82 protein-coding genes, 1 pseudogene and 1 riboswitch (2 of these 84 only partly in view) are annotated in these 115343 nt (G+C 68.3%); of the genes and pseudogenes, 47 read left to right on the forward strand and 36 right to left on the reverse strand.

Annotation, left to right across the window (positions count from 1 at the left end; genetic code table 11):
• On the forward strand, positions 1 to 3982 hold the 3' portion of the coding sequence (hrpA, locus tag RYM47_RS05965; RefSeq protein ID WP_315386631.1) for an ATP-dependent RNA helicase HrpA. 116 nt of this gene lie to the left of the window's left edge; only the last 3982 of its 4098 coding nucleotides appear in the window; its start codon lies beyond the left edge, outside the window; the stop codon is at positions 3980 to 3982.
• Positions 3983 to 4024: 42 nt separating this feature from the next.
• On the opposite strand, the gene RYM47_RS05970 is transcribed toward hrpA, so the two are convergent.
• Positions 4025 to 4561 (reverse strand): hypothetical protein, encoded by a 537-nt coding sequence (locus RYM47_RS05970; protein ID WP_315386632.1) that lies wholly within the window; start codon positions 4559 to 4561, stop codon positions 4025 to 4027.
• Positions 4562 to 4668: 107 nt separating this feature from the next.
• Here RYM47_RS05970 and RYM47_RS05975 point away from each other — a divergent pair, with 107 nt between their 5' ends.
• From RYM47_RS05975 to RYM47_RS05985, 3 genes are read left to right on the forward strand one after another with little or no spacing between them, the layout of a single operon-like run.
• Positions 4669 to 6822, forward strand: coding sequence for a bifunctional (p)ppGpp synthetase/guanosine-3',5'-bis(diphosphate) 3'-pyrophosphohydrolase (locus RYM47_RS05975; RefSeq protein ID WP_315386633.1), 2154 nt, complete (start codon positions 4669 to 4671; stop codon positions 6820 to 6822).
• A gap of 29 nt (positions 6823 to 6851) precedes the next feature.
• Positions 6852 to 8402, forward strand: a complete 1551-nt coding sequence (locus tag RYM47_RS05980) for a hypothetical protein (RefSeq protein ID WP_315386634.1) — start codon at positions 6852 to 6854, stop codon at positions 8400 to 8402.
• 36 nt (positions 8403 to 8438) lie between these two features.
• On the forward strand, positions 8439 to 9275 hold the full coding sequence (locus tag RYM47_RS05985; RefSeq protein ID WP_315386635.1) for an NAD-dependent epimerase/dehydratase family protein: 837 nt from the start codon (positions 8439 to 8441) through the stop codon (positions 9273 to 9275).
• On the opposite strand, the gene RYM47_RS05990 is transcribed toward RYM47_RS05985, so the two are convergent.
• The gene (locus RYM47_RS05990; protein ID WP_315386636.1) at positions 9247 to 11364 is read right to left on the reverse strand and encodes a glycosyltransferase; all 2118 of its coding nucleotides are present in this window, start codon (positions 11362 to 11364) and stop codon (positions 9247 to 9249) included. The genes RYM47_RS05985 and RYM47_RS05990 overlap by 29 nt on opposite strands.
• Positions 11365 to 11459: 95 nt before the next feature.
• Here RYM47_RS05990 and mrcB point away from each other — a divergent pair, with 95 nt between their 5' ends.
• The 4 genes from mrcB to tsaB all read left to right on the forward strand — a co-directional run bounded on the left by mrcB (position 11460) and on the right by tsaB (position 17296).
• Positions 11460 to 13898, forward strand: a complete 2439-nt coding sequence (mrcB, locus tag RYM47_RS05995; RefSeq protein ID WP_315386701.1) for a penicillin-binding protein 1B — start codon at positions 11460 to 11462, stop codon at positions 13896 to 13898.
• 23 nt (positions 13899 to 13921) lie between these two features.
• Positions 13922 to 14452 (forward strand): hypothetical protein, encoded by a 531-nt coding sequence (locus RYM47_RS06000; RefSeq protein WP_315386637.1) that lies wholly within the window; start codon positions 13922 to 13924, stop codon positions 14450 to 14452.
• A 96-nt stretch (positions 14453 to 14548) separates the two neighbouring features.
• A complete protein-coding gene (locus RYM47_RS06005) occupies positions 14549 to 16585 on the forward strand; it encodes an ATP-dependent DNA helicase (RefSeq protein WP_315386638.1) in 2037 nt (678 codons plus the stop codon).
• Between the two features lie 6 nt (positions 16586 to 16591).
• The gene (gene tsaB, locus RYM47_RS06010) at positions 16592 to 17296 is read left to right on the forward strand and encodes a tRNA (adenosine(37)-N6)-threonylcarbamoyltransferase complex dimerization subunit type 1 TsaB (RefSeq protein ID WP_315386639.1); all 705 of its coding nucleotides are present in this window, start codon (positions 16592 to 16594) and stop codon (positions 17294 to 17296) included.
• Here the strand turns inward: tsaB and RYM47_RS06015 are convergent, their stop codons facing one another.
• Entirely contained in the window at positions 17297 to 18178 is an 882-nt protein-coding gene (locus RYM47_RS06015; RefSeq protein ID WP_315386702.1) for an energy transducer TonB, read from the reverse strand.
• Between the two features lie 2 nt (positions 18179 to 18180).
• Positions 18181 to 19131: a glutathione synthase gene (gshB, locus tag RYM47_RS06020; RefSeq protein WP_311182565.1), complete on the reverse strand. Its 951-nt coding sequence runs from the start codon at positions 19129 to 19131 to the stop codon at positions 18181 to 18183.
• Between the two features lie 249 nt (positions 19132 to 19380).
• Here gshB and pilG point away from each other — a divergent pair, with 249 nt between their 5' ends.
• The 7 genes from pilG to RYM47_RS06055 all read left to right on the forward strand — a co-directional run bounded on the left by pilG (position 19381) and on the right by RYM47_RS06055 (position 31157).
• Positions 19381 to 19782 (forward strand): twitching motility response regulator PilG, encoded by a 402-nt coding sequence (gene pilG / locus RYM47_RS06025; protein WP_315386640.1) that lies wholly within the window; start codon positions 19381 to 19383, stop codon positions 19780 to 19782.
• Between the two features lie 18 nt (positions 19783 to 19800).
• On the forward strand, positions 19801 to 20163 hold the full coding sequence (locus RYM47_RS06030; RefSeq protein ID WP_315386641.1) for a response regulator: 363 nt from the start codon (positions 19801 to 19803) through the stop codon (positions 20161 to 20163).
• The gene (locus RYM47_RS06035; RefSeq protein WP_315386642.1) at positions 20163 to 20693 is read left to right on the forward strand and encodes a chemotaxis protein CheW; all 531 of its coding nucleotides are present in this window, start codon (positions 20163 to 20165) and stop codon (positions 20691 to 20693) included. The genes RYM47_RS06030 and RYM47_RS06035 overlap by 1 nt, the downstream gene beginning before the upstream one ends.
• 43 nt (positions 20694 to 20736) lie before the next feature.
• A complete protein-coding gene (locus tag RYM47_RS06040) occupies positions 20737 to 22773 on the forward strand; it encodes a methyl-accepting chemotaxis protein (protein WP_315386643.1) in 2037 nt (678 codons plus the stop codon).
• A 94-nt stretch (positions 22774 to 22867) separates the two neighbouring features.
• Positions 22868 to 29347 (forward strand): Hpt domain-containing protein, encoded by a 6480-nt coding sequence (locus tag RYM47_RS06045; RefSeq protein WP_315386644.1) that lies wholly within the window; start codon positions 22868 to 22870, stop codon positions 29345 to 29347.
• Complete coding sequence (locus tag RYM47_RS06050; RefSeq protein WP_315386645.1) at positions 29313 to 30656, forward strand: chemotaxis protein CheB; 1344 nt, start codon at positions 29313 to 29315, stop codon at positions 30654 to 30656. The genes RYM47_RS06045 and RYM47_RS06050 overlap by 35 nt, the downstream gene beginning before the upstream one ends.
• Before the next feature lie 33 nt (positions 30657 to 30689).
• A complete protein-coding gene (locus RYM47_RS06055) occupies positions 30690 to 31157 on the forward strand; it encodes a chemotaxis protein CheW (protein ID WP_315386646.1) in 468 nt (155 codons plus the stop codon).
• 44 nt (positions 31158 to 31201) lie between these two features.
• Here RYM47_RS06055 and RYM47_RS06060 read toward each other — a convergent pair whose 3' ends face one another.
• Together RYM47_RS06060 and bioA are read right to left on the reverse strand one after the other, a co-directional pair.
• Positions 31202 to 31936 carry a 16S rRNA (uracil(1498)-N(3))-methyltransferase gene (locus RYM47_RS06060; RefSeq protein ID WP_315386647.1) on the reverse strand — a complete coding sequence of 245 codons (735 nt, stop codon included), beginning with the start codon at positions 31934 to 31936 and terminating at the stop codon, positions 31202 to 31204.
• Complete coding sequence (gene bioA, locus RYM47_RS06065) at positions 31927 to 33318, reverse strand: adenosylmethionine--8-amino-7-oxononanoate transaminase (protein WP_315386648.1); 1392 nt, start codon at positions 33316 to 33318, stop codon at positions 31927 to 31929. The genes RYM47_RS06060 and bioA overlap by 10 nt, the downstream gene beginning before the upstream one ends.
• A 62-nt stretch (positions 33319 to 33380) precedes the next feature.
• Between bioA and nudE the strand changes: the two genes are divergently transcribed.
• The 9 genes from nudE (at position 33381) to RYM47_RS06110 (ending at position 40266) form a co-directional block, all read left to right on the forward strand.
• Positions 33381 to 33929 (forward strand): ADP compounds hydrolase NudE, encoded by a 549-nt coding sequence (gene nudE, locus RYM47_RS06070; protein WP_315386649.1) that lies wholly within the window; start codon positions 33381 to 33383, stop codon positions 33927 to 33929.
• On the forward strand, positions 33926 to 34729 hold the full coding sequence (cysQ, locus tag RYM47_RS06075; RefSeq protein ID WP_315386650.1) for a 3'(2'),5'-bisphosphate nucleotidase CysQ: 804 nt from the start codon (positions 33926 to 33928) through the stop codon (positions 34727 to 34729). The genes nudE and cysQ overlap by 4 nt, the downstream gene beginning before the upstream one ends.
• Before the next feature lie 11 nt (positions 34730 to 34740).
• Positions 34741 to 35553, forward strand: coding sequence for a nucleoside triphosphate pyrophosphohydrolase (gene mazG, locus RYM47_RS06080; RefSeq protein WP_315386651.1), 813 nt, complete (start codon positions 34741 to 34743; stop codon positions 35551 to 35553).
• On the forward strand, positions 35550 to 35873 hold the full coding sequence (locus RYM47_RS06085; protein ID WP_315386652.1) for a YnfA family protein: 324 nt from the start codon (positions 35550 to 35552) through the stop codon (positions 35871 to 35873). The genes mazG and RYM47_RS06085 overlap by 4 nt, the downstream gene beginning before the upstream one ends.
• A gap of 59 nt (positions 35874 to 35932) precedes the next feature.
• Positions 35933 to 36895, forward strand: a complete 963-nt coding sequence (locus RYM47_RS06090; protein WP_315386653.1) for an SPFH domain-containing protein — start codon at positions 35933 to 35935, stop codon at positions 36893 to 36895.
• A 1-nt stretch (position 36896) separates the two neighbouring features.
• Positions 36897 to 37328, forward strand: coding sequence for an NfeD family protein (locus RYM47_RS06095; RefSeq protein ID WP_315386654.1), 432 nt, complete (start codon positions 36897 to 36899; stop codon positions 37326 to 37328).
• 79 nt (positions 37329 to 37407) lie between these two features.
• Positions 37408 to 38520, forward strand: a complete 1113-nt coding sequence (gene gcvT / locus RYM47_RS06100) for a glycine cleavage system aminomethyltransferase GcvT (RefSeq protein ID WP_315386655.1) — start codon at positions 37408 to 37410, stop codon at positions 38518 to 38520.
• Between the two features lie 66 nt (positions 38521 to 38586).
• Positions 38587 to 38982, forward strand: coding sequence for a glycine cleavage system protein GcvH (gcvH, locus tag RYM47_RS06105; RefSeq protein ID WP_070208779.1), 396 nt, complete (start codon positions 38587 to 38589; stop codon positions 38980 to 38982).
• A 732-nt stretch (positions 38983 to 39714) separates the two neighbouring features.
• A complete protein-coding gene (locus RYM47_RS06110; protein WP_171966760.1) occupies positions 39715 to 40266 on the forward strand; it encodes a histone in 552 nt (183 codons plus the stop codon).
• 123 nt (positions 40267 to 40389) lie between these two features.
• Here RYM47_RS06110 and RYM47_RS06115 read toward each other — a convergent pair whose 3' ends face one another.
• Together RYM47_RS06115 and RYM47_RS06120 are read right to left on the reverse strand one after the other, a co-directional pair.
• A complete protein-coding gene (locus RYM47_RS06115; RefSeq protein ID WP_315386656.1) occupies positions 40390 to 41781 on the reverse strand; it encodes a serine hydrolase domain-containing protein in 1392 nt (463 codons plus the stop codon).
• Positions 41782 to 41922: 141 nt separating this feature from the next.
• Positions 41923 to 43503 (reverse strand): choline dehydrogenase, encoded by a 1581-nt coding sequence (locus tag RYM47_RS06120; protein ID WP_315386657.1) that lies wholly within the window; start codon positions 43501 to 43503, stop codon positions 41923 to 41925.
• Positions 43504 to 43605: 102 nt separating this feature from the next.
• Here RYM47_RS06120 and RYM47_RS06125 point away from each other — a divergent pair, with 102 nt between their 5' ends.
• Positions 43606 to 44937, forward strand: coding sequence for an MFS transporter (locus RYM47_RS06125; protein ID WP_315386703.1), 1332 nt, complete (start codon positions 43606 to 43608; stop codon positions 44935 to 44937).
• A gap of 29 nt (positions 44938 to 44966) precedes the next feature.
• Positions 44967 to 45323, forward strand: a complete 357-nt coding sequence (locus tag RYM47_RS06130; protein WP_070209451.1) for a DUF1304 domain-containing protein — start codon at positions 44967 to 44969, stop codon at positions 45321 to 45323.
• Positions 45324 to 45857: 534 nt separating this feature from the next.
• Here RYM47_RS06130 and RYM47_RS06135 read toward each other — a convergent pair.
• The 3 genes from RYM47_RS06135 to RYM47_RS06145 all read right to left on the reverse strand — a co-directional run bounded on the left by RYM47_RS06135 (position 45858) and on the right by RYM47_RS06145 (position 49766).
• Positions 45858 to 46331, reverse strand: coding sequence for a hotdog fold domain-containing protein (locus RYM47_RS06135; protein ID WP_315386658.1), 474 nt, complete (start codon positions 46329 to 46331; stop codon positions 45858 to 45860).
• Between the two features lie 64 nt (positions 46332 to 46395).
• Complete coding sequence (locus RYM47_RS06140) at positions 46396 to 48873, reverse strand: acyl-CoA dehydrogenase (protein WP_315386659.1); 2478 nt, start codon at positions 48871 to 48873, stop codon at positions 46396 to 46398.
• A complete protein-coding gene (locus RYM47_RS06145) occupies positions 48870 to 49766 on the reverse strand; it encodes an alpha/beta hydrolase (RefSeq protein ID WP_315386660.1) in 897 nt (298 codons plus the stop codon). The genes RYM47_RS06140 and RYM47_RS06145 overlap by 4 nt, the downstream gene beginning before the upstream one ends.
• A 103-nt stretch (positions 49767 to 49869) precedes the next feature.
• Here RYM47_RS06145 and RYM47_RS06150 point away from each other — a divergent pair, with 103 nt between their 5' ends.
• Complete coding sequence (locus tag RYM47_RS06150) at positions 49870 to 50472, forward strand: TetR/AcrR family transcriptional regulator (protein ID WP_068853700.1); 603 nt, start codon at positions 49870 to 49872, stop codon at positions 50470 to 50472.
• Between the two features lie 138 nt (positions 50473 to 50610).
• Here the strand turns inward: RYM47_RS06150 and RYM47_RS06155 are convergent, their stop codons facing one another.
• The 3 genes from RYM47_RS06155 to RYM47_RS06165 form a co-directional block, all read right to left on the reverse strand.
• Positions 50611 to 53394 carry a TonB-dependent receptor gene (locus RYM47_RS06155; RefSeq protein ID WP_315386661.1) on the reverse strand — a complete coding sequence of 928 codons (2784 nt, stop codon included), beginning with the start codon at positions 53392 to 53394 and terminating at the stop codon, positions 50611 to 50613.
• Positions 53395 to 53749: 355 nt separating this feature from the next.
• Positions 53750 to 54574 carry a hypothetical protein gene (locus RYM47_RS06160; protein ID WP_315386704.1) on the reverse strand — a complete coding sequence of 275 codons (825 nt, stop codon included), beginning with the start codon at positions 54572 to 54574 and terminating at the stop codon, positions 53750 to 53752.
• Positions 54575 to 54740: 166 nt separating this feature from the next.
• On the reverse strand, positions 54741 to 55634 hold the full coding sequence (locus RYM47_RS06165) for an Hsp33 family molecular chaperone HslO (RefSeq protein ID WP_315386662.1): 894 nt from the start codon (positions 55632 to 55634) through the stop codon (positions 54741 to 54743).
• 83 nt (positions 55635 to 55717) lie between these two features.
• Here RYM47_RS06165 and mtgA point away from each other — a divergent pair, with 83 nt between their 5' ends.
• The 3 genes from mtgA to RYM47_RS06180 are packed head-to-tail and all read left to right on the forward strand — an operon-like array spanning position 55718 to position 57884.
• The gene (gene mtgA, locus RYM47_RS06170) at positions 55718 to 56467 is read left to right on the forward strand and encodes a monofunctional biosynthetic peptidoglycan transglycosylase (RefSeq protein WP_315386663.1); all 750 of its coding nucleotides are present in this window, start codon (positions 55718 to 55720) and stop codon (positions 56465 to 56467) included.
• A 6-nt stretch (positions 56468 to 56473) separates the two neighbouring features.
• On the forward strand, positions 56474 to 57493 hold the full coding sequence (locus RYM47_RS06175) for a glycosyltransferase family 2 protein (RefSeq protein WP_315386664.1): 1020 nt from the start codon (positions 56474 to 56476) through the stop codon (positions 57491 to 57493).
• A complete protein-coding gene (locus tag RYM47_RS06180; RefSeq protein WP_315386665.1) occupies positions 57453 to 57884 on the forward strand; it encodes a CBS domain-containing protein in 432 nt (143 codons plus the stop codon). Before RYM47_RS06175 ends, RYM47_RS06180 begins: the two co-directional genes overlap by 41 nt.
• 581 nt (positions 57885 to 58465) lie before the next feature.
• Here the strand turns inward: RYM47_RS06180 and RYM47_RS06185 are convergent.
• From RYM47_RS06185 to RYM47_RS06200, 4 genes are all read right to left on the reverse strand, one after another.
• Positions 58466 to 60358 carry an AsmA family protein gene (locus tag RYM47_RS06185; RefSeq protein WP_315386705.1) on the reverse strand — a complete coding sequence of 631 codons (1893 nt, stop codon included), beginning with the start codon at positions 60356 to 60358 and terminating at the stop codon, positions 58466 to 58468.
• A gap of 156 nt (positions 60359 to 60514) precedes the next feature.
• Positions 60515 to 61147 carry a hemolysin III family protein gene (locus RYM47_RS06190; protein ID WP_315386666.1) on the reverse strand — a complete coding sequence of 211 codons (633 nt, stop codon included), beginning with the start codon at positions 61145 to 61147 and terminating at the stop codon, positions 60515 to 60517.
• 94 nt (positions 61148 to 61241) lie between these two features.
• Positions 61242 to 62846, reverse strand: coding sequence for a peptide chain release factor 3 (locus RYM47_RS06195; protein WP_315386667.1), 1605 nt, complete (start codon positions 62844 to 62846; stop codon positions 61242 to 61244).
• A 66-nt stretch (positions 62847 to 62912) separates the two neighbouring features.
• Positions 62913 to 63797 carry a M23 family metallopeptidase gene (locus tag RYM47_RS06200; protein ID WP_315386668.1) on the reverse strand — a complete coding sequence of 295 codons (885 nt, stop codon included), beginning with the start codon at positions 63795 to 63797 and terminating at the stop codon, positions 62913 to 62915.
• A 147-nt stretch (positions 63798 to 63944) separates the two neighbouring features.
• Positions 63945 to 64063, forward strand: a riboswitch (SAM riboswitch).
• Between the two features lie 77 nt (positions 64064 to 64140).
• Here RYM47_RS06200 and RYM47_RS06205 point away from each other — a divergent pair.
• The 3 genes from RYM47_RS06205 to RYM47_RS06215 are packed head-to-tail and all read left to right on the forward strand — an operon-like array spanning position 64141 to position 67477.
• The gene (locus RYM47_RS06205; protein ID WP_197579761.1) at positions 64141 to 65172 is read left to right on the forward strand and encodes a homoserine O-succinyltransferase; all 1032 of its coding nucleotides are present in this window, start codon (positions 64141 to 64143) and stop codon (positions 65170 to 65172) included.
• Positions 65169 to 66410, forward strand: coding sequence for an O-succinylhomoserine (thiol)-lyase (locus RYM47_RS06210; RefSeq protein ID WP_315386669.1), 1242 nt, complete (start codon positions 65169 to 65171; stop codon positions 66408 to 66410). The genes RYM47_RS06205 and RYM47_RS06210 overlap by 4 nt, the downstream gene beginning before the upstream one ends.
• The gene (locus RYM47_RS06215; RefSeq protein ID WP_315386670.1) at positions 66407 to 67477 is read left to right on the forward strand and encodes a homoserine dehydrogenase; all 1071 of its coding nucleotides are present in this window, start codon (positions 66407 to 66409) and stop codon (positions 67475 to 67477) included. The genes RYM47_RS06210 and RYM47_RS06215 overlap by 4 nt, the downstream gene beginning before the upstream one ends.
• 19 nt (positions 67478 to 67496) lie before the next feature.
• On the opposite strand, the gene RYM47_RS06220 is transcribed toward RYM47_RS06215, so the two are convergent.
• Positions 67497 to 68492 carry an alpha/beta hydrolase gene (locus RYM47_RS06220; protein WP_315386671.1) on the reverse strand — a complete coding sequence of 332 codons (996 nt, stop codon included), beginning with the start codon at positions 68490 to 68492 and terminating at the stop codon, positions 67497 to 67499.
• A 73-nt stretch (positions 68493 to 68565) separates the two neighbouring features.
• On the reverse strand, positions 68566 to 69948 hold the full coding sequence (locus RYM47_RS06225; protein WP_315386672.1) for an L-serine ammonia-lyase: 1383 nt from the start codon (positions 69946 to 69948) through the stop codon (positions 68566 to 68568).
• A 98-nt stretch (positions 69949 to 70046) separates the two neighbouring features.
• Between RYM47_RS06225 and RYM47_RS06230 the strand changes: the two genes are divergently transcribed.
• Positions 70047 to 70307 carry a glutaredoxin family protein gene (locus tag RYM47_RS06230; RefSeq protein ID WP_315386706.1) on the forward strand — a complete coding sequence of 87 codons (261 nt, stop codon included), beginning with the start codon at positions 70047 to 70049 and terminating at the stop codon, positions 70305 to 70307.
• Between the two features lie 134 nt (positions 70308 to 70441).
• On the opposite strand, the gene RYM47_RS06235 is transcribed toward RYM47_RS06230, so the two are convergent.
• The 3 genes and pseudogenes from RYM47_RS06235 to RYM47_RS06245 form a co-directional block, all read right to left on the reverse strand.
• Positions 70442 to 71014, reverse strand: coding sequence for a YceI family protein (locus tag RYM47_RS06235; RefSeq protein WP_315386673.1), 573 nt, complete (start codon positions 71012 to 71014; stop codon positions 70442 to 70444).
• Between the two features lie 2 nt (positions 71015 to 71016).
• Positions 71017 to 71589: a cytochrome b gene (locus RYM47_RS06240; RefSeq protein WP_315386674.1), complete on the reverse strand. Its 573-nt coding sequence runs from the start codon at positions 71587 to 71589 to the stop codon at positions 71017 to 71019.
• 107 nt (positions 71590 to 71696) lie between these two features.
• A pseudogene (locus RYM47_RS06245) lies at positions 71697 to 72281 on the reverse strand (YceI family protein); the annotation flags it as partial.
• A gap of 129 nt (positions 72282 to 72410) precedes the next feature.
• Here RYM47_RS06245 and RYM47_RS06250 point away from each other — a divergent pair.
• The 4 genes from RYM47_RS06250 (at position 72411) to RYM47_RS06265 (ending at position 86403) form a co-directional block, all read left to right on the forward strand.
• Positions 72411 to 75998, forward strand: a complete 3588-nt coding sequence (locus RYM47_RS06250) for an ATP-binding protein (protein ID WP_315386707.1) — start codon at positions 72411 to 72413, stop codon at positions 75996 to 75998.
• Between the two features lie 176 nt (positions 75999 to 76174).
• Positions 76175 to 79630 (forward strand): ATP-binding protein, encoded by a 3456-nt coding sequence (locus tag RYM47_RS06255; RefSeq protein ID WP_315386675.1) that lies wholly within the window; start codon positions 76175 to 76177, stop codon positions 79628 to 79630.
• Positions 79627 to 82827, forward strand: coding sequence for a two-component regulator propeller domain-containing protein (locus RYM47_RS06260; protein ID WP_315386676.1), 3201 nt, complete (start codon positions 79627 to 79629; stop codon positions 82825 to 82827). The genes RYM47_RS06255 and RYM47_RS06260 overlap by 4 nt, the downstream gene beginning before the upstream one ends.
• A gap of 21 nt (positions 82828 to 82848) precedes the next feature.
• Positions 82849 to 86403 carry a two-component regulator propeller domain-containing protein gene (locus RYM47_RS06265; protein WP_315386677.1) on the forward strand — a complete coding sequence of 1185 codons (3555 nt, stop codon included), beginning with the start codon at positions 82849 to 82851 and terminating at the stop codon, positions 86401 to 86403.
• 63 nt (positions 86404 to 86466) lie between these two features.
• On the opposite strand, the gene mdtD is transcribed toward RYM47_RS06265, so the two are convergent.
• Genes mdtD through RYM47_RS06290 form a run of 5 tightly spaced genes read right to left on the reverse strand, consistent with a single transcriptional unit; the run spans position 86467 to position 90903 of the window.
• Positions 86467 to 87870 carry a multidrug transporter subunit MdtD gene (gene mdtD / locus RYM47_RS06270; RefSeq protein ID WP_315386678.1) on the reverse strand — a complete coding sequence of 468 codons (1404 nt, stop codon included), beginning with the start codon at positions 87868 to 87870 and terminating at the stop codon, positions 86467 to 86469.
• A 10-nt stretch (positions 87871 to 87880) separates the two neighbouring features.
• Positions 87881 to 88963, reverse strand: a complete 1083-nt coding sequence (gene hemE, locus RYM47_RS06275) for a uroporphyrinogen decarboxylase (RefSeq protein WP_315386679.1) — start codon at positions 88961 to 88963, stop codon at positions 87881 to 87883.
• 8 nt (positions 88964 to 88971) lie between these two features.
• Positions 88972 to 89205, reverse strand: coding sequence for a WGR domain-containing protein (locus RYM47_RS06280; protein WP_315386680.1), 234 nt, complete (start codon positions 89203 to 89205; stop codon positions 88972 to 88974).
• Between the two features lie 49 nt (positions 89206 to 89254).
• On the reverse strand, positions 89255 to 90364 hold the full coding sequence (aroB, locus tag RYM47_RS06285) for a 3-dehydroquinate synthase (protein WP_315386681.1): 1110 nt from the start codon (positions 90362 to 90364) through the stop codon (positions 89255 to 89257).
• On the reverse strand, positions 90361 to 90903 hold the full coding sequence (locus RYM47_RS06290; protein ID WP_315386682.1) for a shikimate kinase: 543 nt from the start codon (positions 90901 to 90903) through the stop codon (positions 90361 to 90363). The genes aroB and RYM47_RS06290 overlap by 4 nt, the downstream gene beginning before the upstream one ends.
• 95 nt (positions 90904 to 90998) lie before the next feature.
• On the opposite strand from RYM47_RS06290, the gene RYM47_RS06295 reads away from it, so the two are divergent.
• On the forward strand, positions 90999 to 91202 hold the full coding sequence (locus RYM47_RS06295; RefSeq protein WP_315386683.1) for a dodecin family protein: 204 nt from the start codon (positions 90999 to 91001) through the stop codon (positions 91200 to 91202).
• A gap of 19 nt (positions 91203 to 91221) precedes the next feature.
• Here the strand turns inward: RYM47_RS06295 and RYM47_RS06300 are convergent, their stop codons facing one another.
• Complete coding sequence (locus tag RYM47_RS06300; protein WP_315386684.1) at positions 91222 to 92034, reverse strand: kinase; 813 nt, start codon at positions 92032 to 92034, stop codon at positions 91222 to 91224.
• 59 nt (positions 92035 to 92093) lie between these two features.
• On the opposite strand from RYM47_RS06300, the gene pdxH reads away from it, so the two are divergent.
• The gene (gene pdxH, locus RYM47_RS06305; protein WP_315386685.1) at positions 92094 to 92693 is read left to right on the forward strand and encodes a pyridoxamine 5'-phosphate oxidase; all 600 of its coding nucleotides are present in this window, start codon (positions 92094 to 92096) and stop codon (positions 92691 to 92693) included.
• Positions 92694 to 92744: 51 nt separating this feature from the next.
• On the opposite strand, the gene RYM47_RS06310 is transcribed toward pdxH, so the two are convergent.
• Positions 92745 to 95306 (reverse strand): hypothetical protein, encoded by a 2562-nt coding sequence (locus tag RYM47_RS06310; protein WP_315386686.1) that lies wholly within the window; start codon positions 95304 to 95306, stop codon positions 92745 to 92747.
• 469 nt (positions 95307 to 95775) lie between these two features.
• On the reverse strand, positions 95776 to 97368 hold the full coding sequence (prpR, locus tag RYM47_RS06315; protein ID WP_315386687.1) for a propionate catabolism operon regulatory protein PrpR: 1593 nt from the start codon (positions 97366 to 97368) through the stop codon (positions 95776 to 95778).
• Positions 97369 to 97522: 154 nt separating this feature from the next.
• Here prpR and prpB point away from each other — a divergent pair, with 154 nt between their 5' ends.
• The 6 genes from prpB to pbpC all read left to right on the forward strand — a co-directional run bounded on the left by prpB (position 97523) and on the right by pbpC (position 110898).
• Positions 97523 to 98416: a methylisocitrate lyase gene (prpB, locus tag RYM47_RS06320; RefSeq protein WP_054172333.1), complete on the forward strand. Its 894-nt coding sequence runs from the start codon at positions 97523 to 97525 to the stop codon at positions 98414 to 98416.
• Between the two features lie 36 nt (positions 98417 to 98452).
• Positions 98453 to 99610 carry a 2-methylcitrate synthase gene (prpC, locus tag RYM47_RS06325; protein ID WP_315386688.1) on the forward strand — a complete coding sequence of 386 codons (1158 nt, stop codon included), beginning with the start codon at positions 98453 to 98455 and terminating at the stop codon, positions 99608 to 99610.
• Positions 99611 to 99688: 78 nt separating this feature from the next.
• Positions 99689 to 102307 carry a Fe/S-dependent 2-methylisocitrate dehydratase AcnD gene (gene acnD, locus RYM47_RS06330; protein ID WP_315386689.1) on the forward strand — a complete coding sequence of 873 codons (2619 nt, stop codon included), beginning with the start codon at positions 99689 to 99691 and terminating at the stop codon, positions 102305 to 102307.
• 50 nt (positions 102308 to 102357) lie between these two features.
• Complete coding sequence (prpF, locus tag RYM47_RS06335) at positions 102358 to 103542, forward strand: 2-methylaconitate cis-trans isomerase PrpF (protein ID WP_315386690.1); 1185 nt, start codon at positions 102358 to 102360, stop codon at positions 103540 to 103542.
• Positions 103543 to 103609: 67 nt separating this feature from the next.
• Complete coding sequence (locus RYM47_RS06340; RefSeq protein WP_315386691.1) at positions 103610 to 108520, forward strand: alpha-2-macroglobulin; 4911 nt, start codon at positions 103610 to 103612, stop codon at positions 108518 to 108520.
• Between the two features lie 50 nt (positions 108521 to 108570).
• Positions 108571 to 110898 (forward strand): penicillin-binding protein 1C, encoded by a 2328-nt coding sequence (gene pbpC, locus RYM47_RS06345; RefSeq protein ID WP_315386708.1) that lies wholly within the window; start codon positions 108571 to 108573, stop codon positions 110896 to 110898.
• 20 nt (positions 110899 to 110918) lie between these two features.
• Here pbpC and RYM47_RS06350 read toward each other — a convergent pair whose 3' ends face one another.
• The 3 genes from RYM47_RS06350 to RYM47_RS06360 all read right to left on the reverse strand — a co-directional run bounded on the left by RYM47_RS06350 (position 110919) and on the right by RYM47_RS06360 (position 112890).
• Complete coding sequence (locus RYM47_RS06350; protein WP_315386692.1) at positions 110919 to 111698, reverse strand: DUF6491 family protein; 780 nt, start codon at positions 111696 to 111698, stop codon at positions 110919 to 110921.
• Between the two features lie 82 nt (positions 111699 to 111780).
• A complete protein-coding gene (locus RYM47_RS06355) occupies positions 111781 to 112377 on the reverse strand; it encodes a ferritin-like domain-containing protein (RefSeq protein ID WP_315386693.1) in 597 nt (198 codons plus the stop codon).
• Between the two features lie 30 nt (positions 112378 to 112407).
• A complete protein-coding gene (locus RYM47_RS06360; protein ID WP_315386694.1) occupies positions 112408 to 112890 on the reverse strand; it encodes a peroxiredoxin in 483 nt (160 codons plus the stop codon).
• A 226-nt stretch (positions 112891 to 113116) separates the two neighbouring features.
• Between RYM47_RS06360 and RYM47_RS06365 the strand changes: the two genes are divergently transcribed.
• Entirely contained in the window at positions 113117 to 114016 is a 900-nt protein-coding gene (locus RYM47_RS06365) for a DnaJ C-terminal domain-containing protein (protein ID WP_315386695.1), read from the forward strand.
• Positions 114017 to 114059: 43 nt separating this feature from the next.
• Here RYM47_RS06365 and pilH read toward each other — a convergent pair whose 3' ends face one another.
• A complete protein-coding gene (pilH, locus tag RYM47_RS06370) occupies positions 114060 to 114443 on the reverse strand; it encodes a twitching motility response regulator PilH (RefSeq protein WP_315386696.1) in 384 nt (127 codons plus the stop codon).
• Between the two features lie 88 nt (positions 114444 to 114531).
• Positions 114532 to 115343, reverse strand: partial view of a YhdH/YhfP family quinone oxidoreductase gene (locus RYM47_RS06375; protein WP_054172318.1) — the 3' portion only. The gene runs 184 nt beyond the window's last position; 812 of the gene's 996 nt are visible here — the last part of the coding sequence; its start codon lies off the right edge, out of view; it ends in the stop codon at positions 114532 to 114534.

Raw genomic sequence — 115343 nt, forward strand, 5'->3', positions numbered from 1 at the left:
CAAGCCGGCCGATGCGGGCGTGGCGGCCGCCTTCGCGCAGGCGCTGCAGGCCTCGGTACAGCGGCGCCAGGCGCGGGCGCAGAACCTGCCATCGATCACTCTGGACGACAGCCTGCCGATTGCGCGTGAAGCCGAGCGCATCACCGCGCTGATCCGCGACCACCAGGTGGTGGTGATCGCCGGCGAAACCGGTTCTGGCAAGACCACGCAGCTGCCCAAGCTGTGCCTGGCCGCCGGGCGCGGCGTGGCCGGCATGATCGGCTGCACCCAGCCGCGACGGATTGCCGCACGTGCGGTGGCCACGCGCGTGGCACAGGAACTCAAGTCCGAACTGGGCACCACGGTCGGCTACCAGGTGCGCTTCACCGACCGGGTCGGCGATGACACCCGCATCAAGTTCATGACCGACGGCATCCTGCTGGCGGAGATCAGCAGCGACCGCTGGCTGTCGCAGTACGACACGCTGATCGTCGACGAAGCGCACGAACGCAGCCTCAACATCGATTTCCTGCTGGGCTACCTCAAGCAGCTGCTGCGCAAGCGCCCGGACCTGAAGCTGATCGTGACGTCCGCGACGATCGACACCTCGCGCTTCGCCCAGCATTTCGACGATGCGCCGGTGATCAGCGTGGAAGGCCGGACCTTCCCGGTGGAAGTGCGCTACCGCCCGCTGGAAGGCGAGGGTGGCGGCGATGCGGACGGGGGCCGCGACGGCGAGCGCACCGTCAACGACGCGGTGGTGGCGGCAGTGGACGAGATTACCCGTACCGACCCGCGCGGCGACATCCTGCTGTTCTTCCCGGGCGAACGCGAAATTCGCGACGCGCACCAGGCGCTGGAGCGGCGCAAGTACCGCGAAACCGACGTGCTGCCGCTGTACGCGCGGCTGTCGGTGAAAGACCAGGACGAGGTGTTCAACCCGGGCAGCAAGCGCCGCATCGTGCTGGCCACCAACGTGGCCGAAACCTCGCTGACAGTGCCGCGCATCCGCTACGTGATCGACCCCGGCCTGGCCCGGGTCAAGCGCTACAGCCCACGCCAGAAGCTGGATCGCCTGCATATCGAAGAGATTTCGCAGGCCAGCGCCAACCAGCGCAAGGGCCGTTGCGGCCGTGTGTCCGAAGGCATCTGTTACCGCCTTTACTCGGAAGCCGACTTCCAGTCGCGCGCGGAATTCACCGATCCCGAGATCCGCCGCTCCAGCCTGTCCGGCGTGATCCTGCGCATGCTGCAGCTGGGCCTGGGCCGGATCGAGGATTTCCCGTTCCTGGAAGCGCCGGATGAGCGCGCCATCGCCGACGGCTGGCAGCAGCTGGGCGAACTGGGTGCGGTGGATGCCGAGCGCCGGCTGACCCCGATCGGGCGGCAGATGGCGCGACTGCCGGTCGACGTCAAGCTGGCCCGCATGCTGGTGGCCGCGCAGGCGCAGGGCTGCCTGCGGCCGATGCTGGTGATCGCCTCGTTCCTGGGCATCCAGGACCCGCGCGAGCGCCCGCCGGAAGCCCGCGCCGCTGCCGACAACGCGCATGCGCTGTTCGCCGACGGGCGCTCGGAATTCGTCGGCGTGCTGCGACTGTGGGAAGGCTACCGCCAGGCCCACGAAGACCTTACCCAGTCCAAGCTGCGCGGCTGGTGCGAGCGCCATTTCCTCGGTTTCCTGCGCATGCGCGAGTGGCGCGAGCTGCATCGCCAGCTGCGCGTGCTGTGCGAGGAGCTGGGCTGGAACGAGGAGCCAGTGGATGCCGCGATGGCGCCGCTGCTGGCCGGTTCATCGGCGCCCGCGCCGGTGCGCGACGATGCGGCCAAGGCCAAGGTCACCCGCGGCCAGCAGCACCGCGCCGCGCGGCTGGCCCGGGAGGGCAAGTCTGAAACCCCCGCTGCCGCGCCGACGGCCACGCCTGCGCCCGCTGACGACGCGCGTGCCGGCTTCAGCGAACGCGTCCGCGCCAACGCCTACCAGACCCTGCACCGCGCGTTGATCGCGGGCCTGCCCACCCAGGTCGGCCACCGCAGCGACAAGGGCGATTTCCTGGCCCCGCGCCAGCGCCGTTTCCTGCCGTTCCCGGGTTCGGTGATGGCCAAGCGCCCGCCGCCGTGGCTGCTGGCCGCGACCCTGCTGGACACGCAGAAGGTATGGGGCCTGACCAATGCCGCGATCGAGCCGGACTGGGTCATCGCCGAACTGCCGCACCTGCTGCTGCGCAAACACTTCGACCCGCACTGGTCGCGCGCGCAGGGCCAGGTGCTGGCCTCGGAGCAGATCAGCCTGTTCGGGCTGGTGCTGGCGCCGAAAAAGCCGGTGCATTACGGCCGCATCGCCCCGGGCGAAGCGCACGACATCTTCGTGCGGCAGGCGCTGGTGACCGGTGAGATCAACACCCGCGCCAGCGTCATCGCCGACAACCTGAAGGTGCTGGAACAGGCGCGCGAGGAAGAAGCCAAGCTTCGCCGTGCCGGCATCGTCGCCGATGAAGGCTGGCAGGCACGCTGGTACCTGGACCGGATTCCGGCGGAGATCCATTCCGCGACGGGCCTGGACACCTGGTGGAAAGGCCTGGCCCCGGAGAAGCGACGCGCCCTGGCGTGGTCGCTGGCCGACCTGCTGCCCGGCGAAGGAAGCGATGCCGAGCGGTACCCGAAGTACCTGCCGCTCGGCGATGCACGGCTGGCGCTGCACTACCGCTTCGAGCCGGGCAGCGAGGATGACGGGGTGAGCCTGGACGTGCCGCTCCACCTGCTCAATGCATTGGATCCGGCGAGGCTGTCGTGGCTTGCACCGGGCTTCGTGGCAGACAAAGCGTCGGCACTGATCCGCAGCCTGCCCAAGGCGATGCGTCGCAACTATGTACCGGCGCCGGATTTTGGCCGTGCCTTCGCCGAAGCGTTCCCGGCGCCAACTGCAGACGACCTGCGCGGTGAGCTGGCGCGGTTCCTTTCGCGCGCCACCGGCGCCCAGGTGACCGCGCTGGACTTCGACGAAACCGCGCTGGACGCGCACCTGCGCATGAACCTGCGCCTGCACGATGCGCAGGGCAAGCTGCTGGCCGCGTCCCGCGACCTGGACGCGCTGCGCGCGCGCTTCGGCGAGCAGGCCGGCGATGCCTTCGCGCAGCGCGCCGGGCGTGCGCTCGCGGCAGAGGGCCTGCGCGAGTTCCCGGCCGCCGCGATCCCGCTGCAGGTGCCCGGCGAAGCCGGCGTGCCGGCCTATCCAGCCCTGGTCGATGCGGGCGAGACCGCCTCGCTGCGGATTTTCGCCGACCGCAATGAAGCGCTGGAACAGCATCCGCGCGGCGTGCGCCGCCTGCTGGAGATCGCGCTGGGCGACAAGGCCAAGCAGGCGCGCAAGCAGCTGCCGGTGCCGCCCAAGACCGGCCTGCTGTATGCGGCGATCGAGTCGCAGGAGCGCCTGCGCGGTGACCTGGTCGATGCGGCGATGAATGCCGTGCTGGCCGAGGGCCTGGGCGAGATCCGCGATCCGGGTATGTTCGCAAAGCGGCGCGACGCCGCTGGCCGGGAACTGTTCGGCGAGGCGATGGCGCGGTTGAAACTGGCCGAGAACATCCTGGCCAACGTGGCCGAACTCAAGCCACTGCTGGAGGCGCCATTGATGGGCTGGGCGCGTGGCAACCTGGACGATCTGGAGCAGCAGCTCGCCGCGCTGATCCATCCCGGGTTCCTGCGCGAAACCCCGGCCGATGCGCTGGCCCAGTACCCGCGCTACCTGCGCGCGATGATCCTGCGCAGCGAGCGTGCCAAGCGTGATCCGCCGCGCGACCAGGCGCGGATGCTGGAGCTGCGTCCGTTCCTGGACGCGCTGGATGAAGCGCAGGCACGAGGCCTGCGCGACCGCCCGCAATGGCAGGCACTGCGCTGGGACCTGGAAGAGCTGAGGGTGTCGCTGTTCGCGCAGGAGCTTGGCGCGAAAACCGGCATTTCCGCCAAGAAACTGGCCCAGCGCGTGGCTGCGCTTCGCCAGGCCTGATCCACCGCTGCCCCGCGCCGCCTGGGCACGGGGCACGCAGGATTACTTGACCCGCTGGACCTTGGCGCGGGTATTGCTGCCCTTGACCTGCATGTACCACACCCCCGCCATGCCGGGTGTCATCGACACCTCCGGGTTGGTACGGCGCACGCCGGCCAGCGTGACGTCGTCGGTCTGTTCCCATTCCTGCTTGTTGGCGAGCACGTAGCGACGGCCCTTGCCAAAGCCACGGAACTCGCCCTCCAGCGTGCTCACGATCGGCTCCTTGCTGCCGAAGTCGAAGAACCCGCGGTTCTTGACGATCACTTCCTGGCGGCCTTCCTCACGGGCCTCTTCGCGCACCTGTTCGCGGACCTGTTCGCGCACGTCGGCCGTGACGGCCTCGACCTTGCCCTGCAGCCAGCCGTTGAGCGTGGCCAGTTCGGTCGGGCTGAGCTTGTCCAGGCCGGCTGCCTTGAACTCCGCCGGCGACATCTGCTGCTGCAGGTCGCCGCCGACCACGCGCTGGGCGAGCGCGGGCCCGGAAAGGCCCAGCATGACGGCCGCACAGGCCAACAACCTCAGACGGGTAAAACGCATGGCAGCTCTCCAGGAATTGAACGATGACAGGTACGGACAACGCTTGTGATTGTCCGCCAACGATAGCAGCGCTAGTGTAGGGCTCTCTGTCTTTCCTGCATGATGCTGTGAACCGCGCTTCCGTCCCCGGCCTGGATGGCCTGCTGAACCGACCCTCGACCGCCGCGCTGCCCTCCGTGCTGCGCGATGCGCTGCTGCAGCGCTGGACGGACGACGGCGCCGACCACACCCAGGCCGCGCCGTGGCCGGTGCTGGCCGACACCCTGGACGCGCTGGCCCTGCTGTCGGCCGACGACAGTGCGCTGCTGGCGGCGCTGCTGTTCGACCTGCCGTGGCTGCGCGCCGGGTTGGATGCATTGCCGTTGGGCACCCACAAGACCGCGGTGGTGGGGTTGCTGGATGGCCTGGACGCGGCCGATCAGGTCTGGGCGCTGCATGCCGGACGCGACGCCGGGCGCAACAGCGAAGGCCTGCGTCGGCTGCTGCTGTCGATCATCCATGACCTGCGGGTGGTGCCGATCCTGCTGGCCCGGCAGCTGGCGCGGATGCGCGCGGCCGACCGCCTGCCCGAGGAGGAGCGGCGCGCGCTGGCCCAGCTGACCCGCGATATCCATGCGCCGCTGGCCAACCGGCTCGGCATCTGGCAGCTGAAGTGGGAGCTGGAAGACCTGGCGTTCCGCCACCTGGAACCGGAGACCTATCGGCGCATCGCGCGCGAAGTCGACGAAACCCGGCTGGCGCGCGAGCGCTACGTGGAGCACGTCAAGAAGGCGCTTTCGCGCGAGCTGCTCGCGCAGGGCATCGAAGCCGAGGTCAGTGGGCGGCCCAAGCATATCTACAGCATCTGGCGGAAGATGCAGAAGAAGCGGCTCGCCTACGAACAGCTGTACGACATCCGCGCGGTGCGGGTGATGGTCAAGGACGTGGCGGCCTGCTACGCCGCGCTGGGGGTGGTGCATTCGTTGTGGGCGCCGGTGCCCAGCGAGTTCGACGATTACATCGCCCGGCCCAAGGCCAACGACTACCGTTCGCTGCACACCGCCGTGGTCGGTCCGGAAGGGCGCACCATTGAAGTGCAGATCCGCAGCCACGACATGCATGCGCAGGCCGAGCTCGGCGTGGCCGCGCACTGGCGCTACAAGGAAGGCAGCAAGGGCGCCGAAAAAGCCTTCGACCGCAAGATCACCTGGATGCGCCAGCTGCTGGAGCAGTCCCAGGAAGGCAACAGCGGTGAACTGGCCGGCGCACTGGATGCCGAACTGACCGAAGACCGGGTCTATGCGCTCAGTCCCAAGGACGAGGTCATGGACCTGCCGCAGGGCGCCACGCCGCTGGATTTCGCCTACCACGTGCACACCATGGTCGGGCACCGCTGCCGCGGCGCCAAGGTCAACGGCCGCATCGTGCCGCTGACCTACCGGCTGCGCAGTGGCGACCGCGTGGAGATCCTCACCGGCAAGGAGGCCGACCCACGCCGCGACTGGCTGCTGGCCTCCAACGGCTACCTGGCCAGCAACCGCTCGCGCGAAAAGGTGCGTGGCTGGTTCCACAAGCTTGACCGCGCGCGCAACGTGCAGGCCGGGCGCGACCTGCTTGATCGTGAACTGAAGCGGCTCGGGCTGCAGCAGGCCGACCTGTCCATTGCCGCGCGCAAGTTCCACGCCGACAGCGTGGACGACCTGTACATCCAGGTCGCGCTGGGCGACACCGGCCCGCACCAGGTCAGCCGCGCGCTGCTGGAGGCCGAACGGGCCGCCACCCAGCCGGCCGCGCCGGCGCTGCCACGGCCAACCGCGCGTCGCGACAGCGTGCGCTCGTCCAAATTCACCGTGCAGGGCGTGGGCAACCTGCTGGTGCAGCTGGCACGTTGCTGCCAGCCGGTGGCCGGCGAGCCGATCGTCGGTTACCTGACCCGTACCCGCGGCGTGACCGTGCACCGCACCGACTGCGCCGCGCTGGCGCGCCTGTCGGCGACCAGCCCGCAGCGGATCCTGCCGGTGGAATGGGGCCAGGCCGGCGGCGGTTACGAGGTCGATGTGGTGGTCGACGCCGTCGACCGGCGCTGGCTGCTCAAGGACATCACCAACCTGATCGCGCAGGAAGATGCCTACGTGCTGGACATCCACAGCGACAACGTCCGCAACAGCGGCCGCGCGCACCTGCGCCTGCGGCTCAAGGTGAGCGATTACGGGCAGCTGTCGAACCTGCTTGGAAAGCTGGATGCCCTGCCCGGGGTCAGTGACGCGCGGCGTCTGGGCTGAGCTCACGTGACCCGCGCTACGCTCAGGGAATGAGCCGCCCCCCAGTCCATGAGGATGCCGCGCATGCCGCCCTGCGCCGCGTGCGAAGCGAAGGCCGTTGGCAGGCCCGGCATGCAGGACGCATCTGGCGCTGGGCGTTGTCGGTTGCCGTTGCGGTGTTCGTGCTGCTGGTGGCCTTCGGTCGTCCGCTGGCCAACTGGTTCTGGAATGAGCCGCAGGTCGAACAGCTGCTCGACCGCGGCGATCGTGCGCTGGCCGCAGGGCGCCTGAGCGCGCCCGATGGCACGGGTGCGCGCGAGTGGTACCAGGCCGCACTCGCGCTGGACACCGACCGACCGCAGGCGCGTACCGGCCTTGCCCGCACCGGCCGGGCCGCGCTGCAGCAGGCAGGCGCGGCGCTGGCCGCCGGCGACACCGCAGCGGCGGAGCGGGCGCTTGCGCTTGCGCGCGAGCTGCAGGTTCCGCAGCGCGATGCCGATGCGGTGGCACGCCGGCTGCGCGATCATGAAAACAACGGTGCCGGTATCGGTGCGCTGCTCGGACGCGCCGAATCGGCGCTGCAGGCGCAACGCCTGGACGGCAGCGACGACAGTGCGCTGCCGCTGTACCAGCAGGTGCTCGAGCGCGCGCCCAACAACCTGCGTGCACTGGAAGGGCGTGAGGACGCGCTGTCGGACCTGTTGCAGCAGGCGCGTGCCGCGGCCGCGAAGGGCGACGTGGTTGCCGCCGCGACCCGCGTGCGCAGCGCACGCGGCTTCGATCCGGGCCATGTGGATCTGCCGGCCAGCGAGGCGGCGCTCAATGCCGCGCTTGAAAAACGCCTGGACGAAGGTCGGCGCCTGTTGCGCCGCAAGCGCTGGGACGCCGCTGGCGACGCCTTCCAGACCGTGCTTGCCGCGCGCCCGGACGACACCGGCGCGCAGCAGGGGCGGCAGGCGGCGATTGAAGGACTGCTGGTCGCCACTGCGCGCGAGGCGGCCGATTTCCGCTTCGACCTGGCCGGGCAGGCGCTGCAATCGGCGCGTGCGCTGGGCGCGTCCGAGCGCCAGCTGACCGCTGCGAAACGTTCGATGGCGCAGGCCCGGGTGGCCGAGCGTGCGTTGACCGCGCCTGCGGGCCCGGCGGGCGCGGTCGAACCGGCCCTGGGCGAGTTGCTGGAACGCTTCGACGAGGCCCAGGCCCGGGGCGACATCCTGACCCCGCCGGGACGCAGCGCGTACGACGCGTTGCGTGAGATGCAGGCGCTTGCGCCGCGGGACCGGCGCGTGCGTGCGGCGGCCGTGCGCCTGCTGCCGGCTGCCCGGCAGTGCGTTGAAGACGGCCTGCGTGAAAACCGCGTGCAGGCGGCCGGGGCCTGCCTGGACGCCTGGGAGACGCTGTCGCGCAGCGGTCCATTGGCCGATGCGCGGCAACGGCTGGGGCAGCGCTGGCTGGCGATCGGCAGCGAACGACTGGGTCGCGGCGACGTGCAGTTCGCACAGGAGGCGCTGCAGCAGGCCGCGCACTGGGGCATTCCCGCTACGGCTGCCGAGTACCAGGCGCTGCAGCAGCGGCTGCGCGACGTCGACGCGCTGCGTTGAGGCTATAGTGCGCGCTTGATCGAACGTGGATACGGCATGACGGTTCTTGTTTCAGGCGCTACCAGCCAGATCGGTCGTTTCCTGTTGCCGCGCCTGGCGGCGGCAGGGCTGCCGGTGCGCGCACTGAGCCGGCATGCACAGCCGGCGCAGCCGGGCGTGGAGTGGCAGGTGGGCGACATGCGCGCGCTGGCGGTGCCGGCGCAGCCGTTGCAGGCGATCGTGAGTTTCGCGCCGCTGGATGCGTGGGGCGACTGGTTGGCGACGCAGGGCGTGGCGCCGGCGGCGAAGATCATCGTGACCAGTTCGATGAGCGTGTTGACCAAGCAGGGCTCGGCACAGCCCGACGAGCAGGCGCTGGTGGCGCTGTTGCAGCGGGGCGAGCAGAACCTGGCGACGCAGGCCGGGCGCCTGGGCATGCAGTGGACGATACTGCGCCCGACCCTGGTGTATGGCGCCGGTGTCGACCGCAGCCTGACCCCGATCGTGGCACGCGCCCGGCGTACCCGGGTGTTCCCGATTCCGATGGCGCACGGGTTGCGCCAGCCGGTGCACGCCGATGACATCGCCCAGGCGGTGCTGGCGGCGGTGCAGGGCGATGCCGCTGCGGGCCAGACGCTGCAGATCGGCGGGGGCGAACGCCTGGACTACCAGCAGATGTTCCGGCGCGTGCATGCCAGCATCGGCACCGCCACGCTGCCGCTGTACCTGCCGGGCATGGCGTTGCGCCTGCTCGCCGCAACGGTGCCGCGGGCGCGTGGGCCGGTGTCGCGGCTGGAGCAGGACCTGGTCGCCGACAACACCGCATTGACCGCACTGCTGGGCGTGCGCCCGCGGCCCTTCGCGCCTACCCCTGGGACGTGGCGGCCTGGGTGAATACCTGCCGCACCGTTTCGCGTGCGGCATCCAGCGAGAAATGATCGGCCACGTTGCGCAGGCCGGCAGACGACAACTGCCGCCACAGCGCTTCGTCGCGATACAGGCGGACGACAGCGGTGGCGAAGGCCTCGGCGTCGTCGGCCACCAGAACGTCCTCGCCGTCGCGCAGATGCATGCCCTCGACCGCGCAGGTGGTGGCCACTACCGGCTGGCCATGCGCCATGCTCAGGTTGACCTTGCCCTTGACGCCGGCACCGAACCGCAACGGCGCCACCGCGATGCGGACGTTGTCCATGTAGGGGGTGACCACCGGCACGAAGCCGTGGATCTGCACGCCGGGTTGGCTCGCGGCCAGCGCGTGCAGCGTCGGCGGCACATCGGCGCCGATGCAGTGGAACTGGATATCGGGCAGCTGCGCGCGGATATGCGCGAAGACTTCGCCGATGAACCAGTGCATGGCGTCAACGTTCGGCGGGTGGCGGAAGCCGCCGACGAAGACCAGGTCACGGCGCTGCGCATAGGTGGCACCGCCGCCGGCCACTTCATGCAGGTTGGAGATCAGCGCCACCTGTACATCGGGCGCATCCACCTGCAGCTGTACACGTTCGGCGTCGCTGACCAGCACGGTGACATCGCTGCCGGCCATCACCGCCAGCTCGCGCGTGCGGGTGCGCTCGGCATTGCGCAGCAGGGCCGCGTCCCCCGCCAGTTCCGCCCCGCGGCGTTCGCGCAGGTAATGCAGGTCGACCGTATCGAACACGCGTCGCGCCTGTGGCGCGTAACGGCGCAGCAGCGGCAGGCATTCGCTGGCGACGTGGTGGCGGACCATCATCACCACTGCAAAGCGCGGGCCGTGTTCGCGCAGCCAGGCGCCCACGCCTTCCAGGAACGGCGCGTACCAGACCTCCACGCCCAGTTCCTGCAGGGCTTCGGTGGCCTCGCCGGCGTGTTCGCGCAGGGTTGGTACGAACACCACGTGCAGGCCTTCGGCCAGCAGCATGCGGATCAGGTTGTACTGGCGCAGCGAACCGGAATCGCGGTCGGGTTGCGGCACACGTTCGTCCAGGATCAGCACCTGGCGCTGGTTACGATGAAGGAGAGCAGGGCCGGGCACGCTGCCCGGCGGAAGGTGGCCGGCCAGCACCGGCGCCCACTTGGCCGCGAACACGCCGCGGTTGCGTACCTGGTAGGCCTTGATGCCGGTGCTGGTATCGGTCCCGTTGCTGGTGCCTTCGTCATGCACCACCCGGCTCGCCGGCTGCACCAGCACGCGCTTGCCGGCGGCACGCACCGCGAAGGCCAGGTCGGTGTCTTCGTAATAGGCCGGGCGGTAGCGCGTGTCCAGGCCGCCGAGCGCGTCCCACAGGACGCGTGGCAGCATCAAGGCGGCGCCGGAACAGTAGTCCACGTCGCGCAGCGCGCTGTAACGCGGATCGTCTGGCGATTCAAAGCGCCCGTAGCTCCATGCACTGCCGTCGCTGAAAACCACGCCGCCGGATTCCTGCAGGCGGCCGTCTGGATACAGCAGTTGCGAGCCCACCAGCCCCTCGTCGGGCAGGCGCTGGAAGGTATCGAGCAGGGCATCCAGCCAGCCCGGCTGCGGCACCGTGTCGTTGTTGAGCAGGACCACGAACTCGCCCTTCGAGCGGGCCACGCCGTCGTTGCAGGCCTCGATGAAGCCGCCATTGCTGGCCCGGACCTCATAGCGAAGGCCATGGACCTGCGGCATCCACTGCACGGTTTCATCGCTGCTGCCGTCGTCCACCACCAGGATCTCGCAGGCCACCTGCGGCGGGTGCGCGGCCAGCGCCCGCAGGCAGGCCAGCGTATGGGCGGCGTGGTTGTACACGGGAATCACAATGCTGACCCGCGGTTCAACGCTGTGTGGCACCGCGAACGGCGCGAACGGGGCGGCGGCAGGCAGGTACATCGGCTTGCGCTGCAGCGCCGGCAGCGTACGGGTGTGCACCCGGATCCGCTGCCACGTGGCCTGCCAGCCCCGTGTGCGCAGGCTGGCCAGGCTGCGCCGGAACAGGCCGATCATGCGGTTCAGGAAATAGCGTGCATCGGCCAGGGAGGTCGACATCCCGTTACAACTCCAGCTAAGCGGGGAAAACCGGGGGACACGCGCGCCACCATGGCTGCGCTAGACTCGCCGGACTTTTACATTCTTGCATGCCCGTGCCCCGACGCTACGATTCCGACGACATCGACGAGTTCGAAGACGACACCGAAAGCCGCGGTCCGCTGTGGCGCCGCCGCCTGGTTACCTGGGGCATGGCCGCCGTGGCGCTGGGGCTGGGCTTCCTGATTCCCTATACCGTGTACCTGAACACCCAGGTCACCCAGCGTTTCGGCGAGCTGCGCTGGCAGATTCCCACCCGTGTCTACGCGCGGCCGCTGGCGCTGGCGCCGGGCCTGGCGATGGACGCGCAGACCCTCAAGACCGAGCTGGCGGCCTCGGCTTACCGCGACGACGGCACCGGCAAGTCGCCGGCCACGTTCAGCCAGGAGGGCGGGCGCTTCGTCGTTTCCAGCCGCGGCTACAACGACGTGGACGGCAAGGTGGCGCCGCGCCGGATTGAACTGAGCCTGTCCGGTGGCCAGATCGCTTCGCTGCGCGACGCCGACAGCCGCAAGTCCATCAAGGCTGCGCGGCTGGATCCGGCGCGCATTGCCACCCTGTACGGACAGAAGCAGGAAGAGCGCCGGCTGGTGCGGCTGGAAGAGACGCCCGAGTTGCTGGTCACCGGCCTGCAGGCGGTGGAAGACAAGGACTTCAACCGCCATCACGGCATCGACCTGAGCGGTATTGCGCGCGCGGTGTGGGTCACGGTGCGCTCCGGCGGCCAGAGCCGGCAGGGCGCATCCACCCTGACCCAGCAGCTGGCGCGCAGCGGCCTGCTCGGGATCGGCAAGGAACAGACAGTCACCCGCAAGTTCAATGAAGTGCTGTACGCGCTGATCATGGAAGCGCGCTACGACAAGCGCACCATTCTCGAGGCCTACCTCAACCAGGTCTACCTGGGCCAGCGTGGCAGCCAGGCAATCCATGGCATGTCCTCCGGCGCCGAGTTCTGGTTCGGGCGTGACCTGTCTTCGCTCAACACCGAGCACATCGCGCTGCTGATCGGGCTGGTCAAGGGGCCGTCGTACTACGACCCGCGCCGCAATCCCGAACGCGCACTGGACCGCCGAAATTTCGTGCTCGGCAAGCTGCATGAGAACGGGCTGATCGACGATGCCGAACTGCAGCGGGCGCTGAAGGCGCCGCTGGGCGTGCCCAAGACCCCGGGCCTGATCGCGGCCAACCGCTTCCCGGCCTATGTCGACCTGGTGCGCCGCCAGCTCGGCCACGATTACCCCGAATCGGTCCTGCAGGGGGCCGGTCTGAGCGTGATGACCGGCATGGCGCCGTCGGCGCAGGCCTACGCCGAAGGCGCGGTGACCAAAACCCTTAAGTCGCTGGAAAACAAGCGCCGCCCCGAGCTGCAGGCCGGCCTGGTGCTGACCGACGTGCACAACGGCGACGTGCTGGCCGTGGTCGGCAGCCGCGATGTGTCCGAGCCCGGTTTCAACCGCGCCATCGAGGCCCAGCGCCAGGTCGGTTCGCTGCTCAAGCCGTTCGTCTACCTGTTGGCGCTGGCGCAGCCGGACAAGTATTCGCTGGCCAGCTTCGTAGACGACTCGCCGGTCACCGTGCAGCTCAGTCGCGGCAAGCAGTGGACCCCGGGCAACGCGGACAACCGCAGCCACGGCACCGTGCGCCTGATCGACGCACTTGCCCATTCCTACAACCAGGCCACCGTGCGCGTGGGCATGCAGGTCGGCCCGGAGCGGGTCACCCAGCTGATCCATGTGCTGGCCGGATTGAAGGCCGAGAGCAATCCGGCGGTGATCCTGGGTTCGACCGACCAGAGCCCGTATGCGATGGCCCAGCTGTATCAGTTCCTGGCCTCGGGCGGCGAGATCCAGCCGCTGCATGCGGTGCGTGGTGTGCTCGATCCGCAGGGCAAGCTGCTCAAGCGCTACGACAAGACCCCGGCCCCGGCGCAGGAAGGCGACTCGATCGCCGCCAACCTGATCAGCATCGGGCTGCAGCAGGTGGTGTCCAGTGGCACCGCGCAGCGGCTCAATGCGGATGGGTTGTCGCGCCTGCAGGCCGCCGGCAAGACCGGTACCTCCAACGACGGTCGCGACAGCTGGTATGCCGGCTATACCGGCGACCACCTGGCCGTGGTGTGGATGGGCAACGACCAGAACGCGCAGACCGGCCTGTTCGGCGCCACCGGCGCGATGCGGGTATGGTCGGGGATCTTCAGCCGCCTGCCCAGCGCGCCATTGAAGGTCAGCAACAAGGGCCTGGACTGGCAGCCGGTGGAAGCCGGTGGCACCGCCTCGACCGACGAATCCTGCCCCGGCGCACGCCGGCTCCCGTTCGTGGTCGGTTACGCGCCGGCGTACGCGCCCTGCGTGGCCCCGACCGCGTTGCCGGAAGGCGAGGGAGGCGACGGCAGCGAAGGCGGTGGCTGGCGCAGCTGGTTCGGGTTGGACAAGAAGCCCGACGCCCCGGCCGAACCGGCCCAGGCCGCACCTGCGGCCACTCCCCCCGCTCGATGACGTGCATGACAAGGCAGGCTCCGATGACAACGACCCGTACCGTGATCCGTACCGCTTCCGTGCTTGCGCTCGGCCTGGCACTGGGTGCCTGCGTCTCGACCACGCCGCCGGTGAAAGCGCCGGTGGACACCACCACGCCGGCGCAGCGCATGGCCGCGGTGGACGCCACCGCCGGCAATGACGCGAAGGAACTGGACGTGCAGCCGCTGCGCGACGCCGGGGTTGAAGATCTGCGCGTGGCGGCCAAGGCCAAGCGCCAGGCCGGCGATCTTGCAGGCGCTGCCGGTGCGCTGGATGAAGCGTTGAAGATTTCCGAAGGTGACCCTTCGATCCTGCAGGAACGTGCGGAAATCGCGCTGCTGCAGGGCGACTGGGCAAACGCCGAAACGCTGGCCCGCAAGTCGGTGGCGCTGGGCTCCAAGACCGGGCCGCTGTGCCGCCGGCACTGGGCCACCATCGAACAGTCGCAGCTGGCGCGCGGCCAGAAGGAAAACGCGGCGTCGGCGCATGCGCAGCTGGAAGGTTGCACGGTGCCGGGTATCAAGCGGTATTGACGGTTCAGCCGGGCAGGGCCCGGCTCTACCTCGACAACCTGGTCACCCGTATCCGGTAGTGCCGGGCCCTGCCCGGCAACCCCGTATCATGTCCTCATGTCCCGCCTTGCCCATGCCAGCAGTGAAGCCCTCAGCGAGGGTGGCACGCTCGCCAGCCAACTCGATGCCTTCGTTGCGCGCCCGGCCCAGCTGCGCCTGACCACCGCGATCGCCGAAGCCTTCGACCAGCGCGAGGTGCTGCTGGCCGAGGCCGGCACCGGCACCGGCAAGACCTTTGCCTATCTGGTGCCGGCGCTGCTGTCCGGGCTGAAGACCATCATCTCCACCGGCACCCGCGCGCTGCAGGACCAGCTCTACCACCGCGACCTGCCCCGGGTGCGCGCCGCGCTCGGAGTAGGGCATAGCAGTGCGCTGCTCAAGGGCCGTTCCAACTACCTGTGCCGTTACCGCCTGCAGCAGGCGCGCGGCGAGCCGCGCTTTACGTCGCCGCAGGAAGTGGCGCAGTTCCAGCGCATCCTGGCCTGGTCCGGCCGCACCCAGCACGGCGACATGGCCGAACTGGAAGCGCTGCCCGACGACTCGCCGCTGTACCCGATGGTCACCTCCACGGTCGACAACTGCCTGGGCACCGAATGCCCGTTCTGGCAGGACTGCTTCGTGGTGCAGGCGCGCCAGCGGGCGCAGGCGGCCGACGTGGTGGTGGTCAACCACCACCTGCTGTTGGCCGACCTGGCGCTGAAACAGGAGGGCTTCGGCGAAATCCTTCCCGGTGCGCAGGCCTTCGTGATCGACGAAGCGCACCAGCTGCCGGAACTGGCCGCCAATTTCTTCGGCGAAGGCTTCGGCATGCGTCCGTGGCAGGAGCTGGCACGCGACTGCCTGGCCGAGAGCCGCAGCGTGGCCGGCGCCCAGGCCGCGCTGCAGGCGCAGGCCTCCGCGCTCGAACAGCTGCTGCGCGACCTGCGCGTGGCGATGGACGGGTTGCCGTCGCGCGGCACGCAATGGCGCGCACTGGCTGTGCCGCAGGTGCGCGACGGCTTCGACGCGGCGATGAGCGCGCTGGTGGGGCTGCGCGACGCGCTGGATGGCGTGCGCGATGCCTCGCCGGGCCTGGATGCCTGCCATGCGCGCGCGCTGGAGGCGGTCTCCCGGCTGTCGCGTTGGCTGGGCGACGATGCGCCGCTGCTCGATTTCGAGGCTGACCCCGAGCACGCGCCGGCGCCGGCCGAAGTGTTGTGGTACGAACTTACCCCGCGCGGTTTCCGCTGCCAGCGCACGCCGATGGACGTGTCCGGTCCGCTGCGCGAGCATCGCCAGCGCTCCATGGCGGCCTGGGTGTTCACCTCGGCGACGCTGACCGTGGACGGGCAGTTCGAGCACATCGCGCAGCGGCTGGGACTGGACGACCCGATCACGCTGCTGCAGCCCAGTCCGTTCGACTGGGCCCGGCAGGCGCTGTGCTACCTGCCGACCGACCTGCCGGATCCGGCCGCGCGTGGCTTCGGTACCGCGCTGATCCGTGCCCTGACCCCGGTGTTGGAAGCGTCGGCCGGCCGGGCGTTCCTGCTGTTTGCCTCGCACCGCGCGCTGCGCGAAGCGGCCGAGGCGTTGCGCGATGCACCGTGGCCACTGTTCGTGCAGGGCGAAGCGCCGCGCGCCACATTGCTGCAGCGGTTCCGCGAGTCCGGCAACGGCGTGCTGCTGGGTTCGGCAAGCTTCCGCGAAGGCGTGGACGTGGTCGGCGACGCGCTCAGCGTGGTGGTGATCGACAAGCTGCCGTTCGCTTCGCCGGACGATCCGGTCTTCGAAGCACGGCTCGACGCGATCCGCCGCGACGGCGGCAACCCGTTCCGCGACGAACAGCTGCCGCAGGCGGTGATCGCGCTCAAGCAGGGGGTAGGGCGGCTGATCCGCAGCGAAACCGACCGCGGCGTGCTGGTGCTGTGCGACCCGCGCCTGGTCACCCGGAGCTACGGCCGTACCTTCCTGGATTCGCTGCCGCCGTTCCGGCGCACCCGCGCGCTGGGCGATGTGCAGGCGTTCTTTGCGCCACAATGGGCCGTTGCCGGCGCCGACCCGTTGCCCGCCGAAACCGTGCCTGCCGGCGACGCCTTTCCTACTTCCCTGTTCTGACCTGCCATGAAACTGCTCGCCTTTGAAACCGCTACCGAAGCCTGTTCCGTTGCCCTGTACGTGGATGGGCAGGTCCGCGAGCGCTTCGAGATCGCGCCGCGCCGGCATGCCGAGCTGAGCCTGCCGTGGGCCGAGGCGCTGCTGGCCGACGCCGGGATTGCCCGCTCGCAGCTGGACGCGATTGCGCTGGGCCGCGGCCCGGGTGCCTTTACCGGCGTGCGCCTGGCGATCGCGATCGCGCAGGGCATCGCGCTGGCGCTGGACCGCCCGCTGCTGCCGGTGTCGACCCTGCAGGTGCTGGCGCTGCGGGCGCCGGTCGAGGCGACGCATGTGCTGAGCAGCATCGATGCGAGGATGGGCGAGGTGTACGTGGCCCGGCAGGTGCGCGTGGATGGGCAGTGGCGGCTGCAGGGCGGGGAAGAGGTGTGTGCGCCGGAGGCGGTGGAGTTGCCGGATGGGAGCCGTTGGTTCGGTGTCGGCACCGGGTTTGGTGCGGCCGAAGGTGTGTTGGCGGCGCGGTTGGCGGGTCAACTAGGCGGCGTGGATGCGCAGGCCTTGCCGCGTGCGTCGGACCTGCTGACGCTCGCGGTACCGATGTTCGAGCGCGGCGAGGGCGTGGCGCCGGAGCTGGTGGAGCCGGCCTACCTGCGCAACAACGTTGCGCTGACCCTGGTCGAGCAGCAGGCGGCGCGGGCGGCCAAGCAGGGTTGATCAACGATCGTCGCGCAATTCCCCGCCCGGCAAGAACACCCACGTGCGCGTCACCTGCAGGATGTCCACGCCGTCGTCGGTCTTGGGTAGCGGCGGGAACGGCTGGGCCAGGCGGATCACGCGCAGCGCGGTTTCGTCCAGCAGCGGGGTGCCGCTGCTGCGCAGGATCCGGCTGCTTTCCACGCTGCCGTCGCGGCGCACGCCCACGGTGATCACCACCTGGCCCCCGAGCCGGCGCTGCCGCGCTTCGTCGGGGTAATTGAGGTTGCCCACGCGCTCGGCGCGGTCCACCCAGGCGCGCAGGTAATTGGCGTAGGCGTATTCACGCGTGCTGGCCGACACGAACTTGCGGTTCGGGCGCTTGGCGTACTGCGCCGAGCGCAGGTGCACTTCGGCCGCCAGCCGGGCCATTTCCGCATCGCGCTGTTCGCGCGCGGTCAGGGCCGCGTCCGGCTGCGGATTCTCCGGCAGCGGTTGCGTCTCGGCCTTGGCGACCTGGTCGGGGCTGTTGCGGCTGGCCACCACCCGCGCCTGCGGCGGCGGGGGACGCGCGGCGTCCTGGCGCTGCTGCGGGACCGGCGACAGCCCGGCCTGCGGCTGCGGCACGATCCCGGTCTGGTTGTCGCGCGGGCGCTGCGCCTTGTCGTGGTCGCCGCCGCCCTGCTGGTTGGCCTGGGCCAGGAAGTCGGCCTGCTTTGGCGTCAGCGGGGTCTGGGTCTGGCTGAAGATCACGTCCAGGGTCGGCACCAGCGCGGCGTTGTCGCTCACCGCAAAGCCCACGCCCAGGATCAGCAGCGCATGCACCAGCACCGACAGCGCCAGGGTTGCGCCCAGGCGCTGCGATTCGCGGCCCTGCAGCGGCACCATCGGATCGACCACCATGCTCATCGCGGCAGGCTGGCCTCGATCGCGTCGAACAGGGTGCCGGCGATGTTCAGCCCGAACTGCGCATCCAGCTCGCGCACGCAGGTGGGGCTGGTGACGTTGACCTCGGTCAGGTAATCGCCGATCACGTCCAGGCCGACGAAGCGCATGCCACGCCGCTTCATCTCCGGTCCGACCTGGGCGGCGATCCAGCGGTCGCGTTCGCTCAGCGGGCGGCCCTCGCCGCGACCGCCGGCGGCCAGGTTGCCGCGGAACTCGTCGCCCTGCGGAATCCGGGCCAGGCAGTAGTCCACCGGCTCGCCGTCGACCAGCAGGATGCGCTTGTCGCCGGCGGTGATGTCGGGGATGAATTTCTGCGCCAGCGCCAGCTTGCGCTCGCCATCGGTCAGCGTTTCCAGGATCACGTTGAGGTTGGCGTCGCCGGTGCCGCTGCGGAAGATCGAACGCCCGCCCATGCCGTCCAGCGGCTTCAGCACCGCCTGGCCGTGCTCGAGCACGAACGCCTTCAGGTCGGCGTGGCGGCGGCTGACCAGGGTTGGCGGGCAGCACTGCGGGAAGAGCAGCGCGGCCAGCTTCTCGTTGAAATCGCGCAGCCCCTGCGGGTCGTTGACCACCAGCGCGCCGGCCTGCTGGGCCACGCCCAGTACCTGCGTGTCGTAGATGAATTCGGCATCCACCGGCGGATCCTTGCGCATCAGCACGACCTGGCCGGGGCCGAACGTGGTCTGGCTGAATTCGCCCAACGTGAACCAGTCATGCTTGTCGTCGCGGACCTGCAGCGGCGCGGTGCGGGCCACCGCCACCCCGTCGCGCAGGGCCAGCCCGCCGGGGCTGACGTAGTGCAGCGCATGGCCACGGCGCTGGGCTTCCAGCAGCATGGCGAAGGTGGTGTCCTTGGCGATCTTGATATGGGCGATGGGGTCCATCACCACGATGACGTTCAACGGCATGGTCGCAACCTGGCGGGCAGGCGCTGATGGTAGCGGCATTGCGCCCGCGCTGCCTGCCCCGGGAGGCGGAACGCAGCATCCGGCGGCCTTCACGCTTTGCGCAGTTCCGCCCCCGGCCGGCCGCCGCGACGTGCGCGTGGCGTGGCTTCGGAAGCACACCCTTGATGACGGCCGCGTGGTGGGATATAGATACGCTTTCGTAGCGACGCTGGACCAACGTAGACGCGTCGCGCGCTCGGGGAAAAGGTAATGACTGAAAACATGGCTGCGGGTGGGGAACTCGCAGGAATGAGAGTCATGGTCATCGATGATTCGAAGACCATTCGACGCACCGCTGAAACACTGCTCAAGCGCGAAGGCTGCGAGGTGGTGACCGCGACTGATGGTTTCGAGGCCCTGGCCAAGATTGCCGACCAGCAGCCGCAGATCATCTTCGTGGACATCATGATGCCGCGGCTGGACGGCTATCAGACCTGTGCGCTGATCAAGAACAACCAGCTGTTCAAGTCCACGCCGGTGATCATGCTGTCCTCCAAGGATGGTCTGTTCGACAAGGCGCGCGGGCGCATCGTGGGCTCGGAGCAGTACCTGACCAAGCCTTTCACGCGTGAAGAACTGCTGGGTGCCATCCGCACATACGTAAACGCCTGACCAGGGGGGAAAGGCACAATGGCTCGAATCGTTCTGATCGAGGACTCACCGACCGACCGGGCGGTGTTCATCCAATGGTTGACCAAGGCCGGGCACGAAGTGCTCGAGGCCGGCAACGCCGAGGACGGCATTACCCTCGTGCGTGAACACGCGCCGCACCTGGTGTTGATGGACGTGGTGCTGCCGGGCATGAGCGGCTTCCAGGCCACCCGCGCGCTGGCCCGTGACCAGGCCACCAAGGACATTCCGGTGATCATCGTCAGTACCAAGGCGATGGAGACGGACAAGGCCTGGGGCCTGCGCCAGGGCGCACGCGCCTACATGGTCAAGCCCCCGCGCGAGGAAGACCTGATCGCGCAGATCAATGAACTGGTGTCCTGATGCGCTCTCCCTTCGACATCCTTGAAGCCTACGAGCGGCGCAGCCTGGCCCATGCGGTGCAGCTGCCCGAGCGGCAGTTCACCCAGGACCTGTGGCGCGGCGTCGGTTACCGGGTCGGCAAGCGCCACCTGGTCTCGGACTTCCGCGAAGTGGTGGAAATCGTCCCGATGCCGCCGATCACCCCGGTGCCCGGCGCGCAACCGTGGCTGCTGGGCGTGGGCAACCTGCGCGGCAACCTGTTCCCGGTGGTCGACCTGAAGTACTTCCTGGAAGGCACGCGTACCGTGCAGCAGGAAGGCCAGCGCGTGCTGATCATGCGCCAGGCCGGCGGCGACGTGGCCCTGACCATCGACGAACTGTTCGGCCAGCGCAGCTTCGAACTGGACCAGGACACCGGTGCCGGTGAGCTTGCCAGCGGACGTTACGCCCATTTCATCGACCGCGCGTTCCAGAGCGATGGCCGCGACTGGGGCGTGTTCTCGCTGTCGCTGCTGTCGCGTACCCCCGAATTCAGGCAGGCCGCGGCATGAACGCTGCTGCCTTCCTTACCGTATTGAAGATCGAGGTTGAACGATGAGTACTTCTTCGGAAACCGCCAAGGCCGGCAAGCTGGGCTCGGTAGGCACCAATTTCTGGCTGGGCCTGCTGGCCCTGTCGCTGATCGTGTTCGGCCTGAATACCGGCGTGGCCACCTGGCAGGGCAGTCGCCTGGCTGGCGCCAGCACCGGCGCGGCCGACCTGCAGGTGCTGTCCCAGCAGCTGGCCAACCAGGGTCGTGAAGCGGTCTCGGGCAACGCCCAGGCCTTCACCGCCTTCAAGGACACCAAGACCCGCATCGAAAGCACCGTGAGCAGCCTGCAGGGGCGCTACGGCAACGAAACCAACGTGTCCGGCCCGCTCAACCAGCTGACCCAGACCTGGGAACCGCTCGGCAAGAGCGCCTCCCAGCTGGTCGCCAGCGAGCCGGCGGTGCTGGCCCTGGCCGGCAATGCGAACAACTTCGTCAACGGCGTTCCGGCGCTGCAGGCCCAGCTGAACGAAGTGGTCCGCGCCATGTCGGCCGGCGGCGCCCCGGCCTCGCAGGTGTACAACGCCCTGCAGCAGGTCGTGGTGGTGGGCTCGATGGCCCGCCGCGTGACTGAAATGCGCGCCGGTGGCGGCAACGCCGCTGCCGCGGGCGACGCGCTGGCCCGCGACTCGGTGGTGTTCACCCAGGTGCTGGACGCGCTGCGCAACGGCAACGACGAACTGGGCATCGCCCCGGTCCGGAACGCTGGCGCGCTGGCGGCGCTGGAGCAGTCGCAGAAGCAGTGGGACACGATGAAGCAGGACGCCGACGCGATCCTGGCCAGCTCGCGCCAGCTGTTCTCGGCGCAGTCTTCGGCCGCTGCGCTGACCGCCGGCTCGAGCAAGATGCTGGACGACAGCAAGCGGCTGTTCGAAGCCTTCTCCTCGTTCGGCTCGGTGCGTGATTCGCGCCTGTTCCCGAACTTCTGGCTGGGCGTGATCTCCGGCGCGCTGTCCCTGATCGCCATCATCGGCTTCGTCAGCAGCACCGTGCGCAGCCGCTCGCGCGAGCAGGAACTGCGTTACCAGACCCAGGTGGAATTCAACAGCCGCAACCAGCAGGCCATCATGCGGCTGCTGGACGAAATCAGCTCGCTGGGTGAAGGCGACCTGACCGTGAAGGCCTCGGTGACCGAGGACATGACCGGCGCGATCGCCGACGCAATCAACTACGCCGTGGACGAACTGCGCCACCTGGTGACCACCATCAACGACACCTCGGCCAAGGTCGCCGTGTCCACCCAGGAAACCCAGGCCACCGCGATGCAGCTGGCCGAAGCGGCCGGCCACCAGGCCAACCAGATCACCTCCGCTTCCGACCGGATCGGCGAAATCGCGTCGAGCATTGAACAGGTGTCGCGCAACTCGGCCGAGTCGGCCGACGTGGCACAGCGCTCGGTGGTGATCGCGGCCGAGGGTGCCGGCGTGGTGCGTGAGACCATCCAGGGCATGGACCAGATCCGCGACCAGATCCAGGAAACCTCCAAGCGCATCAAGCGCCTGGGCGAGTCGTCGCAGGAAATCGGCTCGATCGTGGAACTGATCAACGACATTTCCGAGCAGACCAACATCCTGGCACTGAACGCGGCCGTGCAGGCGGCCTCGGCCGGTGAGGCCGGCCGTGGTTTCGCCGTGGTGGCCGACGAAGTGCAGCGCCTGGCAGAACGCACCTCCGGTGCGACCCGACGGATCGAAAACCTGGTCCAGGCCATTCAGGCCGATACCAACGAAGCGGTCAGCTCGATGGAGCAGACCACCGCCGAAGTGGTGTCCGGTGCACGCCTGGCCGAAGACGCCGGCACCGCGCTGACCGAAATCGAGCGCGTGTCCAACGCACTGAACAACCTCATCAAGAACATCTCGATCGCCGCCCAGCAGCAGTCCTCGGCCGCATCCGACATCACCCGCACCATGGGCGTGATCCGTCAGATTACCGGGCAGACCTCGCAGGGCGCGGGACAGACCGCCGAGTCGATCGGTCATTTGGCACAGCTGGCGGCCGACCTGCGCCGCTCGGTTGCCGACTTCAAGCTGCCGGCGTGAGCCGCGGGCAGGGCGGAGAGGGAAGGAATCAGCAGATGATGCATCGCGAGAAATCACAGCACGACACGCGCGCGCCCCTGCCGGGAGATCCGGCATGAGCACGCTGCGCGATGCCATGAGCCACGCCGCCCTGGGCTGGGTGAAGCCGGAGCTGGACGAGACCCTGCGCCAGGTGCGCAACGAGGTCGAGTATTACGCCGAAGACCCGGCCGACGGCAGCCGCATGCGCTTCTGCGCCGGCTACCTGCACCAGGTGCAGGGCACCTTGCGCATGGTCGAGTTGTATGCGCCGGCCATGGTGGCCGAGGAAATGGAGCAGCTGGCCAACGCCATCGGCGCGGGCGAAGTGCCCGACCGCGACGAAGCCTGCGCCACCCTGATGCGCGGCAGCGTGCTGCTGCCCGACTACCTGGAGCGCCTGCAGAACGGCCACCGCGACATTCCGATCGTGCTGTTGCCGCTGCTCAACGACATCCGTGCCGCACGTGGTGCGCCGGGCATCAATGAAAGCGTACTGTTCGCCTTCGCCCCGGACAGCGCGAGCGCCACCGAAGCCGAACTGGACCATGCGCGCGGCAGCCTGAGCGGCCGCAACCGCGAGCTGCTCGACACCGTGGGCAATGCGGTCAAGGAAGAACTGCTGCGGATCAAGGATGCGCTGGACCTGCACCTGCGCACCGGTGGTGAGCCGGCACAGCTGCAGACCCAGGTCAACGAACTGGGCGCCGTGGCCGACACCCTGGGCATGATGGGCCTGGGCGTGGCCCGTGGCGTGGTCGTGCAGCAGCGCGACGCGCTGCGCGGCGTGGTCGACGGCGCGCAGCAGATCGACGAGACCCTGCTGCTGGATATCGCCGGTGCACTGCTGTACGTGGACGCCTCGCTGGACGACCAGGTCGCGCACCTGGGCGCCGGCGGTAGTGGCGAGGACGACCCGAGCGCGGCCGAAGGCCGCCGCACGGTGGAAATCCTGGCGCACGAAGCGATCGCCAACTTCGCTGCAGCGCGCGAGCACTTCGTTGCCTTCATCGAAACCAACTGGAACCACCAGCAGCTGCATGAAGTGCCGCGCCTGCTCGGTGAGGTCGCCGGCGCACTGCGCATGCTCGACCTGCCCACCCCGGCCGACTACCTGCAGGGCGTACGCCAGTACATCTCGGTCGAGCTGATCGGCCGCCAGCGCGTGCCCAGCGGACGCCAGCTGGACACCCTGGCCGACGCCATGGCCAGCCTGGAGTACTACCTGGAAGCCCTGCGCGAACGCCGCCAGGGACGCGAAGACATTCTCGACATCACCCGGACCAGCCTGGAAACGCTGCGCTACTGGCCGCTGCCCGACGAGAACGCCGCGCCGGCCGATGTCAGCGCCGAAGCGCTGCCGGTCGCCCCGGAACACGTCGAGCTGACCGGTTGGGACACGCCGGTGGCCACGCCGGTGGAGATTGCGGTAACCCCCGCCGCGCCTGCGCCGGGTGATGTGCCGTCGCCGCCGCTGCCGGACTTCACCTTCGAACCCGTGCCCGAGGTTGCCGCGGCCGCGCCGGTCGAGCGCGTGGCCAAACCTGCGCCGACGCTGGTGTTCGAGGCCTCCATGGCACCGGTTGCCGCCGACGCGCCGCAGTGGACGCTGCACAGCGACGCTGCCCGCACGGAAAGCGCTGCCCCGACCTTTGCCAGCTTCGACCCGGTCATGGCCGAAGACGCCGAGGCGGGCCAGGCATGGGGCGTGGCGCCCACGGAGATCGCGCCGATCGTACTGGACGGGGTCGACACTGACGTGTCCGACACCGATCAGCCGGCCAGCACTGGATTCGATCCAGTGGCGGCCGAGCACGATGCGCTGGAACTGAGCGAAGAGCCGATCGAATTCACCTTCGACGAGCCACTGCACAACGCCGGCGACGTGCTGTCGCTGGAGATCGATGACACGCCGGTCGCCGCGCACGACGCCGAGCACACGCTGGACGTGCAGGCGCTGCCGACGTTCCTGCAGGAGCAGGTCGAACCCGCTGCAGACACACCGCTGACCGTGGACGCGCCGCTCGAGGAGGTCGCCGCACCCGCCGAAGCGATCATCGAACCGGTCGCTGCCCTCGAAGAAGAACAGGTCATCGAACCGATCGAAGCGGCTGCGCCCGTCGCCACCGGCGGCGTGCAGGAAGCGGTCATCAGCACGATCGAGCTGGACGACGAGTCGGCCCGCTTCCTGGCCGAGCTGGACGTCGCCGCTGCGCAGTTCTCCGTCACTCCGGACGCGGCGCCCGCCGCAGCCGTGGGCGACGTGGAGGCCGCCGCCGCCGCTGAAGCAGAACTGGACACCACCATCGACGCCGGTTTCGAGGACGATGGCGAGAACATCGACCAGGACATCCGCGACGTCTTCATCGAAGAATTCGACGAAGAACTGGTCAACCTCGGCAATCTGTTGCCGGTCTGGCGCATGGCGCCGGACAACATGGACCGCCTGCGTCCGATCCGCCGCGTGTTCCACACCCTGAAGGGCAGTGGCCGCCTGGTCGGCGCGCGTACCCTGGGCGAGTTCAGCTGGAAGATCGAAGGCATGCTCAACCGCGTGCTGGATGGGAGCCGTCCGGCCTCGCCGGCGGTGGTCGCCATGGTCACCCAGGCCTACGAAGTGCTGCCGCAGCTGAATGCCGCGCTGCGCGACGGCAGCCGCGTCAGCGCCGACCTGCAGGCCATGCAGGCCATCGCCGACCGCGTGGGTGCCGGCGAAGAGACCTTCCACGTGCCGCTGCAGCGTTCGGCCCCGGTGGCCGCGCCGGTGGAAACCGTCGAGGTCATCGAAGCCGTTGACGTCGTTGAAACCGTTGAAGCTGTCGAGCCGGAACTGAGCGGTACCCCGGCCAACATCGACGAAGTCCTGCGCGAAATCCTGGAGGCCGAAGTCGAGGCCCACCACGCGACCTTGCAGGCCTGGTTGCAGGACGCCCAGGCTGCACCGCAGCCGGTCACCGACAGCCTGCTGCGCGCGGTGCACACCATGAACGGTGCGTTCGCGATGACCGACGTGCCTGAGATCACCGCCGTCACCGGCGGGGCGGAAGCCTTCATCAAGCGTTCGCTGGCTGCCGACGCGGTGCCCGATGCCGACGGTGTCGACGCGCTCACGGCCACCGCCGCCGCGATCCGCGCCACCATGACCGCATTGCAGGCCGAAGCGCCGCGCATTCCGTCGCAGGCCGAGCTTGCGCAGCGCCTGCAGGCGCTGGCCGCGACCCTGCCCGAAGCACGCTGGCCGGCACTGGTGGCCGAGGACGGCATGGACCTGGACGGCGACGAGGTCGAGACGCTCGAGGTTGACCTCGACGCCGAAGCCGATGCGTCGCGCGATGCGCACGACGTCACCGCGCACGAGCTGGCCGCGTTCTCGGCGCAGTTCGACGAGCGCGACGGCTACGCCGTTGCGGACGACAGCACCGACAGCACGCTGCAGCAGGCCATCGTGGAGGCCGACGATCTGTCCGTGGTCGACGCGGCGGACATCGTCGATGAACTTTCCATTGCCGCACCCGTCGAAGTCGCTGACGCACCCGACGCACTGGTGGTCGATGAACTGACCGGCAGCGATGACCTGTCGGCGTACTTCGACGCCAGCCTGGTCACCTCGTTCGACGCGCCGTCCGCTGCTCCGATTGAAGACGCGGTTGCCGCCGATGCGCCCACCGCCGAAGTCGTGGACCACGGCCTGGTGAGCGTGGAGCTGACCGGCGCCGACGATCTGTCGCGCTTCTACGAACAGCCCGTGCCGGACGCGGAAGAAGCGGTCCAGGCCATCGAGCTGGAAGCGGCCGAGTCCGAGGCGCTGCACGAGACCCTCGAGACCCTCGAGGCCACCGACACCATTGAAGAAATCGAAGTCGAAGCCCCGACAGGCAACGTCGCCGAAGAAGCAGTCGTCGACGAGTTTGAAGACGTGCTGCCGCCGGCGCCGACCTTCGGCGACACCGTGGACCTGCAGCAGGCACTGGACGATGGCCTGACCATCGTCGACGGTCCCGACGCCGCGGTTTCCAGCGACGATGCGCCGGTACTCAGCGTGGATGCGTCCCATCCGACGCTGGACGAAGCCGGCGCCTTCGCCGAAGCGGAGGTCGAGCAGCCCTCGACCGCGCAGCCGCTGTTCGAGCTGGAAGACGCCCCGGCACCGGTCGAGGTCGAGATCCAGGCAGAAGCCGAAGCCGAAGCCGAAGCCGACGAACTCGACGACGCCGGTTCGCTGGACTTCAGCGTGCTCGACCGCGAGCTGGTCGACATCTTCGTCGAAGAAGGCAAGGACCTGCTCGACCATTGCGATGGCCTGATCAGCGAGCTGCGCGCCGCGCCGGAGGACCGCGAGGCCCTGGCCGGCCTGCAGCGCGACCTGCACACCCTGAAGGGTGGTGCACGCATGGCCGGCATCAACGCCATCGGCGACCTCGGCCACGGCATCGAGTCGCTGCTGGAAGCGGTCGCCGCCAACCGCACCGATATTGATCGCAGCGACGTGCAGCTGCTGGAACGGGGCTTTGACCGCCTGCACCAGATGCTGACCCGTACCGGCCGTCATCGCGACGTGGCGATGCCCGACGACCTGATCGCCGCGTTCGAACAGCGCACACTGGGTCGCGACAACGCGACCGAGGCGGACAGCACCCCGTCCGTGGCTGCGCCGGTGGCGATCGACACTGCGGTGGCCACCGCGCCGCTGTCGGCGCCGGTACCGCTGGAAGCCTCCAACGACGAGGACAGCCTGGCCCGTCCGCAGCAGGAACAGGTGCGCGTGCGCGCCGATCTGCTCGACCGCCTGGTCAACCACGCCGGTGAAGTGGCGATCTACCGCTCGCGCCTGGAACAACAGCTGGGTGCCTTCCGCGGCGCCATGGGCGAACTGGACCGCACCAATGCGCGTTTGCGCGACCAGCTGCGCCGCCTGGACCTGGAAACCGAAGCCCAGATCGTGGCCCGCTACCAGCGCGAGCAGGAGCAGGTGGATCACAGCTTCGATCCGCTCGAACTGGACCGGTTCTCGACCCTGCAGCAGCTCAGCCGTGCGCTGAACGAGTCCGCAGCCGACCTTGGCGGCCTGCAGGGCGTGCTCGACGACCTCTCGCGCCAGTACGACGTGCTGCTGCAACAGCAGTCGCGGGTCAGCTCGGAACTGCAGGACGGCCTGATGCGTGCGCGCATGGTGCCGTTCGACGGCCTGGTGCCGCGCCTGCGGCGCGTGGTGCGCCAGGCGGGCCAGGACACCGGCAAGCAGGTCCACGTGACCCTGGACGGTACCCACGGCGAACTCGACCGCAACGTGCTCGACCGCATGGTCGCGCCGCTGGAACACATGCTGCGCAACTCGGTTGCGCACGGCCTGGAAACGCCGGAACAGCGCCGCGCCGCGGGCAAGCCGGAGGAAGGCGAGATCGCCATCCGCCTGCGCCGCGAAGGCTCGGAAATCGTGCTGGAAGTGGCCGATGACGGTGCCGGGCTGAACCGCGAGGCGATCCGTCGCCGCGCCGAACAGCGCGGCCTGGTCGAGGCCGGCGCGGTCCTGTCCGACGCCGAACTGGATGCGATGATCTTCGCGGCCGGCTTCAGCACCGCCGACCAGGTCAGCCAGCTGGCTGGCCGCGGCGTGGGCATGGACGTGGTGCACAACGAAGTGCGCCAGCTCGGTGGCACGGTGGACATCCACTCGGTGCCGGGCAAGGGCGTCACTTTCACCCTGCGCCTGCCGCAGACCCTGGCGGTCACCCAGGCGGTGTTCGTGCAGATCGGCGACACCACCTTCGCCGTCCCGGTGGCCTCGGTCAGCGGTATCGGCCGGATCTCGCGCGAGCGCTTCGAGTCCGCCGAGGGCGGCTACCACTACGGTGGCGAAGAGTTCGTACTGCACGATCTCGGCACGCTGGTCGGCCAGGGCCAGGCCCGCGCCGAAGGCCAGGCCCAGGTACCGTTGCTGTTGGTGCGTGCCGGTGAACTGCGCGCGGCCGTGGCGATCGACCAGGTGCTGGGCAACCGCGAAATCGTGGTCAAGCCGGTCGGCCTGCAGATCGCGTCGGTCCCGGGCATCTACGGTGCCACCATCACCGGCGATGGCCGCGTGGTGGTGATCCTCGACGTGGCACCGCTGGTGCGTCGCTACCAGGCCAACCCGCTCAAGCCGGTCGCCCCGGCCGCACAGGCCAGCGACCGCCAGGCGCCGCTGGTGATGGTGGTCGACGACTCGCTGACCATGCGCAAGGTCACCGGCCGCATCCTGGAGCGCCACAACTTCGAAGTTGCGGTCGCCCGCGACGGCATCGAAGCGCTGGAGCGCCTGGAGGAGCGGGTGCCCGACCTGATGCTGCTGGACATTGAAATGCCGCGCATGGATGGCTATGAACTGGCCACCGCAATGCGCGCCGATCCACGCTACAAGGGCGTGCCGATCGTGATGATCACTTCGCGCAGCGGCGACAAGCACCGTCAACGCGCCTTTGAAATCGGTGTCCAGCGTTACCTGGGCAAGCCGTACCAGGAGCTGGACCTGATGCGAAACGTGTATGACCTGCTGGGGATCGCCCGTGCCCGCGAATGACCTGAACCCGCTGCCCCTGGTGGCACTGCTGGCACGGGTCGGCCCGGCGCGCGAGCGCCTGCGCGAAGCGTTGGCCCAGGCCGGCGCGACCGTGGTGCTGGAAGAAGACCCCAACAGCATCGATGCTGAAACCCTGGGTGGGGTCGACGCCGGTGCGGTGCTGATCGCGCTGGAGCCGGCGGTTGAGGACGCGCTGGAACGGCTCGACCCGGTTCTGGCGTCGCCCGAACTGACCGTGATTTTCGACGAAGCGGAACTGGCTGCGCGCCGCGAAGGCTGGGAAGCCCAGCGCTGGGCGCGCCACCTGGTGGCCAAGCTGCACGGTCACCAGGACGTGCTGCCGCCGGGCTCCGAGCAGGAAGGCCTGCTGCAGCCCGAACCGGGCCTGCCGCAGACCCCGGCCGAACGGCATGCCGACGCGCCGCTGGAATTCCACGTGCGCGAGGCGTTCGACGCCGCGGTCGACGTGCCCACCGATGGGCTGTACACGCCGCCGGAGGCGTACAGCGAGCCGATGTCGCTGGAAGAAGCGCTGGCCGCGATGCAGGCAGCGCCTGCCGCAGCGCCGGCCAGCGTGCCGCCGCCGGTGCCGGTGGACGCACCCGCAGCGCCGCGCGTGCCGCTGGGCGACCACAGCAGCTGGTCGCTCGTCGACGAAGACACGGTTGCGCCGCCGGTCGTGCCGAGTGCACCGGCCAGCGCACCGCCGATGACCGACGCGTTCGATACGCCGAGCCTGTCGCTGGTGGAACTGGAACCGGAGATCGCGCCGGATGGCTCCGCGCCAGGTGCGGTGCTGGTCCTGGCCGGCATTGGCGGCCCCGATGCGCTGCGCCGCCTGCTGGCCGCGCTGCCCGCCGGGCTCGCCACGCCGGTACTGGTCTACATGCGCCTGGACGGGGGCCGTTACGGCAACCTGGTCAAGCAGATGGCGCGGGTGTCGGCGCTGCCGGTGCTGCTGGCCGAGTCCGACCAGCCGGTGCGGGCCGGCAATGCCTACATCCTGCCCGACGACGTGGGTGTGGCCGTACGCAACCGCGGCCTGTACTTCACTGCCGACGCGCAGGGCATCCAGGTCGCTGCGCTGCCGCCGGCGCACAGCGCCGTGGTGCTGCTCAGCGGCAGCGACGTGGCCGTGCTGGACGACGTGCTGTCGCTGGCCGTGGCCGGTGCCTGGGTGGCCGGGCAGACCGGAGACGGCTGCTACGACCCGGTCGCGGCCAATGCCGTGGTTGCCGCCGGCATGGCCGCCGGCGACCCGCCGCAGCTGGCCGCCGCCATCGCCGAACGCTGGGGCGTGAGCGAGTAATCGCCGCGCCATGTCACTTTCAGGAAACACACCATGAGCTACGCCAGCAACGACGAAATCCGCGGAGTACTGATCCAGGCCGGCAATGACCGGGTGCTCGTCCCGAACGCCACGGTCGCCGAAATGCTGGCCTCCGCCAGTGTGACCCCGGTCTCCGAAACCCCGGCCTGGCTGCTCGGCCAGATCCAGTGGCAGGGGTGGGACGTCCCCCTGATGTCGTTCGCGCGCCACGCCGGGCTCGGCGAGGAACAGGGTTCGGGCAAGAACAAGGTGGTGGTGTTGAAGGCGTTGGGCGGCAATGCCAAGCGCCCGTACTTCGCGCTGGTGACCCCGAACTTCCCGCAGCTGATCTCGGTGCCGCGCGATGGCCTGTTGGCCGACGCGTCGGAAGAAGCCCTGCCGCCCGGCGTGCACATGCGCGTGCTGCTGGGAGAGCTGAGCGCGCTGTTGCCGGATCTGGATGCGCTGGAAACCGCGCTGGACGAAGCGCTGCCCGCTTGACCCGGTAGAGCCACGCAGGGCGCGACTCTACCCCGGGTGGCCGATTACCCCAGATCGCCCAGGCGCGCCTGGATCGCGGCAATCGCCGCCAATCCCGCCGTCTCGGTACGCAGGATCCGCGGCCCGAGGTGGAGCCCCTGGAAGCCAGCCTGCTGCAGTGCCAGCCGATCACGCGGCGACCAGCCGCCTTCCGGCCCGATCGCAATCACCACGCCACCGGGCGCGGCCGACAGGGTCGACAACCGGTGTTCGCCCACGGGATCGAGCGTGAGCTTCAACGCCGCTGCCGGCATCGCCAGCGCAGCCTCCTGCAGGTTCTGCGGCGGCGCCACCGTCGGCACCCGCGCGCGACCGGACTGGCCGCAGGCCGAGACCACCACGCTGCGCCAGTGCGCCAGGCGCTTCTCCGCACGGGCGGCGTCAAGCTTCACCTCGGTGCGTTCCGCATTGACCGGCACGATCGCCTGCACCCCCAGTTCGGTGGCCTTCTGCAGGATCAGGTCCATCTTTTCGCCACGGGCGATGCCCTGCAGCAGCGTGATCGACAACGAGGACTCATTGTCGAGTGCCTGTGCCGAGGCGATCTGCACGCGCGCCTCGCGCTTGCCTGATTCCATCAGGGTGGCGCTGTAGTCGTGGCCATCGCCATTGAACAGCACGCAGCCATCACCTTCGCGCAGGCGCATGACCCGCACCAGGTGGTTGGCGACCTCTTCGGGCAACGACACGGTCTGGCCCACGGCCAGCGGCAGATCGACATAAGAACGGGTCACGCGCATGCAACAGCTTCCTCGATGGCAGCCAGGGTGGTCTGGGCCAGCAGGTCCAGGTGTTCGTCCTCCACGCAGTAGGGAGGCATCCAGTACAGCACGTTGCCGAGCGGGCGCAGCACCACCCCCCGTCGCAACGCCGCGTTGTAGGCACGCAGTCCCACCCGCGCTTCGGCAGGGAAGGGCGTGCGTTTGTCGCCGTTGCGGGTCAGTTCGAACGCCACCACCATGCCGGCCTGGCGCACGTCGGCCACCTGCGGGTGGTCGGTGAACGGTGCGGCCAGTCGGCGCATCACCTCGGCGGTGCTGCGGTTGCGCGCGATCACGTCCTCGCTGGCGAAGATGTCCAGCGTCGCCAGCGCGGCTGCGCACGCCAGCGGGTTGCCGGTGTAGCTGTGCGAATGCAGGAAGGCGCGCTCGCGGCTGTCGTCCAGGAACGCGTCGTACAGCGCCTGGGTGGCCAGCACCGCGGCCAGTGGCAGGAAACCGCCGGTGAGGCCCTTGGACAGGCACAGCAGGTCCGGCATCACCCCGGCCTGCTCGCAGGCGAACAGGGTGCCGGTGCGGCCGAACCCGGTGGCGATTTCATCGGCGATCAGGAATGCCCCGTTGGCATCGCACAGTTCGCGCGCCCGCTTCAGGTACACCGGGTCGTGCATGCGCATGCCGCCGGCGCACTGCAGGCGCGGTTCCAGGATCACCGCGCAGATCTCGCCGGGGTGCTGGTCGAACAGGTCGGCCAGGCGATCGGCAGCCTCGTGCGCGCGTTGCGCCGCGCTCTGCCCGGGCTCGGCCAGGTAGGCGTCCGGCGAGGGCGCGAACAGCGCTTCGGTCAGCAGCGGCGCATACACCCGCCGATACAGCGGGATGTCGCCCACCGACAACGCGCCCAGGGTTTCGCCGTGGTAGCCGTTCTCCAGCGCCACGAAGCGCGTGCGGTGCAGTTCGCCGCGGTTGCGGAAATAGTGGAAGGCCATCTTCAGCGCGACCTCGACCCCGGCCGAGCCGTTGTCGGCGTAGAACACCTTGGACAACGGCGCGCGCCCGGCCTGGCGCGGCGCGATCGCCAGCAGCCGCTCGGCCAGCTGCACCGCCGGCTCGTGGCTGAAGCCGGCCAGCATCACCTGTTCCAGTTGGGTGGCCTGGCGCGCAATGGCGGCGCCGATGCGCGGCTCGGCGTGGCCGAACAGGTTGGTCCACCAGCTGCTCACCGCGTCCAGGTAGCGATGCCCGGCGTGATCGATCAACCACGGGCCTTCACCCCGTGCAATCGGCACCAGCGGCAAGGTGTCGGGGTGTTCGCGCATCTGCGTGCACGGGTGCCACAGCACGGCCAGGTCGCGTTGCCGCCACTGGTCGGCCAGCGTGAGGGGGGCTGGGTCTGCTAGCATTTCGGGCTCATGGACACGTTTTCACCTGCCTGCATTCTATCGATCTCCAAGAGCCAGTTCGCATGACCCGTCCGCTGCCCACCATCCACCAGATCACGGACGAGGAAAGCGGCCCGTTCCAGCGCCAGCACCTGGACCTGGAGTTCTCCAACGGCGAACGCCGCCGTTTCGAGCGCCTGGTCAGCCGGGGCCATGGTGCGGTGGTGGTGGTGCCGATGCTGGACGACGAGACCGTGCTGCTGGTGCGTGAATACGCTGCCGGCGTGCACCGCTACGAGCTGGGCCTGGTCAAGGGCCGCATCGACGCTGGCGAAACCCCGGAGCAGGCCGCCGACCGCGAACTGAAGGAAGAAGCCGGCTACGGTGCGCGCCGGGTCGACGTGCTGCGCGCGATGACCCTGGCCCCGACCTATATGAGCCACCTGTCTTACCTGGTGGTGGCGCGCGACCTGTACCCGGAGCGGCTGGTCGGCGACGAACCCGAAGAGCTCGAAGTGGTGCCGTGGAAACTGGCCGAGCTGGACCAGTTGATGCTGCGCGAAGACTTCTCCGAAGGCCGCTCGCTGGCCGCGCTGTTCATCGCCCGGCAGTGGCTGGAACGCGGGGAATGATCAAACTCACCACCGCGCTGCGCGAAACGGTGATCGCCATCGCCCAGGATGCCGCCGCGGCGATCCGCGAGGTGTATGCCAGTCCGTTCGACGTGGAGATCAAGTCCGACCGCAGCCCGGTGACCGCGGCCGACCTGGCCGCCAACCAGGTGATCCTGCGCGGGCTGGGCCAGCTGACCCCGGACCTGCCGATCCTGTCCGAGGAATCGGCGCAGGTGCCGTGGGAGGTGCGTCGCCACTGGGGCGCCTACTGGCTGGTCGATCCACTCGACGGCACCCGCGAGTTCGTCAAGCGCAACGACGAATTCAGCGTCAACATCGCACTGATCTACCAGGGTGCGCCAGCGTTTGGCGTGGTGCTGGCGCCGGTCAGCGGCGTTGCCTGGCATGCCATGCGTGGCGAACTGGCCTATCGTCGCGAGGGCCTGCACGACTCGGTGCTGCGGACCCGCACCCCGGCGTTGCCGCCGCTGCAGGTGGCCGCCAGCCGATCGCATCGCAGTGTGCAGACCCAGGCGTTGCTGGATCGCATGGGCGAGATCGACGTGGTCGCGCAGGGCTCGTCGCTCAAATTCTGCCGGCTCGCCGAAGGCACGCTGGATGTCTACCCGCGGTTGGGCCCGACCGCCGAGTGGGACACCGCCGCCGGCCAGTGCGTGCTGCATGCCGCCGGTGGCGCGGTCCTCTCTGCCGCCACCGGCAAGCCGTTCCGCTACAACCGCCGCGAAACCCTGTTGAACGGCGACTTCATCGCGCTCGGCGACACCCGCCTGCCGTGGCGCAGCTGGCTTCCCGACTGACCGGAGTACCGATGTCCGCACCTGCCGAACTGGACCGCCTGCTGGGCATCATGGCGCGCCTGCGCGATCCGCGCGACGGCTGTCCGTGGGACCTGCAGCAGGACTTCGCCAGCATCGCCCCGTACACCATCGAGGAAGCCTACGAAGTGGCCGACGCGATCGATCGTGGTGACCTCGACGATCTCTGCGATGAGCTGGGCGACCTGCTGCTGCAGGTAGTGTTCCATGCGCAGATGGCCAGCGAGCAGGGCGCGTTCGGGTTCGCCGAGGTGGCCCGCGCGATCAGCGACAAGATGACGCGCCGGCACCCGCACGTGTTTGCGCAGGTGCAGGTTGATGGTGCCGAAGACGTCAACAGCAACTGGGAAGCGATCAAACGCGCCGAACGCGCCGCCAAGGGCGATGCCGACCCCTCCGCGCTGGCCGGGATCTCGCGCGGGCTGCCCGAATGGCAACGTGCGGTGAAGCTGCAGGCGCGTGCGGCGCGGGTCGGTTTCGACTGGCCCGGCCCGGCGCCGGTGCTGGACAAGGTGCGCGAGGAACTGGACGAAGTCGCCGCCGAGTTCGCGCGCGGCCCGGTCCAGGACAACCAGGCCCGGCTCCAGGAGGAGCTGGGCGACCTGCTGTTCGTCTGCGCCAACCTGGCGCGTCACGCCAAGGTCGATGTTGGCGCGGCGCTGCGTCACGCCAACCACAAGTTCGAACGCCGCTTCCGCGCGATGGAAGCGCAGGCCGCGGCCGACGGCCACGTCATGGCCGAGCTCGATCTGCAGGCGCAGGAACGGCTGTGGGAGCAGGCCAAGGCCGGCGAACCCACGTCGTGAACACCTTACTGTTGTTCGTGCTGACTGCGGTCGCCGAGATCGTTGGCTGCTATCTGCCGTGGCTCTGGCTGCGCCGCGATGGCAGCGCGTGGCTGCTGCTGCCGGCCGCCGCCAGCCTGGCCCTGTTCGCCTGGCTGCTGACCCTGCACCCGGCGGCCAGCGGGCGCGTGTACGCCGCCTATGGCGGTGTCTACATCGGCACCGCGCTGGCATGGCTGTGGGTCGTGGACGGGATCCGGCCCAGCCGATGGGATCTGCTCGGCGTCGGGCTGTGCCTGGCCGGGATGGCGGTGATCATGTTCGCGCCGCGCGCAACCTAGGCAGGCGGCAGCCGCGATCAGCGGTATATTCAGGGCTACCCCGGGGAAAGGAGTAGCCCATGTTTCCGACCGTGCTGTTCTCGCTGATCCTGGCCTTCGTGGCCGTGGTGATCCTGTTCAAGGCCGTGCGCATGGTGCCGCAGGGCTATGAATGGACGGTGGAGCGCTTCGGCCGCTACACCCACACCATGACGCCCGGCCTGCACTTCCTGATTCCCATCGTGTACGGGGTCGGGCGCAAGGTGAACATGATGGAGCAGGTGCTGGATGTGCCCAGCCAGGAAGTCATCACCAAGGACAACGCCGCCGTGCGCGTGGACGGTGTGGTGTTCTTCCAGGTGCTGGACGCATCCAAGGCCGCCTACGAGGTCGCCAACCTGGAAGTGGCGATGATCGCGCTGGTGCAGACCAACATCCGTACCGTGATCGGCTCGATGGACCTGGACGAATCGCTGAGCCAGCGCGAAGTGATCAACGCCCAGCTGCTCAGCGTGGTCGACCATGCCACCAACCCGTGGGGGGTCAAGGTCAACCGCATCGAGATCCGCGACATCCAGCCGCCGCGCGACCTGCTCGACGCGATGGCGCGGCAGATGAAGGCCGAGCGCGAAAAGCGCGCGCAGATCCTCGAAGCCGAAGGTTCGCGCCAGTCCGAGATCCTGCGTGCCGACGGCGAGAAGCAGGCCGCCGTGCTGGAGGCCGAAGGGCGCAAGGAAGCGGCGTTCCGCGACGCCGAGGCGCGCGAGCGCCTGGCCGAAGCCGAAGCCAAGGCCACCCAGGTGGTGTCCGAGGCGATCGCCAGCGGCGACGTGCAGGCCATCAACTACTTCATCGCGCAGAAGTACGTGGAAGCGTTCAAGGAACTGGCGACCTCGCCGAACCAGAAGCTGGTGCTGATGCCGATGGAAGCCAGCGGCGTGATCGGCTCCATCGCCGGCGTGGCCGAACTGGCCAGGGAAGCGTTCGCGAAACAGGAAGAAAAGAAGACCACCCGCGCGGTGCCGCCGCGCATCGGAGGCTGAGATGCGCTGGGAAGTGGTCGCGTGGGGGGCACTGGCGCTGGTGCTGTTCGCTGCAGAGGCGTTGGCACCGGGCGCGTTCATGCTCTGGATCGGGATCGGCGCGGCCGCGGTGTTCGCGCTGGTGGCTGTGTTCGCGGACATCCCGCTGCTGTGGCAGGTGGTGGCGTTCGTGCTGCTCAGCGTGGTGTCGATCCAGTGCTACCGGCAGTGGGGCCGCAAGCGCGCGCGGGAGAGCGATGCGCCGCTGTTGAACCGCCGCGCGGAACAGCTGGTCGGGCGGGTGGTGGTGCTCGACCAGCCGATCATCGCCGGCCTTGGCCGCGCCAAGGTCGATGATGCGTTCTGGGTGGTGGCCGGGCCCGACCTGCCGGCCGGCACGCCGGTGCGCGTGGTGGCGGTCGATGGAATGACGCTCAAGGTGCAGCCGGTCTGATTGCGCACCGCCGCAGGCGTTGCCGGGGCGGTTCTGGGATAATGAAGGCCGGTTTTTTTCGATCCCCCGGATTGTGGTCATGACCCAGAAGACGCTTCTCAACGATACCCACCGCGCGCTCGGCGCCAAGATGGTCGATTTCGGCGGTTGGGACATGCCCATCCACTACGGCTCGCAGCTGGATGAGCACCACCTGGTGCGTGCCGATGCCGGCATGTTCGACGTCAGCCACATGACCGTGGTCGACCTGCGCGGCGAAAAGGTGCGTGCGTTCCTGCGCCGCCTGCTGGCCAACTCGGTGGACAAGCTCAAGGTCCCGGGCAAGGCGCTGTACTCGTGCATGCTCAACGCGCAGGGCGGGGTGATCGACGACCTGATCGTCTACTACCTGGGTGAGGACTTCTTCCGCATGGTGGTCAATGCTTCCACCCGCGAGAAGGACCTGGCCTGGATCCGCGAGCAGGCGGCCGCCTTCGACGTGCAGGTCACCGAACGCGAAGACCTGGCGATCATCGCCGTGCAGGGACCGACCGCGCGCGAGAAGGTGATCGGCCTGGTCGCCGAAGGTGACCGCGCCGCGCTGCAGAAGCTGGGCCGCTTCGCCGCGATCGAGGCCACCGCGACCAGCGGTGCGCCGCTGTTCGTCGCCCGCACCGGTTACACCGGCGAAGACGGCTTCGAGATCCTGGTCGCACAGGACCAGGTGGTTGCGTTCTGGAATGCACTGGCGGGCGCTGGGGTGCGTCCGGCCGGGCTGGGCGCGCGCGACACGCTGCGCCTGGAAGCCGGCATGAATCTGTATGGCCAGGACATGGACGAAGCCATCAGCCCGTTCGAAGCGGCGCTGGCCTGGACCGTGGCGCTGGACGAAGGCCGCGACTTCATCGGCCGCGACGTGCTCGAAGCGCAGAAGGCCGCCGGCGACGCGCGCCAGATGATCGGCCTGGTGATGGACGAGAAGGGCGTGCTGCGCCACGGCCAGGCGGTGAACACCGCCAGCGGCAGTGGCGAGATCCTGTCCGGTACGTTCTCGCCAACCCTGGGCAAGGGCATCGCCTTCGCACGCGTGCCGGCCGGCGAGCTCGGCCAGGTGCATGTGGACATCCGCGGCCGGCAGGTGCCGGTGCGCGTGGTCAAGTTCCCGTTCGTGCGCGAAGGCCAGGCCCAGCCCGGCGTTCTCGGCGAAGGCTGAGCTGCGTTCTACCCGGTTACACTACCCGCGTTTTCCTGACCCCCTGTAAATCTTCGGAGCAGTCCCATGAGCGAGATCCCCGGCGACCTCAAATTCCTCAAGTCCCACGAGTGGGCGCGCGTTGACGACAGCAACCGCGTCACCGTCGGCATTTCCGACCACGCCCAGGGCCTGCTTGGCGACCTGGTCTACGTCGAGCTGCCGGAAGTCGGCGCCGATGCCAAGGCCGGCGAGCAGATCGCGGTGGTCGAGTCGGTCAAGGCCGCCTCGGACGTGTACAGCCCGGTCTCCGGCAAGGTGGTCGAGGTCAACAGCGCCCTCGCCGACAAGCCGGAAACCATCAACGAAGACGCCTACGGCGACGGCTGGATGTTCGTGGTCGAGCTGTCCAACAAGGACGAGTTGAACGACCTGCTGGAACCGGACGACTACGCCGAAGGCCTGGACGACGAGGACAACTGATCCTCGTCTTCCCGGAACAGAAACGGCCGCCTGATGCGGCCGTTTTTTTTTGGTCGATGCACGTAACCGGCAAGAAGGCGGCGCCCGGTGGCCGCCAAAAGTTTGCGCAGTTGCGCGAATCCGGACGCAAAAAGCGTTGCCGGATGTGAAAAGTTTTCGCCCCCGTTTTGGCGCCGTGCGGGAAGCGCTCGCGCGTTCGATGGCATGCACGTTGCGGCGGCGCGTTGGCACGCGCCGCGTGCAGGGCGTTCAAGCGAAAGTGCTTCTTTTAAGTGTTTTTCTTTCAACGCATCGACGAAGCGCGCGTTGCGCGCGTCGGTTCGGGTCGGTTCGACACGGTCCCGACGGGCGCCTGCAGAGGGTGTGGCGCAGGCGCATCGGCCCCCCGCCATGTGAAATTTTTTCGCGGGGGTTGTTGACAGTGAAAAAAAGCGTGATTAGGTTTCGCCTCAGCAGACCTTGCCTGCGAAACGAGCCAACCGAATCGACATCCAGTCGCGAAGCACAACCAGAACATCCACCGCGCGTCCGAGGACGGTGGAGTCGGGTTCGCTTCCTCCGGTGAAACGCAAGGTCACCCCACCTTCGATACCTGCCTGGCAGTTCCTGGTCGGTATCCCCGTATCCGTCACGACGCGCATGACGCGACGGCGGTCCCCGCAACGCTCCAACGGCGGGTTTGCTTTACCTGGGCGTTTCAACTCCATAGATCACTGACGAGGAGCCAATCCCATGGCAACCAAGAAAGCTGCGAAGAAAAAGCCGGCCGCCAAGAAGGCCGTAAAGAAGGTCGCCAAGAAGGCGGCTGCCAAGAAGGCCGTGAAGAAGGTAGCCAAGAAGGCGGCTGCCAAGAAGACGGTAAAGAAGGCAGCCAAGAAGGCGACTGCCCGCAAGGCAGTGAAGAAGACGGCAAAGAAGGCGGTCCGCAAGGTCGCCAAGAAGGCCGCCGCCAAGAAGACCGCGAAGAAGGCAGTGAAGAAGACTGCCAAGAAGGCCGTCCGCAAGGTAGCCAAGAAGGCGGCTGCCAAGAAGACCGCAAAGAAGGCCGTCCGCAAGGTAGCCAAGAAGGCCGCTGCCAAGAAGACCGCCAAGAAGACTGCGAAAAAGGCAGTCCGCAAGGTCGCCAAGAAGGCCACTGCCAAGAAGGCCACCGCGCGCAAGCCGGCCGCCAAGAAGGCTTCGGCCAAGAAGGCAGTGAAGAAGGTCGCCAAGCGCAAGCCGGCGGTCCGCAAGAAGAAGGCTGCACCGGTCGCCCTGCCGGCTACCCCGGCACCGCTGATCTGATCGATTCCCGATAGCCGTACCTGAAACTCCTTCCCCGGCAGCCCAGCGGGGAGGGAGTTTTTTTTTGCCATGCAAAAAAAGCGGCCCGTGGGCCGCTTTTTCGCATCCATCATCCGGATCGTCTTACCGCGGCGAAGCCACCGCCCGATCCGAAGAAACACCCTTGCGCTTGCCCGGGCTGCTGTCTTCGGTCATCAGGTTGTCGCTGCCGAAATCGGTGTCCACGTCCAGCCAGCGCTGCGCGGGCAGGCCCATGGCGGCATCGAGCACGGTCGGCAGCAGGCCGCTGGGCAGGCTGCTCTCACCGTTCCACATGATGGCGATGCCGAGGTCGCGCTCGGGGACCAGCGCAACCAGGCCGCGATAGCCCTGCACGGCACCGGCATGAAAGATCACTTCGTGCCCGGCGTAATCGAAGTTGCGCCAGCCCAGTGCGTAGCCGGCCGAGTGCAGGCGCTCACGGCGCCAGCCCGAACGCATTTCGCCGGGGGTGTTGATCAACGTGGAGTGCAGGGTGGCCAGCAGCGGCGCCGGCAGCACGTCGGGGCGGTGACCGGTGTGGGCCAGCAGCCACTGCGCCATGTCGCTGGCGCTGGCATTGACGCCCGCAGCAGGCGCCAGACGGTAGTAGGTGGGCTTGGGGGTCAGTGACACCCAGCCATTGCGGCTGCGCACGTGTGGACGCGCCCAGCGCGAGCTGGCCTGGATGCCGGCCAGGCCGAGGCTGGCATCGTCCATGCCCAGCGGCTTGAACAGGCGGCGTTCGACCGACTGCTCGTAGAAACTGCCGGAGGCGGCGTACACGACGTCGCCGATCAGGCTGAAGGCCACGTTCTGGTACGCGTAGCAGTCGCCCGGCTGGCACTTGAGCGAGGTCGAGGCGAGCTTGTGGGTCAGCGTGTAGTACTCGGCGTTGGCTTCCACGTCGCGGTCGTAGGCGTTGTACGGCAGGCCGACGCGATGGCTGAGCAGGTCGGCCACGGTCAGCTTGTCGGTCGCTTCGGGGCTGTTGAGCTGGAAGCCGGGCACATAGTCGGTGACCTTGCTGTCCCAGCGCAGGGTGCCGTCGTTGACCAGCAGGCCGGCCATGGTGCCGGCGAACGCCTTGGACAGCGACGCCAGGCGGAACACGGTGTGCGCGTCGACCATCTGCGGGTTGTTGACGTCGGTGACGCCATAGCCGCGCGCGCTGAGCACGCGGCCGCCCTGCACAATCGCCACGGCCATGCCGGGCACGCGCTCGCCATAGGTGAGCTGCTGGGCCATGGATTCGATGTTGGCCACGCTGAAGCCGGCGGCCGGCGGCAGCACGGTCGGGGTGGTCGAGGTGGCCCGGTAGGCGGCGGGCTGGGTATGCGCGATGGCAGGGGCGGCGCTGTTCTCGATGTTGACCGGGAACGACGCCGGGGTTGCACTCGGGGTCTGGGCGGTGGACGACATGGCGATGGGCATGAGCATGCCCAGCAACCCGGTGGCCGCCGAACGGATCGGTCGGCGCCTGCTGTTTTCTTTCATCGTGTAAGGCCTGTGCGCAGCTGCTTGGGCCGATTCTAGCGCCGCTTTTCCTGATTGCACAAATTGAGCGAAGATGAATGCGTATCGCATTGAAAAGGCCCGGTTTTTGCAGGGGACGGACGGCCGTGTGTGAGGGCCTGTTCAGGTGTCGCGCAGCCAGGCGGCGGCGCGCTCGGCAATCATGATGGTCGGGGCGTTGGTGTTGCCGCTGACCAGGCGCGGCATGACCGAGGCGTCGACCACGCGCAGCCCGCGCACACCGTACACGCGCAGCTGGGGGTCGACCACGGCATCGGCGCACTGGCCCATCGCGCAGGTACCGACCGGGTGGTAGATGGTTTCGGCCTTGGCGCGTATGAAGGCCTCCAGCGCGGTGTCGTCCAGGTGCTCGCTGGCGGGGAAGATCGGCGCACCGCGCCAGCGATCGAAGGCAGGTTGTCGCAGGATCTGCGCGGACATGCGCACGCAGTGCTTCATCATCGCCATGTCGTGGCCGTCGGCATCGCCCAGATAGTTGGGTTCGATCCTGGGTGGCGAGACGGGGTCGCCGTCGCGCAGGTGAATGCGGCCGCGGCTGCGCGGGTGCAGCGCGCAGGCGTGCAGGGTGTAGCCGTCGCCAGGCAGGCGATGGCGGCCGTGGTCGTCGAGCATGGCCGGCACGAAGTGGAACTGCACGTCGGCACCGGCATCCGGGGCGAGCGGGGAGCGGGCGAAGCCGCCGGCTTCGGCGATGTTGCTGGTGCCGGCACCGCGGTGGCCGCGCAGGAAGTAGTCGAAGGCGATGCGGGCCTGGTTGCTGCGGTCGTAGCTGACCCCGGGATGGGTGTGCACGAGGGTGCAGATGTCCAGATGGTCCTGCAGGTTGCCACCGACGCCGGGCAGGTCGACGCGGGTGCTGATGCCGTGCGCGCGCAGCTGGCGATGGGGACCGATGCCGGACAGCATGAGCAGGTGCGGCGAGTGGATCGCACCGGCGCTGAGGATGACCTCGCGCGCGGCCAGGGCGTGCCGGTGAGCGCCATGCTGGTGGAAGTACACCCCGGTGGCGGTGTCGCCCTGGAAGCTCAGGGCGCGCGCCCGTGCGCCGGTCAGCACGGTCAGGTTGCGGCGGCCGCGCGCGGGGCGCAGGTAGGCGGTGGCGCTGGAGCAGCGCGCCCCGTCACGCTGGGTGACCTGGTACAGGCCGACACCGGTCTGGTGGGCTCCGTTGAAGTCGGGGTTGCGGGCGTGCCCGGCTTCGACGGCGGCGTCGATGAAGGCGTCGGAGAGCGGATTGTGGTGGCGCAGGTCGTCGACCGACAGCGGACCGGCGTCGCCATGCCATGGGCTGGTACCGCGGCTGTTGGCTTCGCTGTGCAGGAACCAGGGCAACACCTGGGCCCACTCCCAGCCGGTGGCCCCGGCGGCGGCCCAGCGGTCGTAGTCGGCGGGCACGCCGCGCACGTAGCACATGGCGTTGATGGCGCTGGAGCCGCCGAGCACTTTGCCGCGCGGCCACCACAGGCGGCGCCCGTCGAGGGCGGATTGCGGTTCGGTGTACAGGTTCCAGTTGATGCGGCGGTTGTTGACCAGGCGGGCGAGGCCGGCGGGCATGTGGATGAAGGGGTTGCGGTCGCGCGGGCCGGCTTCGAGCAGGAGCACGCGGCAGTGCGGGTCGGCGCTGAGCCGGTTGGCGAGGACGCAGCCCGCCGAGCCGGCGCCGACGATGATGTAGTCGTACATGTCCGCTCCCCAACGGTGATCGGGCCAGCATACGGCACCACTGGCGATGTTGCGGTGCATCGTTTACCGTGCGCGCTTTATCGCCTGGAATGCGCACGCGCCATGACCGCCGTACCTTCGACCGCGCCGACCGGGCTGCGCGCGGCGCTGCGCCAGTCGCCGCCGCTGCTGTGGGCGTGCGTGTATTTCTTCTGCCTGCTCAGCGGTTATTACGTGCTGCGCCCGGTGCGGGAGGCGATGGCGGCGTCGGCGGACCTGCAGGCGGTGTTCCCGCCCGCGCTGATCGGGTGGTTCGCGGGGCGCGGGATCGCGCTGCAGGACTTCGTACTGCAGGTGCTGTTCACGGGGGTGTTCGTGATAATGGTGATTCTGCAGCCGCTGTACGGGGCGCTGGTGAGCCGCTATCCGCGCCGGGTGTTCCTGCCGCTGGTGTACGGGTTCTTCATTGCGACGCTGCTGGGCTTCTACGTGCTGTTCGACAGCGGGGTGCCGGGGCGGGGGATGCTGTTCTTCTTCTGGGCGGCGGTGTTCAACCTGTTCGCGGTGGCGGTGTTCTGGAGTTTCATGGCGGACGTGTTCTCGAACGTGCAGGCGCGTGCGTTCTACGGGTACATCGGGGCGGCGGGTACGATCGGGGCATTCCTGGGTCCGACGCTCACCTCGACGCTGGTGCAGCGGGTGGGGATCGCGAACCTGATGCTGGTGTCGGCGGGGTTCCTGTGCATCTGTCTGTTCTGCATCTGGCGGCTGCGTTTGTGGGCGGTGGCGCGCGAGCGTGAGCAGCAACTGGTGTCGGGGGAGACGCCGATGGGTGGGGGCGTGCTGGACGGGTTGAAGCTGATCGCGCGTGAGCCGCTGCTGCGCTGGCTGGCGGTGATGGTGGTGTTCGGGGTGGGGATCGGGACGCTGCTGTACAACGAGCAGGCGTCGATCGTGCGCCGGTTGTATACGGACGCGGCGGCGAGCACGGCGTTCTATTCGCGGATCGATCTGGCGATCAATGCGCTGACGCTGGTGCTGCAGTTGGGGGTGACGCGCTGGCTGTTGTCGCGGTTCGGGATCGCGCCGGCGCTGTTGATTCCGGGCTTTGCGATCATCGCGGGGTTTTCGGTGCTGGCGGCGTCGCCGCTGCCGGTGATGGTGGCGATCGTGCAGGTGCTGACGCGGGCGAGTGAGTTTTCACTGGCGAAGCCGGCGCGGGAGACGATTTTCACGCGGGTGGACCGGCAGTGGCGCTACAAGGCGGGCGCGGCGATCGACACGGTGGTGTACCGGGCGGGCGACCTGACCTTCGCGTGGGTGCACAAGGGGCTGTCGGTGTTCGGTTCGAGTGCGGTGTTCGCGGGCGGGCTGCTGGTGGCGGGAATCATGACGACGGCGGCGTTCGGGCTGCTGCGCGAAGAAAAGAAGCTGCCGGCGGAGCGGCCGGAGTAAGCTGTTTCCAACTTGTTCGAGGTGTGCGCATGTACTGGACCGCTGTAATCCTGACCCTGGTGGTCGCGCTGTTGCACGTGTACTTCCTGGTGCTGGAGATGTTCCTGTGGACGCGTCCGCTGGGACTGAAGACGTTCCGCAACACGCCGGAGAAGGCGGAGCTGACGCGGGTGCTGGCGGCGAACCAGGGCCTGTACAACGGCTTCCTGGCGGCAGGCCTGTTCTGGGGCCTGTTCGATCACCTGCCGATGCTGGTGAACTTCATGCTGGGCTGCGTGATCGTGGCCGGGTGCTATGGGGCGTACAGCGTCAATCGGCGGATCTTCTTCATCCAGGCGGTGCCGGCCATCCTGGCAGTGATTGCCTGGCAGTTCGTGCCGGCCTGATTGCCTGTCGTCCGTGCACACCGTGCCGGATTGCGCACCGTCCCGGGTTGCGCACCGTCCCGGGTTGCGCACCGTCCCGGGTTGCGCACCGTCCGTAGAGCCGGGCTCTGCCCGGCTGCTGTTGGATTTGGGCGAACAGCCCTCGGCTGAGACGTTTCCTGGTGTGGGGCCGGCGGGTGGGGGGTACGGGACACGCCTTGAATCTCCCGTTAGGCTCGGGCGGCACATCCATGTGCCTTCACGGTCCCGTACCCCCACCCGCCGACCCCTCGATAGTGCGTCGGTGGCCACGGGAAACGCAGGCGCCGATCATTTCCCTGCGTCACCGGACGCGGGTGATTTCACGGCGGTCGTTTGGGAACCGACCCTACCAAAACAGCCAGCGCGCGATCACGCACCCACGTCGAAATGCCGCGCCCGCGTAGGGACACGCCATGCGTGTCAGCCGTTCCCAACCGCACACGACCATGTGGGGCTGCCCGGCGGCCGCCCCTGCACGTAGCAGGGAGGCGCTGCTTTCAGCGAAATACGCAATCAACCGCGCTTGACCGGCGACACCCACATTTCGATCGTCGCCTCAAACACGGCGGTGCCGGCGTCATCGCGCACCGTTACCTTCACCGGCACCCCATACCCCGCCTCCGCCGCAACGATCGGAATCTCCGGCACCGCCACCGCGTGCTGGGTACCCACCGCCTTCGCCAGATATTTCACCTCCATCCCTTTCGGGATCCAGCGCATGCCGCGTGGCAGCGAGGCGTCTACCATCAGGCCGGCGGTGAGTTCGGCGAGGTTGCACAGCGCTATCGCGTGCACCGTGCCGATGTGGTTGGTGACCTTGCGCCGGTGGGCGATGCGGCCTTCGCAGCGGCCGGGTTCGAGCAGGGTGATGCGCGGGGCGATGCTGGCGAAGTAGGGCGCCTTGAAGCAGACCGCGCGTGAGAACAGCCACTGGCCGGCGGGCCAGCGTTGCATGCGGTGGTAGAGGTTCAACAGGGGAGCGGCCATCGGTTCTTCCTCAAAAAAAACGGCGGACCGAAGTCCGCCGTTGTGGTTCATGCCGTGATGGCGATCAGGCCGCCTGCGACTGGGCGTCCTTGCGTTCGCGGTCGTAGTAGCTGGCCGAACGCAGTTCGTGCGGTTCGAAGTCGTCCACGGTGATGGTGTCCATGGTCAGCGTGCGCAGCTCTTCCAGCAGCGTGCGTTCGTCCTGGGTGATCACGCCTTCGGCCACCGCTTCGTCCAGCTGGGCGGTGAAGTCGAGGGCTTCGATGCCCTTGGTCTTCAGTGCCTTGATGAACTTGCGCTCGACCGGCTCGGCCATGATCGCCTTGGACAGGTAGCTGTTGATGCGGCCACCCGGGTTGTTCTCGCACGGGGTCAGGAACACGCCGCTGGCCAGACGATCACGCGCTTCGTTCGGCGCCATCAGCAGGGCGGCGACGCGGCGGCTCAGACGGTCGCCCGGAGCCTCGGCACGACGGCCCAGCGGGAAGATCAGCGCCCACATCAGCCAGCCGATCGGACGGATCGGGAAGTTGCGCAGCGCGGCCGACAGCGATTCCTCGATCTTGTGCACGCTGTCATGGAAGGCCCAGGCCAGCAGCGGCTGGTCGGCCTGCGGTGCGCCTTCGTCGTGGTAGCGCTTGAGCATGGCGCTGGTCATGTAGACGTGGCTCAGCACATCGCCCAGGCGGCCGGACAGCGATTCCTTGAACTTCAGCTTGCCGCCGAGGGTCATCATCGAGATGTCGGCCATCAGCGCCAGGTTGGCCGAGTAACGGTCCAGCTTGCGGAAGTAGCGGCGGGTATAGGCGTCGCCCGGGGCGGCGCCGAAGCGCGCGCCGGTCAGGCCGAACCAGAACGAACGCACGGCATTGGAGATACCGAAGCGGATGTGGCCGAACAGGCTGCGGTCGAACTCCTGCAGGCCGGCACGGGTGTCCGGATCCTGCGCGGCCTTCATTTCCTTCAGCACCCACGGGTGGCAGAGGATCGCACCCTGGCCGAAGATCAGCAGGCTGCGGGTCATGATGTTGGCGCCTTCCACGGTGATCGCGATCGGCGCGGCCTGCCAGCTGCGGCCGGCGAAGTTGCGCGGCCCCAGGATGATGCCCTTGCCGCCGATCACGTCCATCATGTCCGAGATCACCTCGCGGCTCATGTTGGTGCAGTGGTACTTGGCGATAGCCGACGGCACCGACGGCACGTCACCACGGTCGACCGCCGCGGCGGTGGCCTGCGACAGCGCGCTGATCTTGTAGGCCTTGCCGCCGATGCGGGCCAGCGCTTCTTCCACGCCCTCGAAGCGGCCGACCGACAGGCCGAACTGCTTGCGGATGCGTGCATAGGCGCCGGTGACGGCGGCACCGGCCTTGGCACCGCCACTGGCGGTGGACGGCAGCGTGATCGAGCGACCCACGGCCAGGCACTCGTTGAGCATGTTCCAGCCCTTGCCGGCCATGGCTGCGCCACCGATCAGCTGGGTCAGCGGAATGAACACGTCCTTGCCGCGGATCGGACCGTTCTGGAAGGTCGAGTTCAGCGGGAAGTGGCGACGGCCGATTTCAACACCGGCGGTGTCGCGCGGCAGCAGGCCCAGGGTGATGCCGATGTCGCGGGTATCGCCGATCAGGCCATCCGGGTCGTACATGCGGAAGGCCAGGCCGATCAGCGATGCGACCGGGGCCAGGGTGATGTAGCGCTTGTCGAAGGTCAGCTTGACGCCGAGCACCTGCTCGCCGTTCCACTCGCCCTTGCAGACGATGCCGTAGTCCGGAATGGAGGTGGCGTCGGAACCGGCGAACGGACCGGTCAGGCCGAAGCAGGGCACCTCGCGACCATCGGCCAGGCGCGGCAGGTACTGGTCCTTCTGTTCCTGGGTGCCGTAATGCACCAGCAGTTCACCCGGGCCCAGCGAGTTCGGCACGCCGACGGTGGAGCTGACCACCGAAGACACCGAGGCCAGCTTCTGGATCACCTTGTGGTGGGCCAGTGCGGAGAAGCCCAGGCCGCCGTATTCCTTGGGGATGATCATGCCGAAGAACTTGTTCTTCTTGATGAAGGCCCACAGCTCCGGCGGCAGGTCGGCATGGACGTGGGTGATTTCCCAGTCGTTGACCATGGTGCACAGCTCTTCCACCGGGCCATCGAGGAAGGCCTGCTCTTCGGCGGTCAGCTGCGGCTTCGGGTAATTGAGCAGGATGTTCCAGTCCGGATCACCGGTGAACAGTTCGCCCTCGAAACCGACCGAACCGGTTTCCAGCGCAATGCGCTCGGTCTGCGACAGCGGCGGCAGCACCTTGCGGAACACCTTCATCATCGGGCCGGTCAGCAGCGGCTTGCGGATGAACGGCAGCAGCAGCGGCACGGCGATGACGGCGACGATGGCCGCGGCCACGATCGTTGCGGTCTGGTTGACGTATGGAATGAACCAGCAGGCCGCCAGCAGCGCCAGGCTGGCCAGCGTCCAGGTGATCAGCCGGCCACGGTGGTAGGCGACGACGGCGCCTGCCAGCAGGATGGCAAGGAAGGGGACGACATAGCTCATGAGCGTGCTCCGGTGACGTGCTCGGTTGTGGCGGACAGTGCCACGGCGGAGGCCGAGGGCAACACGTCCAGATAGTCCAACACAGTAGCGGTAAAGGCGTTGTTGTCGTCGCCGGCGACCATGTGGGTGGCCTCCGGCAACTGCACGTGGCGGGCGTGCGGTACCAACGCCAGGAATTCGGCCACCGTTTGCGGGGTGACCAGGGTGCTGCGCCCGCCGCTGACCAGCAGCACCGGGCATTTCACCTGGCGCGCCGCTTCGGCGAGCGCGTCCTGGTGCTGTTCGCTGTCGCGCGCCAGTTCGGCGACCAGGCGCGGGTCCCAATGCCAGCGCCAGCGACCGTGGCCGTCCTCGCGCAGAAGCGCGCGCAGCGACTCTTCCGACTTGCGCGGGCGGTGCGGCATGTACGCCGAAATCACGTCGGCGGCCTGTTCCAGTGACGCGAACCCGTCCGGGTGCGCGGTCATGAACATCAGGATCTTTTCGACCCCGGCGGTGTCCCAGCGGGGGGTAATGTCGACCAGCACCATGGCCGAGAACAGGCCCGGCCAGCGCGCTTCGGCGAGCAGGCCGAACAGGCCGCCCATCGAGGCGGCGACCAGCACCGGCGGCTGCGGCTGTTCGCCGGCCAGCACGATCAGGTCGTCGGCGAACTGTTCGCCGTGATAGGGCAGGTCGGGCGGGTTCCAGTCCGAATCGCCATGGCCGCGCGCGTCGTAGGCCAGGGTCTGGTAGCCGGCTGCTTCCAGCGACTGCGCGGTGGCGGTCCAGGCGTGCCGGGTCTGGCCGAAGCCATGGGCGAACAGCACGGTGCCGCGACGCCCGGGGGCGCTGCGGGTGGCGGCCAGCACGGTGTCGTGGGCGGCAGTCAGGCGGAGGGTGGGCGTTACCATACCGGCTAGTATGGACCTGCCTTCGGGCCTGTCAATACCGATGGGTATGGTTGAAGTGTGAATTCCACACAAACCGACCCCGGCGTATGGTTAAATCGTCAGCATGAATGAACCTGAAGCTTCCGCCGGCGAGCCCCGTGCCGGCCGCAACAGCCGCCTGAGCGCGGAAGACTGGGCGCAGGCCGCCTTGGACCTCATCGCTGAACAAGGTGTCGGCGCCGTTGCGGTGGAGCCGCTGGCGCGCCGCCTCGGGGTGACCAAGGGCAGTTTCTATTGGCACTTCCCGTCGCGCGATGCGCTGCTGCAGGCCGCGCTGGAGCGCTGGGAGCTGTTCGAGCAGGAGCAGGTGTTCGGCAGCCTGGAAGACGTGCCGGATCCGCGCGCGCGCCTGCGCCAGCTGTTCCAGGTGGTGGCGCATGAAGTGCAGCCGCACATCATCTACAGCGAACTGCTGAAGGCGCTGGACCACCCGATGGTGCGCCCGGTAATCGACCGTGTCTCGCACCGTCGCCTGGAGTATCTGGTGGCGTCGTTCCGCCAGGCCGGGTTGAGTCGCACCGACGCGCAGCACCGTGCACGGCTGGCCTATGCGGCGTATGTGGGCTTCCTGCAGTTGTCGCTGCAGCTGCAGCAGCCCAAGCCGGCACGCGAGGATTTCGAAGCGTACGTGGAGCATGTGATCGAGACCTTGATCCCGATCGGGTGATCGTGTCTGCACGCACGGAAAAAGCCGCGGAAGCGGCTTTTTTTGTGTCTGCGAGATCGGAGGCGCACGCCATGCCGCACAAAAAACAACGGCCCCTTTCGGGGCCGTTGCTGCATCAGGTGCCGATCAGTGGATCGATCAGAACTTCTGCTTGTACTGCACGTAGTAGTAACGGCCCGGCAGGTCGTACTGCGGATCGAACATGTTGTACGACACCGAGTAGGAGACCGGCGGCTGCTTGTCCCACACGTTGTTCAGACCCAGCATGACGGTGCCGTTCCACGGGGTGTTGTAGCGGAACTGGACGTCGTGGTAGGTGGTCGCGCCGATGTGGTTCTTCTGGTTGTCCGGATCCGAGCAGTAACCGCTCAGCGCACCGCCCAGCAGGCAGTCTTCGGTCATGCCGGACTTGTAACGCAGGCCGTAGTTGACACCGAAGTCGCCGAAGGACCAGTCGACGTACAGGTTGGAGCGGATGCGCCAGTACGGATCCTGGTTCAGGTAACGACCCTGACGGCCATCAACGGCGGAGTCTTCGGTCGCCTTGGTTTCCCACTTGCTGAGGTAGGTGCTGTCCCAGGTGATGGCGAACTGACCGAACGAGGTTTCCGGCATGCGGTACGCCAGGCCCAGATCCCAACCTTCCACGTTGTACGAGGACAGGTTCAGCAGCGGCATGTTGACGTTGGTGATCGCGTAATGCTCGTTGGTCGCACCGTAGTTCGGATCACGGAAGATCAGGCCGCAGTACTGCGCCTGTTCCTGCGCGGTGCCGCTGTAGCAGCGCTGCATGATGTCGTCGATCGACGGACGGGTGATCGAGTCTTCGATTTCGATCTGCCACCAGTCAAGCGTGACGTTCAGGCCGGTCACGAAGCTCGGGCTCCACACCAGGCCCAGCGTCTTGCTGGTCGAGGTTTCCGGCTTCAGGTTCGGGTTGGACTTCCAGGTGAACGGTTCGGCGGTCTGGGCGGCACCGGACTGCGGCACGCCGTCATCGTCGCGGGTATTGGGCTGCACGAAGCCAGCCGGAACACCCTGGGCAATACACTGCGCCAGCACTGCACCGGTCGGGCCATTGGCGGCCGCGCACGGGTCAGCGTAGGTTTCGAACGAGTCGCCGTCACCTGCGAACAGGTTGCTGATGCTCGGCGCGCGGAAGCCTTCCGAGTAGTTACCGCGGATCATCAGGTCGTCGATCGGCTTCCAGCGGAACCCGAACTTGTTGTTGGTGGTGTTGCCGAAGTTGCTGTACTTCGAGTAGCGCGTGGCCACGCTGAAGTCCAGCAGCTGGGCGCCCGGCAGGTCAGCCAGGACCGGGATCGACAGTTCCAGGAACACTTCGTCCAGGTCGTAGCCACCCTTGGTCGGGCTGGCGCCGTTACCGGTGCTCAGGCCGGCCGCGATGAAGGCGTCCGGATCGAACTGGCCGCTTTCCTTGCGGTACTCGTAACCGGCTGCGAAGGCCAGGTCACCGGCCGGCAGCGGAACGATCGTGCCGGAGATGTTGGCGTAGTAGCCCTTCGAGACCTGCGAGGACGAGTCATGCGCGGTGAACGAGGTGTAATCCAGTGCCGCCTGCGAGATCGAACCTTCCGGGCCGAGCGGGTTGACCGGGGCGCAGCCCGGGATGATCGTGCCGGTGGCACCGAGGCTGGTGACGCAGACCGGGTTGCCGGTGACCGGGTCGATCCGCGACGGGCCGTAGGCCAGGTCCAGGTTCTGTACGTTGAACAGACCGTAGGTCAGGTCGTTCTGGTCGGTCTTGTCGTAGCGGTAGCCGACGTCCCAGTCGAAGGTACGGTCAGCGAATTCGAAGAAGCCTTCGAAGCCACCGTAGAAGTGCCAGTTCTTGACGTTCTGGTTGAACGAACGGCCGCCGGTTTCATTGAAGCGACGGTTAACGCCGGTCAGGGTCTGGCCGAACGGGTTGTACATGCTGTCGGCGCTGAGGGTCATGCCGGTGACGGGCATGGCGGCCAGCAGCTGCTCGGACTTGCGCTCGTTGTACATCGCTTCCGTACGGAAGGTGACGTTGTCGGTGATGTTGAACGAGCCGGTCGCGAACAGCGAGGTACGCTCGTTCGGGGTCAGCAGGTAGTTGTCCGGCGCGGTGTTGTAACCGTGCAGGTTGGTGTTGAAGCGGGTTTCAACGCCGTTGAGGAGGATGTAGCGGGTGCCGTTGCGCAGGTACGAGCCCGGGATGCCGGTGCCGCTCTGGCCGCTGAAGAACGGCGGGCCACCGGCGGAGATCGCACGATCACCGGCCATGACTTCGCGTTCGTCGACGTAGGAGGCGCCAATGGTCACCGACGCGCGGTCGGTGGTGGTGCCCAGCACGAAGTCGGCGGCTTCACGCTCGCCGTCGCCCGCACTGTACTGGCCCTTGTAGAAGTTGGCTTCGGCGCCGTCGAAGTCACGCTTGGTGACGATGTTGACCACACCGGCGATGGCGTCCGAGCCATAGATGGTGGACGCGCCGTCCTTCAGGACGTCGATGCGCTCGACCATGGCGACCGGGATGGTGTTCAGGTCGACGCTGCCGTCCAGACCGGTGGTCCAGCGGCGGCCGTTGACCAGCACCAGGGTACGCTGGCTGCCGAGGTTGCGCAGGCTGATGCCGGCCGAACCGTCGCCACCGTTGTTGAAGGTGCGGTTCAGTGCGGCGCCGTTGGCGGCAACGCGCTGCAGCACGTCGGCGACCGAGGTCACGCCCTGCTTGTCGATGTCCGCGCGGCTCAGGCTCAGCACCGGCTGCGAGGTTTCGATGTCGGTGCTCTTGATGCGCGAACCGGTGACCGAGATACGGTCCAGGTTGGTCGTATTGGCGGCTTCCTGCGCCTGCGCGGTGGCACTGCCGGCCGCCGCGACGACCAGTGCAACGACCACTGCGTCACGCAGCTTGTTGGACTTAACGTTCATTGCTCTCTCTCTCCAAGGGAATCTTGGGTATTCACTGGGGTGTTTGCCGGGGGCGGTGCCAACAGGAGCACCAAAGACCACAAGGCTGACTCGATAGTAACTGCCACTTCGCAAGAATTAAAGTAGCGTTAATGAAGTCTGTGATCTGTGTGAAATTTGGCAAAGTCCTTGTGGATCAATGTCCTGGAGAGGGCATATGCGACATTCATCTCATTTGTTAATAAAATGTGAGAAAAATAGTTGCAGTTGTTTTGTCACGCTCTGTATCAGGTTGCCGTGTTCAGCGATCCCCGGAACGACAAAGGCGCGCCATGGGCGCGCCTTTTCGGGTCCTGCCTGCGACATGCGCAGGCCTTTACAGGTCCTGTTCGTAGCGGACGTAAGGCACGGTGCCTTCGTCCGTGCTCTCGTTGCGAGGGGCGAACGGATTCTTGCCGCGGGTGATCACGTTCTCCGCACCTACCGTGAGCTGGCCGCTCCACGGGGTACGCCAGGTCAGGCCCAGGCCCAGGCCTTCCCACTTGCCCGGCTGGCCGGGCACATCGACCACGCGGCCGATGATGTTGCCGCTGAAGTTGCCGTAGCCGGCGCCCAGGGTAAGGCTCTTGCTGTCCCAGCGGTCGACCAGCGCGGGCGACATGTCCGACAGCGGCACCAGGCGCGCCTTCGCGTAGGTTCCGCCGATGGAGACGAAGCCCTCGCGGCCGATGTTCTTCTGGCCGAATACGGTGAGGTCGTTCTGCTCGGCGCGCAGCGCCGGCGACTTGTTCGGGCCGGCCAGCCAAGCCGGCAGGGTGTCCTTGCCGGTGCCGGCGGTGATGCCGAGGCGCCCGCCGGGACGGTTGAACGCGGCGGTACCGGTGACCCGGCGGCTCAGGCCGCTGTCGTCATCGTCGCCCAGGCTGGCCAGCATGCAGTGACTGGCCAGGCCGCTGATGCTGGTGCCGCGGCTGCTGTTGCAGAGCAGGCCAAGCGAGTCGCCCGAAGAGAGGCCGAAGGCCGCGTCCAGCGAGCTGCGCCCGAAATGCCAGCGCGCGCCGGCCGCCTGTTCGCCGGTCGGCTCCAGGTAGAGCAGGGCTTCGACCTTGCCGCTGCCCTTGTTCCACACCGGGATCACCGTGCTGTCCTGGCGGGCCTTGGACTGCGCATGCGCGCCCGGGATCGCGGCGAGGGCGATCATCAGGGCCAGCGGTAGACGCAGAAGGGAACGCATGGGAACTCTCAGACAACAGCGATGAGCACAAGTTCCCGCCGAAGCGGGACACTGATCCTAGGGTGTTTATGAATTCTTAACAAGTAGCGGCTTAACAAGTCTTGGTTCTCCCCAGAACAAAACTCGCTCGGCTTTACTGAAGCCGTTCAGGAGCCGGCACGGAAACGGCGGCGTCGTGGAACAGTATGTCGAATTCCGTCAACGGAAAGTGATACTCCCGTCCGCAAAATTCGCAACGGATTTCCACCGCGCCGGTCGGCTCGGCGGCAGCGCGGGCTTCGACCTCGCCCAATGACTGCAGCATGGCCTCGACCCGCTCGCGCGAGCAGGAGCAGGCGAAGCGCAGCGGGCGTTCGCCCAGCAGTTCGGCCTGCTCTTCATGGAACAGACGGAGCAGCAGGGTATCCCCGGCCACGTCCAGCAGTTCCTGCTTGCCCAGGGTTTCGAACAGGGCGCTGGCGCGGGTCCAGCCGTCGCTGTCGCCTTCGTCGCCGGGCAGCTTCTGCAGCAGCAGGCCGGCTGCGCGGGTGCCGTCGCTGGCCAGCAGCAGCCGGGTCGGCAGCTGCTCGGACTGGCGGAAGTAGTCTTCAAACGCCTCGTCCAGGGCGGCCGCGCCCAGTCCGACCAGGCTCTGGTAGCGCTGCGGTTCGCGCGGGTCCAGGCCCGGGTTCTCGATGGTGACGGCCAGCACGGCGTCGTCGCCCAGCGTGGTCAGGTCGCGCGGGGCGTCGCCCTCGTCGGCGAGCTGGACGATCCCGCGCAGGGTGCCGGCGGCCGTGCATTCGGCGAACAGGGCACGCAGGGCGGAGCTGCTGCGCAGCTGGATCGAGAGGCGGCCGTCGACCTTGGTGTGGCCGGTGAACAGCGCCGAGGCGACGCAGGCCTCGCCCAGCAGTTCGGCGGCGGCCGGCGGGTAGCTGCCATGCGACAGGATTTCCTGCCAGCTGGCGTCGAGGTGGACGTGCACGCCGCGCACACCGGCAGCGGGGAGCAGGAATCGGAGCAGGGAATCGGTCTGGGCGGTCATCGGGTCGGTGGCTGCGCTTAAGTAATGGGGGCGTGTTGCCGGATAATGCGCCGACAACCGTGCAAGCAGAGGATGCACCAGTAATGGGGGCAGAGCGCAGCAACCACAAGGCCGAACCGGGCCTGGAACCACCGCGTCGGCGCCGCTGGCGCTGGAAATACCTGTTGTGGCTTCCGGTGCTGTTCGTGGCCGGAAGCGTACTGCAGGTGGCCGTGCTGCGCTTCATCGATCCGCCGCTGTCGACGGTGATGCTGTGGCGCTACGGCGAAGCGCTCGGCCAGCGCGACTGGGGCTTCCGGCTGCACTACCAGTGGCGCGACCTGGACCAGATGGCGCCGAGCCTGCCGATTTCGCTGGTGGCGGCCGAGGACCAGCGTTTTCCGGAGCACAACGGCTTCGACCTGAAGGCGATCGAGAAGGCGCGCGACCACAATGCGCGCGGCGGGCGGCTGCGCGGGGCCAGCACGATCAGCCAGCAGGTGGCCAAGAACCTGTTCCTGTGGCAGGGCCGCAGCTGGGTGCGCAAAGGGCTGGAGGTCTGGTACACCGTGCTGATCGAGGCGATGTGGCCGAAATCGCGGATCCTGGAGATGTACGCCAACATCGCCGAATTCGGCGATGGCATCTACGGCGCGCAGGCGGCCTCGAAGCAGTTCTGGAACAAGGACGCTGCGAAGCTGACCCCGGCGGAGAGCGCGAAGCTGGCGGCGGTACTGCCGGCACCGCGCCGCTACAATGCGGCGCGACCGGGGGCCTACGTGCAGCGCCGGGCGAACTGGATCCAGCGCCAGGCACGGCAGCTGGGCGGCGATGCCTACCTGCAGGAGGATTGAGCGGCCATGAGCAATGAACGCCTCACCCTGGTGATTGCCGCGCACAACGAGGCGATGGCGCTGCCTCTTCTGCATCCGCGGCTGCGCGCGGTGCTGGATGGGCTGGACGGCATCGAAGGCCGCATCGTGTATGTGGACGACGGCAGCACCGATGCGACCTGGCAGGTGATGCAGGCGCTGGCGGCGGCCGACGACAGCGTCGGGCTGCTGCGGCTGTCGCGCAATTTCGGCAAGGAGGCGGCGCTTACCGCAGGATTGGACTTCGTGGAGGGCGGCGCGGCGATGATTCTCGACGCCGACGGCCAGGACCCGCCCGAACTGATTCCGCAGTTCGTGGCCTTGTGGCGGCAGGGCTACGACAATATCTACGGCACGCGGCAGGAACGCGATGGCGAGACCTGGCTCAAGCGTGGGACGTCATCGGCGTTCTATCGCGTGATCGGACGCTTGTCGAAAACGCCGATTCCGGCCGACACCGGCGATTTCCGGCTGCTGTCGCCGCGCGCGTTGCAGGCGCTGGGTCAGCTGCGTGAACGCCACCGGTTCATGAAAGGGCTGTTCGGCTGGGTCGGGTTCCGGCGCAAGGCGCTGCCGTACCACCGCCACGCGCGGATGGTGGGCGACACCAAGTTCGGCTTCTGGAAGCTGTGGAACTTCGCCCTGGAGGGCATCACCAGCTTCTCCACCGCTCCGCTGCGGGCGGCGACCTATCTGGGCCTGCTGACGGCGAGCGCGGCGTTCGTGTTTGGTGCGTGGGTGGTGATGAAGGCAGCGCTGTACGGCGACCGGGTGGCGGGGTATCCGACGATGATGGCGGTGATCCTGTTCCTGGGCGGGGTACAGCTGATCGCGCTGGGGCTGATCGGCGAATACCTGGGCCGGCTGTACGAGGAATCCAAGCAGCGGCCGCTGTACCTGGTTGACACCTGGCATGCACCGTTCGTGGCAGACTCGGCCGTGCATCCCATCGGTGGAGGGCAGCGAGATGACCACGGTACGACAGCTGTTGGAAGGCAAGTCCCCTGAGGTATTCGCGGTAGGTCCGGACTCGGCGGTAATCGACGCGATCCGGCTGATGGCCGAAAAAGGAATCGGTGCGGTCGTGGTGATGGACGGCCGCCAGCTGGTCGGCATCCTGTCCGAGCGCGATTACGCGCGGAAAATCGTCCTGCATGATCGTTCGTCGCGCACGACGAAGGTGAGCGACATCATGACTGCCAAGGTAGTGACGGTCGCGCCGTCGGAGCAGGTTGAGCATTGCCTGCAGCTGGTGACCGATTACCGCATTCGCCACCTGCCGGTGGTGGACAACAACGGTGTGGTCGGCGTGATCTCCATCGGCGATCTCGTGAAGTCGGTAATCGACGAACAAGCTCAGAAGCTGGATCAGTTGCAGCAATACATTGTTGCAGGGTGATCGTTTTACCGCGAACGGCAGCGTTTCAATTGATACGTGCAGGGGCGGCCGCCGGGCAGCCCCGCTCCGAGACACGCCGTGAACCCTTCCATGGGGGCTGCTAGAAAACATCCATGTTTTCTAGCGTCTCTCCGGGGGCTACCCGGCGGCCGCCCCCATACAGGGTCGTGTGCGGTTGGAAACGGCAGACACGCATGGCGTGTCCCTACGCGGGTTCGAGATCGCGCTGGGCTGCTTTGGTAGGGTCGGTTCCCAAACGACCGCCATGAAATCGTCCACGTTCGGTAAGGCATGAAAATGATCGGCATCGCAACGCCGGCCAACGGCCGGCACCCGCGTTTCCCGTGGCCGCCGACGTTCTGTCAAAGGGTCGCCCGGGGTCGGTTTGCGGGGGAATCGGCGCCATGGATGGCGTCCGCTTAGCCTACACGGACGTACTTGCGGCGACCCCGCAAACCGGCACCGGGCGGCCCAAGCGATGGAAACCTTGCACCCACGGCTGTTCGCCTGAATCCAACAGCAGCCGGGCAGAGCCCGGCTCTACCCGCCCAGATTCAACGGCAGCGGGGCAGGGCCCCGCTCTACTTCGCGTAACGCCCACCACAATTCGAGTCTTCGCCCGGGCCGGTTTCAATGGTGGCCAGCAACGCCGCAGGCGGGGCTATGCTGCCCAGCGTCAGCGCGATCGCACCCCGAATGCCGAGTGCCTTGAAGTCTGGACGGAACGACGGATCCTTGAACGTGCCACCGATGCGCAGCGGCGAGCGCAGCGCCAGGATGCTGATGTCCTTCGGCCGCGGGCGCAGCAGAAGGTCGAGTTTTTCCTGCTTGAGGTCGATGGTGCCTTCGCCCAGCACCAGCGTATCGGTGGTGTCGAACGCCAGCTGCTGGGAGGTCATCAGGCCGCGCTGCACGCCGAAGTCGCCCCAGGCGCAACGCAGCGGAATCTGCCTGTCGCCGGTGAACAGGAACTTCAGCGACTCTGCCACGTCCAGTCCGGCCAGCTCCATCAGCAAGTTGCCGATATGCCCACGGCCCATGCCCACCGCCACCTTGCCGTCTGAACTGCCCAGCATCGCCGCGATCGAATTGCCCGTGCCGGCAAGATCGATCTCACCGCTGATCCCGCCCGACGCCTGCTCGGCCAGCTTCGCATCGGGGAACAATCCACCCAGCTGCACCTTGCGAATGCTCGCCTTCAGCTGCGTAGAAATAGTCGGCTTGCGCGCGTCCATCTGGATCGTGCTGCGGATGTCGCCGCCGGCCACCCCGAAATTCAACGGCTCCAGGCGCAGCAGCCCATCGTCCAGCTTCAGGTGCGCGTCCATGTCATCCAGCGGCAGCTTCGGTGCGTTGATCCGCTGCGCCTTCCACTTCACGTCCGCGTCCATCGCGCGCAGCTTGCTCAGGTCGTAAGGCGTATCCGGAAGCACCGTGGGCTTCGCTGCCAGCGCGGCGGCCTCTGCCTTCTGTTCGGCGTTCGCCGATTCGCCTGCGCCGGTTTTCGGCGGCGCGCCCACGAAGCCGGCAAGATCGTCGAAGTCCAGCCGCTTGGATACCAGGTCCGCCTTCAGGAACGGACGTTCACCGCCGACCTCGATCTGCGCCGTGCCGCCCAGGTCGCTGTCACCGGCAACGCCGGTGAAGTTCTCGTAGCGCCACGTATCGTTGTTGCGCTTCAGCCGCCCCTTGAGCCGATACGGCGGCGTCGACGGAATGGCCAGGCCAATCAGCGGATACAGGTCTTCCATGTCCTGGCCGCTCAGGGCGAAATCCAGATCAAACGTGCGCAGCGCGAACGGATTGGTCAGCGTGCCGCTGGCGATCGCACGGGTACCACCCGCGCGCCCGTCCAGATGGATCCGGAACGGATGGTCGCTGTTGGTCAGCTCCAGCGGCGACTCGGTGTTGCCGTCCAGCGTGAACGGATTGCCCTGCCAGCGGCCCTTGCCGTTGACCAGCAGCGGCGGCGCGCTGTCTGCACTGCGCGGCTTGCCGCTGTTGAGCGATACCAGGATGTCGGTCTTTCCCGCAGCATCCAGGAACTTGAGCCGGCCGTCCTCGACCAGCAGGCGCTGCAGCACGGGCGGCTCCCCGTCGCTCGGGCCCAGGAAATCCCAGTTGCCGGGCTGGTCCTTGTCGGGCGCTGTTTCCAGCAGCAGGTCCGGACGGGTCAGACGGATTTCAGGAATACGGATCTGACCACGCAGCAACGGCCACGCGCGAACATCGATCTCGGCGCGGTCGGCACTGGCCATGCGTGGTGTTTTCGACCATTCCGCATTGGCGAAGGTGAGCCCATCGGCGCGCACGGTCAGCGTGCGTCCCAGGTCCACATCCAGATTTCCGCCGATATGGAACTCGCGGCCGGTCTTGGCCTGCACCGCCCGCTCCACCGGTCCCTTGAACCAGTTCCAGTCCCACAACGCGATGAGCAGCAGGATCAGCGCGAACAGGAATACCAGGATGGCCAGCCAGCGTTGCCCACGTTTCCCGGGACGACGAAGGCGCCAGCGCGGGCGGGAAGGGGGCGGCGTAACCTGAGCGGATTCAGTATTCACCCGCGCATCGTTACCCGCCCATCGTGCACACAACGCGAAGCAGACGTAAGCGCCACGTCAGCGTGGCGGTTACAGCACCTGGGCTGTAACCGCTACAAAGTGGCAAACCGAGCCGCCTATTACAAAGAGATGCCAGATCGCGTGCGAATACGGAATCGATTCGCGATGGTAGAAATAGGTGCCCAGCGTGTACGACAGGCCGCCGGCGAACAGCCAGCCCAGCGTCCAGCCGTCGATGGACGACCACATCGGCTTGATCGCCACCACCACCATCCAGCCCATGGCGATGTAGATGATGGTGGACAGCAGCTTGAAACGGCCGGTATAGAACAGCTTGAACACCACGCCGAACAGGGCCAGCGCCCAGATCGCGGTGAACAGGCCCCAGCCCCACGCGCCGCGCAGGCCGATCAGGGTGAACGGGGTATAGGTGCCGGCGATCAGCAGGTAGATCGCACAGTGGTCGAACACCTTCAGCCGGCCCTTGGCAACCGGGTGCTGGATGGCGTGGTAGAGGGTGGAGGCGGTGTAGAGCAGCAGCAGGGCAACGCCGAACACGATGGCGCTGGCCAGCTGCCAGGCGTCGCCGTAGATCGCGGCGAGGGTGATCAGTACTGCGCTGCCAGCCAGTGCGGCAACGGCGCCCAGGCCGTGGGTCAGGGCGCTGGCGATTTCTTCACGTACGGACGCAACAGAGGTCATGGCGGTGATCGTAGCGCGGGGAGGGGGAGCCCGCTCCCCCCTATCATCGCCGCGATGGCGCGCGCGTGCACGCGCCACCGCCGTTGCACCCGGGTCAGCCGACCGAAATGCTGTGCGCCGCCTCGCGCGTGGCGGCGAAGCGCACGTCGGGTGCCCGCTCCTGGGCCAGCTGCAGGTTGACCCGGGTCGGGGCCAGGTACACCAGGTGGCCGGCCGCGTCGATGCTGAGGTTGTTCGCGTTCTTCTCGCGGAACTCCTCCAGCTTCTTCTCGTTGCTGCAGCTCACCCAGCGCGCCGCGGTGACGCTGACCGGCTCGAAGGTGGCTTCCACGCCGTACTCGTCCTTCAGACGGTAGGCGGCCACGTCGAACTGCAGCACGCCGACCGCGCCCAGGATCAGGTCGTTGCTCATCAACGGGCGGAAGAACTGCGTGGCGCCTTCTTCAGACAGCTGGGCCAGGCCCTTCTGCAACTGCTTGAGCTTGAGCGGATCGCGCAGGCGCGCGCGGCGGAACAGTTCCGGCGCGAAGTTCGGAATGCCGGTGAAGCTCACCGCTTCGCCTTCGGTGAAGGTGTCGCCGATGGAGATGGTGCCGTGGTTGTGGATGCCGATCACATCGCCCGGCCAGGCTTCGGCCGCGATCTCGCGGTCGCTGGCCATGAAGGTCAGGGCGTTGGCCAGCTTCATCTCCTTGCCGGTGCGCACATGGAAGGTCTTCATGCCGGCCGCGAAGCGGCCGGAACAGACCCGCATGAACGCCACGCGGTCGCGGTGCTGCGGGTCCATGTTGGCCTGGATCTTGAACACGAAGCCGGTCAGCTTGTTCTCCTCCGGCGCGATCACCCGGCCAGTGGTCTCGCGCGGCTGCGGCGACGGCGCGTGTTCGACGAAGAAGTCCAGCAGCGGCTGCACGCCGAAGTTGTTCACGCCCGAACCGAAGAACACCGGGGTCTGCTTGCCGGCACGGTAGGCCTCGAGGTCGAAGGCATGGCTGGCGCCCTGCACCAGCTCCAGCTCATCGCGCAGGTCGGCCAGCATGCGCTCGCCGATCTTCTCGGCCAGCCCGGGCGAGTCGATCGAGGGGAAGATGGTCGAGTCCTGGCGGGTGAAGTTGCGGCCCTGCTCGTACAGGTGCACTTCACCGGAGATCAGGTGCACCACGCCCTTCAGGCGCTGGCCCATGCCGATCGGCCAGGTCACCGGCGCGCACTGGATGCCGAGCACGCTCTCAACTTCGTCGAGCAGGTCGATCGGCTCCTTGCCCTCGCGGTCGAGCTTGTTGATGAAGGTCATGATCGGGGTATCGCGCAGGCGGCACACTTCCATCAGCTTGATGGTGCGCTCTTCCACGCCCTTGGCCACGTCGATCACCATCAGCGCCGAGTCCACCGCGGTCAGCACGCGGTAGGTGTCCTCGCCGAAGTCGGCGTGGCCGGGGGTGTCGAGCAGGTTGACGATCTTGCCTTCATACGGGAACTGCATCACCGAGGAGGTGACGGAGATGCCGCGCTCCTTTTCCAGCGCCATCCAGTCGGAGGTGGCATGGCGGGCAGCCTTGCGGCCCTTCACCGAACCGGCCATCTGGATCGCGCCTCCGAACAGCAGCAGCTTTTCGGTCAGCGTGGTCTTGCCGGCGTCAGGGTGGGAAATGATGGCGAACGTGCGGCGACGCGACGCTTCGTTGGCGACTTCGGACATGGCAGTGGCGCCCGCCCGGGGCGCTTTTCAAAGAGATAAGCGCCCGATTATACCGGCCGGAGCCGGTCAGCGCCCGGTACCGCCGTCGGCCTCGCCGTGGCGGGCGAACTGCAGCTGGCCCTGCTCGGCGAAGATGCGTGCCGGCACCGAGCGCAGGCCCATGCCGCGGTTGACCTGTACCACGAAGTGCAGGTGTGGGGCGCTGCTGTAGCCACTGTTGCCGGACAGGCCGATCGGCTGCCCGGCCCCCACCGCCTGGCCGCGACGCACGCGCATGCCGCCGGCCTGCAGATGGCCGTACAGGGCCATGCTGCCGTCGCTGTGCAGCACGCGGATGAAGTTGGCACGGCCACCATCGCGTTCGCGGTCCTGGCCGTTGCCACGGAAGCCATCCTGGATCTGCATCACCGTGCCCTCGCGCGCGGCCAGCACCAGGGTGCCTTCCGGCAGAGCGAAGTCGACCGCATCGCGGTTCTCCTCGTCGTCATGGCTGAATCGTCCCTGTGGCGCCTGGTCCACACGCAGGCGGGCCGCATCGAATGGCAGGCGATAAGCAACATCTTCGGCCTGTGCGGCCGGGTTGCCCGGCACTGACTGCAGGCGCAGATCCAGCGTGCGGCCGTCGATCGGGGCGGGCAGGTGGCCGACCACCAGGCTGCTGTCGCCCTGGATCAGCGATTGGACCGGCAGCCCTTCGACCGGGTGTCCGGGTGCAGCGCGCAGCTCGATCTGCAGCGGTCCGGCCAGGGTGTTGTCGATGCGGGCCTGCCATTGCGTGCCGACCGCTTGCAGGCGCAGCTGGGCCATGGGTGCGGCAGCCTCGGCATCGCCTGCGCGGGCGGCAGAAGCGGGAGGAGGCACCAGTCCCCAGCCCTGGCGCCAGTCGCCGGCGCTGGCCGTCGCACTCGCCAGCAGGGGCAGCAGCAGGCAGGTCAGGGGCAGGCGTGGCATCGGCGGTTCCAGCGAGAGGACCGCCGGGACTGTACCCGATCCTGAACGGGGCGACCGGGACAGCCCTCGCAGAGTGGACCTGAAAATATTCATCGCTTTATCCGCATGAAGGGATTGACAGTGCCGGAAAGGGCTGGCATCGTGGCCTCACCATCGAGACCGGCAGAGGGACAGGCCCTTTGAAGCCGGGGCAGCCCGCGGATGCGAAAGCGTCTGCGTAGGTGCCAAATCCTGCGGGGACCGTGGCGTCCACCGAAAGATGGTTCGAACCATGCACCACACGTGCATCTCGAACGCGGGCCCCGCGAAGGCTCGATGGCCGATTCCCCAACCGGATCCCGCCATGAGCTTCGCCGCCAGTACCGCCGTTCGCCCCGAACCCTTTGTCCCCGTCAGCGTGCCGGTCGAAGACCGTGTGCATGCCGAGCGCGGTGAGTTCGCCGCGGTGCTGTCGATGCGTCATGCCGGCCCCAGCCCGGTGCGCCTGCGCTACGAGTGGGTCGGCCCGGCCAACGCGCCGGTGGTGGTACTGGCCGGCGGCATCTCCGCGCATCGCCATGTGGCCTCCAACGCACAGTTCAGCGAGAAGGGCTGGGCCGAAGAGTTGGTCGGCAGTGGTCGCACGCTGGATCCGCAGCAGCTGCGCGTGCTGGCGTTCGACTTCATCGGCGCCGACGGTGCGTTGGACGTGCCAATCGATACCGCCGACCAGGCCGATGCGCTGGCCCTGCTGCTGGACCATCTCGGTATCCGCACGCTGAAGGCCTTCGTCGGCTATTCGTATGGCGCGCTGGTCGGCCAGCAGTTCGCGATCCGTCATCGTGCCCGCGTGCGCCAGCTGGTGCTGGCCAGCGGTGCGCATCGCCCGCACCCGTATGCCGCCGCCTGGCGCGCGTTGCAGCGCCGCGCGGTCGCGCTCGGCCAGCTGCAGTGCGGTGAAGACCACGGCCTGGCCCTGGCCCGGCAGTTCGCCATGCTCAGCTACCGCACCCCGGAAGAATTCGGCGAGCGCTTCGATGCTGCACCGGAAGTCATCAATGGCCGCGTGCGCGTGGCCGCCGAAGACTATCTCGACGCGGCCGGTGCGCAGTACGTCGCGCGCACGCCGGTGATCGCTTACCTGCGCCTGTCCGAATCAATCGACCTGCACCGCGTCGACCCGACCGCGATCCTGCCGCCGACCGTGGTGGTGGCCGTGGAGGGCGACCGCCTGGTGCCGCTGGCCGACCTCGTCGGCCTGGTCGAAGGTCTGGGCCCGCGCGGCAGCTTGCGCGTGCTGCGCTCGCCCTACGGCCACGACGCCTTCCTCAAAGAAACCGATCGCATCGACGCGATCCTCGCCACCGCCTTCCGCACCTCTGGAGAGTCCGCATGAGCCTGCACGCCAACGAGCCGTCCTGTAGTCGCACCACCGCCGCCGTCCGTGCCGGCATCGATCGCGATACCGCCCATGGCGCGGTCACCCCGCCGATCGTGCTGTCGTCGAACTTCAGCTTTGAAGGCTTCGGCAACAAGCGCCAGTACGACTACACGCGCAGTGGCAACCCCACCCGCGACCTGCTCGGCGAAGCGCTGGCCGAACTGGAAGGGGGCGCCGGCGGCGTCATCACCTCCACCGGCATGGGCGCGATCAACCTGGTGCTCAATGCGCTGCTGCAGCCGGGCGATACCCTGGTGGTGCCGCACGACGCCTACGGCGGCAGCTGGCGGCTGTTCAACGCGCTGGCAAAGAAGGGTCATTTCAACCTGGTCACTGCCGACCTGACCGATCCGCGTTCGCTGGCCGATGCGCTCGCGCAGTCGCCGACCCTGGTGCTGGTGGAGACGCCGTCCAACCCGCTGCTGCGCATCACCGACCTGCGCTTCGTCATCGACGCCGCGCACCGAGCAGGTGCCAAAGTGGTGGTCGATAACACCTTCCTTTCCCCGGCGCTGCAGCAGCCGATCGCGTTCGGTGCGGACGTGGTGCTGCATTCCACCACCAAGTACATCAACGGCCACAGCGACGTGGTCGGCGGTGCGGTGATCGCCCGTGACCCGGCGCTGCACGAACAGCTGGTGTGGTGGGCCAATGCGCTCGGCCTGACCGGCTCGCCGTTCGATGCGTTCCTGACGCTGCGCGGCCTGCGCACGTTGGGCGCACGGCTGCGCGCACACCAGGAAAACACCGCCGACATCGTGCAGCTGCTGGCGGCCAGCGACGCCGTGGCGCAGGTCTACTACCCGGGCCTGGCCGATCACCCGGGCCATGCGATCGCGGCGCGCCAGCAGAGCGGTTTCGGCGCCATGTTGTCCTTCGAACTGGCCTCGTGCCCGGGCGACGACCCGCACGCAGCGGTGCGCGCCTTCGTCGATGGCCTGCGTTGCTTCACCCTGGCAGAGTCGCTGGGCGGGGTGGAAAGCCTGGTCGCGCACCCGGCTACCATGACCCATGCGGCGATGACCGCCGAGGCCCGCGCGCATGCCGGCATCAGCGAAGGCCTGCTGCGTTTGTCGGTGGGCATTGAAGCATCCGAAGACCTGGTGGCCGACCTGCAGGCCGGGCTGGAACGTGCCCAGGCGGTGATCGACCGCCAGGTGCAGCTGGCCGAACGCAAACGGGTGGATGCATGAGCGCGGTACTGCCGTTCGCGCGGCCGGCAGCGCGTCGGCTGGCGTTGCTCGGAACCGGAACCGTGGGTACCGCGTTCGTGCAGCGCTACCAGTCGCTGCAGTCGCGCGGCATCGACCTGCCGCAGTTCTCCTGGCTGGCCAACTCACGCACCGCACGCGCCTGCGAACAGCAGCCGGCGCAGGCCCTGCAGCACGCCAACGACGCGGCACGCAACGTGCCGGTGCTGCAGCCCTGGGCGGAAGCCGAAGGCCTGCAGCGCGGCGATGTAGTGGTCGACGCCACCGCCAGTGACGACGTCGCCAACTGGCACGAACAGTGGCTGGCGCGTGGCGTGCACGTGGTCACCGCCAACAAGCTGGGGCAGGGCGCACAGCTGGCCCGCGCCCAGGCGATCACCGACAGCGGCCAGGACGGCGGCGCGCACTACGGCGACAGCGCCACCGTGGGCGCCGGCCTGCCGCTGCTGAGCAGCCTGCGCGGGCTGGTCGCCGGCGGCGACCGCATCCACCGGGTCGAAGGCGTGCTGTCCGGATCGCTGGCGTGGCTGTTCCACCATTACGACGGCCAGCGTCCGTTCTCGGCATGGGTCGCCGACGCGGCTGCAGCCGGTTACACCGAACCGGACCCGCGCGTGGACTTGTCCGGCGAAGACGTACGCCGCAAGCTGCTGATCCTGGCCCGCGCCAGCGGCATCGCGCTGCGCGCCGAGCAGGTGCAGGTCACCTCGCTGGTGCCTGCCGCACTGGCCGCATTGCCGACGGCGGCTGCGATCCAGCAGCTGGCGCTGCTCGATGCGCCGCTGCATGCGCAATGGCAACAGGCGCGCGACGCGGGCGGCTGCCTGCGTTTCATCGGCGGCTTCGATGCCGAGGGCGCCACGGTCGGCCTGCGCATCATCCCGCGCGACCACCCCTTGGCGGGAGGTGCCCAGACCGACAACCGCGTCGCCATCCACAGCGACCGTTACAACGCCCAGCCGTTGTTGATCCAGGGACCAGGCGCGGGCGCAGAGATCACCGCAGCCGCGTTGCTGGACGATGTGCTGACCATCACCCGCGCCCGGTAGAGCCACGCCCTGCGTTGCTCTACCTTTCCAACGCCTTCAACAACGCCGCATTGAACCGCTTCGGATCCTGCACCTGCGGCGAATGCCCCAGTTCGTCGAAGGTCACCAGCGTTGCACCGGGAATCGCGGCCGCGGCGGCCCTGCCCAGCGCGGGGTAATCGCCCAGCGTCGCCTTCAAGGCCGGCGGCGCCAGGTCGCGTCCGATCGCGGTGCGATCCTTCTGCCCGATGAACAGGGTCGTCGGAACACGCAGGTCCGGCAGTTCGTACACCACCGGCTGGTTGAACACCATGTCCGAGGTCAGCGCCTGGCTCCACGCTACCGCCTGTTTCCCCGCACCGGCATACATCCCGGCCTGCATGCGTGCCCAATGCTCGTACTCTGGCGTCCAGTCGCCGCCGTAGTAGACGTCCAGCTGGTACTTTTTGATGCTGTCGAAGCTGGTCTTCAGCTCGTTGGCATACCAGGCATCCACGCTGCGCCACGGCACGCCCTTGGCCTTCCAGTCTTCCAGTCCGATCGGATTGACCAGCGCCAGCGTGCGCAGCTGCTGCGGATACATCAGCGCGAATCGTGCAGCCAGCATGCCGCCCATCGAGTGGCCGACCAGGTTCACCTGGGTGCTGTCGAGTTTCAGATGGGCCAGCAGTGCTTCGGTGTTGGCCGCCAGCTGCCCGAACGAGTACTGGTAGCGCTCCGGCTTGCTGGACTTGCAGAAGCCGATCTGGTCCAGCGCGATCACCCGGTAACCGGCCGCGCTGAGCGCCTTGATCGCCTCGCGCCAGGTACCGGCGCAGAAGTTCTTGCCATGCAGCAGCACCACGGTGCCGGCCATCGCGGGGCCCGTGGGCGCCACGTCCAGATAGGCCATTTCCAGCGGCTGGCGCTGCGATTCGAAGCTGAAGGTCTTGACCGGCCAGCCGTAATCGAACCCGTGCAGGCGTTCGTCGTAGGTCTCGGCAGCGAACGAGGTCAGGGGCAAGCAGGCAAGCAGGGCGGCGGCCAGGATGCGCATGGCGGTCTCCAGTGGGGGAACCCCGAGGATAACCCCCCCTGCGTGTGGGTGCCGGGCAGGGCCCGGCACTACCTCAGCATTCGATGACGTTGACGGCCAGGCCGCCGCGGCTGGTTTCCTTGTACTTGTCCTGCATGTCCCGGCCGGTGTCGCGCATGGTCTTGATGACCTTGTCCAGCGAGACCTTGTGCTTGCCGTCGCCGCGCATCGCCATGCGCGACGCGTTGATTGCCTTCACCGCACCCATCGCATTGCGTTCGATGCATGGAATCTGCACCAGCCCACCGATCGGGTCGCAGGTCAGGCCCAGGTTGTGTTCCATGCCGATCTCGGCTGCATTCTCGATCTGGCTGGGATTGCCGCCCAACGCAGCGACCAGCCCGCCTGCGGCCATCGAACAGGCCACGCCCACTTCACCCTGGCAACCCACTTCCGCGCCCGAAATCGAGGCGTTTTCCTTGTACAGGATGCCGATCGCCGCCGACGTCAGCAGGAAATCGAACACGCGCTGTTCGTTCGCGCCCGGGCAGAACCGGTCGAAGTAATGCAGCACCGCCGGCAACACCCCGGCCGCCCCGTTGGTCGGCGCGGTCACCACGCGACCCCCGGCCGCGTTTTCCTCGTTCACCGCCAACGCGTACAGATTCACCCAGTCCAGCGTGGTCAGCGGGTCGCGCATCGCCGCTTCCGGCTTGGACGACAGCTCCCGGTACAGCGCCGGCGCACGGCGCGACACGTGCAGCCCGCCCGGCAGCGTGCCTTCCTGGCGGATGCCACGGGTCACGCAGGCCTGCATGGCATCCCAGATCTCGCGCAGCTGCTCGCGGATCTCGTCTTCGCTGCGCCAGCACTTCTCGTTTTCGAACATCAACTGGGCGATGCTCAGCCCGCTGCGCGCAGTCTGCGCCAGCAGCTCATCGCCGCTCTTGAACGGGTAGGGCAGCGGCGTTTCATCCGGCACGATGCGGTCGTCGGCAGCATCGTCCTGGTTGACCACGAAGCCACCGCCCACCGAGTAATAGTCGCGCGTGGCGATCACCTGCTCCTGCGCGTCGTAGGCAGTGAAGCGCATGCCATTGGTGTGGTACGGCAACTTCTGGCGCTTGTTCAGGCCCAGGTCGCGCTTCTCGTCGAAGGCGATTTCATGGGTGCCCATCAGCCGGATCCGCTTGGTGCTGCGAATGCGCTCCAGCGTGTCGGGAATGATGTCCGGATCGATCAGGTTCGGGCGCTGGCCTTCCAGGCCGAGCAGCACCGCTTTGTCAGTGCCATGGCCGCGTCCGGTCAGGGCCAGCGAACCATACACATCGGCACGGATGCGTACCACGTCCTGCAGGCAGCCCGGATCCAGCAGCCAGCGGTGCACGAAGCGTTCAGCCGCCTTCATCGGTCCCACGGTGTGCGAGGAGCTCGGGCCAATGCCGATCTTGAAAACGTCGAACGTGCTGACAGCCATGATTGCCAAACTGCGGGTATCGGATGGAGCGCTATTCTATGCTGTCCCCGCCGCCCGCCCTGGCTGCGGCGCAGCATTTTCCGACGATCCGGAGCCGAATGTTCATTCTTTACCAGCGCGACGACTGCCACCTCTGCGACCAGGCCCTGGCCGTACTGGCCCAGGCCCGGGTCAGGGGGCTGGAGAGTGTGTTCATTGATGAAAATGTGGACCTTGAAGACCGCTACGGAATCCGGGTTCCGGTCCTGCAGGACGCCCAGGGCCGCGAACTGGACTGGCCATTCGATGAGGCCCGCCTCACAGCCTGGTTGGCGCTCGGGCCGCATCCCGACCAACCATCGGGGGCGGCCGGCGGGTAGCCCCCGGAGGGACGCTAGAAAACATGGATGTTTTCTAGCAGCCCCCATGGACGGGTTCACGGCGTGTCCCGGAGCGGGGCTGCCCGACGGCCGCCCCAGCACGTAGCAACTGAAACGCTGCTCTTACCGGAAAATCACTTCGCCTGGAACTTGACCACAGTACTGATCGCAGTTTCGTTCGGAATGCTCTTGGTGTCCTTCCAGTCACCTTCGCCCACACCGAAGTCAAGCCGCTTGACCGTAGCCTTGCCGGTCAGCACCGGATTCGCACCAGGCTTCCAGTCGAACGTGAGCGTGACCGGCTTGCTCACCCCGCGCAGCTCCAGCGTGCCCTTGGCTTCGTACTTGCCCTCGGCAACCTTGGTGAAGCCCTTGGCGGTGTAGCGCGCAGTGGCGAACTTGCCCACATTGAAGAATTCCGCCCCCTGCAGGGTGGAATCGCGGTCCGAGTTGCCGCTCGTCGCGCCGGCCAGCGGAATGGTCACGTCCAGCGTGCCTGCGGCGGGATTGGCCGGATCGAAACTCAGCTTGGTCGAAAAGCCCGGGAACTTGCCCGTGAACACTTCGCCGTCGTACTTGGTGGCGAAGGCTAGATGCGAACCGGCGCCCGGCGCCTGCACATAGTCGGCGGCCAGCACCGGCGCAGTGGCCATGAGGCCGGCCAGCGCAGCGGCCACGGCGGCCGGAGAGGTGAGCTTGATGTTCATCGTCAATCCTTCTGGGGGGAGGTGAGCCAGCCCTGCGGCAGCATGCGCGCCAGCGTGGCATCGCGTTGGAACAGATGGTGGTACAGCGCCGCGCCCGCGTGGGCGACCACGACCGCGATCAGCAGCCAGAAGCCCCACTCATGGATCGCATGCGAAACATCGGCAGCGCCCGGATTCGGCGCCACCAGCTTGGGCATCTCGACCAGCCCGAACCAGCGGAACGGGCGCAGCCCGCTCGCCGAATCGTAGATCCAGCCCGACAGCGGCAGCGCGAACATCAACACGTACAGCAGCCAATGGGTGGCCGACGCGATCCGCTCCTGCCAGCGGGGCGTGCCCGGCACCGGTTCCGGCGCACCCGCATACACGCGCCAGCCCAGCCGCAGCGCCACGAGCGCCAGCACCGTGATGCCCAGCGACTTGTGCGCCGTGTACACCCAGAAATACTTCGGCGTGCGCGGCAGCTCGCCCATGGTCAGGCCGACGATGCCCAGCAGCAGGATCAACAGCGCGATCAGCCAGTGCAGGCCCTGGCTGACGTTGCCCCAGCGATCAGGGGTGTTTCGAGTGGTCATGGCGAGCGCGTCCCGGCTGGCGAAGATGAAGTGTCGGAGTCGTCGGTCGGCGTTGTAGTTCCCGGATCGTCGACGGACGGTGTGTCCTGCGGATCGGCGGCCGAACGATCGCGCACCGCCTCGGCCTCGATCCGCAGCTGCACCTCGTCGCCGATCATCGACGGCCACGCGTCGACGCCAAACGCACTGCGGCTGAGCGTGGTCGTGGCCGAGAAGCCGGCGGTACGGCGGAACGGCGGCATCGGGTGGCGCTTGACCGCATTGAGCGTCACATCCAGCGTGACCTCGCGGGTCACCCCATGCAGGGTCAGGTCACCGATCACCTTGGCATGCGTAGGGTCGACCGGTTCGATCCGGGTGGAAACAAAACGCGCGTCGGGGAATCGTTCGGCGTCGAGCAGATTGCGCGCCAGCGCGGCCTGGTTCCACTTGTCGTCGCCCAGATCCAGGCGTTGCATGGGTACGCTGACCGACAGCGTCGCAGTGGCCCAGTCGTCCGCGTCGAAGGAAAGCGTTCCCTCGCTGCCCGAAACCGTGCCCAACGCGTTCGAAAAGCCCGCGTGCTCGATCGCGAACAGTACGCGCGTATGCACGGGATCCAAGCGGTAGGTCTGCGGCGCTGCAGCAGCCACCAGTGGGGCCAGGCACAGCAGAGGGGCAAGGGTCAGGCGACGGATCACGGCCGGCTCCATTCAGGGCTGGGCCGATCATACGCGCTGCCCCGTGATGCCCGGCAGCTCCATGGCTGCAACAGATCGTGGCACGCCCAGGCGCGCAGCCCGGCCTGCTGTGTGACAATCGTCGCCAACAGGGAGAACTCGATGGCGTTGAGCGCGCGCGGTTGGCGGGCAGGCATCGTGCTGGTGGTACTGGCCGTATGCGCCGTGCCGTCGGCGTTGTGGGCCGCAGGGACATCGGCAGAGACACCGCGCATGCGCCGCTTCGGTGCCGCCGAAGGCATGCCCTCGCGCATGGTGCTGGCGTTGGCCCAGGACCGCCAGGGTTACATCTGGGCCGCCACCGACGATGGCCTGGCGCGGGTCGACGGTGTCGGCCTGCGGGTGTGGCGCAACGAGCCGGACGACCCCGGTTCGCTGCCCAGCAATGAAATCGAAACGTTGCTGGTCGATCCCCTGGACCGGGTCTGGGTCGGCAGCAATGGCGGCGGCCTGAGCATGCTGGGGCCCGATCGCAAACACTTCCAGCAGTTCCCGGACATCAGCGTGCGCTGCGATGGACAGTTCTGGTCGCTGGCCTATGCTGGCAAGGCGCTGTGGATCGGCACCAACTCGCATGGCATCTGTCGCCGCGACGAAGACGGAAGCCTGGTGCGGTTCCGCGCCGACCCGGCCGATCCGGGCAGCCTGCCCAGCGACACCATTTACAGCATGCTGTCCGATCAACAGGGCCGGGTCTGGGTCGGGACCGGTAGTGGCGTCGCGCGCTGGGACGGCACCACGTTCACCCGCATCGCGCCAGCCGTTCTGGGCGACAAGAACGTATTCCGCCTGACCCGTGACCGCGATGGCACCGTGTGGGCCGGCACCCAGGAAGGGTTGTTCCGCATCGGCAGCGACGACAGCGCGCGCCCGGCACCCTGGACGCCCAGTGCCGACGTGCGTGCCGCGTCGGTCGTGCACGACCGCAATGGCGGCTACTGGCTGGGCACCGCCGACGGCCTGTACCGCGGCGACGAGCGCAGCGTGCGACTGCTGGCCGGCGATGCCGGCAGCGGCTTCCTTACCGAACGCAGCGGCGTGCTGGACATGCTGCAGGACCACGAAGGCGGATTGTGGTTCGCCATGCTGACCCAGGGGCTGGCTTACCTTCCGCCAGACTGGAAGCGCTTCTCCACCTGGTACCAGCTCGACGGCAAGCCACTGGACAGCGCGTACCTGCTCAGTGCCGCCGCCGCCGGCAACGACTACTACATTGCCGGCGCGCACGGCGTGTACCTGCTCGACGCGGGCGGACAACTGCGCCAGATCGCAACGGAGAAGCAGCTCGGCGTCGGCGCGGTGCGCTCGGTGCTGCCACGTGCGGACGGCGCCCTGTGGGTCGGCCGCGCTGGACGGTTGGGGCTGTACCAACCGCGCAGTGGCCAGCTGCGCGAGTGGAAGATCGGCAGCGGTACCGACGTGCGCCAGCGCATCGAACTGATCCGGCAGGCCCCCGACGGCGAGGTATGGCTGTCGATCACCAACCTCGGCGTGCAGCGCCGCGCCAGCGACGGCACGCTGCTCGACGAGATCCGCGTCGACGCCGACCGCGGCCTGGCCGACGTGCCGGTGGAACAGATGCTGTTCGATCCGCGCGGCCAGCTGTGGGTCATGGGCGACCTGGGCGAAAAGGGGGAGATGGGGCTGCTGCGCTGGCAGGACGATCGCTTCCAGCCGGTGCCGGGCATCGCCCCGGGCAACCTCTACGACATGGTCTGGATCAGCCCCGAAGAAGCCTGGCTTGCCCGCAAGGGCAGCCTGGAGCGTTATCGCTGGGATGGCCTGTCGATGACCCTGCGCGAGCGCGTCGGTGCCGCACAGGGCATGCCACCGGTGTCGATCGGCGGGCTGGCGATGGGCGCGGACGGACAGGTCTGGGCGACCACCCCGCGCGGCCTGGTCAGCTGGCATCCGCGCGAGCATCGGCTGCGCGTGTATGGCGAGCGCGACGGGCTGCCGGACGTGGAATTCAGCGGGCGCCCGCCGGTCAGTGGCGCCGACGGCCGCGTGCTGGCAGTAACGGCCACAGGGCTGGTGGCGTTCGACCCGAACGCGCCGGACACGCCCCTGCCGCCCTCGCAGCTGGTCATCGACAACATCCAGGTGCGCCGCGATGACGCCGAGGGCCAACAGTCGCTGCCGGTCAACGCGCCCCTGCTGCTCGGTCCCGACGACCGCGACCTGATCGTCTCCGCGCGGCTGCTGTCCTATGCCAGCCCGATGGGCAACCGATACCGCTACCGCGTATCCGGGTACGACCAGAACTGGGTGATGCAGAACGCAGACGGCGAACGCCTGTTGTCGCGTTTGCCGTCCGGCGAGTACGCCATCGACGTGCAGGCGGCCACGCCGCATGGCGAATGGACGCCTTCGCGCACCATCAGTGTGCGCGTGCAGCCGCCGTGGTGGCGCAGCAGCTGGGCGATCCTGGGCTACGTCATGCTGGGGCTGCTGCTGGTGGCGGCCGTGGCCGCCTTTGCCCGCGCGCGCCTGCGTCGACGCCAGCAGTGGCAGCTGACCGTGCACAAACAGCACATCGCGGAACAGGCTTCGCAGGCGAAGAGCCGCTTCCTGGCTACGCTGGGCCACGAAGTCCGGACCCCGATGACCGGCGTGCTGGGGATGAGCGAGCTGCTGCTGGCCACGCCACTGGACGACCTGCAGCGCGGTTACGCCGCTTCCATCCAGCATGCCGGCGCCCACCTGCTGCGCCTGGTCAACGATGCGCTGGACCTGGCCCGCATCGAAGCCGGCCGGCTGGAGCTGGATATCCGGCCGTTCGACCTGGTCTCGATGCTGGCCCAGGTCGACGCGCTCATGGAGCCGATGGCGCACCACCGGGGTCTGGCCTATGAACGCAGCTTCACGCTGCCGGGGCCGGTCCAGGTCAGTGGCGACGAGATGCGCGTCCGCCAGATCCTGATGAATCTGCTGGGCAATGCGATCAAGTTCACCGAGCACGGCCATGTCGGGCTGGGTATCGAGCTGGTCGAAAACGGCAATGGCGTTGTCTTCGAGGTCTCCGACACCGGCCCGGGCATCAATCGCGACCAGCAGGAACGCTTGTTCCATCGTTTTGAACAGGCCGACGGCCCGCGTACCGCCTCGCGCTACGGTGGCAGTGGCCTGGGCCTTGCGATCTGCCAGGAGCTGGCCGTGGCGATGGGCGGCCGGATCGAGATCGACAGCCAACCCGGGCAGGGCGCGCGGTTCACGGTGCACCTGCCGCTGCCCTGGTGGCAGCGTTCTGGCGCGGGTTCGCCCGCCGTACCCGATGGAAGCCCCGTCGCGCTGCCACCGCTGCGGATCCTGCTGGTCGAAGACGACGCCACCGTGGCTGAGGTGATCGCCGGACTGCTGCGCACGCGCGGCCATGCGGTCGTGCATGCGCTGCATGGCCTGGCCGCGTTGTCGGAAGTGGCCGCCGGGCGTTTCGATATAGGGCTGCTCGATCTCGACCTGCCGGCGCTGGATGGCATTGCCATTGCGGGGCAGTTGCGGGCGATGGGCTACGCGCTGCCGTTGATCGCCGTGACCGCGCGCTCGGATGCATACGCCGAACAACAGGTATTGGCGGCTGGCTTCGACGGCTTCCTGCGCAAGCCGGTGACCGGCGATCTGCTGATTTCGGCCATCGCCCAGGCCTGCGCGAAGCGTCGCGGAACGGCGGATGCGGCGATCTCGCCATAGGCTGCGCAACTTGAAAACGCAAAATCAATAAAAAACTTGATTCGTCCGTCTGTGACGCCGTTACAGGTCCGGCGCTGCGCGCGGCCGACGAAGGCTCTACCGTTGGAGCAATGAGAATGATCACGCTGCGCTGAAAGGTGAGGCTTCCGCGAGCAGTCCTGCACGGGCGGGCTGTCATGCTGCTGCTGGCCTACCTGCTTGCCTGGCCGGTTGCAGGCAACCCGATCGTCGTGCAGATCCCGACACCACGCCCGCTCGGCATTGCCGACGGCCTTCTCGATCCCCAGGTGCGGGCCATCGCGGAGGATGCCTCCGGCTACCTTTGGCTGGCGGGCAGCGATGGCCTGATGCGATTCGACGGGCAGCGCTTCCGGCAGTGGCGGCGCGAGGAGGGCCTGCCCGATGTGGATCTGCGTGCGATCCACGTCGACGCGCGCGACCGGCTGTGGCTGGGCACGGCCAACCAGGGCCTGGTGATGATGGGCACTGAACGCAGCGGCTTCCAGCGGATGTCGGCATCGGCCCCGATTGCGCTGCGCCAAGGCCACCTGCGCCAGGTGAGCAGCAGCGGCGATGGCCGGGTCTGGGCCATCGGCAGCGACCAGCAGCTCTACGGGCTGTCGCCGCGCGATGGGCAATGGCAGCGTCACCCACTGCCCGGTGCGGCGGTGATCGCCTTGGTACGCGACCGCGGCGGCACGGTGTGGGTGGCCCAGTCTTCGGAGCTGTGGCGCTGGCATGGCGCGCACTTTGTCCGCGTCGCCCTGCCGGCGGCCGCTGCCGCGCCCATCGCGTCATTGTGGGCCGACGCCCACGGCGGTATCGAAGTGACCTCGGCGCGGGGCAGCTGGCCTGTCGGGTCCACCACGCCGACGCGCGGCGACGTGCCAGGCGACCGCAGCGTCCTGCGCAGCGCCGATGGAACGCTGTGGCAGCAAGGCAGCGTTGGCCTGCATCGGCGCGAGGCGGGCCGGGTGCTGCCGGTGTCGCTGGTGCAGCCCGCGGGCGCCGCATCGGGTCCGGTGGTCATCCGGCAGGCATGGGAAGACCGCAGCGGCGACCTGTGGTGGGTCAGCGAACGCCATGGCCTGTGGTGGCTGTCGGCGCGGTGGCGGCAGTCCACCGCGTTGCCGGCGGCCGCCGAAGGCGTACCGGGCATCAACAGTCACTACGCGCTGGCGCTGGCCGCGTCGGGCCCGCATCACGCCTGGGTCGCGGGCAGCCGCGGACGCCTGCAGCGGCTGGACCTGCGTACGGGGCACGGCCGCGATGTGGGCACGTATCCACACGCCGGGGTGACTGCACTGCCGGTTGGCCTGGATGAGGACGCGCGCGGCCGGGTGTGGCTGGCCAGCGCAGATCGTCTGTTGCGCTACGACCCGCAGCGCGGACAGCGGCGGGTCTGGCCGCTCGACCTGCACGTACCGCAGGGCGCGCTGTCGCTGCAGGTCTGCGCGGAGGAGCAGGTCTGGCTGGCCCACCCGCAGGCGATCCAGCAGTGGTCGCCGGGCGGCGAGCGGCTGCGCGACGTCGCGCCGCAGGCGGTCGGATTGGCTGAAGACCTGCCGGTACGTCAGTTGTTGTGTACGCGCGACGGCGAACTGTGGGCCACCGATCCGGCCGGTGCGATGCGCTGGTCACCCACGCGGGAGCGTTTCGAACCGGTCCGGGGCGACGGTACGGGCGCGACCCTGGCGCTCGCCGAGGCGGACGATGGCACGTTGTGGATCAGCCGCGACGCCGCGCTGGAACAGTACCGCCGCGTGCACGGAACACTGCAGCGCCTGCGCCGGGTCGGCCCTGCCGAAGGCTACCCGCAGCTGCGTGCCGAAGCGCTGGTAGTCGGCCGCAACGGCGTGGCCTGGGCAGGCGCGGCGCGGGGACTGGTGCGGGTCGATCCGGGCGCGGGCGAGGTGACGGTACTTGGCACTGCGCAGGGCTTGCCCGTGCAGGAAGTGTTGCCCCATCGCCTGCTGCGCACCGGTGCGGGGGCCGTCGTGGCGGGCATGCGCGAAGGCGGGCTGCTGGCCTTCGATCCGCGCGCCTTGCGATCCCCGGTGTCGGCACCGGTGCTGGTGTTCGACGCCATGAGTCGCCGCCGCCATGGCCGGATCATCCAGGTTCCGCTCTCGATGCAGCCGGTGATCCTGGGAACGGCCGACCGCAATCTGCGCGTGGCGATCCGTTTGCTGGGACGCGGCGACCCGGACCGTATCCGCTACCGCTTCCGCCTGCTCGGCCACGACCCGGCATGGGTCGACACCGGGCCGGTAGCGCAACGCTTGTTTACGCGTCTGCCGGCCGGCGACCATACCCTGCTGGTGCAGGCCCGCCATGCAGGCGGACCGTGGTCGGCCGTGCGCCAGTTGCCGTTGCGGGTGCTGCCCCGCTGGTGGGAAACGACCGCCGGAAGAAGCGCCGTCGGCGTGGCGATCTGCCTGGCGGCGGTCGGTCTGTCGCGCCTGCATCAACGACGGCAACGGCGACGCGCGCGCCGACGCCAGGCGCGCGCACGCGAGCAGCGCGCGGAACAGGATTCGCTTCAGCGCAGCCGCTTCCTGGCCGATCTCGGCAGCCAGGTGCGCGCGCCGCTCACGCCCGTGCTGGGCTGGAGCGAGTTGCTGCTGCAGTCGCCATTGTCGCCCCTGCAACGCGAGCAGGTCGTCAGCCTGCAGCAGGCGGGACATCATCTTCTGCAGCTGATGGACGATGCGCTGGACCTGGCCGGCATCGAGTCCGGCCGACTGCAGCTGCAGTCCGTCCCGTTCGTGCTGGCCGAGCTGATCCGCGAGCTGCACGCACTGCTGTTGCCGGTGGCGCGGCGCAAGGCGCTGGCCCTGCATTGGAACAGCGCGCTGGATCCGGACACCCGCTATATCGGCGACGTGCAACGGCTTCGCCAGATCCTGTTGAACCTTCTCGGCAATGCGTTGAAGTTCACCGCGCACGGGCAGGTGCGCCTGTCCGCGCGGCCCACGTCCGATGGCTGCGGCCTGCTGTTGTGCGTGTCCGACACCGGACCCGGCATGACGCCGGCGCAGGTGCAGCGGCTGTTCCAGCGCTACAGCCAGGTAGATGCGCCAACGACCTGGGCGTGCCATGGCGGCAGCGGACTGGGCCTGGCGATCAGCCGCGAACTGGCCCGGGCCATGGGCGGCAGCCTGGACGTGGACAGTCAGCGCGGGCGGGGCACGCAGTTCCAGTTGATGCTGCCCTGGAAACCGCTTCCGCCAGGCGCAGCGGTGACGGTGTCCCCCTGCGCGCCTGCCCCGGCGAAGCCGTTGCGGATCATGCTGCTGGTGTCGCCGGACGAGGTCGAGGCGCTGGAGGTGGTCTGCGCGATGCTACGCGCGCAGGGCCACCGGGTGGTGGGAGTGCGCGACGTCGACGCCTGGGTGCACGACGTGGACCCGGGGCCATGGGACCTGATCGTGGCCGATCCGGACCTGTTGGTTGCCGGCGGTCGTCTCAGTGCGCGGTTGCCCTGGCTGTGGCCGGGGGTCCGGCGGATGGCGCTGACCGCGCGCGCCGACGGCTGCGCCGAGCGCGATGCGCGTGCCGGCGGCTTCGACGTGTTCGCCCGGCTGCCGCTCACCTGCACGCGACTGGCAGCGGCGCTGGAGGTGGCGTGATCGAGGCACTGCATGCGCGGTTGCGGTGCCTGGTTGCGCTGCTGATCGTCCTGTTGCTGGCAGGTGGCGCGCGCGCGGCACCTCCGAACGCACTGCGTTTCACCACCGCCGACGGGCTGCCGTCCAACGCCGTGCACCAGGTGGTGGAAGACCGCGTCGGCTATCTCTGGTTTGCCACCGACGACGGCCTGGCCCGGTTCGATGGCGAGCGTTTCCGGATCTGGCGCCGGGAGCAGGGCCTGTCGGACAACCAGTTGCTGTCGATCGCGGTCGACGACGCAGACCAGTTGTGGATCGGTACGGCCCAAGGGCAGCTGATGCGGATGTCGGCCGACCGCAACCACATCGCGCACTTCGACCGTACGCGCTATCCGGTGCTGGCGCACGCCGCGATCGGCGTGGTGCTGCCCACGCCTGACCGGGCGGTGTGGTTCGGAAGCCGCGACGCCGGCCTGTTCCGTCTGGGACCGGACCAGCGTCTTCGCCAGTTCCTGCCCGCGAAGCGTGGCGATGGTCTTCCCGACCGGCGCGTGGACCATCTCGCGCTGACTGCCGATGGCACGCTCTGGGTCGGCACGCCCCGCGGCCTGGCCCGTTGGCGCGAGGGTCGATTCGTGCCCGCACCCGCGTTGCTGGCCGACGCACCGGTCAGCGGGTTGCTGGTGGATGCCCAGGGACACCTCTGGGTGGGAGGCGCGGCGGGGCCATGGCGCTGGACGCGCGCGGGGCAGCTGGACCCGGTGGATGCCAGCGCCGGTACCCGCGCGTTGGGCCTGTCCCGCCACGGTGGGCCATGGCTGGGCGATGACGCGCAGGTGTGGCGGCCCGGGGCGGAGCCGCTCCCGGACGTGGCGGTGGCCCCGCTGGGCAGCCCGGACCGCCCACAGTTCCGCAGTGCGCTTGAGGACCGCCATGGCAGCGTCTGGCTGTTGGGCAGGCATCTGGGCGTATGGCGCCTGCCGCCCCACTGGCAGCACTTCCAGCCGGTGGACCGGGCGCCTGTACTGGCACCGGCGGCGAACGGGGTGCAGCTGGCCCAGGACCTGCCTGCGGTGCAGCTGGTCTGCGCGGACGGCAGTCGTTGGCGACTGGACGCCGCCGTCATTGAACGGCATCCGCCCGGTGGCGCTCCCCCGCAGCGCTGGCGCTGGGACACGCTTGAGCAGGCGCCACCGAGGGGTCCACTGGCGCTGCATTGCGATGCGGGCACGGGGTTGTGGTGGGGCGGACGACATGGACTGAGCCGCTGGCAGGCGGGGCGCTTCCACCCGGTGCCGGGTGTGGATGCGGAGGTCAGCGCATTGCACGGCGTCGACGCAGCGACGCTGTGGGTGGCCAGTCCCGAGCGCGTGCGTCGCTACCATATCCAGGACGGCGTGGCTCGGCCGGGCATGCAGGTGGATGCCCGCCAGGGCTTGCCCGCCGTGCGCCTGGCGTCGCTGGCAACCGATGCGCATGGCGCCGTGTGGGCCACCAGCGCGCGCGGCCTGCTGCAGCTGCGCCCGCGCGAAGGCCTGGTGCGGATGTACACACGCAGCGACGGCGTGCCCGATGCGGTGATCAACGCGCAACTGCAGGCCGACGGTACCTGGATGCTGGCGGTAGACCGCCACGGTCGGGCGACGCGCTTCGACCCGATGGGCCTGGCGACCCGCAGCAGCGAACCGGCGCTGGTGGTCGAGCGGGTACAGCTGTATCGGGAGGGGGTGCTGCAGACACTGCCCGCCGGGGCGGCGGTGTCGCTGCGTCCGGACGACCGCGACGTCCAGGTGAGCGTGCGTCTGCTGGGCGCCGCCGTGCAGGCGCGCCAGCAGTATCGGTTCCGCGTCTGTGGACTGGACCGCGAATGGATCCGGGTCGGCCGCAGCGGCACGCGTGGCTTTGCCCGGTTGCCGCCGGGCGAGCATCGTCTGGAATTCCAGGCGCGACTGGCCGACGGCAGCTGGTCGTCGACCCGGACGCTGCTGCTGCAGGTCGAACACAGCGGCTGGTATCACCCGGTGCTTGAAGGCGCTCGCGTGGGCGCCGGGGTGCTGCTGGCCGGCGGCGGCGCCTGGGCGGCATTCCGCCGCATCGCGCGCGGCCGGCGCGCGGATGCGTCCAGCCAACGCCTCGCCCTTGCCCTGCGATCGGCGCAGGCCAAGTCGCACTACCTGGCCACGCTGGGGCATGAAATACGCACCCCCCTGACCGGGGTGCTGGGCATGAGCGAGCTGTTGCTGGCCTCACCACTGCATGCTGCGCAGCGGCGCCCGCTGGAGCAGATCCGGGCCGGTGGTCAGACGTTGCTGGCACGGGTCAACGCGGCGCTGGATGAGGCGCGTCTGGAGGCCGGATGCGCGCCCCTGCAATCGATCGAGTTCGACGTGGTAGCCGTGCATCGGCACTGGCTGGCGCGGCAGGTGCTTGCCTCCTGCCGGCGCGGCACCGCGCTGGCGCTGTGTCTGCATGTAGCGGCGGGAGTGCGGGCGCACGGCGACCCGCAGCGGCTGGCCCAGCTGCTGGATGCCGTGGCGCGGACCCTCGGCCGGCGGACGGGGGCGGGGCGGGTCGTGCTGCAGGTGGCGTGGCGTCCGGGACGCGACGGGCTGCTGCTGGCGTTCGATGCTGCCGGCCGCGCGGCGCCGCGCGCCGGACGCGCGTCCGTCATGCCGACGCCCTCGGTGGCGTCGCTGCGCGCGGCGCTTGCGGCCGCCGAACGGCTGGCCGCCGCGCTGGGCGGTGCGCTGCGCGTGCACGCGGTGGAGGGCAGGCAGTGGCGCGTCCAGGTGAGCCTGCCGATGCCGGCTGTGGCGGGCACCGCCGGGTCTGCCGTGAACGCAACCGCCGGCCGGGTGCTGCTGGTGGACGACGACCGCGCGGCGGCCGTCGCCGGCTGTGCCCTGTTGAGGGCGCAGGGCATGCATGCCGTGCACGCCGCCAACGCGCTGGCAGCGCTGACCGAACTGACCGTGGGCGGTTTCGATGCGGTCCTGGTCGACACCGACCTGCCGGGCCTGGACGGTGTGGACCTGCTGGGCCTGCTGCAGGCGAAGCACGCCGGCACGCCAGTGCTGGCGATGTGTGGTCAGGCCCGGCCCGGGCTGGCCAACCGGGTGCATGCCGCCGGTGGCGGCCACCTGCTGCGCAAACCGGTCAGCGCCACCATGGTGCGCCAGGCCCTGCGCCGGACAGAACCGGCTACCATCCCGTCTTGATCGGGCCGATTGCGTCAGATCATGCCCGGTCCGTTCCAGGAGATCCATTTGGTGGTGCCTACGCGTTGGCTGCTCCTGCTGGGACTGCTGTTGCTGTGGCCGTTGCTCGCCGTGGCGCAGCCGATCCCGCCCACGCCGCGGCAGCTGACCGTGTTCGACGGCCTGCCCTCGAACACGGTCAACCGGATGGCCGAGGACGGCTACGGGTACCTGTGGTTGGCCACCAATGATGGCCTGGCGCGCTTCGACGGCCGCAACTATCGGGTCTGGCGCGCCGAAGACGGGCTGCGCGACAACATGATCTGGAGCGTGCACGTGGATGCGCGCAACCAGTTATGGATCGGCACCGAAAATGCGGGTGTGGCGATGATGTCCGCCGACCGCCGCGAGCTTCGCTTCTTCGACCGCCGCAGCAACCCGGTCATCGGCAGCAACACCGTCTGGAGCCTGGCTTCCACCGGCGACGGGGCGCTCTGGTTCGGGACCTACGAGGGCGGCCTGCACCGGCTCGACCGCAACGGGGTGATCACCCGTTTCATGCCCGAACCCGGCAACAAACGGAGCCTGCCGGCCGCGTCGGTGACGCACATGGCAACCACCCGCGACGGCAGCCTGTGGGTGGGCACCAAGGCCGGTCTCGCACGCTGGACCGGACGTGATTTCGAACGTGTTCCCGCGTCCAGGCTGCCCACCGCCTTCATCAACGGGCTGACCGCCGAGCTGGATGGCAGCCTGTGGATCAGTACCGTTGCTGGCACCGTGGTGCGCCGCCCCGATGGCAGCTTCGAGCCGGCGCCCTGGAAGGTGGAGCCAGGCGACCAGGTGCTGGGCATGATGCTGCGCGACGAACAGGGCGGTTACTGGCTCGACACCCTGTCCGGGCTCGGCCGTGTCTACCAGGGCCGCTTCCAGCAGGTGCCGCTGTACAGCGCGGTGGCGCGTGGCCAGGTGCGGCCCAACTGGACCGGCGGTTACGAGGACCGCGAAGGCGGCATCTGGCTGGCCAGCAGCAACAGCGGGCTGTGGCACCTGCTGCCGCGATGGTGGCAGTTCTCGGTGCTGTCGCGCCTGGAGGACGACCCCGCCTCGTTGCGCAATGGCTATGTGCTGGGCATGGCGGCCTCGGCCAACGGGGGCGTCTGGGCCGTCGGCACGCATGGTGCGCTGGACCGTTTCGACCCTGTGTCCGGCACCGTCGAGCAGCATCGCACCTGGGTCAACGGCAGCAAGTGGCTGCAGTCTGTGCTGGAGGATCGGCGTGGCCAGGTCTGGATCGGCTCGGATGAGGCGCTGCTGCGCTACGACCCGCGCAGCGGTGCGTTGCAACGCTGGGGCCATGACGCGCCGACCGATGCCGCCCTGGACGGTACGGTGGAGACGCTGGCGTTGTGCGACGGCGACCGGATCTGGAGTTCCGCGTCGGGCGGACTGCAGCAGCGCGACACCGACGGCCGGGTCCTGCAGCAGGTGCTGGCCGGGACGCGCGGACTGGCCGCCGGGCAGTTGGTCCAGGACCTGTTGTGCGGGCCGCAGGACCACCTGTGGGTGGGGACCAGCCAGGGGCTGTTGCAGTGGGTGCCGGCGCGTGCGCGGTTCGAGCCGGTGGAAGGGGGAACCTCCGCCGGCATCCACGCGTTGGCCCGCGCCAATGACGGCAGCATCTGGGTGTCGGAGGAAGGGCAGCTGTCCCGCTACCGCTGGAGCGGCGAACGGATGGAGCGCGAAGCGCAGGTGGGCGCGGACGTGGGCTACCCGCAGTTGTCGGCCACCGGGCTGGTGGTCGACGCGCAGGACATCGTCTGGGCGGCCAGCGCTCGCGGACTGATCCGCGTCGATGCCGCACAGGGCAGCGTGCGCCAGTACGGCGTGCGCGATGGCCTGCCCAGCCAGGAGTTCCGTCGCGGCACGCTGGTGCGCACCGCCAGCGGGCACATCGCCGGCGGCACTCCGGCCGGCGTGGTGCTGTTCGATCCGGACCAGGTGCGCCCGGCGACGCGGCGCGCGCCGCTGGTGATCGAACGGGTTGAAGTTCGGCGGGGCGACCAGATGCTCGACCTGACCCACCTGGAACCGCTGGAAATCGCCGACGCCGACCGCGACCTGCGGATCGTGGCGCGGCTGCTGTCGTTTGCCGATTCCTCGTCCAACAGTTACCGCTACCGCCTGGCCGGCTATGACCCGGACTGGGTGGAGGTGGGCCCGGGCGGCGAACGCGTGTTCTCGCGGTTGCCGCCGGGGCGTTACCGGCTGGAAGTGCAGGCGCGCTCGGCCGACCTGGTCTGGTCGCGGGTCCAGGTGCTGGAGTTCCGCGTGCAGCCACCGTGGTGGCGCAGCGTGTCCGGCCTGTTGGTGATGGCCTCGATCGCGCTGCTGCTGATGAGCCTGTTCGCCTGGCTGTACCGGCGCCGCGTGCAGCGAAGGCACGCCTACCAGCTGGCCCTGCACAAGCAGGAACTGGCCGAACAGGCCTCGGCGGCCAAGACCCGGTTCCTGGCCAACCTGGGCCATGAAGTGCGCACGCCGATGACCGGGGTGCTGGGCATGAGCGAGTTGCTGCTCGGCTCACCCCTGAGCCCGCAGCAGCGCAGCTACACCGAGTCGATCCGCCACGCCGGCGAGCACCTGCTGCACCTGGTCAATGATGCGCTGGACCTGGCGCGCATCGAGTCGGGACGGCTGCAGCTGCAGAGCCAACCGTTCGCGCTGCAGGGCGTGATCGAAGATGTGTGCACGCTGATGGCGGCACTGGCCGAACAGAAGGGCCTGAGGTTCGTGGTCGACAACGACCTGCCGGCGGGGCTGTGCAGCGTGGGCGACGCGGTGCGGCTGCGCCAGATCCTGCTCAACCTGCTCGGCAATGCGGTGAAGTTCACCAGCCAGGGCGAAGTGCGGCTCAAGGTGCGCGCGCTGGCGCCGGACCGTGGCCTGTACTTCGAAGTCTCCGACACCGGCCCGGGCATCAGCAGCGACCAGCAGCAGCGCCTGTTCCGCCGGTTCGAACAGGCCGATGGCGCGCGCACCGCCGCGCAGTACGGCGGCAGCGGCCTGGGCCTGGCGATCTGCCGCGAACTGGCGCTGGCCATGCAGGGTCAGATCGGGGTGGAAAGCCAGCTCGGGGTGGGAACGCGCTTCAGCGTGACCCTGCCGTTGCCGCTGCAGCTGGCCGATGCCACGGCCGGCGGTGCAGGGGCGACCGACGGCCAGGCGTTGCCGCCGCTGTGTCTGCTGCTGGTGGAGGACGACAGCACCGTGGCCGATGTGATTGTTGGTCTGCTCGGCGCACGCGGGCACCAGGTGGTGCATGCCGGGCACGCGTTGGCGGCCCTGCGTGAAGTCAGCGACACCACGTTCGACGTGGTGCTGCTCGACCTGGACCTGCCCGGCCTGGGCGGCATGGAACTGGCCGGGCACCTGCGCAACCAGGGCTATGCGATGCCGCTGCTGGCGGTGACCGCGCGGACCGACCCGGGCATCGAGGAACAGGTACGCCAGGCCGGATTCCAGGGCTTCCTGCGCAAGCCGGTGACCGGTGACCTGCTTGAGCAGGCGATCGCGCGGGTGTTGCTGTCGCGTTGAAAGCAGCGGACCGTTGGTCCGCCATAAGGTCATCGGGCCAGAGGCCCGCTGCTACGAAGTGGCCTATTCGGCCACTTCTTCCACATCCCTCGGTGACGGACGGGTGTCGGGCAGCTGCCAGAAGATCACGGTGGAGGTGAGGGTGATCGCGCCGACGCAGACGAAGGTGGCGTGCAGGGCCGCGGTGGCACCGTGCAGCGCGTCGAGGTGACCGAACGCGGCCAGCAGGCTGCCGGCGGCCGCCGCGCCGAAGCCGGTGGCCAGCATCATCACCATCGACAGCAGGCTGTTGCCGGAACTGGCGAAGTCGCGGTCCAGATCGCGCAGGGTCACGGTGTTCATCACGGTGAACTGCAGCGAGTTGACCGCGCCGAACAGCGCCAGCTGCACCACGCGCAACCACATCGGCTGGCCCGGCACCATGAAGATGAAACTGGCCATGGCAATGCCCACCAGCACCGTGTTGACCATCAGTACGCGGCGGTACCCGAAGCGTTCCACCAGCTTGACCGCATAGCGCTTGGACAGCATGCCGGCTGCGGCGACCGGAATCATCAACAGGCCGGCGTTCATTGGGCTCATTCCCATGCCCACCTGCAGCAGCAGCGGAATCAGCAGCGGCATCGCGCTGCTGCCGATGCGTGAGAACAGGTTGCCGAGGATGCCGATGCGGTAGCTGGGTACGTGGAACAGCGCCAGCGAGAACAATGGCGCGGTCGAGTTGGCCGCATGCAGCCAGTAGCCCACCAGCGCGGCCAGTCCGGCCACGGTCATCAACATCACCAGTGCATGCGGCGTGCCCATGCCGGAAATGCCGTCCAGCGCCAGCGACAGCACCACCATGCCGAAGGCAAGCATCAGGTAACCGGCGATATCGAAGCGGGTGCGATGCTCGGCGTAATGGTCGGGCATCACCTTGAGCGCGGCGATGTAGCCGATCACGCCGATGGGAAGGTTGATCAGGAACACCCAGTGCCAGGACGCCACTTCCACCAACCAGCCGCCCAGGGTCGGGCCGATCAACGGGCCGACCAGCGCGGGAATGGCGATGAAGCTCATCGCGCGCAGGAACTGTTCGCGCGACACCGAACGCATCACTGCCAGTCGACCGACCGGCAGCAGCATGGCACCGCCCACGCCCTGCAGCACCCGCGCGGCCACCAGCTGGTGCAGGGTCTGGGCCAGCGCGCAGGCCAGCGAGCCCAGGGTGAACAGGATGATCGCAGCCAGGAAGGTGCGGCGGGTCCCGAAGCGGTCGGCGATCCAGCCCGAGGCCGGAATGAAGGTGGCCACCGCCAGCGCGTAGCTGAACACCACCGACTGCATCTGCAGCGGGCTTTCGCCCAGGCTGCGCGCCATCGCCGGCAGCGCGGTGTTGACGATGGTCGAGTCCAGCATCTGCATGAAGATCGCCAGCGACACCAGCCACAACAGCGGCCGGAACGAGGCGTAGCTGGGCGTCGTCATCCCGCGTACCTCAGCGCTGGCTGAGGCGGTGCACTGCCTCCACCAGCACCTGCACATGCTCGGGATTCATGTCCGGCGACATGCCATGCCCAAGGTTGAACACATGGCCTTCGCGTGAACCCCCGTTGCCGCGCGCATAGCTGTCCAGCACCTGCCCGGCGGCACGTTCAATGGCTTCCGGATTGCCATACAGCGTCGCCGGATCCAGGTTGCCCTGCAGTGCGACGCGGCCGCCGGTGCGGGCCACTGCATCGGCCAGGTCCAGCGTCCAGTCCACGCCCAGCGCGTCGGCGCCGGTGTCGGCCAGGTCGCCCAGGTGCAGCCCGGTGCCCTTGCCGAACAGGATCAGCGGGGTGCGCTGATCGCCGTCGCCGCGTTCCAGTTCGCGCGCGATACGGGTGAGGTACCGCAGCGAGAACTCGCGGTACATCGCCGGGCTGAGCACGCCGCCCCAGGTGTCGAACACCTGCAGCACCTGCGCACCGGCGGCGCGCTGCGCGGCCAGGTAAGCCACCACCGCGTCGGTCACCACCGACAGCAGCTGGTGCAGCGCAGCCGGCTCTTTCAGCGCCATCGCCTTGATCCGCGCGAAGTCCTTGCTGCCGCCGCCTTCCACCATGTAGCAGGCCAGCGTCCACGGGCTCCCCGAGAAGCCGATCAGCGGCACCCGGCCGTCCAGTTCGCGGCGGATCACGCGTACCGCATCCATCACGTAGCGCAGCTCGGTTTCCATGTCCGGCACCGCCAGCTTGGCGATCGCCGCAGCGTCGCGCACCGGGTGCCGGAACTTCGGGCCTTCGCCTTCGACGAAGTACAGCTCCAGGCCCATCGCATCGGGAATGGTCAGGATGTCCGAGAACAGGATCGCCGCGTCCAGGTCGAAACGGCGCAGCGGTTGCAGGGTCACTTCGCAGGCGATGTCCGGGTTCTTGGCCATCGCCAGGAAGCTGCCGGCCTTGGCCCGCGTCGCCCGGTACTCCGGCAGGTAGCGGCCGGCCTGGCGCATCAGCCAGACGGGAGTGCAGTCCACCGGTTCGCGGCGCAGGGCGCGCAGCAGGCGATCGTGGCGGGAAGGGTCGGTCACGGGGTGCATCCTTGGTATCAACGTTCGATGATCTGGTAGCCGCGCCGCAGCTCGGCGTCGCGTGCCTTGTCGAAGGCGGCCTGGGCTTCGGCCCGGGTGTCGTACTGCTGGCGACGCAGTCGCGCGCGCCCCCCGACCGGGCCTGACTGGAGCAGCAACTCCCAGTTGCCGAACAGGTCCGGCACCAGCGTGAGCTCGAGATAGTGGGCCCGCTCGGTACCGACCGGGGTGTGCTGCAGGAAAACGTGCATGGGCACGATTGTAGCCGCGAACCGGGAACGCGGCCGTCACTGCATCTGCTCAGCCGGTCCGGAGCACCCGCAGCACGTCGGCTTCGTCGACGTCGCCCACCACTTCGGCACGGCCGATGCCCTGCCACAGCACCAGGCGCAGGCGGCCCGCCACGTTCTTCTTGTCCAGCCGCATCCGCGCCAGCAACGCCTCGGGATCCAGCCCGGCGGGAATCTCGACCGGCAGCTCATAGCGCAGCAGCAGGTCGCGCAGGCGCGCGGTGTCATCGGGATGGCTCATGCCCAGCTCCACCGACAGCCGCGCGGCCAGCACCATGCCCACCGCCACGGCTTCGCCATGGTTGAGGTTGTCGTTGCCCGGCGCACCGTAGCCCTGTTCGGTCTCGATCGCATGGCCAAACGTGTGGCCCAGGTTCAGCAGGGCGCGCTCGCCCCGTTCCAGCGGATCGCGCGCCACGATCTCGGCCTTGTGTTCGCAGCTGCGGGCGATCGCCTGGGCCAATGCGGCGTCGTCGCCGGCCAGCAGCGCGGCATGCTCGGCCTGCAGCCACTGGAAGAACAGCGGGTCGCGGATCGCGCCGTACTTGATGACTTCGGCCAGGCCGGCGCGCAGTTCGCGCGGCGGCAGCGTGCGCAGCGCGGCGGTGTCGGCGATCACCGCGCGCGGCGGGTGGAACGCTCCGACCAGGTTCTTGCCTTCGGGAATATCGACGGCGGTCTTGCCGCCGACCGAAGAATCCACCATCGCCAGCAGCGAGGTGGGCAACTGCACGCAGTCCACGCCCCGCATCCAGCAGGCGGCCGCAAAACCGGCGAGGTCGCCGGCCACGCCGCCGCCGAGGGCCATCACGCAGGCATCGCGGGTGGCACCCAGCGCCGCCAGCGCGGTGATCGCCGCGCCGAAGTTGGCCAGGGTCTTGGACGCCTCGCCGGCCGGCAGCACCACTTCGCCGATGATCAGGTCCGGGCGTTCGGCCTGCAGCGCCTGCTTGACGCCGGCCAGGTACAACGGCGCCACCGACGAGTCGCTGAGCAGCAGCACGTGGCGGCCGCGCACGTGCTTGGCCAGCAGCGCGCCCTGTCCGAGCAGGCCCGGGCCGATATGGATGGTGTAGGGGGTGTCGCCGCCTACGGCGACGGTGCGGGGCGAAGCGGTCATGCGGTGGGTTCCAGTCGCTGCCAGTGCGTGGCCAGGCGCAGCACCAGCTGCGCGGTGGCCTCGCCCGGCGTGTACAGATCGGTGTCGAGGGTCAGGTCAGCCAGCCCCTGGTACAGCGGGTCGCGCACGCTGGCCATCTGCTGTAGTACCTGCTCACGGTCGGGCCGCTGCAGCAGCGGCCGGGTCCGGTCGCGGGCCAGCCGCTCCAGCTGGGCGGCCACGCTGACCCGCAGGTAGACCACGAAGCCGCGCCGGGCGATCGCCGCGCGGTTGTCCGGGTCCAGCACCGCGCCGCCGCCGGTGGACACCAGCTGGCCCTGGCCGGCCAGCAGCTGCTGCAGCACCTGGCGCTCGTGCTGGCGGAAGCCGGCCTCGCCGGCGAGCTCGAAAATGGTGGAAATGCTGGCCCCGGCCGCCTCCACGATGGCCTGGTCGGCGTCCACGAAGTCCAGGGTGAAGCGCTCGGCCAGGCGGCGCCCGATGCAGGTCTTGCCGGCGCCCATGGGGCCAATCAGGATCAGGTTCGGAGCGGGATTCATTACCCGTGATGCTAACACCCCCGTGTCGCCGCCTTTACGCGTTTACCCCCATGGTGGGCCGCGCGGAATCCCCCGCGCGCAACCGGAGCAGGTCCATGTCAGTCGCCAAAGTCATCGAGATCACTGCCGCGTCTCCCACCAGCGTCGAAGACGCGGTCCGCAGTGGCTTGCAGAAGATCGGCGAAACAGTGAAGGAGATCAAAGGCGCCTGGATCGGCGAAACCAAGGTGGTCACTGACGGCTCGGGCAACATCACCGAGTGGCGGGTCAACCTGCGCGTGACCTTCGTGGTCAAGTAACGGTGCCCTCGTGCCGCGCTCAGCCCGGCGCGGACACGATCCCACGATGTTCGTCCAGCACCACCACCCGGTCGGCCAACGCCGGCAACGTGCGCAGCGCCTGGCGGCTGACCCGCTCGTAGTACTGCACGAAACGGTCCAGCTGGGCCCGGCTCATGCTGCTGCGCCCGGGGTGCGCGGCCTGCAGGTTCTGCTCCTGCTGCCAGCGCCAGCGCGGTACCACGGCGAAATCCGGCGGTTGCAGGAACCACAGCCGGTGGCAGCGCTGCCACAGGGCAGGGTAGTGGTCCGCCAGGGCCTGGTTGCACCAGCGGCGCCAGCGACCATCAGCGTCGGCCTCGCGTTCCAGTGGATTGAGGGGCGCTTCCAGTTCGTGCGCGGGCTGCGCCGGCGTACCGAGGAACCAGCCTTCGAACACCAGCAGGTCAAGACCCGCTTCCACTTTCGGCCACTGCGACGCAGGTGCGCGTTCGTCGGCCAGCTTGTCGAAACGCGGCAAGGCCACCGGTTGCCGCGCCGCGATTGCGTCCAGCGTGGCGTGCGCCAGGTCGAGGTCGTGGGTGCCGGGCGGGCCGCGGGTCAACAGCAACGGGTGGACGTGGCGCGCCAGTCGCTGGCGCTGCGCGCGGGTCAGGTAGAAATCGTCGATGGACAGCGTGGCCGCGCGCAGGCCGCGCTGTCCGGCCAGTGCCACCACCTGCGCGGCCAGCGTCGATTTGCCGCTGCCCTGCAGGCCGCTGATCGCCAATACTGGAACCCCTGCGTCCACCGCCAACGCATCCTCCAGTGCCAGCGCGACCAGCGCATCGGGAAATTCCTTGTTCCGGGACATGTGCGCTGCAACGTGCATGCGGTGACAATAAACCCAAACCGAGCCGCAAGATACCGACCATGACCGATCTTTACGCAGAAGCGCTGTCCACCTTCGCCGCGCTGTTCGAAGAAGCCAAGGGCAGCGCCGAACTTGAACCCAACGCGATGACCGTGGCCACCGCCACTGCTGCAGGCCTCCCATCGGCACGCACAGTACTGTTGAAGGCCTTCGATGCGCGCGGCTTCGTGTTCTACACGCATCTGGACAGCCACAAGGGCCGCGAGCTGCAGGCCAACCCGCATGCCGCGCTGCTGTTCCTGTGGCGCAGCCTGCGCGAGGCGGGCATCCAGGTGCGCATCGAAGGGGGGGTGGAACAGGTCAGTGACGCCGAGGCCGACGCCTACTTTGCCTCGCGCCCGCGCCTGAGCCAGATCGGCGCGTGGGCGTCGCTGCAGTCGCGCACGCTGGCTTCGCGCGAGGAATTCGATGCGCGCGTTGCCACCGCCGAATCCAGCTTTGCCGGGCGCGAGGTGCCGCGTCCCGAGGGTTGGAGCGGACTGCGCGTGGTGCCGCGCCGGATCGAATTCTGGTACGGCGCGCAGTTCCGCCTGCACGAGCGCTGGTGCTATGAGCGCGACGCGGCAGGCCAGTGGAGCAAGCGCCTGCTGTACCCGTGACCGTGCGTCCACCGCGGCGCGCCAACCTGGGCGCACCGCGGTGAAGGGTGCTCAGGCGTCTACGGGCAACGTCAGCGGGCCGATCAGCGCCGACATCGCCTTCTGCCGGCCCGTGATATCGCCGACCGCCTCGAACAGTGCGAACAGCTGGTCGCGCCGGGTCGCCCGGTCGGCTTCCAGGTTGAATGCATCCAGGCTCGACGTGTCGGGCGCGTCACGCCGGGTCGTGGTGGCGCCGGTGCTGGTGGCGGGCTCGCGCTGCAGCCAGTAGCGCACTTCCAGCGCGGGAACGGAGCGCGAATCGACCAGCGCTTCGGCCAGCGTGTCCAGGTCGGCGCCATACAGCGCGAGCATCCGGGCCCAGGTATCGGCACGCGGGGTGGTCGCCGAGCACTCGGACTGGTAGCGCATCAACGTATTGGTCAGGGTGGTGGAAGGAAGGCGCTCGAGCAGCGTGGTCGTGTTGGCGCGGCTGTGTTGCAGCGTCAGCGTCGGCGCCACGCCGGGTGCCAACGGCACCGGCACGGTGACGTCCAGGCCCTTCGAGGTTTCGGCTTCCAGCCGTGCCGAATACACATGGCTGCCGCACGCCCCGCGCGGAAAATCCGGGTCGTTCTGGAAGCTCGGCCGGAAGAATCGGAGTTTGTAGCGCATGGCACCGGCCAGGCCCAGGGTGGCGCCGATCGGGTCGATCAACGCCTGCGCCTGGTCCAGTGGCAGGGTGCCCCATGCCGGAAGCTGGCGCTCCAGTTCGGACAGGATCGTGCCCAGTGACGGCGCGAGCTCTGCGGCAAAGGTCACCTGCAGGTACATGCCGTCCCGCAACGGATCCGGGTCCTGGCGGACCTGGCGCTCCACCGTCACCGCACCGCTGGCGCTGAACAGCGGCAGCACCGCAGACAGCGACAGGGTCCCGCTGGTGCTGGCGATGCGCTGGGTCTGCTGGCGGAACGCGTGGCTCGCGCGCTTCATCCACTCGCGGTCGTGCGGCATCGTGGTGTCGTGGATGCGCCGCGCTTCGGCCTGCACGCTGCGCTGCAGCTGCGCCCACTGCACGTGCGCCGGGCCAGCGTCCGGTTCCGGAGCCGCCTGCAGCCAGGCCAGGGTGTCCAGCATGCCGATCATCACCGGCTCAAGCGCGGTGCCGGTGCCACCCCAGTCGCGTGCCAGCGAGGCCAGCGGTGCGCGTGCGTGCGCCGGCGCCCGGATCGAGAGGTCGGCCAGCGCCTGCAGGTGGTCGAAGGCGGCGCGAACGTGGCCCACCGCGTCGAGCCGCCTGGCCATGCCTCCGGCCTCCCGCGGGTCCCGCATCAGATCCCGCACGGCATGCAGTGCAGGCAGCTGCCCGTGTGTCACGGCAGGCCGCGCGTCCAACACACTGGCCACGCGTTGCGACAGCCGGGCGTCCAGTGCCGCGTGGATGTCTGCGTTCCTGCTGGCGGGCCGGCCGTCGTTGCCCAGTTCGGTCAGCCGCGTCGGCAGCGCGGCGCGCAACTCGGTACGGGTCAGCGTGCCACTGGCGCCGAGCTGGCCCACGCCGTAGCTGGCAGCGGCGTCCAGGGCGCCGCCGTGGGTGGTCATGCCAGCGCTGATCAACAGTCCCCGCTTGCCGAACGCCAGCGGGCGAGCCACCGCCCGCTGGCCCAGCAGCACCGGCAACGTGGATTGCAGCGCCAGCGCGCGGCTGGTGCGCTCGTCGTACCGGTCCCGGCGCGGCTCGGTGACGCGGTTGAACGCGCGCTGCAGCGCGTTGCCCCCCAACCGGCGTTCGACCGACGCGTGGGCCAGGCGCAGCACGCGGGTGCGCATCGACATCGAGATGTCGGCATCGCCTTCGCTCGAGTACCCGCTGAGCCTGGCGCTCACCCCGACACCCGGCACCACCTTCGCCTGCGCGGTGGCTTCGGCCATGACCCTGCCACTGCGTACGGTGCCGATGGTGAGGTCGTCGAAGGTGCCGATGCTGGTGTCCCTGCTCGCGCCCAGTGCAGCCCCGGCATCGACCGCGCCGGGCAGACCGAAGCGGACCCCGAACATGCCGCCGGTGCTGGCGCTGCGCTGGGACCCGGGCAGCGCGTTGGCCTTTTCGCGCTCGGTATGCCGGGCGATCTGTTCGTGCAGCATCGCTTCGGCGCGCGCGGCGCGGGTCAGGTCGTAGAGCGCCATGCGCAGCTTGTTCTGCCGCTCAGTGACCTTGGCGCCCTGGGGAAGCTCCTTGATCGCACGCAGCAGCAGGCTGCACTGGCGCCGGACCAGCGGCTGCTTCGGATCCAGCGCCAGCGTGTCCAGTGCCCGGCCGAAGCGGGCAGGCGCATGCTCGCGGGTCTGGCTGAGCAGCAGGTGGATCTGGCTGCTGAGGATCTCCAGCGCCTCTTCGTTCGGTCCCGGTGCGCGAAGCGCGTCGGACGGGTCGGCATTGGCGGCCGACGACGGCATCCGGCTCACCTGTACCGGCGCCGGCAGCGCCCGCGAAGCATGGTTGCTGATTCCGGTCAGCGGCATGCGCTGCGGCGCGTGCGGCGGGACCCGGATAGGGCAGTCCCGGCGGCCACGCATGAGCTGGGCAGCGCGGACGAAGAAGCTGGGAAAGATCCTGGCGGAAGCTTGGAACATGCGGATGTCCTGGTGAAGGTGAGCGGAGGTCTCACCGGCGCAGGAACGGCCGCCGGTGTGCTCCGGAACCTACCGGTGTCGCCGGGGCTTGCACATTCCACTTCTCGCAAAGAATTCACTGGGGGTTTTTCTTGATGAATCCGGTTCGCTGCGCGCAGCAGGCCAATAGCGAATGGTGCTATCAATTCAATCAATCGGTGAAAGCGGGGTCGGTGCGGCGACTGAGCCTTTAAAACAAGACAAATCACCGCAATCCAGACATTGATGTCGCGTTCAGTGCGATAGGCCCGCTCTGTTCAAGTTAACCGGGTAACCGCGCCTGTTGTCGGTTCCTGCACTTGCAGGATGCGCGATGATGAACATGTCGCAGAACGTAAACGGCGCGAATGGGTTTCAGAATTTTCCCGGTGCAATGTCGGATTGCGCCCGGTCTGCGTGTCAGTCCCAGCAACGGTGCGCAGCCTGCGCGTCACTCTGCGACGCGCAGCCATCGCCACAGGGTTGTGCGCGACACGCCCAGGCGTGCCGCCAGCTGCTCGCGGTTGCCCTGGTGCTCGTCCAGCCACTGCTGCAGCACGGCCGGTGAAGGTCGCGCGGCGATGGCGACGGGGACCGAGGCTGCACCTGCGGCGGCGGGGAGTGTCTGCTGCAGCTCAGGCATCCAAGGCTGCAGCTGGGCCCATCCGAGCACACCGGCCTGCGGTGGCCAATGGATGCGCAGCCGGTCGACCAGGTTGCGCAGCTCACGTACGTTGCCCGGCCAGGCATATGCGCAGAGGCGCCGGGTGGCGTCCGCATCCAGTGGCGAGGGACGCTGGCCGAGCTGCTGGAAGAAGTGCTCCAGCAGCACGGGCACGTCCTGTGGCCGTTCCTGCAGGGTGGGCAGCGCGATCCGCAATGCCGCCAGCCGGTAATAGAGGTCGCGGCGGAAGCGTTGCGCCTGCACCAGCGACTCCAATATCTGCAACGTGGCCGCGACCACGCGTACGTCGACCGGGGTGGGTTCGGTGGCGCCTACGCGCAGCACTTCGCGCTCCTCCAGCACGCGCAGCAGCCGCGTCTGCAGTGGCAGTGGCAGCTCGCCGATCTCGTCCAGGAACAACGTGCCGCCGTCGGCCGCCTCGACCAGGCCGACCCGTCCGCCGCGGCGCGCGCCGGTGAAGGCGCCTTCGGTGTAGCCGAACAGCTCCGCCTCCAGCAACGATTCGCTGATCGCCCCGCAGTTCAGCGCCACGAAGCGTCCGTTGCGCCCGCTGGCCGCGTGCAGCTGGCGCGCCACCAGCTCCTTGCCGGTACCGGTGGCGCCGGTGACCAGCACGGTGCTGTCATGCGGGGCGTACAGTGCGATGCGGTCGCGCACCTGTTGCATGGCAGCGCTGTCGCCCAGCAGCAGCGGGCGCTCCGCACGTCGTGCGCCGGCAACGCGTCGGCGCGGAGGCGCCGCACCGGAGCGGGCCAGGGTCTGGGTCAGTTCCAGCGCATGCTCGAACGCGTGTCGCACCGAGTCGGCCGAGTACAGCAGCACCCCGGGCAGGCCGACCTGCTCGGCATGGTCGATGGCCATGCCGGTGCCGACGATCACTTCGATGCCGTTGGCGCGCAGGTCGGCGATGCAGTCGCGCGCGTCTTCGCGGGTGACGAAGCGGCGGTGTTCGATGTCCAGGCCGAAGCTGTGCTGGAAGCTGTTGAAGCTGGGCACGTCGCTGGCGTGGGTGACCAGCCCGATCCGCGGCGCGATCCGCCGCGCCCGGGCCAGCGCTTCCATCAGGTCGAAGCCGTTGGCCTGGATCGGCACCAGCGGCAGCTCCAGCCGGCCGCGCAGCCAGGCCGCGTTGGAGCCGCCTGCGATGACCACGTCGCAGTGCTCGCGGCGCAGGCGCTGGCCGATCACGTCCACGGCTTCCTCGAAACCGAGGTTGATCTGTTCGATGCGCGCGCGGCGGTCGAACTCCGGAATGACGTCGCCGAGCAGACCGGTCAGCCGCGAAACGCTGACGGTCCAGATCACCGGGCGACCGGGGTCGGCATCGGCGTGGCGCAGGGGCGAGCGGGGCAGATACATGGCGGCGTGCGTGGGACGGGGTGTTTCATGATACATCTGTTTCAATGTTTCATTTGTTTCACAGCTGCATGGCAGTCATGCCCGTGAAATCAACGGCTTGCAGCTTGGCATGGTGCTTGCGCTTTCTTTTCCGTACCTCAACCTGGATTGCCGCATGACCGCTTCCACTCCTTTCTCTGCCGGTGCCCGCTTCCGTGAGGCGCTGGCTGCCGAATCGCCGTTGCAGGTGATCGGCGCGATCAACGCCAACCACGCCTTGCTGGCCAAGCGCGCCGGCTTCCGCGCCATCTATCTGTCCGGTGGCGGTGTGGCCGCGGGCTCGCTGGGCCTGCCGGACCTGGGTATCAACACCCTGGAAGATGTGCTGGTGGACGTGCGCCGCATCACCGATGTCTGCGACCTGCCGCTGATGGTCGACATCGATACCGGCTTCGGCCCGAGCGCGTTCAACATCGCGCGCACCGTGAAGTCGCTGATCAAGGCCGGCGCGGCCGCCTGCCACATCGAGGACCAGGTTGGCGCCAAGCGCTGCGGTCACCGTCCGGGCAAGGAGATCGTCTCGCAGGGTGAAATGGTCGACCGCGTGAAGGCGGCTGCCGATGCCAAGACCGATCCGGAATTCTTCCTGATCGCGCGCACCGACGCCATCCAGGTGGACGGCGTGGACAAGGCCATCGAGCGCGCCATCGCCTGCGTCGAGGCCGGTGCCGATGGCATCTTTGCCGAGGCCGCCTACGACCTGGAGACCTACCGCCGCTTCGTCGACGCGGTGAAGGTGCCGGTGCTGGCCAACATCACCGAGTTCGGCGCCACCCCGCTGTTCAGCCGCGATGAGCTGGCTTCGGCCGGCGTCGCCATCCAGCTGTTCCCGCTGTCGGCGTTCCGTGCGGCCAACAAGGCGGCCGAGAACGTCTACCAGGCGGTGCGCCGCGATGGCCACCAGCGCAACGTGGTGGAGACCATGCAGACCCGCGAAGAACTCTACGACCGCATCGGCTACCACGCGTTCGAGCAGCAGCTCGATGCACTGTTCGCCGCCAAGAAATAAGCAGTACCCTGCACCATCAAGTTTTCGGAGGGAAACATGAACGATACGACCGCAACCCCGACCTTCAAGCCGAAGAAGTCCGTCGCCCTGTCCGGCACCGCTGCCGGCAACACCGCGCTGTGCAGCGTGGGCCGTAGTGGCAACGACCTGCACTACCGTGGCTACGACATCCTGGACCTGGCCAACACCAGCGAGTTCGAGGAGATCGCCCACCTGCTGGTGCATGGCAAGCTGCCCAACCGCGCCGAACTGGCGGCCTACAAGGCCAAGCTGAAGTCGCTGCGCGGCATTCCCGCCGCGGTCAAAGCCGCCCTGGAGGAGCTGCCGCCGTCGGCGCACCCGATGGACGTGATGCGCACCGGCGTCTCCGTACTCGGCTGCGTGTCGCCGGAGAAGGACGACCACAACCACCCCGGCGCGCGCGACATCGCCGACAAGCTGATGGCCTGCCTGGGTTCGATGCTGCTGTACTGGTACCACTGGAGCCACAACGGTCGCGCCATCGACGTGGAAACCGACGACGACTCCATCGGCGGCCACTTCCTGCACCTGCTGCACGGCGTGCCGCCGCAGCAGTCGTGGGTGAAGGCGATGCACACCTCGCTGATCCTGTACGCCGAGCACGAGTTCAACGCCTCCACCTTCACCTGCCGCGTCATTGCCGGCACCGGCAGCGACATGTACAGCTGCATCACCGGTGGCATCGGCGCGCTGCGCGGTCCCAAGCACGGTGGCGCCAATGAAGTGGCGTTCGAAGTGCAGAAGCGCTACGACTCCCCGGACGAGGCCGAGGCCGACATCAAGGCCCGCGTCGAGCGCAAGGAAGTGGTGATCGGCTTCGGCCATCCGGTGTACACGGTCAGCGATCCGCGCAACAACGTGATCAAGGACGTGGCCCGCGAGCTGTCGGCCGAGCAGGGCAACCTGAAGATGTACGACATTGCCGAGCGCCTGGAGTCGGTGATGTGGGACATCAAGAAGATGTTCCCGAACCTGGACTGGTTCAGCGCGGTGAGCTACCACATGATGGGCGTGCCGACCGCGATGTTCACCCCCCTGTTCGTGATCGCCCGCACCTCCGGCTGGAGCGCGCACGTGATCGAACAGCGCATCGACGGCAAGATCATCCGCCCCAGCGCCAACTACACCGGGCCGGAAGACCAGGCCTTCGTGCCGATCGACGAACGCAAGTGATGCAAACGCCAAGGCACCCTGCGGGGTGCCTTGGCGGTCTTGCCGCCCAGGCCCGCCAACGAGCAGCTACCGCCAGCCATGAACATTGATTACCGCAAGAACCTCCCCGGCACCGCGCTGGACTATTTCGATACCCGGGCCGCGGTCGACGCGATCCAGCCCGGCGCCTATGCCACGCTGCCGTATGTCTCGCGCGTGCTGGCGGAAAACCTGGTGCGCCGCTGCGACCCGGCCACCCTTGAAGCCTCGCTGCGGCAGCTGATCGAGCGCCGCCAGGATCTCGATTTCCCCTGGTTCCCGGCCCGGGTGGTCTGCCATGACATCCTCGGCCAGACCGCGCTGGTCGACCTGGCCGGCCTGCGCGACGCCATCGCCGACGGCGGTGGCGACCCGGCCAAGGTCAATCCGGTGGTGCCGGTGCAGCTGATCGTGGACCACTCGCTGGCCGTGGAATGCGGCGGCTACGACCCGCAGGCGTTCGAGAAGAACCGCGCCATCGAAGACCGCCGCAACGAGGACCGCTTCCACTTCATCGACTGGACCAAGCAGGCCTTCCAGAACGTGGACGTGATTCCGCCGGGCAACGGGATCATGCACCAGATCAACCTGGAGAAAATGTCGCCGGTGATCTACGTCAAGGACGGCGTGGCCTTCCCGGACACCTGCGTGGGTACCGACAGCCATACCCCCCACGTGGACGCGCTGGGCGTGATCGCCATCGGCGTGGGCGGCCTGGAAGCCGAGAACGTCATGCTCGGCCGCGCGTCGTGGATGCGCCTGCCCGACATCGTGGGGGTGGAGCTCACCGGCAAGCCGCAGCCGGGCATCACCGCCACCGACGTGGTGCTGGCCCTGACCGAATTCCTGCGCGCGCAGCGCGTGGTCGGTGCGTGGCTGGAGTTCTATGGCGAAGGTGCCGCCGCGCTGACCATCGGCGACCGCGCCACCATCTCCAACATGTGCCCCGAATACGGCGCCACGGCAGCGATGTTCTACATCGACAGCCAGACCATTGACTACCTGCGCCTGACCGGCCGCGAGGAAACGCAGCTGGCGCTGGTGGAAACCTATGCACGCACCACCGGCCTGTGGGCCGACGATCTGGTCAGCGCGCAGTACCCGCGCGTGTTGAGCTTCGATCTGTCCAGCGTGGTGCGCAACATGGCCGGCCCGAGCAACCCGCACCGCCGCCTGCCGGTGAGCGCGCTGGCCGAACGCGGCATTGCCGACGCCGCCAAGCTGGAAGCGGGCAAGGCCGAACAGGCCCAGGGCCTGATGCCGGACGGCGCGGTGATCATCGCTGCCATCACCAGTTGCACCAATACCTCCAACCCACGCAACGTGATCGCCGCCGGCCTGCTGGCGCGCAAGGCGAATGAGCGCGGGCTGCTGCGCAAGCCGTGGGTGAAGTCCTCGCTGGCGCCGGGCTCCAAGGCCGTGCAGCTGTACCTGGAAGAAGCCGGCCTGCTGCCCGACCTGGAAAAGCTTGGCTTTGGCATCGTCGCGTTCGCCTGCACCACCTGCAACGGCATGAGTGGCGCGCTGGACCCGGCGATCCAGCAGGAAATCATCGACCGCGACCTGTATGCCACCGCCGTGCTCTCGGGCAACCGCAACTTCGACGGCCGCATCCACCCGTATGCCAAGCAGGCCTTCCTCGCCTCGCCGCCACTGGTCATCGCCTATGCGATTGCCGGCACGGTGCGCTTCGACATCGAAAAGGACGTCCTGGGCGTGGACGCGCAGGGCAACGAGGTGCGCCTGATGGACATCTGGCCCAGCGATGCGGAGATCGACGCGGTGGTGAAGGCGGCGGTCAAGCCCGAGCAGTTCCGCAGCGTGTACAACCCGATGTTCAACGTGCGTGTGGAATACAGCTCGCAGGTCAGCCCGCTGTACGACTGGCGCCCGCAGAGCACCTACATCCGCCGCCCGCCGTACTGGGAGGGTGCACTGGCCGGTGAGCGCACGCTGGCAGGGATGCGCGTGCTGGCGGTGCTGCCGGACAACATCACCACTGACCACCTGTCGCCGTCCAACGCGATCATGGCCTCCAGCGCCGCCGGCGAATACCTGGCGAAGATGGGTTTGCCCGAAGAGGACTTCAATTCCTACGCGACCCACCGCGGTGACCACCTGACCGCGCAGCGCGCAACGTTCGCCAATCCGAAGCTGTTCAACGAGATGGTGCGCAACGACGATGGCAGCGTGAAGCAGGGCTCGCTGGCGCGCGTGGAGCCGGAAGGCAAGGTCATGCGCATGTGGGAAGCGATCGAGACCTACATGGACCGCAAGCAGCCGCTGATCATCATCGCCGGTGCCGACTACGGCCAGGGCAGCTCGCGTGACTGGGCCGCCAAGGGCGTGCGTCTGGCCGGCGTGGAGGCGATCGTGGCCGAGGGCTTCGAACGCATCCACCGCACCAACCTGATCGGCATGGGCGTGCTGCCGCTGGAGTTCAAGCCGGGCACCACCCGCCTGACCCTGGGCATCGACGGCACCGAGACCTTTGACGTGATCGGCGAGCGTACCCCGCGTGCCGAGCTGACCCTGGTCATCCACCGCCGCGACGGTCAGGACGTGATCGTGCCGGTCACCTGCCGCCTGGACAGCGACGAGGAAGTAGCGATCTACGAAGCCGGCGGCGTGCTGCAGCGCTTCGCACAGGACTTCCTGGAAGGCGCCAAGGTAGCGTGACGCAACCGACGGCCCGGCAACGGGCCGTCTTTCATTGCAAGGGATCTTTCATGGCATTTCTCCCCCAACTCCGCATTCCCGCCACCTACATGCGCGGTGGCACCAGCAAGGGCGTGTTCTTCCGCCTGCAGGACCTGCCCGAAGCCGCGCAGGTGCCGGGTCCCGCGCGCGATGCGCTGCTGATGCGCGTGATCGGCTCGCCCGATCCGTATGGCAAGCAGACCGACGGCATGGGCGGCGCCACCTCCAGCACAAGCAAGTGCGTGATCATCTCCACCGCCTCGGTGCCGGACCACGACGTGGACTATCTGTACGGCCAGGTCTCGATCGACACCGCCTTCGTTGATTGGAGCGGCAACTGCGGCAACCTCAGCACCGCGGTCGGCCCGTTCGCGATTGCCAATGGCCTGATCGATCCCGCCCGCGTGCCGCGCGATGGCCTGTGCACCGTGCGCATCTGGCAGGCCAACATCGGCAAGACCATCATCGCCCACGTGCCGATGCGCGACGGCGAAGTGCAGGAGATCGGCGATTTCGAACTGGACGGCGTGACCTTCCCGGCGGCCGAGATCCAGCTCGAATTCATCGATCCGTCCGATGATGGCGACGCGGGTGCGATGTTCCCGACTGGCAATCTGGTAGACACCCTGGAGGTGCCGGGCGTGGGCAGCTTCGAGGTGACCATGATCACCGCCGGCATCCCGACGATCTTCCTCAACGCCGCCGACCTGGGCTACACCGGTACCGAGCTGCAGCCGGCGATCAACGACGACAAGGCCGCGCTGGCCAGGTTCGAGGCGATCCGCGCGCATGGCGCGGTACGCATGGGCCTGATCGACAGCATCGACCAGGCCGCCACCCGCCAGCACACGCCGAAGGTCGCGTTCGTGGCGCCGGCGCAGGACTACGTGTCGTCCAGCGGCAGGCAGATCGGCGCGGGCGACATCGACCTGCATGCGCGCGCGCTGTCGATGGGCAAGCTGCACCACGCCATGATGGGCACCGCCGCCGTGGCGATTGGCACCGCAGCGGCCATCCCCGGCACCCTGGTCAACCTGGCCGCGGGGGGGGGCGAGCGGGGTGCGGTGACGTTCGGTCACCCGTCCGGCACGTTGCGGGTGGGTGCCGAAGCGCGCCTGGTCGACGGTCAGTGGACGGTAACCAAGGCGATCATGAGCCGCAGCGCCCGGGTGTTGATGGAAGGCGCGGTCCGGGTGCCGGCCGGCACGATTTAAGGGTTTCCTGACCTCTGGTCTCCTGCGGGGCGGCCGTATACTGGCCGCCTTGTTCAAGGAGCGACGTATGGCCACGGTCCGTCAGGGCATCTGGAAGGGAATCGCAGCACTGGCGCTGGTCGCCGGGCTGGCATCAGGCATCAGCGGCTGCAAGCGCACCGACAGCGGCCAGCTGCCCACCGCCTCCGGCGCGCCGATCGCGGCCAAGGCCGAAGCGGTCACCGACTTCACCCTGCTGCGGGCCTTCCCGGACCAGAAGAGCGACGGCCTGTCGCTGGCGCTGGAGTTCTCGCGGCCGCTGGTCGGCACCCAGGACTTCGACAAACTGGTCCGCTTCGGCGAGAAGGTCGGTACCGACGACAGCAGCTGGACCCTGTCCGATGACGGCAAGACCCTGCGCTACCCGTTCGTGGAAGCCGCCAAGGAATACACCCTGATAGTGTCCCCGGACCTGCTCGCCGCCGACGGCAGCCGGATCGGCAAGGAGTTGCGCCAGAAGGTGTTCACCGGCGAACTCAAGCCCGTAGCCGGCTTTGCCTCGCAGGGCAGCGTGCTGCCGGCGCGCGAAAGCCGCGGCCTGCCGGTGGTCTCGGTCAACGTCCAGGAAGTGGACGTGGAGTTCCTGCGTGTGCGCGAAAAGGAACTGCCCAGCTTCTTCAGCCAGTACCAGCGCGGCGGCCGTCGCGGCAGCTGGGAGCTGGACAGCGAGTACGGCGACAAGACCCCCATGTCGCAGCTGGCCGAACCCGTCTACGTCAACCGCTTCGTGCTCGGAGGCAAGCAGAATGAGCGCGTGCTGACCTACCTGCCGACCCAGGACATCAAGGAACTGCAGGAGCCCGGCCTGTACTTCGCGGTGATGAAGCGCAGCGGTTCGTTCGACAGCGAGTTCGACACCGCCTTCTTCACCGTCAGCGACATCGGCCTGCACACCCGCGCCTACAAGGACACCCTGTTCGTGCACACCGCCTCGCTGCAGAGCGGCGCGGCGCTGAAGAAGGTCGACCTGCGCATCCTCGACGCCAAGGGCGAGGTGGTGCTCAAGGGCAGCACCGACGGCAACGGCAACGCGCTGCTCAACTACACCCTGGACGCGGGCCACGTGCTGATCGCCAGCAGCGGCCCGGACACCTCGATGCTGCCGTTCAACCAGCCGGCACTGGACCTCAGTGAGTTTGCCGTCGCCGGCCGCGACAACGCCTGGTTCGACGTGTTCGCCTGGTCCGGCCGCGACCTGTACCGCCCCGGCGAGACCGTGCGCATCTCCGCGCTGCTGCGCGACAACGACGGCAAGCCGGTCAAGCCACAGCCCGTCTTCCTGCGCCTGAAGCAGCCCGACGGCAAGACCTTCCGCGAAACCCGGCTGCAGCCGGGCGAGCAGGGCTACCTGAGCTTCGAGCAGACCATTCCGGTCGAAGCGCCCACCGGCCGCTGGCAGGTCGAATTCCGCACCAACCCGGCCAGCAAGGAAGCGATCCAGGGCATGACCCTGCGCATCGAGGAGTTCCTGCCCGAGCGCATGAAGCTGGACCTGGACAGCGCGCAGAAGATCCTCAAGCCGGGTGAGCCGCTCAAGCTGCAGGCCGACGCCGCGTACCTGTACGGCGCGCCTGCTGACGGCAACCGCTTCACCGCGCGTTTGGCGGTGGCGGCCGAACAGTCGCCTGTGGACTCGCTGCCGGGCTACTTCTTCGGCGACCCGACCCTGGAACTGCCGCGCGAAGCGCGCGATGTGATCGACACCGAATTCCCGGCCGACGGCAAACTGCGCCAGGACGTGGACCTGCCCGCCGAGGTCAAGGCCAGCGCGCCGGTGGCGGTGGTGCTGTCCGGCAGCGTTTACGAGACCGGCGGCCGCACTGTCACCCGCACCCTGAAGCGGGTGATGTGGCCGGCCCCAGTACTGGTTGGCGTGCGCCCGCTGTTCAACCCGGACGACGGTGCCGACGCCAACAGCAACGCCCGCTTTGAAGTGATGCGGGTGGACGCCGCCGGCACGCCGCAGCCCGGCAAGGGCCTGAAGGTCACCCTGGTGCGCGAGCTGCGCGACTACCACTGGACCTTCAACGACAACCGCTGGGATTACGACTTCAGCCGCCGCTTCGAGAACAAGGAAAGCCGCACCCTGGACGCCGGCAGCGCGGCGGTGGGCGTGGACTTCCCGGTGGAGTGGGGCGAGTACCGGCTGGATGTGTTCGACCCGGCCACCGGCCTGACCAGCCGCTATCCGTTCCACGCAGGCTGGAGCTGGAACGACGAAAACCGCGGGCTGGATGCACGCCCGGACAAGGTCAAGCTGGGCCTGGACAAGACCGGCTACAAGGCTGGCGACAAGGTGCGCGTCACCGTCACCCCGCCGCATGCCGGCAAGGGCGTGCTGATGGTTGAAAGCGACAAGATGCTGTACGTGCAGGAAATCGACGCCAAGCCGGGCAGCACCTTCGACATTCCGGTCACCGCCGAATGGGAACGCCACGACGTCTACATCACTGCGCTGGTATTCCGCGGTGGTAGTGCCCCGAGCAAGATCACCCCGGCCCGTGCGGTCGGCGTGGTCCACGTACCGATGGACCGCAAGGCGCGCACCGTGGCCGTGGGCCTGTCCGCGCCGAAGCAGATGCGGCCCGAGCAGACCCTGCCGGTCACGGTCAGCGCACCGCAGCTGGCCGGCAAGCTGGCCCACGTGACCGTCTCGGCGGTGGACGTAGGCATCCTCAACATCACCCGCTTCCCGGTACCGGACGCGGGCGGGCATTTCTTCGCCCAGCGCCGCCTGGGCGTGGATGCGTATGACATCTACAGCCGCGTGATCGAAAGCTTCGACGGCAGCAGCGGCAAGCTGAAGTTCGGTGGCGACATGGCGCTGGCCGCGTTGCCGCAGGCCAAGCGGCCGACCGCGCGCGTGCAGACCGTGGACCTGTTCTCCGGCCCGGTGAAGCTCGATGCCAAGGGCATTGCCCGGATCGCGCTGAAGGTGCCGGATTTCAACGGCACCCTGCGGGTCTCGGCGCTGGTGTACTCCGACGACCAGTACGGCAAGCGCGACCTGGAAACCGTGGTGCGCGCGCCAATCCTGGCCGAAGCCAGCATGCCGCGCGTGCTCGCCCCGGGCGACCGCAGCACGGTCACCCTGGACGTGCAGAACTTCACCGGCAAACCGGGCGAGTTCAAGGTGCAGGTGGACGGCATCGGCCCGCTCAGCCTGGGCGAGCCCAGCCGCACGCTCAAGCTCAACACCGACGCCAAGAGCACGCTCAGCTTCCCGCTGCAGGCACGCGAGGGCTACACGGTGGCCAAGGTGCGGGTGCGGGTGGACGGCAACGGCTTCAAGGTCGATCGCCGCTATGACCTGCCGGTGCGTGCGGCGTGGCCGCAGGTACTGCGCGCGCAGACCCGCACGCTGGATCCGCTGGCCGACGTGGAGATGGGCACCGGCCTGGCCGACGGGCTGATGGGCGATTCGGTCACCGCGCGCATGCTGGTCAGCGCGCTGCCGCCGATTCCCTTCGCCAGCGCGCTCGACGGCGCGCTGAAGTACCCGTACGGCTGTGCCGAGCAGACCACCAGCAAGGGCTACGCCGCGCTGATGCTGGACGAGGCGACCTCGGCCATGCTCGGTGCCGACGGGCTGGATGCCAAGACCCGGCGCGAGCGCATGGAAGGCGCGTTCGGGCGGCTGGCCTCGATGCAGGTGGCCAACGGCAACTTCTCGATGTGGGGCGACGACGGCTACGTCAATCCGTGGCTGACCCCGTACATCGCCGAGTTCCTGCTGGATGCCAAGGATGCTGGTTTCGCGGTGCCCGACGGCGTGCTGCAGAAGGCGTTGAACCGGCTCAGCGAAGACCTGCTCTCCGGCGGCAACCAGTTCTACGGTGAAGACCGCCGCGAGAACCTGAAGTTCGCCAACCAGGCGTACTCCGGTTACGTGCTGGCACGGGTCAACCGCGCCCCGCTCGGTACCCTGCGCGCGCTGTACGACAACGAGCGCAGCAAGTCGCTGACCGGTCTGTCGCTGGTCCACCTGGGCATCGCGCTGTCGCTGCAGGGTGACCACAAGCGCGGCGACGCGGCGATTGCAGCCGGTTTCGCCAAGCCCAGCAGCGAGCGCCCGCAGTACTTCGGCGACTACGGCAGCGCGGTGCGCGACGACGCGCTGATGATCGCGCTGCTGCACGAACGCAAGCTGGCCAAGCCGGCCTACGACGCCCGCGCGGTGGAACTGGGCCGTGCGCTGGATGCGCGCCGCAACAGCGGCTGGATCTGGCTGAGCACGCAGGAGCAGGTCGCCATCGCACGCCTCGGCAAGGCCCTGGCGGCGAACCAGACCAAACAGGTGTCCGGTGAACTGGCCATCGGTGGCGAAGTGGAAGCGATTGCCGCGCGCCGCATGTTCGGCCGCAGTTTCGACTACGCCGCACTGGCCAAGGGCGTGCGCTTCAGTCCGAAGGGCGAGCCGCCGATGTTCGCCAGCCTGGAAGTGGCCGGCATTCCGCGCACCGCCCCCGAACCGGATAACCGCACCCTGGGCGTGGAACGCAGCTGGTTCACCACCGACGGCAAGCCGTGGACCCCGCGCGCGTTGAAGGAAGGCGAGGCTCTGATCGTGCGGGTCAGCGTCACCCCCAACGTGGACATGCCCGACGCGCTGCTGACCGACCTGCTGCCGGCCGGCCTGGAGATCGAGAACTTCAACCTGCGCGATGCCAAGCAGTGGGCCGACGTGGTGGTGGATGGCCTGCGCGTGGAAGACCGTGGCGACGCGGCCACGCTGCGCCATGAAGAGTTCCGCGACGACCGTTACGTGGCCGCGCTCAAGCTCTCGCGCGGCAGCACCGCCAAGGTGTTCTACCTGGTGCGCGCAGTCACCCCGGGCACCTACACGGTTCCGCCGCCGCTGGTCGAGGACATGTACCGTCCCGACCTGCGCGGGGTGGGGCGCAGCACGCCGAGCACGCTGACGGTGGTCCAGCCGTGAGAACGCGCGGGCCCCGGCCGACGCCGGGGCCCGCCCGGTGGCGGCGCTGGCTGTGGCCGGGCCTGCGCTGGGGCACGGCGGCGCTGTTGACGCTGCTGCTGGTGCTGGACCTGGCCTTTCCGCCGCCGCTGCCGAAACTCCGCGACACCAGCACGCTCGTGGTCGCGCGCGACGGCACCCCGCTGCGCGCGTTTGCCGACGCCGACGGCGTGTGGCGCTACCCGGCCTCGACCACGACGGTCTCGCCGCTGTACCTGCAGGCGCTGCTGAACTACGAGGATCGCTGGTTCTGGCGGCATCCCGGGGTCAATCCCTGGGCGCTGCTGCGTGCAGGAAAGCAGTGGGTGCTCGAGCGGCGCATCGTCTCCGGCGGCTCGACCCTGACCATGCAGGTCGCGCGCATCCTCGACCCGCATACGCGCACCCCGTGGGGCAAGGCCAAGCAGCTGCTGCGCGCGGTGCAGCTGGAACTGCACCTGGACAAGGCGCAGATCCTGGCGCTGTACCTGGAACGCGCGCCCTACGGCGGCACCATCGAAGGCGTGGAAGCCGCCAGCTGGGCCTACCTCGGCAAACCGGCCGCGCAGTTGTCGCATGCCGAAGCCGCGCTGCTGGCGGTGCTGCCGCAGTCGCCCAGCCGGTTGCGCCCGGACCGTCACCCCGAAGCCGCGCAGGCCGCGCGCGACAAGGTGCTCGAACGCATGGTGGCACTGGGTGTCTGGTCGCGTGAGGAGGTGGACGATGCACGCATCGAGCCGGTGGTGACCCGCGCCCTGCAGCCGCCGTTGCACGCCGCGTTGCTGGCCCAGCGCCTGCACGCCGCGCAGCCACGGGCAGCGCGCATCCAGAGCACGCTCGACATCGGCCTGCAGCGCACGCTCGAGGAACGCGTCTCATCGTATTTTTCGCAGTTGCCCGAGCGCACCTCGGCGGCCCTGCTGGTGGTCGACAACCGCACCCTGGAAGCGCGCGCCTACGTCGGCTCGGTTGCCTTCGGCGACAAGCAGCGGCTCGGCCATGTCGACATGGTCCAGGCGTGGCGCTCGCCGGGCTCCACGCTCAAACCGTTCCTGTACGGCATGGCCCTCGACGACGGCCTGATCCATTCGGAAAGCCTGATGGTGGACGCACCGCAGAGTTTTGCCGGGTATCGGCCCGGCAACTTCGATGCAGCGTTCAATGGCCCGGTCAGTGCCGCTACCGCACTGCGACTGTCGCTCAACGTGCCGGCGGTGGACCTGCTCGATCGGGTCGGCTCGGCGCGATTCGCCGCACGGCTGGCGCATGCCGGCATCACCCTGCGCTTTCCGCGCGGCAGCGCGCCGAACCTGTCGCTGATCCTGGGCGGCACCGGGGCGCGGTTGGAAGACCTGGTCGGCAGCTTCGCTGCATTCAACCGCAACGGTATCGCCGGGCGCGTGCGCTACACGTCCGACGACGCGGTGATTGAACGCCGGTTGATGTCGCCCGGCGCGGCGTGGATCACCCGCGAGATGCTCGAATCCAATCCACGCCCCGGCTACGGCACCGGAACCTTCGATGTCACCGGCCGGCCTCGCGTGGCCTGGAAGACCGGCACCAGTTATGGCTATCGCGATGCGTGGGCGATCGGCAGCACCCGCCACTACACGGTGGGCGTGTGGGTGGGCCGCCCGGACGGCACGCCGCTGCCGGGCCAGTACGGCGCGGTGACCGCATTGCCGTTGATGTTCGAAGTGGTGGACAGCCTGCCGCGCCAGAGCGGCGATGCCGCCGCCGCGCCGCTGCCGGCCAGCGTGACCCAGGCCGAGGTGTGCTGGCCCACCGGCGAACGTGCCGACAGCACGCCTCCGGCCTTGTGCCAGCGCCGCCTGCAGGCCCATGTGCTGGACGGCGTGGTGCCGCCCACCTTCGCCGAGCGCGACGCGCGCCTGTGGCAGGCCGGGCGGGTGGCATTCGAGGTGGACGCACGTACCGGACTGCGGGTATCACCCGAATGCACGCTGCCGCATCAAACGCAGCCGCGCGAGATCGCGCGTTGGCCGGCGCTGGTGTCGCCGTGGCTGCCTCTGGCCCAGCGCCGCGCCGCGCAGATGCCGGCGTTGTCCCCCGACTGTCGGGACGATGGCCGCAGCAGCGCTGGCAGCCTGCATATCGACGGCCTCAACGACCGCGCCACCCTGGCCCGCGCACCCAATGCCGAACACGGCGTGCGCCTGCAGCTGCGCGCGCTGGGCAGCGAGCAGGCGGTGGACTGGTTGCTGGATGACCGCTGGATCGCACGCACCGAAGGCGCGCGCACCTTCCAGCGCGAGTTCGACCAGGCCGGCGAGCACACCCTGACCGCGCTCGCCGCCGATGGCGCCTGGACCCAGGTGCGGTTCCAGGTGCTCCGGTAGGTGCCGACCGCTGGTCGGCACTATTCCTTGGGGTAGACCGCCATCACCGCGCAACCGGGACGCGCGAAGCGCGGCGTAAACGAACGTCCATCGTTTTCGATGCCGCTGGGCTGCATTACGATGCGGTCGCCCGGATTGCCGCAGATCAGCCCGTTCTGGAAGCCGGACTGGAAGTCCACCTCGGTGGCGCCGGCAAGAATGCTGCAGCTGCTGCCCAACTCGACCCGGTAGAATTTGTGTCCACCATTGCGGCGCGGGTTGGTTTCCACCACCACGCCGCCGGGATCTTCGCTCCAGCCGCGCACATTGCGCGTGGCGAAACAGAACTCAGGCGAGCCCCGGAAGGCCTGGCGTCTCTCGCTCGTCGCTGCCCCCTTGGCGGTCACGGTCACCGCCTCCAGCGTGGTCGCAAACTGGCGGCTGCTCTCACGCGCTACTTCGGCAAAACTGCGGTTGTCCATGACGCTCACGGCGGCCAACGGGCAGCTGCGCCCGTCCACGACCAGCCGCTCGCTGGGGCGACCGCAGGCCCAGCCATCCGGCGCGTCCAGGCGGACCTGTGCGGCGTCGTTGATGCCCGGGCACGCCGCTGCGAAGTCCAGGCGGTACGCCTGGCCGTTGCGTCCGAGTACGGCGATGGCCTCCGGGCTGGCCTGTTCCATCTGGCGTACCGCGCGGGCATCCAGGCAATGCGGGGCAGGGGGCGTGCGCGCGTCCGGCGCGGGTGCTGGCTGGGCCAGGGCGGTGGCGGAGGCAAACAGGGCAGCCACAAGCGGTGCACGAATCAGTGCAATGGTCACGATGCAGTCCTTGCAGTGGGATCGGCCCGACCTTAGCACCCCCGGCAATGCGATTGCATTGCCGGGAGGTTACCCTGTGACGCTATTCTCCAATCCAGCCGTCCAGCAGGTCGGCAAACTCGTCGGCATGCTCTTCCTCCTGGGCCAGGATCTCTTCCAGGATGCGCTTGGTGGTGGTGTCGCGATCGCCGACGAAGTTGATCATCTCGCGGTAGCTGTCGATGGCGATGCGTTCGGCAATCAGGTTCTCGCGGACCATGTCGCGCAGGTCCTTGCCTTCCTTGTACTCGGCATGCGAACGCTGGGTCAGGGTGGCCGGGTTGAGGTCGGGTTCGCCGCCGAGCTGCACGATGCGCTCGGCCAGCTTGCCCGCGTGCGCCTGTTCCTGCTGTGCATGCTCGAGGAACTCACCCTTCACCGCGTCGGCGAGCATGCCCTTGGCCATGAAGTAGTGGCGGTAATAGCGCAGCACGCACACGTACTCGGTGGCCAGTGCGTCGTTGAGCAGCTTGATCACCGCCTTGCGGTCGGCGCTGTAGGTGTCGGTGATCGCACCGTCATCGATGTTCTTCCGCGCCCGTGCTCGCAGCGTCGCGGTGTCGCTTATCCCGCTCGGGCGGGGGGCGTCGGGGGCAGGGTTGGGTTGGGTCTTCGGGTTCTGCTTGGCTGGCTTTGACATGGCTGGCCGGTTTCCTTTGTTGCGGGAGTGTCAGCTGGGCAGGTGCTCCAGCACGTACTGGGCCGAAGACACCTCGAACTTGCCGGGTTCTTCGATGAAGGTTTCGCGGACCACGCCGTTTTCCACGTACAGCGCGAAGCGGCGCGAGCGCATGCCCATGCCGGAGCTGCTCGCGTCCAGTTCCAGGCCGAGCGCGCGGGTGAAGTCGCCATTCCCGTCGGACAGCAATTGCAGCCCGTCCGGCACCTGCTGGCTCTCGCCCCAGGCCTTCATCACGAACGGGTCGTTGACCGCCATGCAGAACACGTCGATGCCGCGCTTGCGGAACGCTGCAAAGTGCTCGACGAAGCCGGGCAGGTGCTGCGCCGAACAGGTCGGCGTAAAGGCGCCGGGAACCGCGAACAGCACCGCCTTGCGGCCGTCGAACAGGGCCGCCGTGTCCAGCGTCTCCATGCCTTCGCGGATGCGCTTGAGGGTGACTTCGGGAATGCGGTCGCCAACGTGGATGGTCATGGGAGGAGCTCCTGGTTCAAGGGCAGCGTAGACAGGGCCATGGGAGGGCCGTGTCAAAACGTTGAAAATCGCCTGTTCATTCCCATTTCCTGCACCGTACCCCGGCCAGATGGCCGCTGCATTGCGCTGGATCATTCGCCGATCACGGCAGCGGGGCGGCCAGCCGCTAGAATTACGTGCAGGGCCCCCGCCGGCGCGGGTGGCCGAACTTTTTCGAGGTGTATGGATGGAATTCAAGGACTACTACGCCACCCTGGGTGTGGAACCCAGCGCAGGCGATGCCGAAATCAAGACCGCCTACCGCCGGCTGGCGCGCAAGTACCACCCCGACGTCAGCAAGGAGGCTGGCGCGGAAGAAAAGTTCAAGGCGGTCAACGAGGCCTATGAAGCGCTGCGCGACCCGCAGAAGCGCGCGGCCTACGACCAGCTCAAGGCCCAGGGCTACCGGCCGGGCGAGGAGTTCCATGCCCCGCCGAACTATGGCGGTGCGCAGGGCTTCGATTTCGAGGAAGTGTTCGGCGGCGGCGCTGGTGGCGGTGGCTTCAGTGATTTCTTCGAGAGCCTGTTTGCGCGCCAGCGGGGCGGTGGCGGTCCTGGGCGGGCCAGTGGCTTCGGCGGCGCCGGGGCTGGCCCGCAGCCGGTACGCGACACCCGCGCGAAGCTCTCGGTGCCGTTGGAAGCGGCTTACGGCGGCGACAGCCTGCGCATCACCGTCAACGGCAAGCAGCTGGACGTGCGCGTGCCCAAGGGCATCCGTCCCGGCCAGGTGATCCGCTTGACCGGGCAGGGCACCAACGGTGGCAACCTGTTGCTGGAAGTGGAGTACGCCGCACACCCGCAGTTCGAGGTCGACGGCCGCAACATCCTGTACACCCTGGACGTTACCCCGTGGCAGGCCGCGCTGGGCACCTCGATCAGCGTGCCGACCCTGGGCGGAGCGGTGGAGTTGAAGGTGCCGGCCGGTTCCGATGCCGGGCGCAAGCTGCGCCTGCGCGGCCGTGGCCTGCCGGGCAATCCGGACGGCGACCAGATTGTCGAGCTGGAGATCGTTGCCCCGGTCCCGACCGACGACGCACAGAAGAAGGCGTACCGCAGCCTGGCCAAGGCGTTCGGCGAGAAGATTTAAGGGGTTGCCGGGTAGCGCCGGGCTCTGCCCGGCGAACCGCTGATCAACCTGCCGGCGGCGTCTGTCCGCTGAAAACGCGCTCCAGCACTTCGGACAGTTCGTCCTCGGAGAACGGCTTGGTGATGTAGGCCTTGGCGCCCTGCCGCATGCCCCACATGCGGTCGGTGTCCTGGTCCTTGGTGGTCACCAGGATCACCGGAATGTGCCGGGTCGCCTCGTCGCGGGCGAGGGTGCGGGTGGCCTGGAAGCCATTGAGGTTGGGCATCACCACGTCCATCAGGACCAGGTCGGGCAGCTCGGCCTTGGCGGTTTCGACCCCGGCGGCGCCATCGGTGGCGGTCAGGATCTGGTGCCCGAGCTTCTCGACGATGCGCTGTATCCCCAACAGCTGCGACGGTGAGTCGTCGACGATCAGAATGCGTGCCATGTTGTTCCCCATGTAATGCCCGCAGTGTAGTGCGGGCACATTACCGGCGGGAGGGGCGCGTCTGCCGTCCGTCGCCTGCCTGCGACGTTCAGTCGATCCGCACCACCGTTCGCCCCAGCGAGCCGCCGGCCAGCATCCGCTGGAATACGGCGGGCAGGCCATCGAGGCCGACTTCGGCAGTGCAGATGCGTTCCAGGTGCTGCGGCTTCCATTCGTTGCCCAGCCGCGCCCAGACTTCCTCGCGCAGTCCGCGTGGGGCATTGGCCGAGGACACGCCCAGCAGCGAGACACCGCGCAGGATGAACGGCATCACGGTCATGTCCAGCGTCGGGCTGGCGGCCAGGCCGGCACTGACCACGCTGCCGTAGGGCACGGTCTGCGCCAGCAGGCTGGCCAGCATGTCGCCTCCGGCATTGTCGAGGCCACCGCCGAAGCGCGCCGACTGAAGCGGACCGGTATCGGAGAGTGCCTCGCGCGGCAGCACCTCGGCGGCGCCGATGGCGTGCAGGAATTCGGTCTGGTCCGGCTTGCCGCTGACCGCGTGCACGGTATAGCCGGCACGGCTGAAGATCGACAGCGCCAGCGCGCCGACGCCGCCACTGGCGCCGGTGACCGCCAGCGGGCCAAGGTCCGGGGTCTGCCGGTTGTCCTGCATGCGCAGCAGGGCCAGCGCCGCAGTGAAGCCGGCGGTGCCCAGCACCATCGCCTCGCGCGGGGTCAGCCCGGCCGGCTGGGCGATCACCGCGCGCGATTCCAGCCGCACGTACTGGCTGTACCCGCCGTCACGGGTCTCGCTCAGCCCGCAGCCAGTGGCCAGTACTGCGTCGCCTTCACGCCAGTCCGGGTCGGTACTGGCGACCACGGTACCGGCCACGTCGATGCCGCCCACGAGCGGGAAGC

The organism is uncultured Stenotrophomonas sp. (genome assembly GCF_963519125.1).
In the GTDB taxonomy this organism is placed as follows: domain Bacteria; phylum Pseudomonadota; class Gammaproteobacteria; order Xanthomonadales; family Xanthomonadaceae; genus Stenotrophomonas.

Coding starts and splice junctions, on each gene's coding strand:
- RYM47_RS06280 (WP_315386680.1), bottom strand. CDS start 89,205: ATGCACGTTTTCCTGCAGCACACCCCGGTCGGTACCGAGCGGGCCCAC.
- RYM47_RS06355 (WP_315386693.1), bottom strand. CDS start 112,377: ATGTCAAAGCCAGCCAAGCAGAACCCGAAGACCCAACCCAACCCTGCC.
- RYM47_RS06215 (WP_315386670.1), top strand. CDS start 66,407: ATGAGCGCGGTACTGCCGTTCGCGCGGCCGGCAGCGCGTCGGCTGGCG.
- RYM47_RS06060 (WP_315386647.1), bottom strand. CDS start 31,936: ATGCGCGTGACCCGTTCTTATGTCGATCTGCCGCTGGCCGTGGGCCAG.
- RYM47_RS06045 (WP_315386644.1), top strand. CDS start 22,868: ATGAGCACGCTGCGCGATGCCATGAGCCACGCCGCCCTGGGCTGGGTG.
- nudE (WP_315386649.1), top strand. CDS start 33,381: ATGACCCGTCCGCTGCCCACCATCCACCAGATCACGGACGAGGAAAGC.
- prpB (WP_054172333.1), top strand. CDS start 97,523: ATGACCGCTTCCACTCCTTTCTCTGCCGGTGCCCGCTTCCGTGAGGCG.
- RYM47_RS06035 (WP_315386642.1), top strand. CDS start 20,163: ATGCGCTCTCCCTTCGACATCCTTGAAGCCTACGAGCGGCGCAGCCTG.
- RYM47_RS06040 (WP_315386643.1), top strand. CDS start 20,737: ATGAGTACTTCTTCGGAAACCGCCAAGGCCGGCAAGCTGGGCTCGGTA.
- RYM47_RS06090 (WP_315386653.1), top strand. CDS start 35,933: ATGTTTCCGACCGTGCTGTTCTCGCTGATCCTGGCCTTCGTGGCCGTG.
- RYM47_RS06255 (WP_315386675.1), top strand. CDS start 76,175: ATGCTGCTGCTGGCCTACCTGCTTGCCTGGCCGGTTGCAGGCAACCCG.
- RYM47_RS06365 (WP_315386695.1), top strand. CDS start 113,117: ATGGAATTCAAGGACTACTACGCCACCCTGGGTGTGGAACCCAGCGCA.
- RYM47_RS06115 (WP_315386656.1), bottom strand. CDS start 41,781: ATGAAAGAAAACAGCAGGCGCCGACCGATCCGTTCGGCGGCCACCGGG.
- acnD (WP_315386689.1), top strand. CDS start 99,689: ATGAACATTGATTACCGCAAGAACCTCCCCGGCACCGCGCTGGACTAT.
- RYM47_RS06165 (WP_315386662.1), bottom strand. CDS start 55,634: ATGACCGCCCAGACCGATTCCCTGCTCCGATTCCTGCTCCCCGCTGCC.
- mazG (WP_315386651.1), top strand. CDS start 34,741: ATGTCCGCACCTGCCGAACTGGACCGCCTGCTGGGCATCATGGCGCGC.
- cysQ (WP_315386650.1), top strand. CDS start 33,926: ATGATCAAACTCACCACCGCGCTGCGCGAAACGGTGATCGCCATCGCC.
- RYM47_RS06135 (WP_315386658.1), bottom strand. CDS start 46,331: ATGGCCGCTCCCCTGTTGAACCTCTACCACCGCATGCAACGCTGGCCC.
- RYM47_RS06000 (WP_315386637.1), top strand. CDS start 13,922: ATGACAACGACCCGTACCGTGATCCGTACCGCTTCCGTGCTTGCGCTC.
- RYM47_RS06160 (WP_315386704.1), bottom strand. CDS start 54,574: ATGATCGCCCTCGCCGCGATCCCGGGCGCGCATGCGCAGTCCAAGGCC.
- RYM47_RS06055 (WP_315386646.1), top strand. CDS start 30,690: ATGAGCTACGCCAGCAACGACGAAATCCGCGGAGTACTGATCCAGGCC.
- RYM47_RS06310 (WP_315386686.1), bottom strand. CDS start 95,306: ATGTTCCAAGCTTCCGCCAGGATCTTTCCCAGCTTCTTCGTCCGCGCT.
- RYM47_RS06120 (WP_315386657.1), bottom strand. CDS start 43,503: ATGTACGACTACATCATCGTCGGCGCCGGCTCGGCGGGCTGCGTCCTC.
- RYM47_RS06130 (WP_070209451.1), top strand. CDS start 44,967: ATGTACTGGACCGCTGTAATCCTGACCCTGGTGGTCGCGCTGTTGCAC.
- RYM47_RS06030 (WP_315386641.1), top strand. CDS start 19,801: ATGGCTCGAATCGTTCTGATCGAGGACTCACCGACCGACCGGGCGGTG.
- hemE (WP_315386679.1), bottom strand. CDS start 88,963: ATGCACCCCGTGACCGACCCTTCCCGCCACGATCGCCTGCTGCGCGCC.
- RYM47_RS06230 (WP_315386706.1), top strand. CDS start 70,047: ATGTTCATTCTTTACCAGCGCGACGACTGCCACCTCTGCGACCAGGCC.
- RYM47_RS06095 (WP_315386654.1), top strand. CDS start 36,897: ATGCGCTGGGAAGTGGTCGCGTGGGGGGCACTGGCGCTGGTGCTGTTC.
- RYM47_RS06200 (WP_315386668.1), bottom strand. CDS start 63,797: ATGCCACGCCTGCCCCTGACCTGCCTGCTGCTGCCCCTGCTGGCGAGT.
- pdxH (WP_315386685.1), top strand. CDS start 92,094: ATGACCGATCTTTACGCAGAAGCGCTGTCCACCTTCGCCGCGCTGTTC.
- prpC (WP_315386688.1), top strand. CDS start 98,453: ATGAACGATACGACCGCAACCCCGACCTTCAAGCCGAAGAAGTCCGTC.
- RYM47_RS06220 (WP_315386671.1), bottom strand. CDS start 68,492: ATGCGCATCCTGGCCGCCGCCCTGCTTGCCTGCTTGCCCCTGACCTCG.
- RYM47_RS06265 (WP_315386677.1), top strand. CDS start 82,849: ATGCCCGGTCCGTTCCAGGAGATCCATTTGGTGGTGCCTACGCGTTGG.
- RYM47_RS06155 (WP_315386661.1), bottom strand. CDS start 53,394: ATGAACGTTAAGTCCAACAAGCTGCGTGACGCAGTGGTCGTTGCACTG.
- RYM47_RS06235 (WP_315386673.1), bottom strand. CDS start 71,014: ATGAACATCAAGCTCACCTCTCCGGCCGCCGTGGCCGCTGCGCTGGCC.
- RYM47_RS06190 (WP_315386666.1), bottom strand. CDS start 61,147: ATGACCTCTGTTGCGTCCGTACGTGAAGAAATCGCCAGCGCCCTGACC.
- aroB (WP_315386681.1), bottom strand. CDS start 90,364: ATGACCGCTTCGCCCCGCACCGTCGCCGTAGGCGGCGACACCCCCTAC.
- RYM47_RS06300 (WP_315386684.1), bottom strand. CDS start 92,034: ATGTCCCGGAACAAGGAATTTCCCGATGCGCTGGTCGCGCTGGCACTG.
- RYM47_RS06110 (WP_171966760.1), top strand. CDS start 39,715: ATGGCAACCAAGAAAGCTGCGAAGAAAAAGCCGGCCGCCAAGAAGGCC.
- RYM47_RS06015 (WP_315386702.1), bottom strand. CDS start 18,178: ATGGTGGTCGATCCGATGGTGCCGCTGCAGGGCCGCGAATCGCAGCGC.
- RYM47_RS06360 (WP_315386694.1), bottom strand. CDS start 112,890: ATGACCATCCACGTTGGCGACCGCATTCCCGAAGTCACCCTCAAGCGC.
- RYM47_RS06145 (WP_315386660.1), bottom strand. CDS start 49,766: ATGGTAACGCCCACCCTCCGCCTGACTGCCGCCCACGACACCGTGCTG.
- RYM47_RS06125 (WP_315386703.1), top strand. CDS start 43,606: ATGACCGCCGTACCTTCGACCGCGCCGACCGGGCTGCGCGCGGCGCTG.
- mtgA (WP_315386663.1), top strand. CDS start 55,718: ATGGGGGCAGAGCGCAGCAACCACAAGGCCGAACCGGGCCTGGAACCA.
- prpR (WP_315386687.1), bottom strand. CDS start 97,368: ATGTATCTGCCCCGCTCGCCCCTGCGCCACGCCGATGCCGACCCCGGT.
- RYM47_RS06050 (WP_315386645.1), top strand. CDS start 29,313: ATGACCTGCTGGGGATCGCCCGTGCCCGCGAATGACCTGAACCCGCTG.
- tsaB (WP_315386639.1), top strand. CDS start 16,592: ATGAAACTGCTCGCCTTTGAAACCGCTACCGAAGCCTGTTCCGTTGCC.
- bioA (WP_315386648.1), bottom strand. CDS start 33,318: ATGCTAGCAGACCCAGCCCCCCTCACGCTGGCCGACCAGTGGCGGCAA.
- RYM47_RS05985 (WP_315386635.1), top strand. CDS start 8,439: ATGACGGTTCTTGTTTCAGGCGCTACCAGCCAGATCGGTCGTTTCCTG.
- RYM47_RS06250 (WP_315386707.1), top strand. CDS start 72,411: ATGGCGTTGAGCGCGCGCGGTTGGCGGGCAGGCATCGTGCTGGTGGTA.
- pilH (WP_315386696.1), bottom strand. CDS start 114,443: ATGGCACGCATTCTGATCGTCGACGACTCACCGTCGCAGCTGTTGGGG.
- RYM47_RS06180 (WP_315386665.1), top strand. CDS start 57,453: ATGACCACGGTACGACAGCTGTTGGAAGGCAAGTCCCCTGAGGTATTC.
- RYM47_RS06205 (WP_197579761.1), top strand. CDS start 64,141: ATGAGCTTCGCCGCCAGTACCGCCGTTCGCCCCGAACCCTTTGTCCCC.
- RYM47_RS06195 (WP_315386667.1), bottom strand. CDS start 62,846: ATGTCCGAAGTCGCCAACGAAGCGTCGCGTCGCCGCACGTTCGCCATC.
- RYM47_RS06295 (WP_315386683.1), top strand. CDS start 90,999: ATGTCAGTCGCCAAAGTCATCGAGATCACTGCCGCGTCTCCCACCAGC.
- RYM47_RS06175 (WP_315386664.1), top strand. CDS start 56,474: ATGAGCAATGAACGCCTCACCCTGGTGATTGCCGCGCACAACGAGGCG.
- gcvT (WP_315386655.1), top strand. CDS start 37,408: ATGACCCAGAAGACGCTTCTCAACGATACCCACCGCGCGCTCGGCGCC.
- gcvH (WP_070208779.1), top strand. CDS start 38,587: ATGAGCGAGATCCCCGGCGACCTCAAATTCCTCAAGTCCCACGAGTGG.
- gshB (WP_311182565.1), bottom strand. CDS start 19,131: ATGCCGTTGAACGTCATCGTGGTGATGGACCCCATCGCCCATATCAAG.
- RYM47_RS06005 (WP_315386638.1), top strand. CDS start 14,549: ATGTCCCGCCTTGCCCATGCCAGCAGTGAAGCCCTCAGCGAGGGTGGC.
- RYM47_RS06290 (WP_315386682.1), bottom strand. CDS start 90,903: ATGAATCCCGCTCCGAACCTGATCCTGATTGGCCCCATGGGCGCCGGC.
- prpF (WP_315386690.1), top strand. CDS start 102,358: ATGGCATTTCTCCCCCAACTCCGCATTCCCGCCACCTACATGCGCGGT.
- RYM47_RS06225 (WP_315386672.1), bottom strand. CDS start 69,948: ATGGCTGTCAGCACGTTCGACGTTTTCAAGATCGGCATTGGCCCGAGC.
- RYM47_RS06340 (WP_315386691.1), top strand. CDS start 103,610: ATGGCCACGGTCCGTCAGGGCATCTGGAAGGGAATCGCAGCACTGGCG.
- RYM47_RS06140 (WP_315386659.1), bottom strand. CDS start 48,873: ATGAGCTATGTCGTCCCCTTCCTTGCCATCCTGCTGGCAGGCGCCGTC.
- mdtD (WP_315386678.1), bottom strand. CDS start 87,870: ATGACGACGCCCAGCTACGCCTCGTTCCGGCCGCTGTTGTGGCTGGTG.
- RYM47_RS05990 (WP_315386636.1), bottom strand. CDS start 11,364: ATGTCGACCTCCCTGGCCGATGCACGCTATTTCCTGAACCGCATGATC.
- RYM47_RS06240 (WP_315386674.1), bottom strand. CDS start 71,589: ATGACCACTCGAAACACCCCTGATCGCTGGGGCAACGTCAGCCAGGGC.
- RYM47_RS05980 (WP_315386634.1), top strand. CDS start 6,852: ATGAGCCGCCCCCCAGTCCATGAGGATGCCGCGCATGCCGCCCTGCGC.
- pilG (WP_315386640.1), top strand. CDS start 19,381: ATGACTGAAAACATGGCTGCGGGTGGGGAACTCGCAGGAATGAGAGTC.
- RYM47_RS06210 (WP_315386669.1), top strand. CDS start 65,169: ATGAGCCTGCACGCCAACGAGCCGTCCTGTAGTCGCACCACCGCCGCC.
- RYM47_RS06150 (WP_068853700.1), top strand. CDS start 49,870: ATGAATGAACCTGAAGCTTCCGCCGGCGAGCCCCGTGCCGGCCGCAAC.
- RYM47_RS05970 (WP_315386632.1), bottom strand. CDS start 4,561: ATGCGTTTTACCCGTCTGAGGTTGTTGGCCTGTGCGGCCGTCATGCTG.